This is a genomic window from Olleya sp. ITB9 (assembly GCF_001315805.1).
Lineage (GTDB): Bacteria > Bacteroidota > Bacteroidia > Flavobacteriales > Flavobacteriaceae > Olleya > Olleya sediminilitoris.
Genome location: NZ_BCBW01000033.1, coordinates 1 through 115,343, shown reverse-complemented (window position 1 = coordinate 115,343; position 115,343 = coordinate 1). Strand labels below are relative to the sequence as shown.

Annotated in this window: 104 protein-coding genes and 1 tRNA gene (1 of these 105 running past the window's edge); 42 read left to right on the top strand and 63 right to left on the bottom strand. The window is 31.4% G+C overall.

Annotated elements, in window-relative coordinates; all coding sequences use genetic code 11:
* The 7 genes from ITB9_RS09460 to ITB9_RS09430 form a co-directional block, all read right to left on the bottom strand.
* On the bottom strand, positions 1–1,003 hold the 5' portion of the coding sequence (locus tag ITB9_RS09460) for an RND family transporter (RefSeq protein ID WP_054852035.1). Its footprint begins 1,409 nt before the window's first position; 1,003 of the gene's 2,412 nt are visible here — the first part of the coding sequence; the start codon lies at positions 1,001–1,003; its stop codon lies off the left edge, out of view.
* Positions 1,004–1,066: 63 nt separating this feature from the next.
* Positions 1,067–2,353, bottom strand: coding sequence for a DUF5686 family protein (locus tag ITB9_RS09455; protein WP_054852034.1), 1,287 nt, complete (start codon positions 2,351–2,353; stop codon positions 1,067–1,069).
* Positions 2,340–3,077, bottom strand: coding sequence for a TlpA disulfide reductase family protein (locus ITB9_RS09450; protein WP_054852033.1), 738 nt, complete (start codon positions 3,075–3,077; stop codon positions 2,340–2,342). Before ITB9_RS09450 ends, ITB9_RS09455 begins: the two co-directional genes overlap by 14 nt.
* An 88-nt stretch (positions 3,078–3,165) precedes the next feature.
* The gene (gene frr / locus ITB9_RS09445; protein ID WP_054852032.1) at positions 3,166–3,723 is read right to left on the bottom strand and encodes a ribosome recycling factor; all 558 of its coding nucleotides are present in this window, start codon (positions 3,721–3,723) and stop codon (positions 3,166–3,168) included.
* Positions 3,724–3,793: 70 nt separating this feature from the next.
* On the bottom strand, positions 3,794–4,501 hold the full coding sequence (gene pyrH / locus ITB9_RS09440; RefSeq protein ID WP_028289146.1) for a UMP kinase: 708 nt from the start codon (positions 4,499–4,501) through the stop codon (positions 3,794–3,796).
* Between the two features lie 162 nt (positions 4,502–4,663).
* On the bottom strand, positions 4,664–5,206 hold the full coding sequence (locus ITB9_RS09435; RefSeq protein WP_054852031.1) for a DUF6705 family protein: 543 nt from the start codon (positions 5,204–5,206) through the stop codon (positions 4,664–4,666).
* 11 nt (positions 5,207–5,217) lie between these two features.
* Entirely contained in the window at positions 5,218–6,666 is a 1,449-nt protein-coding gene (locus ITB9_RS09430) for a hypothetical protein (RefSeq protein ID WP_054852030.1), read from the bottom strand.
* 194 nt (positions 6,667–6,860) lie between these two features.
* Between ITB9_RS09430 and ITB9_RS09425 the strand changes: the two genes are divergently transcribed.
* Positions 6,861–7,112 carry a helix-turn-helix domain-containing protein gene (locus ITB9_RS09425; RefSeq protein ID WP_054852029.1) on the top strand — a complete coding sequence of 84 codons (252 nt, stop codon included), beginning with the start codon at positions 6,861–6,863 and terminating at the stop codon, positions 7,110–7,112.
* Positions 7,113–7,209: 97 nt separating this feature from the next.
* Here the strand turns inward: ITB9_RS09425 and tsf are convergent, their stop codons facing one another.
* The 10 genes from tsf to ITB9_RS09375 form a co-directional block, all read right to left on the bottom strand.
* Positions 7,210–8,169, bottom strand: coding sequence for a translation elongation factor Ts (tsf, locus tag ITB9_RS09420; protein WP_028289145.1), 960 nt, complete (start codon positions 8,167–8,169; stop codon positions 7,210–7,212).
* An 88-nt stretch (positions 8,170–8,257) separates the two neighbouring features.
* Positions 8,258–9,028 carry a 30S ribosomal protein S2 gene (gene rpsB / locus ITB9_RS09415; protein WP_054852028.1) on the bottom strand — a complete coding sequence of 257 codons (771 nt, stop codon included), beginning with the start codon at positions 9,026–9,028 and terminating at the stop codon, positions 8,258–8,260.
* Between the two features lie 200 nt (positions 9,029–9,228).
* Positions 9,229–9,615 carry a 30S ribosomal protein S9 gene (gene rpsI / locus ITB9_RS09410; RefSeq protein WP_028289143.1) on the bottom strand — a complete coding sequence of 129 codons (387 nt, stop codon included), beginning with the start codon at positions 9,613–9,615 and terminating at the stop codon, positions 9,229–9,231.
* On the bottom strand, positions 9,615–10,070 hold the full coding sequence (gene rplM / locus ITB9_RS09405) for a 50S ribosomal protein L13 (protein ID WP_028289142.1): 456 nt from the start codon (positions 10,068–10,070) through the stop codon (positions 9,615–9,617). Before rplM ends, rpsI begins: the two co-directional genes overlap by 1 nt.
* 126 nt (positions 10,071–10,196) lie before the next feature.
* Positions 10,197–11,552 (bottom strand): polyprenol phosphomannose-dependent alpha 1,6 mannosyltransferase MptB, encoded by a 1,356-nt coding sequence (gene mptB, locus ITB9_RS09400; protein ID WP_054852027.1) that lies wholly within the window; start codon positions 11,550–11,552, stop codon positions 10,197–10,199.
* A 162-nt stretch (positions 11,553–11,714) separates the two neighbouring features.
* Positions 11,715–13,148 carry a cellulose synthase family protein gene (locus ITB9_RS09395; protein ID WP_371440199.1) on the bottom strand — a complete coding sequence of 478 codons (1,434 nt, stop codon included), beginning with the start codon at positions 13,146–13,148 and terminating at the stop codon, positions 11,715–11,717.
* A 53-nt stretch (positions 13,149–13,201) separates the two neighbouring features.
* Positions 13,202–13,894, bottom strand: coding sequence for a glycosyltransferase family 2 protein (locus ITB9_RS09390; RefSeq protein ID WP_054852025.1), 693 nt, complete (start codon positions 13,892–13,894; stop codon positions 13,202–13,204).
* Complete coding sequence (locus ITB9_RS09385) at positions 13,891–14,727, bottom strand: toxin-antitoxin system YwqK family antitoxin (protein ID WP_054852024.1); 837 nt, start codon at positions 14,725–14,727, stop codon at positions 13,891–13,893. Before ITB9_RS09385 ends, ITB9_RS09390 begins: the two co-directional genes overlap by 4 nt.
* Positions 14,728–14,730: 3 nt before the next feature.
* On the bottom strand, positions 14,731–16,311 hold the full coding sequence (locus ITB9_RS09380) for a 4Fe-4S dicluster domain-containing protein (RefSeq protein ID WP_054852023.1): 1,581 nt from the start codon (positions 16,309–16,311) through the stop codon (positions 14,731–14,733).
* A 39-nt stretch (positions 16,312–16,350) separates the two neighbouring features.
* Entirely contained in the window at positions 16,351–17,700 is a 1,350-nt protein-coding gene (locus ITB9_RS09375; RefSeq protein WP_054852022.1) for an NAD(P)/FAD-dependent oxidoreductase, read from the bottom strand.
* A gap of 196 nt (positions 17,701–17,896) precedes the next feature.
* Between ITB9_RS09375 and ITB9_RS09370 the strand changes: the two genes are divergently transcribed.
* From ITB9_RS09370 to ITB9_RS09350, 5 genes are all read left to right on the top strand, one after another.
* Positions 17,897–18,613 carry a DUF547 domain-containing protein gene (locus ITB9_RS09370; protein ID WP_054852021.1) on the top strand — a complete coding sequence of 239 codons (717 nt, stop codon included), beginning with the start codon at positions 17,897–17,899 and terminating at the stop codon, positions 18,611–18,613.
* A gap of 42 nt (positions 18,614–18,655) precedes the next feature.
* A complete protein-coding gene (locus ITB9_RS09365; RefSeq protein WP_054852020.1) occupies positions 18,656–19,519 on the top strand; it encodes a transporter in 864 nt (287 codons plus the stop codon).
* Positions 19,520–19,592: 73 nt separating this feature from the next.
* Positions 19,593–20,591, top strand: a complete 999-nt coding sequence (locus ITB9_RS09360) for a glycoside hydrolase (RefSeq protein ID WP_054852019.1) — start codon at positions 19,593–19,595, stop codon at positions 20,589–20,591.
* The gene (locus tag ITB9_RS09355; RefSeq protein WP_054852018.1) at positions 20,592–21,845 is read left to right on the top strand and encodes a POTRA domain-containing protein; all 1,254 of its coding nucleotides are present in this window, start codon (positions 20,592–20,594) and stop codon (positions 21,843–21,845) included.
* Positions 21,846–21,879: 34 nt separating this feature from the next.
* Entirely contained in the window at positions 21,880–22,638 is a 759-nt protein-coding gene (locus ITB9_RS09350; RefSeq protein WP_054852017.1) for a metallophosphoesterase family protein, read from the top strand.
* Positions 22,639–22,650: 12 nt separating this feature from the next.
* Here the strand turns inward: ITB9_RS09350 and ITB9_RS09345 are convergent, their stop codons facing one another.
* The 16 genes from ITB9_RS09345 to ITB9_RS09270 form a co-directional block, all read right to left on the bottom strand.
* Positions 22,651–23,346 carry a TIGR04283 family arsenosugar biosynthesis glycosyltransferase gene (locus ITB9_RS09345; RefSeq protein WP_054852016.1) on the bottom strand — a complete coding sequence of 232 codons (696 nt, stop codon included), beginning with the start codon at positions 23,344–23,346 and terminating at the stop codon, positions 22,651–22,653.
* 32 nt (positions 23,347–23,378) lie between these two features.
* Positions 23,379–24,284, bottom strand: coding sequence for a DUF547 domain-containing protein (locus ITB9_RS09340; protein WP_082396152.1), 906 nt, complete (start codon positions 24,282–24,284; stop codon positions 23,379–23,381).
* Positions 24,281–25,162, bottom strand: coding sequence for a sterol desaturase family protein (locus ITB9_RS09335; RefSeq protein ID WP_054852015.1), 882 nt, complete (start codon positions 25,160–25,162; stop codon positions 24,281–24,283). The genes ITB9_RS09340 and ITB9_RS09335 overlap by 4 nt, the downstream gene beginning before the upstream one ends.
* Positions 25,163–25,218: 56 nt before the next feature.
* A complete protein-coding gene (locus ITB9_RS09330; protein ID WP_054852014.1) occupies positions 25,219–26,031 on the bottom strand; it encodes a purine-nucleoside phosphorylase in 813 nt (270 codons plus the stop codon).
* Positions 26,012–26,632 carry a TIGR04282 family arsenosugar biosynthesis glycosyltransferase gene (locus tag ITB9_RS09325; protein ID WP_054852013.1) on the bottom strand — a complete coding sequence of 207 codons (621 nt, stop codon included), beginning with the start codon at positions 26,630–26,632 and terminating at the stop codon, positions 26,012–26,014. Before ITB9_RS09325 ends, ITB9_RS09330 begins: the two co-directional genes overlap by 20 nt.
* Before the next feature lie 6 nt (positions 26,633–26,638).
* Entirely contained in the window at positions 26,639–27,151 is a 513-nt protein-coding gene (locus tag ITB9_RS09320; protein WP_054852012.1) for a rhodanese-like domain-containing protein, read from the bottom strand.
* A gap of 4 nt (positions 27,152–27,155) precedes the next feature.
* Positions 27,156–27,983 (bottom strand): metallophosphoesterase, encoded by an 828-nt coding sequence (locus ITB9_RS09315; RefSeq protein WP_054852011.1) that lies wholly within the window; start codon positions 27,981–27,983, stop codon positions 27,156–27,158.
* Positions 27,968–29,302 (bottom strand): sodium:solute symporter, encoded by a 1,335-nt coding sequence (locus ITB9_RS09310; protein ID WP_054852010.1) that lies wholly within the window; start codon positions 29,300–29,302, stop codon positions 27,968–27,970. Before ITB9_RS09310 ends, ITB9_RS09315 begins: the two co-directional genes overlap by 16 nt.
* 3 nt (positions 29,303–29,305) lie before the next feature.
* A complete protein-coding gene (locus tag ITB9_RS09305; protein ID WP_054852009.1) occupies positions 29,306–30,751 on the bottom strand; it encodes a SusD/RagB family nutrient-binding outer membrane lipoprotein in 1,446 nt (481 codons plus the stop codon).
* Between the two features lie 10 nt (positions 30,752–30,761).
* Positions 30,762–33,956 (bottom strand): SusC/RagA family TonB-linked outer membrane protein, encoded by a 3,195-nt coding sequence (locus ITB9_RS09300; RefSeq protein WP_054852008.1) that lies wholly within the window; start codon positions 33,954–33,956, stop codon positions 30,762–30,764.
* A gap of 41 nt (positions 33,957–33,997) precedes the next feature.
* Entirely contained in the window at positions 33,998–34,684 is a 687-nt protein-coding gene (locus ITB9_RS09295; protein WP_054852007.1) for a DUF2064 domain-containing protein, read from the bottom strand.
* Positions 34,685–34,723: 39 nt separating this feature from the next.
* A complete protein-coding gene (arsS, locus tag ITB9_RS09290) occupies positions 34,724–35,779 on the bottom strand; it encodes an arsenosugar biosynthesis radical SAM (seleno)protein ArsS (RefSeq protein ID WP_054852006.1) in 1,056 nt (351 codons plus the stop codon).
* A 56-nt stretch (positions 35,780–35,835) separates the two neighbouring features.
* Positions 35,836–36,171 carry an arsenosugar biosynthesis-associated peroxidase-like protein gene (locus tag ITB9_RS09285; protein WP_028283334.1) on the bottom strand — a complete coding sequence of 112 codons (336 nt, stop codon included), beginning with the start codon at positions 36,169–36,171 and terminating at the stop codon, positions 35,836–35,838.
* A gap of 82 nt (positions 36,172–36,253) precedes the next feature.
* Positions 36,254–37,150: a carboxylesterase family protein gene (locus ITB9_RS09280; protein ID WP_054852005.1), complete on the bottom strand. Its 897-nt coding sequence runs from the start codon at positions 37,148–37,150 to the stop codon at positions 36,254–36,256.
* 115 nt (positions 37,151–37,265) lie between these two features.
* Positions 37,266–37,739 carry a nucleoside deaminase gene (locus tag ITB9_RS09275; protein ID WP_054852004.1) on the bottom strand — a complete coding sequence of 158 codons (474 nt, stop codon included), beginning with the start codon at positions 37,737–37,739 and terminating at the stop codon, positions 37,266–37,268.
* Between the two features lie 105 nt (positions 37,740–37,844).
* Positions 37,845–37,920, bottom strand: a tRNA-Phe gene (locus tag ITB9_RS09270).
* 185 nt (positions 37,921–38,105) lie between these two features.
* Between ITB9_RS09270 and ITB9_RS09265 the strand changes: the two genes are divergently transcribed.
* The 7 genes from ITB9_RS09265 (at position 38,106) to ITB9_RS09235 (ending at position 45,860) form a co-directional block, all read left to right on the top strand.
* Positions 38,106–38,837, top strand: a complete 732-nt coding sequence (locus ITB9_RS09265; RefSeq protein WP_054852003.1) for a type III pantothenate kinase — start codon at positions 38,106–38,108, stop codon at positions 38,835–38,837.
* Entirely contained in the window at positions 38,834–40,141 is a 1,308-nt protein-coding gene (locus tag ITB9_RS09260) for a hypothetical protein (protein WP_054852002.1), read from the top strand. Before ITB9_RS09265 ends, ITB9_RS09260 begins: the two co-directional genes overlap by 4 nt.
* Positions 40,142–40,160: 19 nt before the next feature.
* A complete protein-coding gene (locus ITB9_RS09255) occupies positions 40,161–41,492 on the top strand; it encodes a hypothetical protein (protein ID WP_054852001.1) in 1,332 nt (443 codons plus the stop codon).
* Positions 41,492–42,046 (top strand): LPS export ABC transporter periplasmic protein LptC, encoded by a 555-nt coding sequence (lptC, locus tag ITB9_RS09250; protein ID WP_028289114.1) that lies wholly within the window; start codon positions 41,492–41,494, stop codon positions 42,044–42,046. Before ITB9_RS09255 ends, lptC begins: the two co-directional genes overlap by 1 nt.
* Positions 42,047–42,110: 64 nt before the next feature.
* The gene (locus tag ITB9_RS09245; RefSeq protein ID WP_054852000.1) at positions 42,111–42,296 is read left to right on the top strand and encodes a hypothetical protein; all 186 of its coding nucleotides are present in this window, start codon (positions 42,111–42,113) and stop codon (positions 42,294–42,296) included.
* The gene (locus ITB9_RS09240) at positions 42,297–43,586 is read left to right on the top strand and encodes a hemolysin family protein (RefSeq protein ID WP_028606595.1); all 1,290 of its coding nucleotides are present in this window, start codon (positions 42,297–42,299) and stop codon (positions 43,584–43,586) included.
* Between the two features lie 132 nt (positions 43,587–43,718).
* Entirely contained in the window at positions 43,719–45,860 is a 2,142-nt protein-coding gene (locus ITB9_RS09235; RefSeq protein WP_054851999.1) for a SurA N-terminal domain-containing protein, read from the top strand.
* Positions 45,861–45,936: 76 nt separating this feature from the next.
* Here the strand turns inward: ITB9_RS09235 and ITB9_RS09230 are convergent, their stop codons facing one another.
* Positions 45,937–46,842 carry a GYDIA family GHMP kinase gene (locus tag ITB9_RS09230; RefSeq protein ID WP_054851998.1) on the bottom strand — a complete coding sequence of 302 codons (906 nt, stop codon included), beginning with the start codon at positions 46,840–46,842 and terminating at the stop codon, positions 45,937–45,939.
* Positions 46,842–48,140: a hydroxymethylglutaryl-CoA reductase, degradative gene (locus ITB9_RS09225; protein WP_054851997.1), complete on the bottom strand. Its 1,299-nt coding sequence runs from the start codon at positions 48,138–48,140 to the stop codon at positions 46,842–46,844. The genes ITB9_RS09230 and ITB9_RS09225 overlap by 1 nt, the downstream gene beginning before the upstream one ends.
* 147 nt (positions 48,141–48,287) lie before the next feature.
* Between ITB9_RS09225 and ITB9_RS09220 the strand changes: the two genes are divergently transcribed.
* The 4 genes from ITB9_RS09220 to ITB9_RS09205 all read left to right on the top strand — a co-directional run bounded on the left by ITB9_RS09220 (position 48,288) and on the right by ITB9_RS09205 (position 54,437).
* A complete protein-coding gene (locus ITB9_RS09220) occupies positions 48,288–50,474 on the top strand; it encodes a S9 family peptidase (protein WP_054851996.1) in 2,187 nt (728 codons plus the stop codon).
* A gap of 26 nt (positions 50,475–50,500) precedes the next feature.
* Positions 50,501–51,922, top strand: coding sequence for a peptide MFS transporter (locus tag ITB9_RS09215; RefSeq protein ID WP_054851995.1), 1,422 nt, complete (start codon positions 50,501–50,503; stop codon positions 51,920–51,922).
* A gap of 73 nt (positions 51,923–51,995) precedes the next feature.
* Entirely contained in the window at positions 51,996–53,780 is a 1,785-nt protein-coding gene (locus tag ITB9_RS09210) for a peptide MFS transporter (RefSeq protein ID WP_054851994.1), read from the top strand.
* Positions 53,781–53,885: 105 nt separating this feature from the next.
* Positions 53,886–54,437: a thioredoxin fold domain-containing protein gene (locus tag ITB9_RS09205; protein ID WP_054851993.1), complete on the top strand. Its 552-nt coding sequence runs from the start codon at positions 53,886–53,888 to the stop codon at positions 54,435–54,437.
* Positions 54,438–54,443: 6 nt separating this feature from the next.
* Here ITB9_RS09205 and ITB9_RS09200 read toward each other — a convergent pair whose 3' ends face one another.
* The 5 genes from ITB9_RS09200 to surE are packed head-to-tail and all read right to left on the bottom strand — an operon-like array spanning position 54,444 to position 59,243.
* On the bottom strand, positions 54,444–56,471 hold the full coding sequence (locus ITB9_RS09200) for a ComEC/Rec2 family competence protein (protein WP_054851992.1): 2,028 nt from the start codon (positions 56,469–56,471) through the stop codon (positions 54,444–54,446).
* Positions 56,472–56,492: 21 nt separating this feature from the next.
* Positions 56,493–57,071, bottom strand: a complete 579-nt coding sequence (locus ITB9_RS09195; RefSeq protein WP_054851991.1) for a C40 family peptidase — start codon at positions 57,069–57,071, stop codon at positions 56,493–56,495.
* 7 nt (positions 57,072–57,078) lie between these two features.
* On the bottom strand, positions 57,079–58,194 hold the full coding sequence (gene lpxB / locus ITB9_RS09190) for a lipid-A-disaccharide synthase (RefSeq protein ID WP_054851990.1): 1,116 nt from the start codon (positions 58,192–58,194) through the stop codon (positions 57,079–57,081).
* Between the two features lies 1 nt (position 58,195).
* Positions 58,196–58,477, bottom strand: a complete 282-nt coding sequence (locus ITB9_RS09185) for a hypothetical protein (protein ID WP_054851989.1) — start codon at positions 58,475–58,477, stop codon at positions 58,196–58,198.
* On the bottom strand, positions 58,467–59,243 hold the full coding sequence (gene surE / locus ITB9_RS09180; protein ID WP_054851988.1) for a 5'/3'-nucleotidase SurE: 777 nt from the start codon (positions 59,241–59,243) through the stop codon (positions 58,467–58,469). Before surE ends, ITB9_RS09185 begins: the two co-directional genes overlap by 11 nt.
* A 154-nt stretch (positions 59,244–59,397) precedes the next feature.
* Between surE and ITB9_RS09175 the strand changes: the two genes are divergently transcribed.
* Together ITB9_RS09175 and ITB9_RS09170 are read left to right on the top strand one after the other, a co-directional pair.
* The gene (locus ITB9_RS09175) at positions 59,398–61,557 is read left to right on the top strand and encodes a carboxy terminal-processing peptidase (RefSeq protein WP_054851987.1); all 2,160 of its coding nucleotides are present in this window, start codon (positions 59,398–59,400) and stop codon (positions 61,555–61,557) included.
* Positions 61,558–61,599: 42 nt separating this feature from the next.
* Positions 61,600–62,694, top strand: coding sequence for an ABC transporter permease (locus ITB9_RS09170; protein ID WP_054851986.1), 1,095 nt, complete (start codon positions 61,600–61,602; stop codon positions 62,692–62,694).
* Positions 62,695–62,962: 268 nt separating this feature from the next.
* Here the strand turns inward: ITB9_RS09170 and yihA are convergent, their stop codons facing one another.
* Both yihA and ITB9_RS09160 read right to left on the bottom strand, forming a co-directional pair.
* Positions 62,963–63,568, bottom strand: coding sequence for a ribosome biogenesis GTP-binding protein YihA/YsxC (yihA, locus tag ITB9_RS09165; RefSeq protein WP_028289098.1), 606 nt, complete (start codon positions 63,566–63,568; stop codon positions 62,963–62,965).
* Between the two features lie 75 nt (positions 63,569–63,643).
* Positions 63,644–64,408 (bottom strand): alpha/beta fold hydrolase, encoded by a 765-nt coding sequence (locus ITB9_RS09160; RefSeq protein WP_054851985.1) that lies wholly within the window; start codon positions 64,406–64,408, stop codon positions 63,644–63,646.
* A 282-nt stretch (positions 64,409–64,690) separates the two neighbouring features.
* Here ITB9_RS09160 and mraZ point away from each other — a divergent pair, with 282 nt between their 5' ends.
* From mraZ to ITB9_RS09085, 15 genes are all read left to right on the top strand, one after another.
* Complete coding sequence (gene mraZ / locus ITB9_RS09155; RefSeq protein WP_054852049.1) at positions 64,691–65,161, top strand: division/cell wall cluster transcriptional repressor MraZ; 471 nt, start codon at positions 64,691–64,693, stop codon at positions 65,159–65,161.
* The gene (gene rsmH, locus ITB9_RS09150) at positions 65,145–66,047 is read left to right on the top strand and encodes a 16S rRNA (cytosine(1402)-N(4))-methyltransferase RsmH (protein ID WP_054851984.1); all 903 of its coding nucleotides are present in this window, start codon (positions 65,145–65,147) and stop codon (positions 66,045–66,047) included. Before mraZ ends, rsmH begins: the two co-directional genes overlap by 17 nt.
* Positions 66,047–66,364 (top strand): FtsL-like putative cell division protein, encoded by a 318-nt coding sequence (locus ITB9_RS09145; RefSeq protein ID WP_028289094.1) that lies wholly within the window; start codon positions 66,047–66,049, stop codon positions 66,362–66,364. Before rsmH ends, ITB9_RS09145 begins: the two co-directional genes overlap by 1 nt.
* A gap of 63 nt (positions 66,365–66,427) precedes the next feature.
* Positions 66,428–68,380, top strand: coding sequence for a penicillin-binding protein (locus tag ITB9_RS09140; protein ID WP_054851983.1), 1,953 nt, complete (start codon positions 66,428–66,430; stop codon positions 68,378–68,380).
* On the top strand, positions 68,377–69,840 hold the full coding sequence (locus ITB9_RS09135) for a UDP-N-acetylmuramoyl-L-alanyl-D-glutamate--2,6-diaminopimelate ligase (RefSeq protein WP_054851982.1): 1,464 nt from the start codon (positions 68,377–68,379) through the stop codon (positions 69,838–69,840). Before ITB9_RS09140 ends, ITB9_RS09135 begins: the two co-directional genes overlap by 4 nt.
* Positions 69,841–69,891: 51 nt before the next feature.
* A complete protein-coding gene (mraY, locus tag ITB9_RS09130) occupies positions 69,892–71,124 on the top strand; it encodes a phospho-N-acetylmuramoyl-pentapeptide-transferase (protein WP_054851981.1) in 1,233 nt (410 codons plus the stop codon).
* Position 71,125: 1 nt separating this feature from the next.
* A complete protein-coding gene (murD, locus tag ITB9_RS09125) occupies positions 71,126–72,457 on the top strand; it encodes a UDP-N-acetylmuramoyl-L-alanine--D-glutamate ligase (RefSeq protein ID WP_054851980.1) in 1,332 nt (443 codons plus the stop codon).
* Between the two features lie 25 nt (positions 72,458–72,482).
* Positions 72,483–73,691, top strand: a complete 1,209-nt coding sequence (locus ITB9_RS09120; protein ID WP_054851979.1) for an FtsW/RodA/SpoVE family cell cycle protein — start codon at positions 72,483–72,485, stop codon at positions 73,689–73,691.
* A 4-nt stretch (positions 73,692–73,695) separates the two neighbouring features.
* On the top strand, positions 73,696–74,802 hold the full coding sequence (gene murG, locus ITB9_RS09115; RefSeq protein WP_028289088.1) for an undecaprenyldiphospho-muramoylpentapeptide beta-N-acetylglucosaminyltransferase: 1,107 nt from the start codon (positions 73,696–73,698) through the stop codon (positions 74,800–74,802).
* Positions 74,802–76,154 (top strand): UDP-N-acetylmuramate--L-alanine ligase, encoded by a 1,353-nt coding sequence (murC, locus tag ITB9_RS09110; protein WP_054851978.1) that lies wholly within the window; start codon positions 74,802–74,804, stop codon positions 76,152–76,154. Before murG ends, murC begins: the two co-directional genes overlap by 1 nt.
* 16 nt (positions 76,155–76,170) lie before the next feature.
* The gene (locus tag ITB9_RS09105) at positions 76,171–76,863 is read left to right on the top strand and encodes a cell division protein FtsQ/DivIB (protein ID WP_261975587.1); all 693 of its coding nucleotides are present in this window, start codon (positions 76,171–76,173) and stop codon (positions 76,861–76,863) included.
* Positions 76,864–76,866: 3 nt separating this feature from the next.
* Positions 76,867–78,192, top strand: coding sequence for a cell division protein FtsA (ftsA, locus tag ITB9_RS09100; RefSeq protein ID WP_028289085.1), 1,326 nt, complete (start codon positions 76,867–76,869; stop codon positions 78,190–78,192).
* A 72-nt stretch (positions 78,193–78,264) separates the two neighbouring features.
* Positions 78,265–80,250 (top strand): cell division protein FtsZ, encoded by a 1,986-nt coding sequence (gene ftsZ / locus ITB9_RS09095; protein WP_054851976.1) that lies wholly within the window; start codon positions 78,265–78,267, stop codon positions 80,248–80,250.
* 146 nt (positions 80,251–80,396) lie between these two features.
* A complete protein-coding gene (locus ITB9_RS09090; RefSeq protein ID WP_028289083.1) occupies positions 80,397–80,846 on the top strand; it encodes a GatB/YqeY domain-containing protein in 450 nt (149 codons plus the stop codon).
* A 151-nt stretch (positions 80,847–80,997) separates the two neighbouring features.
* Positions 80,998–81,879 carry a zinc-dependent peptidase gene (locus ITB9_RS09085; RefSeq protein WP_187294263.1) on the top strand — a complete coding sequence of 294 codons (882 nt, stop codon included), beginning with the start codon at positions 80,998–81,000 and terminating at the stop codon, positions 81,877–81,879.
* A 187-nt stretch (positions 81,880–82,066) separates the two neighbouring features.
* Here the strand turns inward: ITB9_RS09085 and rpe are convergent, their stop codons facing one another.
* The 4 genes from rpe to ITB9_RS09065 all read right to left on the bottom strand — a co-directional run bounded on the left by rpe (position 82,067) and on the right by ITB9_RS09065 (position 85,403).
* Complete coding sequence (rpe, locus tag ITB9_RS09080) at positions 82,067–82,729, bottom strand: ribulose-phosphate 3-epimerase (RefSeq protein ID WP_054851974.1); 663 nt, start codon at positions 82,727–82,729, stop codon at positions 82,067–82,069.
* A 43-nt stretch (positions 82,730–82,772) separates the two neighbouring features.
* Positions 82,773–83,180, bottom strand: a complete 408-nt coding sequence (locus ITB9_RS09075) for a BLUF domain-containing protein (RefSeq protein ID WP_028606573.1) — start codon at positions 83,178–83,180, stop codon at positions 82,773–82,775.
* Positions 83,181–83,331: 151 nt separating this feature from the next.
* Positions 83,332–84,195: an RNA polymerase sigma factor RpoD/SigA gene (locus ITB9_RS09070; RefSeq protein WP_028289079.1), complete on the bottom strand. Its 864-nt coding sequence runs from the start codon at positions 84,193–84,195 to the stop codon at positions 83,332–83,334.
* Positions 84,196–84,434: 239 nt separating this feature from the next.
* Positions 84,435–85,403: a hypothetical protein gene (locus ITB9_RS09065; RefSeq protein ID WP_054851973.1), complete on the bottom strand. Its 969-nt coding sequence runs from the start codon at positions 85,401–85,403 to the stop codon at positions 84,435–84,437.
* A 119-nt stretch (positions 85,404–85,522) separates the two neighbouring features.
* Here ITB9_RS09065 and ITB9_RS09060 point away from each other — a divergent pair, with 119 nt between their 5' ends.
* Positions 85,523–86,170, top strand: coding sequence for a hypothetical protein (locus ITB9_RS09060; protein ID WP_148638423.1), 648 nt, complete (start codon positions 85,523–85,525; stop codon positions 86,168–86,170).
* Between the two features lie 53 nt (positions 86,171–86,223).
* Here the strand turns inward: ITB9_RS09060 and ITB9_RS09055 are convergent, their stop codons facing one another.
* From ITB9_RS09055 to rpsO, 9 genes are all read right to left on the bottom strand, one after another.
* A complete protein-coding gene (locus ITB9_RS09055; protein WP_054851971.1) occupies positions 86,224–87,492 on the bottom strand; it encodes a hypothetical protein in 1,269 nt (422 codons plus the stop codon).
* Positions 87,482–88,033, bottom strand: coding sequence for an RNA polymerase sigma factor (locus ITB9_RS09050; protein WP_054851970.1), 552 nt, complete (start codon positions 88,031–88,033; stop codon positions 87,482–87,484). The genes ITB9_RS09055 and ITB9_RS09050 overlap by 11 nt, the downstream gene beginning before the upstream one ends.
* Before the next feature lie 32 nt (positions 88,034–88,065).
* Entirely contained in the window at positions 88,066–89,118 is a 1,053-nt protein-coding gene (locus ITB9_RS09045; RefSeq protein WP_054851969.1) for a hypothetical protein, read from the bottom strand.
* A gap of 133 nt (positions 89,119–89,251) precedes the next feature.
* Positions 89,252–90,451, bottom strand: coding sequence for a glutamate-5-semialdehyde dehydrogenase (locus ITB9_RS09040; RefSeq protein WP_054851968.1), 1,200 nt, complete (start codon positions 90,449–90,451; stop codon positions 89,252–89,254).
* A gap of 15 nt (positions 90,452–90,466) precedes the next feature.
* The gene (proB, locus tag ITB9_RS09035; RefSeq protein ID WP_054851967.1) at positions 90,467–91,246 is read right to left on the bottom strand and encodes a glutamate 5-kinase; all 780 of its coding nucleotides are present in this window, start codon (positions 91,244–91,246) and stop codon (positions 90,467–90,469) included.
* A gap of 1 nt (position 91,247) precedes the next feature.
* Positions 91,248–92,054: a pyrroline-5-carboxylate reductase gene (gene proC, locus ITB9_RS09030; protein WP_054851966.1), complete on the bottom strand. Its 807-nt coding sequence runs from the start codon at positions 92,052–92,054 to the stop codon at positions 91,248–91,250.
* 299 nt (positions 92,055–92,353) lie between these two features.
* The gene (locus ITB9_RS09025; RefSeq protein ID WP_054851965.1) at positions 92,354–93,757 is read right to left on the bottom strand and encodes a glycosyltransferase family 2 protein; all 1,404 of its coding nucleotides are present in this window, start codon (positions 93,755–93,757) and stop codon (positions 92,354–92,356) included.
* Positions 93,758–93,958: 201 nt separating this feature from the next.
* Positions 93,959–96,211, bottom strand: a complete 2,253-nt coding sequence (locus ITB9_RS09020) for a polyribonucleotide nucleotidyltransferase (protein ID WP_054851964.1) — start codon at positions 96,209–96,211, stop codon at positions 93,959–93,961.
* A 174-nt stretch (positions 96,212–96,385) separates the two neighbouring features.
* Positions 96,386–96,655: a 30S ribosomal protein S15 gene (gene rpsO, locus ITB9_RS09015; RefSeq protein WP_028289067.1), complete on the bottom strand. Its 270-nt coding sequence runs from the start codon at positions 96,653–96,655 to the stop codon at positions 96,386–96,388.
* Positions 96,656–96,946: 291 nt separating this feature from the next.
* Between rpsO and ITB9_RS09010 the strand changes: the two genes are divergently transcribed.
* Positions 96,947–98,056, top strand: a complete 1,110-nt coding sequence (locus ITB9_RS09010) for a PAS domain S-box protein (protein WP_054851963.1) — start codon at positions 96,947–96,949, stop codon at positions 98,054–98,056.
* Positions 98,057–98,100: 44 nt separating this feature from the next.
* Positions 98,101–98,730, top strand: coding sequence for a peptide deformylase (def, locus tag ITB9_RS09005; RefSeq protein WP_054851962.1), 630 nt, complete (start codon positions 98,101–98,103; stop codon positions 98,728–98,730).
* 38 nt (positions 98,731–98,768) lie between these two features.
* Here def and accD read toward each other — a convergent pair whose 3' ends face one another.
* The 3 genes from accD to ITB9_RS08990 form a co-directional block, all read right to left on the bottom strand.
* On the bottom strand, positions 98,769–99,626 hold the full coding sequence (accD, locus tag ITB9_RS09000; protein WP_028606562.1) for an acetyl-CoA carboxylase, carboxyltransferase subunit beta: 858 nt from the start codon (positions 99,624–99,626) through the stop codon (positions 98,769–98,771).
* A 320-nt stretch (positions 99,627–99,946) separates the two neighbouring features.
* Complete coding sequence (fbaA, locus tag ITB9_RS08995) at positions 99,947–101,014, bottom strand: class II fructose-bisphosphate aldolase (protein ID WP_054851961.1); 1,068 nt, start codon at positions 101,012–101,014, stop codon at positions 99,947–99,949.
* A 116-nt stretch (positions 101,015–101,130) separates the two neighbouring features.
* A complete protein-coding gene (locus tag ITB9_RS08990) occupies positions 101,131–103,668 on the bottom strand; it encodes a BamA/TamA family outer membrane protein (protein WP_054851960.1) in 2,538 nt (845 codons plus the stop codon).
* Positions 103,669–103,830: 162 nt separating this feature from the next.
* On the opposite strand from ITB9_RS08990, the gene ITB9_RS08985 reads away from it, so the two are divergent.
* Complete coding sequence (locus ITB9_RS08985; RefSeq protein ID WP_054851959.1) at positions 103,831–104,544, top strand: RNA methyltransferase; 714 nt, start codon at positions 103,831–103,833, stop codon at positions 104,542–104,544.
* Between the two features lie 2 nt (positions 104,545–104,546).
* Here ITB9_RS08985 and ITB9_RS08980 read toward each other — a convergent pair whose 3' ends face one another.
* Together ITB9_RS08980 and ubiE are read right to left on the bottom strand one after the other, a co-directional pair.
* A complete protein-coding gene (locus ITB9_RS08980; RefSeq protein WP_054851958.1) occupies positions 104,547–105,272 on the bottom strand; it encodes a porin family protein in 726 nt (241 codons plus the stop codon).
* The gene (ubiE, locus tag ITB9_RS08975) at positions 105,272–106,000 is read right to left on the bottom strand and encodes a bifunctional demethylmenaquinone methyltransferase/2-methoxy-6-polyprenyl-1,4-benzoquinol methylase UbiE (protein WP_028289060.1); all 729 of its coding nucleotides are present in this window, start codon (positions 105,998–106,000) and stop codon (positions 105,272–105,274) included. Before ubiE ends, ITB9_RS08980 begins: the two co-directional genes overlap by 1 nt.
* 120 nt (positions 106,001–106,120) lie before the next feature.
* Here ubiE and trkA point away from each other — a divergent pair, with 120 nt between their 5' ends.
* Together trkA and ITB9_RS08965 are read left to right on the top strand one after the other, a co-directional pair.
* Positions 106,121–107,470 carry a Trk system potassium transporter TrkA gene (trkA, locus tag ITB9_RS08970; protein WP_054851957.1) on the top strand — a complete coding sequence of 450 codons (1,350 nt, stop codon included), beginning with the start codon at positions 106,121–106,123 and terminating at the stop codon, positions 107,468–107,470.
* On the top strand, positions 107,470–108,975 hold the full coding sequence (locus ITB9_RS08965; protein ID WP_028289058.1) for a TrkH family potassium uptake protein: 1,506 nt from the start codon (positions 107,470–107,472) through the stop codon (positions 108,973–108,975). Before trkA ends, ITB9_RS08965 begins: the two co-directional genes overlap by 1 nt.
* 24 nt (positions 108,976–108,999) lie before the next feature.
* On the opposite strand, the gene ITB9_RS08960 is transcribed toward ITB9_RS08965, so the two are convergent.
* Positions 109,000–111,696 carry a T9SS type B sorting domain-containing protein gene (locus ITB9_RS08960; protein ID WP_054851956.1) on the bottom strand — a complete coding sequence of 899 codons (2,697 nt, stop codon included), beginning with the start codon at positions 111,694–111,696 and terminating at the stop codon, positions 109,000–109,002.
* 192 nt (positions 111,697–111,888) lie between these two features.
* Here ITB9_RS08960 and ITB9_RS08955 point away from each other — a divergent pair, with 192 nt between their 5' ends.
* A complete protein-coding gene (locus ITB9_RS08955; RefSeq protein WP_054851955.1) occupies positions 111,889–112,155 on the top strand; it encodes a hypothetical protein in 267 nt (88 codons plus the stop codon).
* A 52-nt stretch (positions 112,156–112,207) separates the two neighbouring features.
* On the opposite strand, the gene ITB9_RS08950 is transcribed toward ITB9_RS08955, so the two are convergent.
* Together ITB9_RS08950 and ITB9_RS08945 are read right to left on the bottom strand one after the other, a co-directional pair.
* Positions 112,208–113,398 carry a pyridoxal phosphate-dependent aminotransferase gene (locus ITB9_RS08950; RefSeq protein WP_028289056.1) on the bottom strand — a complete coding sequence of 397 codons (1,191 nt, stop codon included), beginning with the start codon at positions 113,396–113,398 and terminating at the stop codon, positions 112,208–112,210.
* Positions 113,399–113,431: 33 nt separating this feature from the next.
* A complete protein-coding gene (locus ITB9_RS08945; RefSeq protein ID WP_054851954.1) occupies positions 113,432–114,526 on the bottom strand; it encodes an acyl-CoA desaturase in 1,095 nt (364 codons plus the stop codon).
* Positions 114,527–114,662: 136 nt separating this feature from the next.
* Here ITB9_RS08945 and rsmG point away from each other — a divergent pair, with 136 nt between their 5' ends.
* A complete protein-coding gene (rsmG, locus tag ITB9_RS08940) occupies positions 114,663–115,295 on the top strand; it encodes a 16S rRNA (guanine(527)-N(7))-methyltransferase RsmG (RefSeq protein WP_054851953.1) in 633 nt (210 codons plus the stop codon).
* Positions 115,296–115,343 lie beyond the last annotated feature (48 nt).

Genomic DNA, 115,343 nt, shown 5'->3' with positions numbered 1-115,343 from the left:
CGTTGGTCATTAAAGTGGCATTACCAACTTTTGTAATTACACGTTGTAAACTTTTAACTTTATTACCATGAGATTTAACTTCGTGTTGATATTTATTGATTAGGAAAATACAATTTGGTATTCCTATAACAATAATTAATGGAGGGATTAAGGCTGTTAGTACAGTAATTTCATAACCTAATAATCCTAAAATACCTAAGGTCCACATAACACCAATACAAACGACTATTAGTGATATAAAGGTGGCTCTAAATGACCTAAAGAATAAAAAGAAAATTAATGAGGTTACTAATAATGCAGCTAATACAAATAAATTAATTTCATCTACTATATTCTGTGCATTTAAAGTTCTGATGTATGGCATACCAGATATTCTGACATTTAAACCTTCTTTAGCTTCAAATAGTTTAATTTTTTCAACAAGATTGGACATTATAAAGTCCTTCCTAGCAGGCGTATTTACAATGTCTTTTTTAAGATATATTGCTGTTCTAACTGTTTTGGTTTCTTTATTAAATAAAAAATTATCGTAAAAAGGATATTGATTAAATAATTGATCTTGTAGTTTTTCTATTTGTTGTATTGAAGTAACAGAATCTTTGATAAACGGTTCTAAAGCAAATTTTTCGTTTTTAAGATCCTTTACTAATTTTTGAAGATCCTTAATAGATACGACCGTTTCAACCTCTGGAGCTTCTCTAAAGCTGTCAGATAGTGCATTCCATGCATTTAGTTTATCAACAGTAAAAAGTGTTGTGTCTTTTACACCTAATACGACTAAATTACCTTCTTCACCAAAGACTTGTAAAAAGTCGTTATAAGTTATATTTACTTCGTGGTCATCTGGTAAAAGGTTGGCTTCTGAATACGTAAAACGCATGTACTTCCATTGTGTGCTAAAAAATATAGTCACTAAAATGACACCTAGAAGAATAGCTATTTTGTTGCGAAGAATTAGTCTTGCTACAACATCCCAAAAATTTGCTGAAAAAAGTTTTAACATAATGCTTTAAAAAACGGAGCAAAGGTAGTTAAAACCATTGTATTTAGTTATACAATTTTGGTTTTATAATGTAATATTAAAAGTGAATTTTACTGCAATATTATCTTCTTCATTTGGTAGGTGGTATGCACCATATCTGTAAGTCCCACTTAATCCAAAACCAAATAGAAGTTTATTGATTTCAAAACCACTTTCTGTATAACCATGGTTTAAAGTTCCAAAACTTACATTTTGGTGACGACCAATAGTATTCATATTACCAATAGCGTATCTGGTAATTAATACTAATTGTGGGTTAAATCGTTTAGCAATTGCAAATGGCTTGACATAATGTTTTAAGACTACTGTCGTAAAACGGTCTGAAAAAAACTCGTTAAAGTACATCGTTTCAAAACTATTTATTCCTGCAACCGAAAACCGTTGGAGTATAGTTTCTTTGGTAATATTATTAGGATACGCATGGTATAAATGCGTTAAAGGAGCATCTCCATGAGTTATTCCTGCTGATATTGTGCCAATTGTATAAGAGTCTTTATTGTGTTTAATTTTATGAATTGTCCTAAAATCTAGTTTAGAAAAATTAAAATCAGCGTTTAATACATCTTTAAAACTTTTTGAATATTGAAGGGTAAATTTAGGATAACCATCTTTATAAATTTCTTTGCCATTTTCAACCTTTTCTAGTGTTTTAAAAGGATCCCACTGTAATGCTATTTTTGCTGTTGATGTTTCAAAACCACTATAATTATTGTTATCTAGAACAAAATTATAGTCGTAAGTTGGTCTAATATTACTGATTGCTAATTCTGTTTTTGAATATAATTGAGGAGTGATTTCATGCTCAAGTGATACGGATGATGTAATATGCTTATGAAATAAATTGATGTTTAATAAGCGTGGTTCGAAAAACGAAAAAGACCTGCTATCTGTTAAAAAAGCAGAGCTACCAGTTTCTTTTAAATCATCTACATACGAAACATTGAACCAGGTGTTATGTTTTTCGTTTAATCTAAAGCCTCCTCCAATTTTATATTTAAAACTGTCGTCTTTAAAACCATAAACTAAATAAGAATCAATTCGATATTTTTCTGAGAAAGCATCATTTGTAATTCCGCCTAATCCTGTTCTAAAACCTTCATATTGGTTAAACTTGATTAGGTATCTTAAATCAAAATTCCAGACTTTGGTTGGAAAAAAACCATTTCCAATTTGCTTTAAAAGTTCAGTTGATCTAGTCGTATCTGTTACTTTTAAATTGTTTTCTGGCTTTTGAGCATGACTAAAGGTTATACTTATTAAAAATAGTATAATTAGACAATTAAAATGTTTTAATGATTTATAATGCAGCATCAATCGCTTTAGTAAGTACAGATTTAATATTGGTTCTATAACCAACTTCTTTGGTAACAATGTTTCCGTTTTTATCAACTACTATAGATGTCGGATAACTTTGGACACCATACATTGTTATGACATCATTAGCATTTGGTGTTATATCGAAATCAAAAGTCGTGTCCTGTAAAAATTGTTTAACAACTTCTTTTGAATTAAATGTAATTGCCAAAAACTTAACTTTTTTATTTTTAAAATCTTCTGCTAAATTATTTAATTCAGGCATTTCCTTGATATAAGGACCACACTTAGTAAACCAAAAATTTAACACTACAACTTGATCTTTTAAATCTGAAAGCTTAAACCTATTTCCATCTAAGTCCGTAGCTATAAAATCTATGGCTTTTTCACCTTTTATGAATTCGGCTTCAGGATTTTTTTGTATTGTATTGTTAACAGGTTTTAAACGTTTAAACACTACAGATTTTATTCTTTCATTTTTACCTACATAAAACAACGGTTTATAATTACTGTTGGTCATTAACTGTACTTGTGACATTGGAAGTATTTCTCCAGTCTCATTAAATAGTAAAATGTCAGGAGTAACTACAATCTCCATTGTTTTTACTTCTTCATCTGTTAATAATCGTTGTTCTTTTGGTATAAATTTAAAATCTTGAGCCTGTAATGTACCAAAGTATATAAATGAAATTATAAAAGATAATGATTTTAAAAATTTCATAAGTAGCTTTTTCTTAAATATTATAGAAGTAGAACACTCAGTTTTAATAAAAGTTATAAAAAAAGCGACTGATAAGTCGCTTTTTTTGTTAGACAGTCATTATTTCGGTTTCTTTATTAGCAAGAAGCTCATCAATTAGTTTGACGTATTTATCTGTTAATGTTTGTATATCTGCTTCGGCATTTTTTTGTAAATCTTCTGAAGCATCTTCTGTTTTTTTAATGTCGTTGTTAGCGTCTTTACGTGCACTTCTAATACCCACTTTGGCATCTTCAGATTCCGATTTTGCTTGTTTTGCTAAATCACGTCTACGCTCTTCTGTTAAAGGCGGAACGTTTATGATAATAGTTTCACCATTATTCATTGGATTAAAACCTAGGTTCGCAATCATTATTGCTTTTTCAATTTCTTGAAGCATGTTTTTTTCCCAAGGTTGAACCGTTATAGTTCTACCATCTGGCGTATTGACATTTGCAACCTGACTTAATGGTGTTTGCGATCCATAATAATCTACCATCACGCTACCAAGCATAGCTGGACTAGCTTTTCCAGCACGTATGTTTACAAATTGCTTTTCTAGATGCTTAATCGCTTTATCCATTGCTTCTTTAGCAGAATCTATAATAAATGTAATGTCTTCGTTCATTGTAATAAAATTTAATATTGAATGACTTTCAAAAAGCGAGCCAATTTTAAATGTGGTTAAAATATCTAAATTATAAACTTACTTGTGTTCCTATGTTTTCACCAGAAACAACTTTCATTAAATTTCCTTTCGTATTCATGTCAAAAACGATTATTGGTAAATCATTTTCTTGACTTAAAGTAAATGCAGTAGTATCCATAACTTTTAATCCTTTACGTAATACGTCATCAAATGTAATATGGTCAAATTTAATTGCAGATTTATCTTTTTCTGGATCAGCATTGTAAATTCCATCTACACGTGTTCCCTTTAAAATAACATCTGCTTCAATTTCGATTGCTCTTAGTACAGCTGCTGAATCTGTTGTAAAGTAAGGGTTACCAGTACCTCCTCCAAAAATAACAACACGTCCTTTTCGTAAATGACTCATTGCTTTTCTGCGTATAAAAGGTTCTGCTACTTCGTTAATTTTAATAGCAGTTTGTAGTCTGGTTTTAATTTCTGCATCTTCTAAAGCTTGTTGTAAAGCTAAACCATTTATAACGGTTGCAAGCATTCCCATATGGTCACCTTGTACGCGATCCATACCATTCATCGCTCCTGCAACACCTCTAAAAATGTTTCCTCCACCAATAACAATTGCTACCTCAATACCTTTTTCTGTAATTGCTTTTATTTCTTGAGCATATTCAGATAATCGTTCTGGATCAATTCCATATTGACGGTTTCCCATTAAGGCTTCACCTGAAAGTTTTAGGAGTATACGTTTGTATTTCATTAGATGTGTGTGTTGCTTTTGAAAGTTTGACAAAGCTACACATTTTTTTTATTTTTTTAAGTGAATAAAAGCTAGTTAGTTTTCTTTTAATATTAAACTATAAAAAAAACCAATACTCTAAAAATAGCGTAGTGGATTTGGTTTTAATAATGGTCTTTATTTTTATTGTTTTGTTAAAGTCACTGACATTGGTAATGAAAAATCTATACCATTATCATCAGGAGAATTAACTCTAATACCTTCACTACGCCATAAGTTTAATGTTCCTGTATTGGATGAAATTATCTCAAATTCTCCAATCATTGATTTCCCACTTACAACATCCTCAATGACTACACTATAAAGAGTTGATGTTGAATGATTCAGTCCAATTGAAAAGTTAGGTAAAGATTCAATAGTTGTTGTTTCTGATATTAAATCACCATCTACAATATACTTGTATTTACCAAAAATAGCATCATAATATCTAGTCGAAGTATCCGGATAGTTATACATTTCAAACTCTTGTAGCGTAATCTCAAAAGAGTTATTACTATCTTCCCACCTCCAAGTACCTACTATTAAATCGTGGTCGTTATTTGTGTCTTTAATGTATATATTGTTTGCTTCCATAGCTTCTGGTTCAGTATCAAATCCATAAATAGTTTGTGCTTTACAAGCGAAAAAACTAGATATTGTTAATGTAAGTATTAATATTTTTTTCATTGTTTAGAGTTTTAATTACAATCTTTATTTGTTATGTTGTTGCTTTGTGTTACTTTAAGTTTTGACCAATTAGATAAATCATCTTTATCTCCTTTAAAAATGGTTAAACCAGAATTAAAGGTATTTAATAGTTTTGTAAATCTTTCTTCATTTAATGAATTAGATATATTTGGACTTATTTTATTACCTTTTGAGTCATATATTAAGTCTATTAAATTATATTCATGCAAAAAATTTGCGCCAAATTGTGAAAAACTACTTTCGTTGTTAATTGTAATGGCATAAACCGTTTCTTCATCATTAGCACCACTACCACCAGGAGTTGCTACTAGCATAACATAATTATCTACATCTGTTATATTACCGTTAAGGTATAGTTGGTATAAGGTGAATAAATCAGAACCAGAAAATACAGATAATGAGCCTTGGCCATTATTAAAATGGTTATGCATAAATACATCTATTTGCTCAGTTGAATTTACACCAATATCTATTCCTCTAACACCTTCTTCACTTTCAACTCTTATAGGTAAAGAAGTTGTCCCGTTTTCATCTGTATTTCCAAAATAAGTTATTTCGGTATTTCCAGATGTATTATTGATTAACTCTTGCATTTTGTTTGCAAAATCAGGACTTGCAGATAAATTTTCTAGTAAGTTACAGTCTGTGATTACATCTTCCTCTTCTTCATTGTGATTAGTATTACTATCATTCGGGTCATAATAAGAACCAGCACCACCACCACCACCATTATACATTCCACCATCTATTCCATTATCTGAGCTTCCTCCAACATCATCTCCAAAATCACCTTGTTGTGTAAAACTTATAGAGACAGTGCTTACACAACGATAACATAAGTCACATACACCTGAAGAGCACTCTCCTGTATTTGTGCAATGATAGATATTAGTTTCGGACCAAGTTCCTCCACCACCTCTTGCTACTGAATTATTATGATGATGATTGCTTTGTCTTGCATGTATACCATCTAAAGTATACACTTCTTCGATATGTGAAAAGCGAGTATTATTTGAAGTATCATTATCCTCAACAAACAACATAATGGAGGATACCCATTGGTTATCTCTTTCGCGAATAAATAAGTTGTAAGTCTCACCATCTACAACACTATCTTTTAATATTATTTTAAAAGAAAAGGAAGACCTTTCACTATCTAAAAGATAATGATTAACTGTTGTTGTGTCTATTAAAAAGTCGTTAAAGGTAACATCTACACGTGCATCACTTTGTGATGTTTTGCTTTTTAAATAACTGCTTAAGTTTGTTATTTTTGTATGTTCTTTAAATTTACTAAAAGAGACATTGTAAGGGTTAACCTTAATATGTGAAGAGTTTTCGTAGTTGTCTATATCATCTTTTTGACAACTGTAAATAAAAATAACTATACCAAATAGAAATAATCCATATTTGAGGTACGTTTTAATTTTTTGTTTCATTACATGAAATTTTATTGATTAATATAAGAATAAATTATATAAACTCTATTTGTATTAAAATATATAATGAGTAAACACCATATTACAATTAGTTAAATAAGAGTTTAAATTAGTTTACAATAAAGATATAAAAAAAATTAAATGAAGTATTTTAAGGTTACATAATAATTATTTGTTTATCGTACTTTGCTTAAGTGATTCAATTATCTGATAAGCACATAGAAAAAATAAAAGAAAATTTCCTAGTTACAATTGGTAAACGTATTCGTGCAGTCAGAAAAGAAAAAGCAATAACACAAGTGGAACTAGGTAGCGCTTCTGGAAAAGATAGACAATATATTTATAAAATAGAAAAAGGGATTGTGACAATTAATGTTTCAACTTTAAAAACACTATTACTTGTTTTTGAAATCTCCTTTGAGGAGTTTTTTGAAGGTATAAAATAAAAAAACCACTAACTCTAAAAAATAGAGTAGTGGTTTTTAATTTATATTTCTAAGTATGAGATTCTTTACTATGCTAAGAATAACACACTTAAGTAGATTATCCTAAAGATACACGTTTGAAGTCTGTTACAGAAACGTTTTTAGACGCTACATAAGCTTCAACTGTTACTTTTTCGTCTTTAATAAATCTTTGATCTAATAAACATTGTTCTTGATCTAAAGTTGTATTATCAGATACAAAACGGTCCATTTTACCAGGTAAAATTTTGTCCCAGATTTGTTCTGGTTTACCTTCAGCTTTCAATTCAGCTTTAGCATCTTCTTCAGCTTTAGCCATAACTTCAGGAGTTAATTGAGACATTGAAATGTATTGAGGTACATTTTTTAAAGTTTTACCTAAACGTCCTAACTCGATGTTATCTTTTTCGATTACTGCAATTCTAGCTTCAGTTTCTGATGCTACAAAAGCAGGATCAAAATCTTTGTAAGATAATGAAGTTGCTCCCATTGAAGCGACTTGCATTGCTACATCTTTAGCTACTTCTTCATTAGCTTCAGATAAACCTACTAATGCACCAATTTTATTAATGTGAACGTAAGAACCAACGTAAGGAGCTTCTAATTTTTCAAAAGCGTTGATTTCTAATTTTTCACCTACTACACCAGTTTGTTCAACTAGTTTTTCTGCAACTGTCATACCACCAAAGTCTGCAGCTAAGAAATCTTCTTTGTTATCAAAGTTAATAGCGATGTCTGCAAATTGAGCAGCTAAAGCTAAAAATGATTCGTTTTTACCAACAAAGTCAGTTTCACAACCTAATACAATAGCAACACCAACAGTATTGTCATCATTAATTTTAATTGCTGCAGCACCTTCAGAAGAATCTCTATCTGCTCTTTTTTCGGCTACTTTTTGACCTTTTTTACGTAAAACGTCAATTGCTTTGTCAAAATCACCACCTGCTTCAACTAAAGCTTTTTTACAGTCCATCATTCCTGCTCCTGTAGCTTTTCTTAGTTCGTTTACTTGTGCTGCTGAAATTTTTACTTCACTCATAATAAGTATAATTTAAAAAAAAGTCGTTTAATTTATTTTCGACAAAGAAAAGAATTAAACGACTGATTTGTGTTTTGAAATTGTTATTTTATTCTTCTTCGTCTTTAGCTGCTACTGCTTTTTTAGGTGCTGCTTTTTTATCTGCTTTAGCTGCATCCTTTTCTGCTTTTTCAGCTTTACGTTCGTTTAATCCTACAGTTACAGCATTAGTAACATGTGTTAAGATTTTATCGATTGATTTAGAAGCGTCATCATTTGCAGGTATAACGTAATCTACTTGACGTGGATCAGAGTTAGTATCTACCATTGCAAAGATAGGAATGTTTAATTTTTGTGCTTCTTTAATCGCGATATGCTCACGTTTAATATCTACAACAAATAAAGCTCCTGGTAAACGAGTCATGTCAACAATTGAACCTAAGTTTTTTTCTAACTTAGCTCTTAAACGGTCAACTTGTAAACGTTCTTTTTTAGATAAGGTTAAAAAGGTACCGTCTTTTTTCATTCTATCAATAGTAGCCATCTTTTTGATTGCTTTACGGATAGTAACAAAGTTAGTTAACATTCCACCAGGCCATCTTTCAGTAATGAAAGGCATGTTGATGCTACCAGCTTTTTCAGCTACGATATCTTTTGCTTGCTTTTTTGTTGCAACAAATAAAATTTTACGACCTGAAGCTGCAATTTTTGCTAATGCATCTCCAGCTTCTTCCATTTTAGCTGCTGTTTTGTATAAGTTTATAATATGGATACCGTTACGCTCCATATATACGTAAGGAGCCATGTTTGGATCCCACTTACGTGTAAGGTGACCGAAGTGTACACCTGCTTCAAGTAATTCTTTTACTTCTACTGCCATTTTGTAATAGTTTACGTTCTGTTGAATTAGCAATAATTAAGTGGTCATTTTTAATAAACTTGCCTTAATTATTTAGATGCTAAACTAAATCCTGTGCTTTAATTTAAAAACACTAGGACAACAATAACTGTTTAAATTTTGTTTGTTTCAACAGGATTGAAAAGACTGTAAAGACATTCCAATGCTGTTGAAGGGTAATATTAACGTTTCGAGAATTGGAATTTTTTACGCGCTTTTTTCTGTCCGAATTTTTTACGCTCTACCATTCTTGGGTCTCTAGTTAATAAACCTTCAGGCTTTAAGATTAATCTGTTTTCAGCATCTAATTCGCACATTGCACGAGAAATTGCTAAACGAACAGCTTCAGCTTGTCCTGTGATACCACCTCCAAATACATTAACTTTAATATCAAAGTTACCTTCATTATCTGTTAAAGCTAATGGTTGGTTTACTTTGTACTGTAACGTTGCTGTATCGAAGTAGTCTTTAAGATCTTTTTTGTTGATCGTAATGTTACCTTTTCCTTCAGATAGGTAAACACGAGCAACTGCGGTCTTACGACGACCAATTTTGTGAATTACTTCCATTACTTGAATTCGTTTAAGTTAATCACTGTTGGTTTTTGAGCTTCATGAGCATGAGCTGTACCAACAACAACATTTAAATTACGGAATAATGCTGCACCTAATTTGTTTTTAGGTAACATTCCTTTTACTGATTTTTCTACTAACCTTGCTGGATCTTTTCCAAACATTTCTGTAGCAGTTAAACTTCTTTGACCACCTGGATAACCTGTGTGACGAATGTAAGTTTTGTCATTCCACTTGTTTCCTGTTAAGTTGATTTTTTCTGCATTGATAACAATTACGTTATCTCCACAATCAACATGTGGTGTGAAGCTTGGCTTGTGTTTTCCTCTTATAAGTTTTGCAACTTTAGAAGACAAACGCCCTAATGATTGACCTTCAGCGTCTACTAAAACCCACTGTTTATCTGCAGTAGCTTTGTTTGCTGAAATCGTTTTGTAGCTTAATGTGTCCACGTTATTAATTATTTTTTATTAAACATTCCTCTCTCAAAAAGAGTTTGCAAATTTACGATTATATATTTGATTACCAAATAGTGAAAGGCTTTTTATTTAATAAGTCTGTTGATATCTTTTTAGAGCTTAAAAATTAAGCTTCCTTTTTTTAGCCAAATATTCTAAAATTATTGCTGTGAATACTATAAAATACTCAAAACCAATTATCCACAAATTTTCTGTATTATTAGAGTTTGCATAAGCTAGATAGCTTATTATGATTATAAAGCTCCAAACTAGTGGGTATCTATAGTTAGTAAAAACACTTAAAATTAATACCGAAGCTATATACCATGGATGTACTGTAGTACTTAATAGTAAATAACAAGTTATTGCGATTATCATACTTGATATTAAAGTGCTGTAGTTTTGGTTTTTTCTAACTAATGCAAGTATCCAAATGGTTATAAATACTATTACGGGTAAAATTTTTCCGATTATAGCTATTTGGTTGTATCCTGTAATGTAGTAGCCTATTGCTCTTGCTAGATAATATATACTTGCGTTAAACTCGAAATTCCCAAACCATAATCCAACTGTTTTAGAGTAGTTGTTTACAAATTGCATGGAGAAGAAAGGTGCAAATAGTACTATTGTACTAAATCCAATTATCAGATAAAAAGCGATTAGTTTTTTATAATCGATACCTTGTTTTGTTTTAAACCATTTTACAAATAATGGTAAAAATAATAAAGGTACTAGTTTTGTTGAAATTGATATAGCAAAAACTACTGCTGACCATTTCCATTTGTTGATTTTAAGTAAGTATAGACTTAGTATTAAAAAGAAAATCATTACACCTTCAAAATGAAGATTACCTGTTAACTCTATAATTATAAATGGATTTAATATGTACCATAAAATGTTTTTTTTAGGAAGCTTCATTAAGTCTAATAACTTGCTTCCAAAATAAAGTGTACCTATGTCTGCAACTATAATTATCAATCTCAAACCAATTACAGACCCTAAAATGCTTGTATTAGAAGCAAGATTAGCTAATGTAAAAAGTAGTTGATTAATTGGAGGATAGTTAGAGTAATGACTTGCATTTAGTGCTTGCATACCATTTACTAGATCTTGTGCTTGATGTATTGGATATTGTCCTGCTGTTATAAAACTTTCTGGAGTGTATAAATAAGGGTTAATCCCTTTTAAAATGATACGTCCATCCCAAATAAACCTATAAAAATCCTGAGATAGGTTAGGTATTGCAACTAGAAATATTAAACGACTTATTATTGCTACTACCAGTAGTAGTTTAAAGCTGTTTTGTTTGTTGTTTACTAGTTTTATAAACAGTCCAAATAAAACAAGGTAAAGCGACATTAAAGTCGTGTAGTCTGTCCTTACCAGGTCATAAGCAAAGATTCCGTACAAAAAACAACTAGCTAATATTAGCAGTAAGCTTAATGTGTTAATCTTTAAAATAGAAGTGTTAAGCATGATGCATCCTGCGTTAGCGGTTGTAATGGCATCCTTTTTTGCTGTTTAAATACTTAAACATCGTTAAGACTTAATCTTAATTTTGGTTTAGATTAAGCGTGTTTGTGCAAATGCAAAAAAGATATAATGAAAAACGCGACCCTTGTGGTAACGCCCAAATTATTATGCTTTTGAAGTTAAGGATTTGAAAAACACAAATCCAAATCCAACAGTTAACATTAAGTGAAACGGAAATAATCCAAAGTCTCCACCTTGATCACCAACTATAAATGCACTGTACATACCAAATGCAAAATATAGCATTAGTAAACCTTCAAAAACGACATTAACCGATATGTTTTTACGTAAATATTTGTTGCCTTTCCAGCTGTCTTTTAATGTACTGATATTAAATTTTGGTGTTCTTACAAAATCACTTCGTTTACCAATATGTCCTTCTAATACTGCAATAGAATTGTGTAAAGAAAAGCCCATTGCTATAGAGAAAAATGTAAAAAACAATGCAATGTATTTTAAAAAGTCTTTAAAAGTGTTACCATGACTTTGTTTATACATAACCCAATAACAAACAAAAAAGATAACTGTACTTATTACAAAAAAGCTCATGACATAAAAGTATGGCCTTAAGTGTGCATATTCATTTTTTATGTACAACATTGGTATACTTAAGATACCAACAATTAATACATTTAAAAACATGGTGCTATTTAATAAATGAAGGATACCATGTAATTTAGTTTTAGCCGAAATGTTTTTATTGGTTAATACACGACCAAGCATCTTGCGGAAGTTTTCTGCTCCACCTTTATTCCATCTAAACTGTTGTGATCTTGCAGCACTGATAACAACTGGTAACTCAGCTGGAGTTTCAACATCTTCTAAATATTTAAACTTCCAGTTTTTAAGTTGTGCTCTATAACTTAGGTCTAAATCTTCTGTTAAAGTATCACCTTCCCAGTTTCCTGCATCTAAAATACAGTCTTTACGCCAGACACCTGCTGTACCATTAAAGTTTATAAAGTGTCCTTTGCTACTACGTCCAACTTGCTCTAAAGTAAAATGAGCGTCTAATGCAAAGGCTTGAATTTTTGTTAATGTAGAGTAATCCCTATTGATGTGTCCCCAACGTGTTTGTACTACACCTATTGCTTCGTCCTTAAAAAACGGAATTGTTTTTTTTAACCAGTTTGGTTTTGGTAAAAAATCGGCATCAAAAATTGCAATGTATTCTCCTTTTGCAACTTCTAATCCTTCTTTTAAAGCTCCTGCTTTAAAACCTTGTCTATTTGTTCTGATAATATGAGTGATATCAAGGCCTTGTTGCTTTAATTTTTCAACGTGTGCTTTTGTGGTTTGTACAGTCTCATCTGTAGAGTCATCAAGTACTTGAATCTCTAATTTGTCCTTTGGATAGTCAATTAACGCTATGTTGTCTAGTAAACGATCCATAACGTACAGCTCGTTAAAAACAGGAAGCTGTATGGTTACAAATGGGATTTCTTCAGGGTTTTTGAAGTTGAATTTTGGTGCGTTTTCTTCTTTTTTTTGAGCAGCTAAGTAGTTGAATAACAGGTTTAACTGAGCTAAGGCGTACATAAAAATAAGAACTAGCGCAATGCTGTAAATAATAATGGTAATGGTCTGGAGAATCACTTTTTAAAACTGTATTTAAATATCCACGTTAATATTTTAACGCCAGCAAATATACTACCTTTTATTGTTCCTGAAACTTTTGAGACACCAATTCTATTACGATAGTTTACAGGCACTTCAATATAAGTCAGTTTTTGCTTCAATGCTTTTAGTTGCATTTCTACTGTCCAACCATAGGTTTTATCTACCATATTTAAAGCTAGAAGCTTATCATATTTTATGGCTCTAAAGGGTCCAAGATCTGTAAATTTTGCACCAAAAAATAAAGACATTAGTGTTGTTGCCAGCCAATTTCCAAAAATTTGTTGTGGTGTCATGCTACCTTCTTCTCTTAGGTTTTTAACACGTGCACCAATAACAAAATCTGTATTATTGTCCAAAATAGGAGCTATTATTTTGGTCAATTCTTCTGGATAATCACTGTAATCTCCATCTAAAAAAACAATTATATCTGGTTTGTTAGTTTGTTTAGTAATGTAGTCCATCCCTTTTAAACAGGCATAACCATAACCTTTGTTACTTTCTTTTAAAACGGTAGCACCTGCATTTTTTGCATTAGTTTCTGTTAGGTCTGTAGAGTTGTTGCTAACTACAATTACCTCATCAACTAATTTTGGAATATCGTTTATAACGTTTGCAATTGAGTCTTGCTCGTTGTAGGCAGGAATGATGACTTTTATTTTGGTCATTTAAGGTCGCTTAATTTATTTTCTTTTTTAAAGGACTTTAAATCGGTCCATTCTTTTATTTTTTGTCCTGCTTTAAATTTTACTGCAGATATCAACGCATCGTTTTTATACATAAGACAATACCCATTTTTTTGATTGTCTTTAAGTTGACATTTATGATTTATTTTTTCGTTGTCATCATAAAACAACCACCATTTTACCTTTTTATCGGTTATATAATGACCTTCCTTTTCTTTTTTACCGCTTTCGCGGAAATACTGCCAATAGCCAGTTTTGAGGTTTTGGTTAAAGCCTCCAAATTTAGAAATTACTGAGTTGCTATGATAGAATTTCCAGAATTTATTTTTTAAATCGTTTAAATAATGCCCTTCACTTTTAGTTTTTGAATTATCAAAATAGGTTTTCCAGTAGCCCGTTTTTAGCCCATTTATATAACGACCTTGACTTTTTAAGTAGCTGTTTTTGTGGTATGTTTTCCAGTAACCATTGGCTTTACCTTTAAGATAATTACCTGCTTTTTGTAAAGTGTTATTATTATGATAGTAGGTCCAATACTTTTCTTTTAAGCCTTCATTGTAATTACCTTTAGCTTTAATTGTTTTATTGTCATGATACTCTATCCAATAGCCTGTTTTAAGGTTGTTGCTATAGTTTCCTTTTTCTTTAATGCTTCCGTTTGGGTAGTAATACACCCAAAAATCTATTTTTTGATTATTATTAGTCCAACCTTTATACAATAGGCTTCCGTTGTCGTAAAAGGCTTTCACGTAAGTTTTTTCCGCGTAAGCGTTATAACCGAAAACAATAAAAAAATATAAAACAAAGGTTTTCATTTTTTATTTTTTGTTTACAAAGTCCATCAAGTCAACATCATTCCCTAATAAGATTTCTGTTGGGTTTATACGTCCATCTTCTGGTCCGTTTTCTAATTTTAAAACACCTCTTGGACAAACAGCACTGCAAACACCACATCCTACACAACTAGAACGCACAATGTTTTCTCCTTTTTGGGCATAGGCTCTAACATCAATACCTTGCTCGCAATAGGTAGAGCAATTTCCGCAAGAGATACATTGTCCTCCATTAGTTGTAATTCTGAATCTAGATTTAAAACGTTGGACAAAACCTAAGTATGCAGCCAATGGACAACCAAAACGACACCATACGCGATTTCCAAAAATAGGATAGAATCCTGTGCCAATTACACCTGCAAAAATAGAACCAACGATTAGGCTATAAATACTTTGTATTGTGGATGTTTTTATACCTAAAATGGTACTAGAATCTGTCAAAAAACTATATAAGGTCATAGCTGTCATTGTTAATACAAACACTAAAACAATATGAATTAAATAACGCTCGACCTTCCATGCAAATAGTGATTTGTCAGAATGTTGTCTGTAAGGATCACCAAGTGTTTCTGCTAATCCACCACAACCACAAACCCAACTGCAGTACCAGCGTTTTCCAAAAAAGTAAACCATTACTGGTACAATGACTAGGGTTAATACAATACCCCAAACCAGAATAAAAATTCCTATTCCTCCAGTTGCTAAAAGTTCGTCTAAATTCCATTTAAAAAAGAAATCATAATCTAAAGGAAACGCATTTTTAAAGTCATAATAAGGCATTTGCAGTCTTACCATAATTTCGGGAACGATAAAAGCAAATACAATTTGAAAAAATAAAACCGAAGTCGTCCTAAAAATTTGATACATATTATGACGGTATTTTATGTACATACGTACAGCCATTACTGTCATTACCACACAATACATAAAACCATATACAAACCAATGCCCTGCAGGATTACCGCTTAAAGACTCGCTAATTGGGTCTACTAAAAGGGTCCAATTGGTTGCGTATTCTGACGCGAAATAGAGCACTAAATAAAAGGAAACTAAAAAGATGAATACCATCCAGCCTATCCAACCACGATTTGTGGAACTTTCATGATAGATACCATCGTTTTTTATTCCTTTTTTACCTAATAAAATAACATTTGGTAAAATAAACATTAATGATCCAATTATACCTAATCCAAAGGTTAATAACCACATAAAGCCTTTATTGTTAACAATAAATCCTTTTGCGGATTTTTTACCAATTAAAGCAGCCATATCACTAGACTTGGTGTAGATTTTTTTATCCCATTCTTTATTTTTTATGTGGGTTTTATTAGCATTGTCTAATGCTTTTGATACAAAAGGTGATAACCTTTGCATACCATTAAAGTCTTTACCTACAATTTGTGATTTTAGGTCATTTATAAAAATCTCACTTTTAATTTTTTTATTCTTAATTATAGTATTTAGTGTCGTCTCGTTTAAGTTAAATGTCCCTAATAGAGGTAGGGCAGTAAAAATGGCTAATCCTATTAAAAAAATAACCAATCCTATATGTTTAATCGCTTTCATGTGTTTAGTAATTTTGATTTAATTAAAAAAGTGTGGTGTTTAGGCTTTGCTAAAAATACGCTTCCAACTTTTTTTATGCGCAGTAAGATTGGTGTTAAATTCGCTGTTGTATTGTGTTAAAATTTCATTTTCATAAGCTTTATAAAACTCAGGATCAAAATTAGCGTCCTTTAAATAGGTCATGACGTAATCTAGATCTTGTTTTTCGGTCAACCATTTATCAAAAATTTCATGTCGCATTCTAATCCCGAAGGTGTTTATTCCAAGAAATACTTTGGAGTCTTTGTGGTAAGCAACGGTTATGCAAATGTTTTCTTTTTGGTGCTTCCAATGGAAATGTTTTTCGTACTCAGGACGTCCACGCTCTCCAAACACCCATCCGTAAGTTTGGTATTCGATATCTAAAAATTTCGCGCTATTAAACCAATGACCAGGTTTGTATCGTAGTCTATTACCACAAATGGTTTGTGCTAAAGTTTCTCCCATCATACGTCCTGTGTACCAAACAGCTTCAATTGGACGTCTGTTACCAATAGCTTCGTGTTGTTCAGCACAATCTCCGATAGCATATACATCTTTGATGTTAGTTTCTAGGTAACGGTTGACAAGTACACCTCGTTTGGTTTCTATTTTAGAGTCTTTTAAAAATGAAATGTTTGGAGATACTCCAGCAGTCAGTCCAACAAGGTTACAAGTTATTTCTTCTCCTGTTTCTTCAATAATTATGGATTTTACGTTTCCGTTTTCGTCCGATTTGATTTCTTTTAGATTAGTGTTTAATCTTAAATCAATGTGGTGATTTTTAATGTGTCTGTTAATCATTTGACTTTCGCCTTCAGGTAAAACACCATTCCAAAAACTAGTCTCTCTAACTAAAAAAGTAACTGGTATGTCTCTTGAATTTAGCATTTCTGCCATTTCAATACCAATTAATCCTCCACCAACAATTACAGCATGTTTACAAGTTTTGTTATCTGGTGCAGTTTGCTGCATGTTATCTAAATCTTGTTTACTGTATAAGCCTTGTACACCTTTTAGATCTTGTCCTGGCCAATCAAATTTATTAGGTTTACTTCCTGTGGCAATTACCAATTTATCATAAGTCATTGTATTGCTTTCAGCAAAATGGAGTGTTTTGTTATCAGTATCTATAGCATTGACATAACCTTTTTTTAAGTCTATACGGTTTTTCTCCCAAAACCAATTTTCGTAAGGTTGGGTGTGTTCAAACTTCATGTGACCCATGTACACATACATTAAAGCTGTACGAGAAAAAAAGTAATCCGTTTCGGCAGAAACAATAGTAATTTTTTTATCTGATAATTTTCTGACGTGTCTTGCTAGAGTAACTCCAGAAATTCCGTTTCCTATAATGACGATGTGTTCCATAAATTGAGATTGTTAGATAGTCTGTCGGTTTTAAAATTAAAAACTTAATTAGTTTAGTAGTTTAGAATGGGTTTAAATTACTAATGTTTGTAAGGTTTTGAAAAATATTTAGACGTCAATTTTTTTTTTTTTTGAAAGTTTTCATTAAATGTTAAGACTTAATTAATGTTACAAAGATTTAAAACTTAACATAAAGATGAAAAAGAACCTAATACTATTGCTTGTTGTCAGCGGATTATTTTCCGCGAAAGCGCAAACCCTTAACGACTTTTTTACACAAACAGACGCCTTTTTAAAATCCTACGTGGTTAAAGGTAAAGTAGATTACAAAGCGGTAAAACAAAACGTAGCTAGTTTAAACACAATTTTAACTATTGCAGATCGTATTACTGTAGACCAAACAGATGCTAATAATTACCAAGCCTTTTGGATTAATGCTTACAACTTGTCTGTTATTAAAGGTATTGTTGATAATTACCCAATAGCCTCACCATTGGATAAAGCTGGTTTTTTTGATAAAACAACGTACAGTTTAGCAGGACAAAAGGTGACATTAAACACCATTGAAAATGAATTGTTAAGAGCCAAGTTTAATGATGCAAGATTTCATTTTGTACTTGTTTGTGGTGCTATAGGTTGTCCGCCTTTAATTGCTAATGCTTATTTACCAAAAACATTGGAAGCGCAATTAGAACAACAAACAAAATTAGCGTTAAATGGTGATTATTTTGTGAAGTTAAACGACAAAAAGAAAACAGTTGAAGCTTCTGAAATCATGAAATGGTACAATGAAGATTTTGTACAAAATGGTATGACCGAAATTCAATTTATAAATAAATATAGAGCCAATACAATACCTGAAAATTATAAGTTAAAGTACTTTTCTTATAACTGGAAACTTAATAAACAATAAAAAAAATATAACGCTTTCGCGGAAAGCAAAACAAAAAAAAGCATGAAAAAACTAACTTTACTACTAATCGCTATTGCAACTTCAATAACTGGTTTTTCTCAAGATGATGACACTTCAGGAAGTAATATTCAAACCTACACACCTTCAAAATTATTAAGTCAAGACCAATGGGATATTAAGTTTTTTAATAACCTTTATACACAAACAGAAAGTACGTTTACATCTGGTAAAGAAGCTAGAGAAACTTATTTTACATCAACCGTAGATGTATTTACAGGTATTAGTGCTAACAACCGTTTTAATGTTGGTTTATTATTAGAGTTTAGGTCTAATGTAATTGGAGATCGTGATGCTTTAGATGTATTTAAATTTGATGGCGAAACAAATACTGCACGTTCTGGTTTTACCTCTTTTGCGCCTGCAGTTAAATTTAATCCTATTAAAAGGGTTAGTAATTTTACTATCCAGACCGCGTTTCATATTCCTTTAGTTGATAACGAAAGTGAAAACGGAGTGTTTTTAGACCAAAAAGGGTTTACGTTTCAAAATCGTTTTTTTTATGATTATAATTTTAACTCAAAATGGCAATTATTTACAGAGCTTAATACAGAATATCACTTTGGTAAAAAAGAAGATAGTTTTGCTAATAACAGTTTAAGTTTAACACCAGGTTTGTTTTTAAGTTATTTCCCGAGTTCTAAATTTACCGTTTTAGGATTAGTACAACACTCACAACGTATAGATACAGGTAATGATTTTGAACAAGATTTTACTGCAGTTGGTGGAGGAGCAAAATACCAAATTAGTGATGTGTTAAATATTGAAACCTTGTATTCTAAATTTGTTAGAGGAAGCAATACAGGTTTAGGACAATCTTTTAATATTGGTTTAAGAGCCTTATTTTAATAAGTAATATTAATTTAAAAGTAAATATATCCTGCTGAAAAGCGGGATTTATTTATATTTAGTCAAAAAAATAATGCGCTTCATTCAGATTTTACTTATTGTAATATTACTTCAATGTTGTACAGCACAAGACAAAAAAATAAACGGAGTAAGTTTTGTGGCGCACAGAGATAGTATTACTCAGCAAAATATCAATCCACTTTTAAATGTTAATGCCAATTATGCTGCCATTATGCCTTTTGGTGTTATTAAAGATTTAGCTCATCCTGAGGTTAGTTATGGAGCCGAAAGACAATGGTTTGGTGAGACTAAAATAGGTGGCAAACAATATGTAAATGCCTTAAAAAAAGATAACATTAAAATCATGCTTAAACCACAACTTTGGGTTTGGCATGGCGAGTTTACTGGTTTTATAACAATGAAAACCGAAGCGGATTGGAAAATCTTAGAAGAAACTTACACTAAATATATTCTAGATTTTGCTCAAGTGGCTCAAGATACAAAAGCAGAAATTTTTTGTATTGGTACAGAATTAGAGAACTTTGTGGAACAGCGACCAGACTATTGGATTAATTTAATTACTAAGGTCAGAGCTATTTATAAAGGTAAATTAACTTACGCAGCTAATTGGAATGAGTACACAAAAACACCTTTCTGGGAACAATTAGATTATATTGGTATTGATGCCTATTTTCCGGTTAGTGATAGTAAAACACCTACTGTAGAAGAGTGTTTAAAGGGCTGGATAAAGCATAAAAAAACAATAGTAGAGTTTACTGAAAAATATAATAAACCAATTTTGTTTACTGAGTTTGGTTACCGTAGTGTAGATTATGCAGGTAAAGCACCATGGACTGTAGATAGAATTGAAGAAAAAGTAAATCTAGAAGCACAGGTTAATACTACCAAAGCTTTATTTGAAGCTTTCTGGAAAGAAGACTGGTTTGCAGGAGGTTTTGTCTGGAAATGGTTTATAAATCATGACAAAGTTGGAGGTGTGGATAATAACCGTTTTACACCACAAAATAAACCTGCAGAAACCCTTATTAAAGAACATTATAAAGTAAATTAAATGAAGTATTTATTATTTGTTTTAACCTTTTTTGGAGTTACAATTGCGCAATCGCAAAACATTACTGATTTAAAAATACAAGGCAATAAAAAGCTAAAATCTAGTTTTGTCAAAAAAGTAGCTAATGCTAAGCCTGGTGCAGTTTTAGATAGTATCCAGTTGGACGAAGATATTAAGTTGTTAAAACGATTACCTTCAGTTTCTCATGCGTATTATCAAGTATTTCCTTCAGAAAATGGAGATTATAATGTGTTTTATAATATCGAAGAAAATTTTACAATAATACCTTCTTTTAATGTGTATACTTCAAATGATGGCGAGTTTGCTTACAGACTTGGAGTGTATGAGTTTAATCTTTTAGGGCAAAATATGATTTTTGGTGGATTTTATCAAAAAGACATATTCAGTTCATATGGTATAAATTTTAGAGCACCTTATTTGTTTAGTCGTCAGTTTGGTTTGGCAATTAATCATCAGGATTTACAAACCTTAGAACCTGTTTTTTTTGATAATACCACTTCAGATTATAGATACAGAAACAAATCTTTTGAAGTTTTAGGATTGTATCAACCTAACTTTAATAATCGTTTTGAGTTTGGTATTAATTCCTTTTTAGAAGAATATGAATATCAGTCAGGAGCAACAAGTCCTGACGTACCTCAAGCCTTAAGCGTTAATAAATTATTATATAAAGCTATATACGAATACAATAATCTAGATTACAATTACCAATACGTTTCGGGTTTTAAAAGTCAATTAAATGTACAATATGTGACGTCTACAAGTGATGACTTACCTGAGTTTTTAATTGGATGGAATGATTTTAATTATTACAAAAGAGTAGGGCAAAGAGGGAATTGGGCAACACGTGTTAGATTAGGGTTGTCAAGTAATGACGAAACCCCTTTTGCACCATTTTCAGTGGATAATAATTTAAATATTAGAGGTGTTGGTAATACCATTGATAGAGGTACAGGAGCAGTCGTTTTAAATACAGAGTATAGACATACATTATACGAAAAAGGTTGGTTTGCACTACAAGGTAATGCGTTTGTAGATGCAGGAAGTTGGAGAAATCCTGGTGGAGATTTAGGGGATTTTGGTGATGCCGATAACTTACGAGTGTTTCCAGGACTAGGCTTGCGTTTTATACACAAATCTATCTTTAATGCCATTTTTAGAATAGATTATGGTTACGGAGTTTCAGAAAAGGATGGTCAAGGATTGGTCTTTGGTATCGGTCAGTATTTTTAATAATAGTCTTAATTTAATTAAATATTAAGTATATATGAAATCAAACAGAAACTTTGTAGTTGGTGATATTCATGGAGGATTAAAAGGGTTAAAGCAATTGTTAGAGCGTATTGGTTTGACGGAAGAGGATAGTTTTATATTTTTAGGAGATTATGTAGATGGTTGGAGCGAATCTGCACAGGTTATTAAGTTTTTAATGGAGTTTTCTAAGCAATATAATTGTGTTTTTATAAAAGGAAATCATGATGTTTGGTGTGAACAATGGTTAGAAGATAAAACCGTAAATCAAGCTTGGTTTGTTAATGGAGGCGAAGGTACAATAGCAAGTTATAATCAGTTTTCAGACGAAGACAAAGCCATGCATTTACAGTTTTTTAAACAAATGAAGTTGTATTACCTTAATACTAATAATCAATTGTTTTTGCATGCTGGATTTACATCAATGCATGGAGTAGATAAAGAAATACATCCTGAGACTTTATATTTTGATAGAACCCTTTGGGAAATGGCAGTCACTATGGATAAAAGAGTAAAAAAAGACTCTGTATTATATCCTAAACGTTTAAAACATTATCACGAAATTTATATAGGTCATACACCAACTATTAGATTTAACTCCGATCAACCTATGCAAGCCATTAATGTATGGAATATTGATACAGGAGCTGCATTTACTGGTAAAGTTTCAGCTGTAAATATTGATGACAAAACCGTATTTCAAAGCGATAATTTGCCTAAGCTATATCCAAACGAAACAGGGAGAAATAGTACGTCTTATAATTCAACTAAATAAAATTTAAGGTTATTAACGCTTACATATTTTATTTAAATAATAATTATGCAACTCTTTTGCAGAAGCACCAAACCATTTTTTTATATAAATGACTAAATAATGGTATTGTAGTGTCCAAACGCCATGTTTTTGATATAACCTAGCTGAGGTTTTAAGCTTATGATTAATTACAACAAATTCTTTACGTTTATATAGTTCGTTAATTAAAATATTGTCTTCGTAGATAATATAGTTTTCATCATAACCACCAATATCATTAAATAACGCTTTGGTTATAAACTGACTTTGATCACCACCACGACTTGCTCGCCAAGAAAATTGAGTTAACCAACTAGTAAAACGTAACCACCAATGGTTGCTATCAAATTGTAATCTAAAACAACCTGCATTATTACCTTTTTTAATTTCATCTAAAATTAACTGGTCATATCTGTTAGGTGGAAAAGAATCTGCATGTAAAAAATAAAGGATATCTCCTTTTGAAGCTTTGGCACCAAGATTCATTTGTTTAGCACGACCTTTTTCAGAATGTAAAACTTTAATATTTAAACCTAATCCTTGGATAATTGAAACGGTATTGTCTGTACTTCCACCATCCACAACAATAATCTCTTGAATAGTATTTAAGGATGCATTATCAATTAAATGATATAATACCTCTGTTATATGCTTCGCTTCGTTTAAAACCGGAATAATAATACTTATCATGCTGTATTTACGTAAGTTTTATTAGGTTGGTTTTAGTTATTTAAGTCCCAGTTGTAATCTTTGTAGCTAATTTTAGCTTTCGCTGAAATAGTTACTTCTGTATACTTGTTTAAAAAATCAATCAAACTTCCGTTTTGCTCAAAATCCTTATCAAACCATCTAAATATTTTAGATAATTTTAATGTGTTTTCTGAGATTTCATTTCTGTTTGTATCACTTAAAAACTCTTGAGTAGCCAAGGTTAATTGTTGTTCTAAATTATCTGCTGTAAATGCAGTGTTTTGTAATTTAGGACAAGAGTAAGAGGCACAAACAATAGCAAAATGTATACGTGGTTCGTTCATTTTACGTAGTATTTTATGCTCTATATCTTCAAGATTATACCATTTGTCACCAAATTGCCATAAGCGTTGTTCCCAAGGGTTTTTGATGTCTTTTATGCTTTTTACAGGATAATTTTTTATAATTAAATCTATTGTTAATGCGTTGTATGCATTAATCCAAAAGGCTAGTTTTTCTTCTTTTGACCAATCTTCTATTGTTTCAGCGTGTGTTAAAGCATCGATGTAAATAGCAAGAGTAGTTTTGTCTTCTCTAAATTTTTTGTAATCTACATTTCCTGAGATAGAAACATGCTTTTGTAAAAGCTTATTCCATCTTTGGTGATTAAAAGTTTCTGTTTTTGTTCCCTTAGGAGGCAAAGGTGGAAGAGGTATTTTTTCTGTAAGTTTTATAGTTTCGGTATGAGAAGAAAGTGTGTCCTTTTTTACAGTATTGACTATATCTTTTTTACTTTCAGCTTCAGCTTCAGCTTCAGCTTCAGCTATAGCTTCTTTTTTAATTGTATTAGTTACTATTTGGGTATTTGAGGTAGTTTGTTTTGTGCTTTTACAAGCGCAAAACAAGACCAATAATGCTAAGGCTAAAAGTTGTTTCATTTTTTTAAGGGATATAATTCTTGACTTATAAAATCTTTAGGGAAGTTCTCATCTCCTTCAAAACCTAACTCGATATCACGACCATCATGCGGAATGTAATTGGTTTTAAAAATATAATCCCAAATACTTAACGTTATACCAAAATTAACACCAAACTTTGTGTGTTCTGGCAAGTGTTTTACATGATGCCAAATGTGCATTTTTGGATTGTTAAATACATATTTTAAAACACCATAATCCCAACCTAAATTAGCATGATTTAAGTGTCCAATAGTTATTGCAAAAAAGTGGACTATTGCAACGTGTTGCGCATCAAAACCGCCAATTATGGCAATTGGTATGTATAACATGGATTTATATAAAACCGGTTCCATCCAATGGTAGCGTAAATGAGCAGCAAATCCCATTTCTTTAACACTGTGATGTACTTTATGGAAGTTCCATAAAAACTCAAAGCGATGTAAAAGGTTGTGTGTCACCCATTGTGTAAAATCAGAAATTATAAAGAAAATAAATAGTCCTAACCACAATGGTAAATTATCTACATCAAACAATTGAAAACTTGAAATAGATAAACCAACAACTCCTAAAATATCATCAAAAAAACTTGCAGCAGTATTAGATAAAGCTATTAATACAATAAGATTTAGTAAAAAGAAATTAAAAAACATGTAAAACGTATCTAACCAAAAATCTTTACGGAAAATAGATTGTTTTTTACGCCAAGGAAAAATAATTTCTAAACCCCAAACAACTAATGATATTATGATTAACCCATAAAAATAGTTGTCCCAATTATTTGGGAATATAATCTGGTGTTTTAAATAGTTCCAATAGCCAAAGTAGGCGTTTTTTATTATTTCTAAATACTTTTCCATAGCTGGCTAAATTAGCCTTTTAGTTACTTTTTTGATGTAACTAAAGTTACATCGTGTTATAGTTTTTCTATCAACCCTTTAAATAGTGCAATCATATCTGGTTCTGCTTTATTAGCCATTGCTATAATTTCGCTAATGTCTACAGGTTTTAGATTACTTGGGTCGCATTCGTCTGTTAAAACTGACACTGCAGCTACTTTTAAATTTAAATGATTAGCAACAATTACTTCTGGGACAGTACTCATCCCAACTGCATCTGCACCAATAATTTTAAGCATGCGGTATTCGGCTCTAGTTTCTAATTGTGGTCCAACAACACTAGCGTAAACACCTTCATGTAATTTTATATTATTAGCTTTTGCTATAGCTTTAATTTTTGCATTTATGTCTAAATCATAAGGTGCACTCATGTCTGCAAAACGTTCGCCAAGCTCAGCAACACCTTTAAAAGCTAGAGGAGAACTTCCTTGTAAGTTAATATGATCGTCAATAAGCATTAATTCACCTTTCTTAAAGTTTAAATTAATAGCACCAGAAGCATTAGATACCAATAGTGTTTTGATACCCAATTTTTCCATAATTCTAACTGGGTAAGTAACATCTTGTAAGCTGTAACCTTCATAAACATGAAAACGACCTTGCATTACAATTACTTTTTTTCTAGCTAAGGTTCCGTAAATTAATTTTCCTTTATGAAACTCGACAGTAGCTGTAGGGAAATTAGGAATGTGATTATAGCTCACCTCTTGAATTACCTCAAGCTCATCAGTTAGTTTTCCTAATCCAGTACCTAAAATAATACCAACTTCTGGTTGGTCAAATCCTTTTTCTTTTAGGTATTCTACGGTTTTATTTATTTGTTTTATCATGTTCAATTAAGGCTTTTAAGGTTTGGTTGTTGGATATATCTTCGTATGTGTCAACATCATTTAATGGTTCTAACAAAAATACGTTTTCCTTAACTAAATCTTTCATGGTGTCTTCAAAAACTGTTTCTGTTCCCCAAGATTTATTTTCAAAAATTGCTGGATGCAATTGTTTCATTCCTAAAAGATAATAGCCACCATCTATTGCAGGTCCAATCACTGCATCATTATTATCTAAAGCGTCAAAAGCTTGATTAATATGTTCGGGTTTTAGATCATATAAATCGCTACCAACAATAACTATTTTAGTATAGCCAGAATCAAAACCAGTTTTAAATGCATTAGACATTCTTACACCTAAGTGGTCACCAGATTGTTGCTGTTTTTGGTAAATATCAGCATTCCAAAGGTCGTTTTCTCTAATTTTAACCGAGTAATATACTGCTTTGTCACTGTCTATTTGTTGTAAAACACTTTCAGTGTGTTCTAATAATTTTTTATATATCGCTAAAGCGGAAATATTGCCAATAGTCTTAGCTAATCTTGTTTTTACTTTTCCTAACTCAGGGTTTCTGGTAAAGGTTATTACTAGATTTTTATGCATGAATTTTTATTTTTTTGTAGAAGTTGTCTCAAATACTTTAATCCCTTTAGTTAACCATTTGCTCCAAGCTTCATTAAAAGTATGTATTTGTTCTGTTTCATTGTCTTCGGAATCTACTACAGTAAAATCATTGTTTTTCCACTCAAAAATGCCACCATACAGATTAAGTACATTGGTGTAGCCTTCATCTTTTAGTTTTTTAGCAATGGTTTCTGATCGTATTCCTAAGGAGCAATACACGACTATTTTTTGATCTTTATTAGTGTGTTTTTCGGTAACCGTTTTGATGTCAAAAAAATCGTAACCTACCAAAGTTGCATTTTTAATATGACTAATTTCAAATTCTTTAGGTTCTCTTGCGTCTAAGATAATAGCGTCAGTTTTTGGCATTGCCAATTCTTGAACGGTAATGTAGGGAACACTGTTTTTATTGTGTTTTTTTAGTAATTCATCTAGTGTGTCTTGCGCTATGCTTTGTGCAGCAAAAAGACTTATAAATAAAAATAATATTGTTTTCATAATGTTATAAATTAATTCCGAAACCTTGTAATCCACTTTCAATAGCTGGTAAAATCTCGGTATTATCCCAAATACCAGTCACTATTGTTCTTGCGTATTCTTCTGGTAACAAACCGTTTTTCATTAAACTATTAGTTAGCTTATAGTTATAGTCGAGCGTATGATGCGTAAATTTCATTTCACCATTAATGTCTTCTAAAATGGCATACCAAACTTGTGGTGATCCATCATTAGCAGGCATACCAATAACACCTGGATTTAGCCATAATTTGTTGTCTTGCTCATGACTAAAAGGTAACCCACAATGTCCAGCAATAATAACATCGCTTTTAGTTGCATCTATTGTTTTTGCCTTAATATTCCAGTCTGTAGATTTAAATACAAATTCTGATACATTAAAATAATCACCATGGACAACGGTTACTTTTTTATTAGCATAATTAAAAGTGATATGATCCGGAAACATTGCTAAATACGCTATCGAGTTTTTACTTAGTTTGCTTTGTGCATAAGGATACCAAAGTTTAGAAAACCCATTACATCGTGAGCCTTCTGTAAAATCGCAACCGCAATCTGCTTCACCTTTAGTTAATTGGATTTCTACATTACCTAAAATACTTTTGGCTTTCCATAATTTTAAAAGCTGTACCGTTTCTTCGGGTTGTGCACAATAGCCAACAACATCTCCTGTGCAAATACAGTTTTCTGGAGCAATATTTTGCTGTTCAGCAATAGCTTTAAGTGCTTCTAAGGCTTGAAGATTACTGTAAACACCTCCAAAAAGCAAGACTTTACCAGATAATGTGCCTATATTATTTATTGTTTTATCCATCTAGGAACGAAATATAAAAGGTTACAACTAAAAATGCCCCAAACATTGACCCAAAGTAAATCAGCATAACGACCCTTTGTAAAAATTAAAGCTTCTGGGAACACTTTGAATACTAATAAAAAACCAAAAATTATACCACAACCAATACTTAAATAGAAGCTAATTTTTGGCACTTTATAACTCCAGAATACAAATATTGGTGTTAAACCAATGACCATAGTTCCAGATATTGTGGTGGCAGAAAGGATTTCGGCATTAAAAAAGATTGGGATTGTACCAAGTACAGCAATTGCTACCATTGCTAGTCTACCAAATGTTAGACTTTTACCTAATCCCAAATCGACAGCTAATAATTTTGAAAACGATGAAAACGTTGAATCTAAGGTTGATGCTGCTGAGGTAATCATAATAAAATTAATAACTAATAATACCACAACTCCAAATGCTTTTCCAACCTCCACAGCTGCTTGCCCTTTTAAACCTTGAGTTTGTGCATATACACCAATTAAACTAAAAAGTATGATGCAAATAGCACCTAATAAACTAGCCCATAAAAAGCTTTTTCTAGTCACTTTTGGCGAACTGATAAAAGCTCTGTCAGTTAGTACAGGATCATGAAAAGGATAGCTAAAAGATTGTATTATTGCTGCAAAAAACAGGTTTAAACCTAGTTCAAAACTCCAAGTTCCAGAGTTTACAATGTCTTTTGTATTAAAATTTTCAACTGAAAAAATAGTATATAAAATAATGATTAATAGTACAGAAAATAAGACCATTTGTATCACATCTGTAAATATTGAGCTACTCAAACCACCTTTTATAGCATAGCTTAATGTTAGTAATGTAAATACAATTATAGCAGTGTAATAGCTAGTACTTCCTGTTTCACCAAAGTAAGAGCCAATAACCATGGTATTACTCCAAACCTCATTAAATAATCTAATAATAATTAAAAACGTGAAGACTCCAACCGCTTTTTTGCCAAATTTACTAGTTAAAAAGTCATGAATACTTGTAAAGCCACCTTTGGTACGTAATTGATAAAATAGTAATCCAGCAACTGCAAAACTGAGATAATATCCAGCATAAGCGACACCTCCAACTAGACCAAAATCTAATCCTAAATTGGCAGCATTAGTAATACTTTTGGCAAAAATCCAAGAGATTATTAAACTACCAGTTAGTACTAAAACATTTGGCGACTTTTTGTTGTGATTGGCTTTAAAAAAAGATGTAGTAGTTTTTGCATAAGGTGATAAGGCAAACAAGATTAAACTTGAAGCTATTACTAAAATCCATTGCCAAATTTCTGTACTCATTTTTTAGTTTTGGTCCCACCAAACTGGGAAGTTAATATCGTTACCATTAGTTGCACTTGCTGCTTGATTATAGTTTTCGGCATTTAAAGCTTCTTCTTCTGCAGGATAAGGCATTCTGACTGGTATTAATCCATTGTTTAAACTTGCAGATATTGCATTAAACTCAGGAAAACCTGTACGTCTGTAGTCTACCCAACCTTCATATCCATTTATAAGGTTAGCAATCCATTTTTGGGTGATAATTTGTTGTAAAGGCGTTGTTCCAGGTGCATTATAAGCAGCATTGGTTGTTAGGTACGTTGCAGGTAAATCGGTTTGCCAATACTCAAAAGCATGTGCGACTCCTGTTTCATATAATTCTTGTGCATTGGCGCTAATTAATCCTTTTAAAGCAGCTTCAGCTAAAATAAAATGAACTTCCCAAGAGGTTATAAAATTAGCATCTAAAACCGAAGTGTCTTCTCTAAATGCACTTCCAGCTAATGAATAGTCTGCCAAAGCAATTGATGTTGATGAAGCATCAATACCATTAATCAATCCATTAAATTGATTGGAAGACGAGTTTTCAAAAGGTTTGAAAAACGTGCTTATTCTATCATCATTTAGGTCAATTAAAATATTTTCCATGGTTTCTGATAGAACAAAATTATTAAAATCTCCTATTCTTAATTGAGCCAATCTAAAGCTGTTTGGATCTGTGTTTGTAAAGTTGAATATAGCATTTTCAGCTGTAGCTGAAATATAATTATCTTCATTATATATGGTTTGTAATTCAATTGAAACATCCACTTGATCGGAAATACGAAGCAAATATTTTAATTTTAAACTATTTGCAAATTTTACCCAAGCGTCTAAATCACCATTAAATAAAATATCTCCTTCCAACGGAATCGCTAGATCGTAATTGGTAATAGCTTCAATCCCTTTATCAAGGTTATCTAATATCCCATTTTCATTTAAATAAATAGATTCTTGACTGTCATAACTTGGTGTAACGGTCCCCTCAATTCCATTAAAGGCTTCAAAATAGGGCACATCACCAAACAAATCTGTTAATCCTGCTGCCATGTATGCTTTTAAAATTAAAGCAGGACCTTCATAGACTTTAAAGGTTGAGGTGGTTTTGGATTGTGTTAATATAATCTCGTTATCACGTAAATTGGTGTAAAATATTGGCCAAGGATTTCCACCTAATTGTGGCGATTTTAAGGCGTGTCTGTCAAATAAATTGAAATCTAAGGCAGTCCTGTGTTGCGATAATAAATCTCCAGCAACAAAACCTTCATAACTCATTTGTTCTCCAAAATCATAAATAACCTGACGTAGTAGCAAACTAGGTTGTACTGTGTTTGGCGCATTAGGATTGGTGTTTATGTCTTCAAAGTCTTTAGTGCAACTTGTCATTAAAAGAAGCGTAAAAAAACTTAATATGTATAATGTGTTTTTCATGATGTGTCTATTAAAAATTTAAACTTGCTTTTAATCCAAAACTGCGTGATGTGGCATAACTCATGTCTTCTACACCACTAACAAAACCGTTGCCTTGTACTGCTAATTGTTCTGGGTCAAAGTGTGGGTTTTCAGTAATAACAAATAGGTTTTTACCAATTAAAGACACTGCAATGTCTCCTCCTTCTTTTAAGCCTAAAAAGCCTTCTTTTAATTTAAAATTGTAACCAACAGAAAATTGTCTCAACTTTAAGTAAGACGCGTCATAGATGTTATTTTGCTCTTGATTTCTGTCATAAAATTGTCTGTAATAGCTTTCTGCAGATATAGCTACAGTATTTGGTAAACCTGTATTAACATTAACTCCTTCTGCTACAATACCTTCGTCAGGTCTGTATTCTGTTTCGGCTAATTGTCCTCCAACATTACCTAATGCGCTAGTTCTTGATACAATTTCGCCACCTTGTCTCCAGTCAAATAAAAAGCTTGCAGTCCAATTTTTATAGCTAAAGTCATTGTTCCAACCTAATGTGAAATCTGGATTATAATTTCCAAGTTTCTGCAAAAAATTATTGCTGATGTAATTCCCTTGGTCATCTAAAACAAATTCTCCAGTTGAGTTAGTACTATAACCTGTACCATAAATATCTCCAATCTGTCCACCTTCTTCAACTTGAAACCAAACCGTTTGATTGGCACTATCATAAATTCGGCTATAAGCCAAGGTTAAACGTCCATCTTCTTGAGGTAACTCTTCTATAGTTGCTTTGTTTTTAGCAAAATTGAAGGTTGTATTCCATTTAAAATTAGACGTCTTAATAGGAGTGAAGCCAGCAATAATTTCGACACCAGTCGATTTTACTTTTCCACCATTTACAACTTGTTGTTCATAACCGGATGAAATTGGTATTGGTAATGAAATTATTTGATCTTTAGTTATGGCATTATAATAGGTAAAGTCAAAACGAATACGATCTTTCAAGAAACGTAAATCTGCACCAAATTCGTAATTAGTGGTGCTTTCTGGTTTTAATTCTGAATTAGGAATAAAATCTTGATTACTAAAAGTAGGTTGACTGTTAAAAGGTGTTTGCGATACAAAAGCTCCGGAAGTTTGATATGGATTAGTATCGTTACCAACTTGTGCCACACTGGCTCTTAGTTTTGCAAAAGATACAGCTTCAGGAAGCTCTGTAACATTAGATAAAATAAAACTGGCTGAAGCCGAAGGATAGAAAAAAGAAGTACCATCAACCGAAAAAGGTGTTGCTAAAGCACTAGACCAATCATTACGACCAGTAATGTCTAAAAATAGAAAATCTTTATAGCCTAATTTTGCAATTCCATAAAAGGAATTGATACGTTTTTTAGATTCAAACTGAAACACTTCAATAGGTGATGCTGCATTATTTAGATTAAAAATTCCAGGTTGCGCCAAACTAACCGTTTGTGATTGCTTGGTTGATGCTGTTTGGTTTAATCGGTTTCCACCAATAGATACATCTAGTTTAAAATCGCCAAACGTATTATTGTAATTTAATAGAAAATCGGTATTAACTTCTCTGTAAAACACATCATGTTCTGCGTAAGCACCATTTTGAAAACGATTACTAGAATAGGCACGTTTTAGTAGTCTTTTTTCAGAGGAATAATCCATTCCTGTTCTAACCTGAAGATTTAAATGGTCTGTAAATTTATGTGTAATAGCAACGTTTCCGAAGACACGATCACGATTAAAACTATTTGTGTTTTCGTATAAAATAAAATAAGGATTATCAAAAAACGTATAGTTAAAACTATATTGTTGTACACCTTCTAAACCTGGTTGCCAATAGTTTTTTAAACTATTAATATCAAGACTTCGTGGTCCCCAAGCTACCAAACTGTAATTTACATTTTCGCTACCATAACCGTTAGATGGTCTGTTATCACTTGTAGAATTGGTGTAAGATAATGAGGTTGAAATAGTCGTTTTTTCTGTGGGCTCAAAATTTAGTTTTGCAGCAACAGTTTGTCGGTCTAAATTTACACCAGGAATAATAGATTCGCTTCTTAAATCTGTAAACGATAATCTATAATCACCAGTATCAAAACCATTAGAAATAGCAATATTGTTTATTGTAGTAATTCCTGTTTGGTAAAAATCTTTTAAGTTATCTGGATTAGATTGAAATAAGGTTGGTGTAATAGCGTCACCAGAATATAAAGCAGTGTCTCCACCACGTACAACAGTTCCGTTTGCTAATGTCACTGGACTATTAAACTGCGGAACGTAAATACCAGCATCCAATTGTGGTCCCCAAGAATAGGTGATATTATCATTAATTCCGCCTCCAAGACCATCAACGTATTCAAATTGTCCAGAATTACCTTGACCGTAACTATTCTGAAATTCTGGTAATCTAAACGCATTATCAACAAATAAAGACGTATTAATGCTAATCCCTAAACCTTTGGTTTTTTTACCATCTTTGGTTTTAATAACAATCACTCCGTTGGATGCACGCGTACCATACAAAGCAGCAGCACTTGGACCTTTTAATACAGAAACCTCTTCGATATCGTCTGCATTAACTTCCATAGCTCCATTTCCAAAATCTATTTCCTGAAAACCAGCAGCAGCTTCGTTTGTAAAGTTAAAAACAGTATTGTTGTTAATTGGGACACCATCCACTACAAATAAAGGATTGTTGTTAGAAAATGAGGCTTCACCACGAATCGTTATTTTTGAAGACGATCCAACACCTGTAGCACCTTGAGATACTGTAACACCTGCAAGTTTACCAGCAAGATTATCAATAAAGTTAACCGTTTTAACTTCGGTTAAACCTTCACTTTTTAAAGATTGTACCACATATCCAAGTTCTTTTGTATCTCGTTCTAGACCCAAAGCAGTTATAACTACTTCGTCTAAATTAGAGGTGTCTTCTTCTAAAATAACATTAATAACCGATTGATTATTAATTGCAATTTGTTGTGTTTTGTAACCAATAAATGAGAATGTTAAGTTTTCCGTTTTCTCAGAAATTGTAATAGAATAATAACCGCTGTTATCGGATATTGTTCCGTTATTTTGGTCTGCCAAAATATTAACGTACGCTAAAGTTTGACCATCTTGTGCACTTGTTACAGTACCTGTAATTGTAGTTTGTGCAACGCTAAATGTACAAACAAGTAGCAAAGCACATAAGTAAATGTGTTTCATTTAAGTTAAATTAGTTTCAGTATATAATTGGCTAAAAGCCACTAGTGGTTGATATAAACTAATTTAGGAGACCCTTTGTTAAAAGGTAATTGTTGTGTTAATAATAGGTATTGTAATGCTATGTGTTTAAGTATCGCTTTCGCGAAAAAACATAGCTGTAGTATTATTATTTTTAGTGTTTTTGAAACCGTTTTATAACTATTTAAAATAGCTTTTAAGTCTTTAAACGAATCGATATCGTTTAAGGTTTCAAGTGTACTAAAAGTAATTTTAGTTGAAGATAAATAGTGTAATGTTGTGCTTTTTAAAGCTGAAGTTTGCCAAGGTAAATTTTTAAATTGCTTAGCATTATATAGGTTTTTGGTTAAACCCATTAAATAAAATCCGCCATCTTTTGATGGTCCAAAAACTAACTGATTATTGTTTAGTTTCTGGTAAGCTTCATTTATGTGCTTGGTTTTTAAATGTGGTGTGTCATTTCCTATAGAAATAACATTAGTAAAACCTCTATCAAAAACCGATTGAATAGCATTTGTAAAACGATCACCAAAATTTAAACCTTGTTGCTGTGCTTCAGTAAAATGAAAAAACGGTAATCCTGTTTTTTTAACTTTTTTAATAGTCTCGTTTGTAAGTGTTTCAAACAACAGACTATCTGAAAAAGATTTGCGTTTAGCATCCTCTTTAGCAGAATTAGAAAAAATTAAAATGGCAGTTTTAGTCTTCATTTATGGATTTCCGCGACAGCGAAAAAAGTTAGTTTTATATTAAGCAACAACACCTTGACAGCTACTTCCTGCTCCTGCAGTGCAACCATAACAATGTTGTGAAATTACTATGTTTCTACCTTCAAGTAATTCGGTTTTATAGTCTGATATATGTTTAGATTTACTGTTTACAGGCAATTCTAGCATTTGGTTAAAATCGCAATCAAATAAATAACCATCCCAACTTACAGACAATGTATTAGTACACATGACGTTTGCTACTGCAGAAGGATTATAAGCTTCGACTAAAGAGTACATATAATCTTCGTAGTTTTCTGAAGCTATTAAAAAGTCCAAAAATCTAGCAATTGGTAGGTTTGTAATTGCAAATAAGTTATGAAACTGAATGCTAAAATCTTCCATCAATGCTTTTTTGAAATCTTTTTCCATAGCCATTTGGTCACCAGGTAAAAAGGCTCCTGAAGGATTGTAAACCAAGTCCAATTTTAAATCGCTACCTGGCATACCATAACCAACAGCATTTAATTCCTGTAAGGCTTTAATAGACATGTCAAACACACCTTTACCACGTTGTTTGTCTGTTTTACCACGAGTCCAGTGTGGCATTGAGCTTATAACATGGATGTTGTGCTTTTTGAAAAACTGTGGTAAATCGTAATATTTTTTATTAGCACGAATAATGGTTAAATTAGAACGAACGATAAAGTCTTTAATTCCAATTTTTGAAGCTTCTTCTACAAACCATCTAAAATTTGGGTTCATTTCTGGAGCACCTCCTGTTAAATCTAAAGTATGTGCACCTGTCGTTTTAATAACATCCAAGATTTGTTGCATGGTCTCTTGGGTCATGATTTCCTTTCGGTCTGGACCTGCATCGACGTGACAATGCTCACACACTTGATTACACATGTAACCAACGTTAATTTGTAAAATTTCTAAAGGTTTTGCTTTAAGCGGAAACTGATTAGTTTCTGAAATTTTATTTTTAAAAGTTGGTAATTCGCCATCAGCAAAAATTCCGCCAGATAATATTTCTAGTTGTTTATTGCTTTTAGCTAAATCGCTACCTAGTTTTTTAAGAGATTTTGTTGCCATTAATCGTGTTGTCTTATTTGTAATTCTTACGTAAGTAAACCTATTTTGGTTTTATATTAACCGTCTAATTTGTTTACTTTATTCATCATTTGTACACCATGTACTAGAGTCGCTCCACTTTTTATTGCAGCACCAACGTGTATGGCTTCCATCATTTCTTCTTTGGTAACACCACGTTGTAAACCGTCTTTAGTATAGGCATCAATACAGTACGGACATTGCTCTGTATGTGCTACAGCTAATGCTATTAATGATTTTTCGCGAGCAGTTAAAGCGCCTTCTTCAAATACTTTTCCGTAGTAGTCAAAAAACTTGTTACCAAGTTCTTCATTCCATTCTGTTATTTTTCCAAATTTTCTTAGGTCTGCTGGATCGTAATATGTTTTTGCCATTTTTTTTTTTTTAAAGATAGATATCTAAAATCGTTTTGTCGTTAAGGTTTAAAACTACTAACAAAATTTATATTTTTTTTAATTAATAGTTAGTTGGTTTAGGAAGTGTAAATTTTTTAGTTTGAATAATTTCGTTGTTTAAAACCGTTTTATTTAAAAAATAAAACACGTCATCTAAATCTTCTGGATGTACATTGGCAGCGTCATGATTACCTTCGTTTACTATGTTTAAATAGTAAGATGAATTTAATTGTTCTAATTTTTGGGTAATCGTTTTTGCACCATGAAGTGTTATGTATCCTGGTTTTTTTGGATTACAATTTTGATGAGGAGCAGTTCCGAATGGTACAGCATAGTCTTTTGTACCATGGGTAAGTGCTACAGGAATTGCATTTTCTGAAGTTAAATAATCAATATCTGCAATCGCTCCTGAAAATCCTATAACACCAGCATATTTAATATTTTTATAACTGTCAACATTTGGGATAAAAAAACGTTTCATAAAAGCAACATGTAAAGCTGTTTCTGCTCCAGCACTACTTCCTGCAGCAATCATTTTAGAAGTATCTACTTGAAGCATGTTGCTATTTTGGTAGACGAAATTAGTTGCGTCTAAAAAATCTATGACAGCTTGGTTGAAAGTGAATAATTTGTCTTCTTTGCTACAATTACATCCAAAACCAGTTTTAGTTCCTTTTCTTAATAATCTATAGGATATTGAAACACCAATATAACCATTTTTGTTTGCGGCTTTTACAATGTTAAATTCGTCAATACCATTGCGTCCACCACCAGAAAAGCCTCCACCATGCATCCAAATAATAACAGGTAAACTGTCTGTTGGTTTAACGTTTTCTGGTGTGTAAACATCTAGTTTAAGAGTGTCTAATCCTTTTGTTGCGTATGTGTAGGTTTTCATAGTTTGGGCTATACTTGTAAAACAAGTTAATATAATAATTACTGTATAAATCTGTTTCATTTAAGCTGTTAAGTTATTTAAAAACCAATTTTTTTGTAGGTAAAGGTCAAAAAAAAACAATTAAAAATTAATTTAATTGTTTTTAGATTTCTTAAATAAAATAGTATTCAAAAATTTAGTATTCTGTTTTGTCCTCTTTTTTTGACCATTCTTGAAATGGTTTTAAGGCAATATCTCGTGCTAATTGTTCAAAAGGTATACTTCTTTTTTCGTATGGTAATGGGATTTCTTTGTATATAAATTCATCATCAAAACCAATATTTGCTGCATCTACTTGATTGCTTCCATAGTACACTTTGTCTGGTCTGGCCCAATAAATAGCACCTAAACACATTGGACAAGGTTCGCAAGAGGTGTAAATTTCACAACCCTCTAACTGAAAAGAATCTAAGTTTTTACAGGCATCTCTAATAGCTGTAACTTCTGCATGAGCAGTTGGATCGTTAGTAGAGGTTACTTTATTGTTTCCTCTTCCAATTATTTTTCCGTCTTTTACAATGACACATCCAAAAGGTCCTCCTTCGTTATTATTCATTCCTTTTAAAGCTGCATTAACAGCTTCCATCATGAATTTGTCTTTATTATCCATAGTTTTTAATTTTAAATATTAATGTTTAAACAAGTTGTGTTGCTTGAAATACAATACATTTAGGTATTAAAACCAAAAAACCCGAACATCAGTTCGGGTTTTTAGTGGTGGTGCCTCCAGGAATCGAACCAGGGACACAAGGATTTTCAGTCCTTTGCTCTACCAACTGAGCTAAGGCACCAGTAGCAATAAATTGCGAGTGCAAATATAGTTTCTATTTTAGAAGTACCAAAAGAAAAACGAAAAAAAATGAAATTATTTTTCGTTTTTCTTTAAATCAAAAGGTATTGCTCTGTTTTTCAATATTATAAAATTATTAAGACTTTTATTACAATGGTTTTGTAATTTTACCGTTTTAAATGCAATATGAATTTAATTGTAGACGTAGGGAATACTAGAATAAAACTTGCTGTTTTTGATGAAAATAGATTGTTAGAAATTAGAATTGCTGATAGTTTTACCGTTTTGGAGACGTTAAAACAGCTAAAATTGGACTATCCAAAACTTAACTTTGCTATTGTGTCCTCTGTTGGTCATTTGCAAGATAATGTGTTACAATACTTAAGCCTGCAATTTGAGTTGACTATATTAGATAACAATACAAAAGTTCCTTTTACAAATTTATACGCTACACCTAAAACTTTAGGTATAGATAGGATTGCATTGGTTTGTGCGTCAGTACAACAATTTTCGCAAAAAAATGTTTTAATTATTGATGCAGGAACATGTATTACCTATGATTTTATAAATAATGACAATGAATATTTAGGAGGAGCCATATCTCCTGGTGTCAGAATGCGTTACAAAGCATTACATAATCAAACTGCAAATTTACCTTTGTTAGAAACTGAAATGCCAATTCAAATTATTGGTAATTCTACAATGGGATCCATAAATAGTGGGATTATTTATGGTGTTTTGAGTGAAATTGATGGAATTATTGAACGATATAGCGCATTATATTTAGATTTAACAATTATTTTAACAGGAGGAGATGCTAATTTTTTGTCAAAGCAATTAAAAAGTAGCATATTTGCCAACTCAAATTTCCTGTTAGAGGGTTTGAATTATATATTACAACATAACACAGTCGAATGATTAAAAAACTTGTATTAGTTTTTATTGCATTATTTGCAATTCAAAGTTACGCTCAGAATGGAACATCCTCACCATATTCTTTTTATGGTATAGGTAGTTTAAATTTTAAAGGTTCTGTAGAGAATCGAAGCATGGGAGGATTAGGTGTATACAAGGATAGTATTCATATTAATTTTCAAAATCCAGCCACTTACGCTGGAAACAATTTAGCTTCTTTTAATAACGAGTCTAGACCTGTTAAGTTTGCTGTAGCTGGTAGTGGAACAGCAACAAGTCTTAAAGCAAATACAACTAGCGATAAATCAAAAAGTGCAAATTTTGATTATTTAGGGCTTTCAATTCCTCTTGGTAAATTCGGTTTTGGTTTTGGAATTCAACCATATTCATCAGTTGGATATAAACTTGAGACAAACAATGATTCTGATGATTTGGAAAATAGATACGAAGGTGAAGGAGGTCTTAATAAAGTGTTTTTAAGTTTTGGTTATCAGATCGATTCATCATTAAGTATAGGTTTGCAAGCAGACTACAATTTTGGTAATATTGAGAATAATACTGTAAATATTCGTTACAATGAAGATAATTTACCTCTACAATACCAAACTAAAGAATATAATAAGTCAGAATTAAGTGGTGTTAATTTTAATTTAGGATTACATTACCAAAAAATGATTAGTGATAAATTAGAATTACAAACGTCTCTTACATACACACCAAAAACAGAACTTACTTCTAAAAACTTACGCACCTTTTCAACGATTTATGTTGGTGAGACATCAGATTCTGATATTATCTTTAATCAGCTTGATGGTAATCTTGAAGCTTCTAATTTACAAGAAACAAATTTAACTTTACCATCAAAGTTTAGTATTGGAGCTGGTCTTGGGCAACCAAGGAAGTGGTTTGCTGGTATAGAGTATACTACACAAAACACAAGTGAATTTTATAATCCATTATACGATAATGTTGGTGCAACCTTTGAGGATGCTTCAAAATTATCAATTGGAGGGTTTTTTATTCCGGAATACAATTCGTTTTCAAAATACTGGAAAAGAATGACTTACAGAGCTGGTTTGCGCTTTGAGAATACAGGTCTAAACATTAACAACCAAAGTATTAAAGAGTTTGGCATGTCTTTTGGAGTAGGTGTACCAGTCGGAAACGTTTTTTCTAATGCAAACATAGGTTTAGAGTTTGGTCAAAAAGGAACTTTAAATGCTAATTTAGTAAAAGAAAATTTTGTAAGCTTCCAGATTAGTTTATCACTTAACGATAGATGGTTTATCAAAAAGAAATATAATTAACAGCATAAAATTTAAGACTATGAGAACTAAAATTACTTTATTAATAGCTTTGATGTTTGGGCTTAATTTTGGATTTGCACAAAATACAGAGGAGTGCATGACTAAATTGTCTTTAATGTCAGAAGCATCTAAGGCTAAAAATTACGAGGCAGCTTACCAGCCATTTATGGACTTAAGAAAAGACTGTCCTAAGTATAACAAAGCCATTTATGTATATGGTGAAAAAATATTAAACCATTACATAGACAAGGCTGCAGACGCAGATAAATTAGCTTACGTTAAAGATTTATTATCAATGTATGATGAAAGACTTGTGCATTTTGAAAGCCAAACTAAGGTTGGAGATATGATATCTGATAAAGCGCAATTGATGTATAAGTATAAATCTGAATTAGGTTTATCTAACGAAGAAGTTTATAACACTTTTGATAAAGCGTATACAACAGATTTAAAAACATTCAAAAATCCTAAAGCATTATATACTTATTTTTCACTAATGGTTGATTTATTTGATGCTGGAAAGAAAACAGATCAAGAGTTATTTGACAAGTATGATGATGTAGTAGATAAAATTGAAACTGAAGTAAAAATTAGCTCTGAGGGATTGAATAAACTTATTGCTAAAGAAGAAGCAGGAACAGCTTTAACTAAAAAGGATAAACAATACAAAAAATATTACGAGAGCTCATTAAAAGTTTTTGATCAAATCGTTGGTAGTGTAGATTCTAAATTAGGTGATAGAGCAAACTGTCAAAATTTAATTCCTTTATACCAAAAGGATTATGAAGCTAATAAAAACAATACAGTTTGGTTACAACGTGCAATGAACAAGCTTTACGAAAAAGGATGTAAAACTGATCCTATGTTTGTTAAAATCTTAAATCAAAAGAATACTATCGAGCCTAACGCAGATACAGCTTATTATCTATATATTAATACAGGAGAACAAAGATATTTAGATCAAACAATGCAACTAGAGACAGATCCTATCAAAAAGGCTAAGTTGACTAAGAAAATTGGATTAGATTTTTATAAAAGCGGAAGCTATGGTAAAGCTAGACAATACTTTCAACAAGCATTATCTTTAAACCCATCAGACAAAAAGCCTCATGAGTATATCTCAAGATCTTATGCTGCAAGTGCTAATAGCTGTGGTGATACAAACTTTAACAAACGTGCTGTATTCTGGTTAGCAGCTACTGAAGCTAGAAAAGCAGGTAATACTGCATTAGCAAATAGTTACCAAGCTAAAGCTCCAACTAAATCAGAGATTTTTTCTGCAGGTAATGCAGGACAAACAATCAAGATTGGATGTTGGATAGGAAGAAGTGTAACAGTGCCAAGTTTATAATGCAAAAGCATAACTTACATATTATTAAAAACTCAGTCATAGCATTTGCTATGACTTTGTTTTTTGCATGTAAAAGCAATTTAAAGGACGTTAAAAAAATGAGCATGTCTGCTAATGAGCCTGTAGGTGTATCAGACAGTATTAATGTTAAATACACTGACTCAGGTAGACTTTCTGCAAATTTGGTTAGTCCTAAAATGTTTGATTATAGTAACAGGATGTTTTCTTATTCAGAGTTTCCTGACGGAATTGTATTGTATTTATATGATGATAAAAATGCAAAAACAACAGTTATATCAGATTATGCAATTATATACAATAACACTAATTTAATTGATTTACAAGGTAATGTTATAGCAGCAACTCCTACAATGGATACATTGTATGCAGATCAATTATATTATGATCAAAGTAAAGAATGGTTATTTACTAATAAACCGGCTACTTACAGATCTAAAGGTTACGTCACTAGTGGTAATGGGTTTGATTCTGATAAAAATTTCACAAAAGCCGAAATTTTAGGTGTAACAGGTCAATTTGCTGTGCAAGAATAACTAAGGTTTTAAACTCTAAAGCCTACCATTTTTAGTATATTTACTTAAACTTATTAATTTATAAATGAAAGTTTTCAAATTTTTTCAATACGCTTATTTAGTTTTTGCTGTCTTATTTTTATACGATGCGTTTGCAAGTTGGGGAGAGACTAGAGCTTACATGTCCTTGCTATTAGGTCTTACAGCTGTATTTATGTTCTTTTTTAAACAAAAATTTAATAAAAAGTTCGATAATAAAAATCGTAAATAAATGGTATCATCAGTGATTATCATTGTCGTTTGTTTGTTTCTTTCCGCTTTTTTTTCAGGAATGGAAATAGCTTACGTGTCTTCCAATAAAATTCATATTGAAATAGAAAAAAAACAGGAAGGATTTTTAGCTAAAATTTTATCAAAAATTACAGCTAAGCCTTCTAAATTTATTGCTACAATGCTAATTGGAAATAATATAGCATTAGTAATTTATGGTTTTTTTATGGGTGATTTATTAATGGATTGGTTTCAAAGTTTTTTACCAACCACAAATCCTTTTTTGACCTATGTTTTTACCGATTTTAGTTTGTTAACTCAAACAATACTATCAACATTACTTATTTTATTTACTGCTGAGTTTTTACCCAAAGTATTCTTTCAAATATATTCAAACACCTTATTAAAGGTTTTGGCCTTTCCTGCTTATCTTTTTTATTTGTTATTCAGTTGGGTTTCAGATTTTGTAATCTGGATTAGTGATGTTGTGTTAAAAAAATTCTTTAAAACAGAAGGTGATCAAGTACAGCTAGCTTTTACTAAAGTAGAATTAGGTCATTACATAAGCGAACAAATGGAAAGTATTGAAGAAGATGAAGATATCGATTCTGAAATACAAATTTTTCAAAATGCATTAGAGTTTTCAGAAGTTAAAGCAAGAGAAGTTATGGTACCTCGAACCGAAATTATTGCTTTAGAACTTCAAGATTCAGTGCAAGAATTAAGTGCATTATTTACCGAAACAGGATGTTCTAAAATTGTAATATATAAAGAAACTATAGACGATATTTTAGGTTATGCACATTCTTTTGATTTGTTTAAAAAACCAAAAAATATAGGCTCTATGATTATGCCTGTAGAGCTTGTACCAGAAACGATGCTAATTAAAGATATACTTAACGTGTTAATAAAAAAGCGTAAAAGTATAGCAGTTGTTGTTGATGAATATGGTGGTACGTCTGGTATAATGACGGTTGAGGACATAGTAGAAGAATTATTTGGCGAAATTGAAGATGAACACGATACCATTGATTTAATCGAAGAACAAAAAAGTGATACTAAATTTGTGTTTTCAGCAAGATTAGAAGTAGATTATATCAACGAAACTTATAAGCTTAATTTACCTGAAGGTGAAAACTATGAAACTTTAGGAGGTCTAATAGTTGATCACACAGAGCAAATTCCTTTGCAAAGTGAAATTGTAGAGACTGATAAATTTGAATTTAAAATTTTAGAAGCCTCAAACACTAAAATCGAGCTGGTTGAACTTAATATCAAACCTGAAGACTAAGCTTACTCTTCAAATTTCTTTCATTTTTACTCAAGTCTATCTATTTAAAGTATTTATTGTAAAAAGTACTTTTATTATTGAATTGGAAATGGTATTTTCGCAGACATTATTTCATAAAATTCATAACAAAAAATGGCAATTTTAAATAAAATTAGACAAAAAACAGTTGTATTAATATTAGTTATTGCATTAGCTTTATTCGCTTTTATTTTATCAAGCTTATTTGATAATAAAGATGCATTGTTTTCTAAGTCACCAGATGTTGTAGCAACAATTAACGGTCAAGACATTTCAAGAGAAGAGTTTTCTAATCTTGTTGAGTTTCAACAAAGACAAATGGGACCAAACGCAACTACTAGTCAAGTTATGAATAGCGTTTTTGAAACTAAAGTAAGAGAGATTGTTATGAATGATCAAATCGATAAGTTAGGAATGACTGTCGAGTCTGAGCAAATGAGAGATCTTATTAAAACTAACTACGCTACAGATCCTACTTTTGTGAATGAAGCAGGTATTTTTGATGAGTCTAAAGTAAAGTTATTTATAGATAACTTAAAAAACTCTTCAAATGAGGCTTACCAAAACTGGATTAACACAGAGCAAGCTTTAGCAACAAACGCTTTACAAGCTAACTATTTTAACATGGTTAAAGCTGGTACAACTGCAACTTTAGCAGAAGGTCAATTAGAACATAAATTAGAAGGTGATAAAGTAGATATCAAATATGTACAAGTGCCTTACACATCTATTGCAGATAGTACAATTAAAGTAAGTACTTCAGAGATTAAGTCTTACATTAGTGAAAATCCAAAATTATACCAAGCAGAAGCTAGTAGAAGTTTTCAATATGTGTTTTTTAAAGAAGTTGCATCTTTAGAAGATGAGCAAACAATTCAAACAGAATTAAAAACTTTACTTAATGATTCTGAAGTTTATAACGAAGCGACAAAAGCAACAGATAAAAAAGTTGGATTTTTAAAGGCTACAGATATTGAAGCTTTTGTAAATAGTAATTCAGACGATTTTAAATATGTTGATAAATATCAATATAAAACTAGCTTACCAACTGCAATTGCAGATACTATTTTTAAATTAGAAGCAGGTCAAGTGTATGGTCCTTACAAAGAAGGTAACTATTACAAAATGACTAAAGTTTTAGATTATAAAAAATTAGCAGATTCAATCGAGTCTAGCCATATTATAGTTCCTTTTGTTGGAACAACAAGAGCAGGAGCTGATGTAACAAGAACTAAAGAAGAAGCTAAAGCAATTGTAGATAGTATCTTCCCATTAGTAAAAAATAGTACTTCTAAATTTGCTGAAGTTGCTAACGAAATTAACACAGACGGAACTAAAGGTAAAGACGGAAGCATAGGATGGACTAGATTGTCAACTTATAATCCAGCAGCTTTTGATCCTGATTTTGCTAACTTCTTATTCTTTAATGAAAAAGGAAGTATTGATGTTGTGTTAACTAACTTTGGTTACCATATTATTAGAGTAGATGATAAGAAAAATGTAGATACAGCTGTTAAAATAGCAACTGTTGCTAGAAAAGTAGAGCCATCATCAAAAACTGAAGACAAAATATTTACAGATGCTTCAAACTTTGAATTAGCAATTGCTAACGGTAATTTTGCTGAAGCTGCTAAAGCTGCAAACTATGATGTACGTCCAATGACAGCTAATGAGTTAGACGAAAGTATTCCTGGTTTAGGTAATCAACGTCAAATTGTTCGTTGGTCTTTTGAAGATGCTACAAACATAGGTGACTATAAGCGTTTTGATAATGTGCCAGGTGGAATAGTTATTGCACAATTAACAGCAAAACAAGACAAAGGTGTAATGAGTGTAGAAGATGCTTCTGTTACAGCTTTACCAGCAGTTAGAAAAGAGAAAAAAGCTAAATTAATAATGGACAGAGTTAATGCAACGTCATTAGATGCGTTTGCTGCTGCAGAAAACCAAACGGTTAAATCTGCCTCTGCTATTAATATGAAAAACCCAACAATTGCTGGAGCAGGAAAAGAGCCATTAGTAGTTGGAACAGCTTTTGGTTTAAAAGAAGGTGCTACGTCTAAAATAGTTAAAGGAAACACTGGAATATTTATGGTTCAGGTAACTAAAAAGACGCCTGCTACTAAAATTGATAACTACTTACCATTTGCTAAGCAAGTAAGTACTCAAAAGTTAAGTTCGGTACAAAGTAGATTGTACAATGCGCTAAAAGAATCTTCAGAAATTGAAGACTTTAGAGCAAAAACAGTACAGTAAACGATATAAGTTTATAACTAAAAAAGCCTTTTCAACTATTGAAAAGGCTTTTTTTATGTTGAAATATTAATTGTATCTATAATACCATATCATCATATTTTAAAATTGTAGTGTAGCCTTTAGCCTTAAAATAATCTGTTGGATTAGTTTTACTAGTTGCTAAAATAAAATCTCCACCCCAAGCACCAAGACTTTTTATGCTTCCGTTAAAATCTTTAAAAAGACTATTTTTAACAGTGTTTTGATTTGTTACTTTAGCTATTACAGCTTCGTGTCTATCAATTAAAGTTATAAATTCTTTTAATGACATACAGTTTAAAATTGAAGCAGTGATTTGATTAACTTCTTCAATGGTTTCTGTCAAATTAGTTCTATTAGCTTTATAATGTGCAATTCCCTCTCTACTGTTTTGCTTTGTATTTAAGTGAATAAAATAGAGTTGATCAGAGAATGAAGGTCTGAAATTTATTAATTGAGCAGTTGGTTTAGAGTTTTTAATTTGATATGTAATTGCCGAATCGTATTTGGCGCAAGCTATGTCATAGCCACTTCCGCCAAAAGATCGTTCTAATAAATTGTAAGCGTCCACTTTAGCCCATTGTGCAATATTGTTTATTAAAGTAGATGATGTGCCTAATCCCCAGTTTTTTGGAAATTCTAATCTAGTCGTGATTTTATAGCCAGTTTTACTATTTAAAAAGTCAGGATTTAACTGTTTAGCAGCATTAAGTATTTGATGTAATCTAATTAAAATTTCATCTTTTGATTGAAGTGGACTGTTAAGTTTTTCTATTAAAAAAGAAGTGTCAAACCAAACCTTGTTATTGTTATCAATGCTAGTCCAAATTATTTCAGGTTCAGTAATCGTTTCAACTGTTAAATATTGTCCAAATATTGTTGGTACAGCTAAAGCTTTTGCTCCATCTAAGACCACATATTCTGCGGTTAATAATAATTTTCCGTGACTATAAAATGTTTGCATTATTGTCTAATGTTTTCTATAGCTTCAACAACAGCACTATGAGTTACAATATTGGTTTTAAAATGCTCAATAATTTGAGTTTTTTCATTTTCTGTAGCATTAAACTGGTTTAAGATATTCATTAAATGCATTTTCATGTGTCCTTCTTGTATGCCTGTTGTTGTTAAACTACGCAAAGCTGCAAAGTTTTGTGCTAAACCAGCAACAGCTACAATTTGCATTAACTGTTTTGCGTTAGGCTGATCCAATATTTGTAATGCTAATTTAACTAATGGATGTAAACTAGTTAATCCACCAACAGTCCCTAAGGCTAAAGGTATTTCCATCCAAAAGGTGAAAATGCCATTTTCTATTTTAGCATGTGTTAAACTACTGTATTGACCATCTTTTGCAGCATAGGCATGTATGCCAGCCTCTACAGCTCTAAAATCGTTTCCTGTAGCTAATACAACAGCATCAATTCCGTTCATGATACCTTTATTGTGTGTAACTGCTCTGTAAGGCTCGATTTCGGCTATTTTAACAGCTTGGACAAAGGTTTCAGCAAAGGTGTTTGGGTCTATGTCTTTTTCGGCCAAATCTTCCACGTTACAACTTACTTCTGCTCTAACCAGACATTCCGGAACGTAATTAGATAAGATACTCATAATTACTGTTACAGGCATTGGCAGCGTGGCTTCAGCTTCAGCTTTAAAAGTTTTAGCAAATTGCTCTAAACAGGAGTTAATAAAATTGGCTCCCATTGCATCCAGAGTTTCAAATGTGGCATGCAGTTGGTAGTAATTGTCTAAAGCTTTGGTTTTATTTTTTAATTGAATATCTAAAATCCCACCACCACGTTTTTCCATGTTTTTTGTAATGGGTTTGGCATCTAGAATTAATTTGGATTTTACGTTTTTAAAGAAGTCTTCTAAGTCTGAAAAAGCTCCAGGATAAGTAAAATGAACTTGTCCAATTTTATTTGTTGCAATGACCTTTGTTTTAAATCCACCACGTGTTTGCCAAAATTTTGCAGCTTTACTAGCTGCTGCTACTACTGAGCTTTCTTCAATGGTCATCGGAATAGTATAAATTTTGTCGTTTATAACAAAATTTGGTGCTACACCAAGCGGTAGATAGTAATTAGAGACTGTGTTTTCTATAAACTCGTCATGTAATTGTTGCAGTTTTTGGTCGCTATTCCAGTATTGTGTTAGTATGTCTTTAGCATTTTTTTGATCTGATAAGTGGTTTTTTATTAACCAATCAATTTTTGCGGTTTTAGATAATTTAGAAAATCCAGAAACTAGTACACTCATACATTTTAATTTAAACGACAAAGATACTATATACAGTTTCAATTTTTGCTAAACGTTATAATATTGCGTATTTATGTGTTAATATTTACTGTTTTTTGGCTATTTTTTAGTAAACTTGACATCCTGTTATTAATAAAATAATATTACATGAAGATTTTAAGAATTCTTTCTCTATTATGCTTTTTAGCAACCTCCTTTTTAACTGCTCAAAATAAGCAAATTACACTTGAAGATATATGGTCTGGTACCTTTAGAACTGAAGGTTTAGATGCTTTACACTCAATGAATAATGGTCAGCAATATTCAGTTTTAAATTTTGATAGATCAAAAGGAGCCACTACTATTGATATTTATGATTATAAAACATTACAAAAAGTTAAGACTTTAGTTAGCTCTTCAGATATTGAGGCATTAAGGTATTTTACAGACTATACTTTTAGTGATGACGAAAGTCAAGTGCTTTTGGCAACCGAAGAAGAGTCTATTTTTAGACACTCTTCTTTAGGTAAATATTTTATTTACAATACCAAAACCATGAAAACCACTTTGGTTAGTGAAGACAAGATACAAGAACCAACATTTTCACCTGACGGAACAAAAATAGCGTATGGTTTAAATAATAACCTTTATGTAAAAGATTTACAAACCGGAAAAGTTACCCAGTTTACATTTGATGGTGTAAAAAACAAAATCATTAACGGTATTACGGATTGGGTTTATGAAGAAGAATTTGCTTTTGTACGTGCTTTTGATTGGAATGCTGATAGTAACAAAATAGCATTTATAAGATTTGACGAAACAGATGTACCTGAATTTTCTATGGATGTTTACGGTAAAGATTTATACCAAACACAAACTGTTTTTAAATATCCTAAAGCAGGTGAAAAAAATGCAAAAGTATCATTGCATTTATACAACTTAGAGGCAAATAAGTTAACAGAAGTAAAAGTAGATAAATCTTACGAGGATTTTTACATACCACGAATCAAATGGACAAATGATGGTGATGTGTTAAGTGCACAATATATGAATCGTCATCAAAATCAATTGGATTTATGGATGATAAATGCTAAAAAAAATAAAGCTAATTTGGCTATAGCTGAAACCGATAAAGCTTATGTTGATGTTACTGATAATTTAACATTTTTAGAAGACGATAGTTTTATATGGACAAGTGAGAAAGATGGATATAACCATATTTATCATTATGACAGTAAAGGAAAATTAATTAATCAAATTACTAAAGGAAATTGGGAAGTAACTAGTTATTATGGTTATGATGCTAAGTCTGGTAAGATCTTTTATCAATCTGTTGAAAACGGAAGCATAAACAGAGATGTGTATTCTATTAAGTTAAATGGAACCCAAAAAACAAGATTGACACAACAGACAGGTACTAATTATGCAGATTTTAGTGCAGATTTCACATATTTTATAAATACCTATTCTAGTGCAACAACGCCTTATTTATATACTTTAAATGATGCTAAAACTGGACAAGTATTAAAATCAATTAAAGACAATGCTAATTTAAAAACGTTAGTTTCAGATTATACACTATCTAAAAAAGAGTTTTCTACAATTAACGTGAACGGAAACGATTTAAATATGTGGATGATTAAACCTGCTAATTTTGATGCTACAAAAAAATATCCATTATTTATGTACCAATATTCTGGTCCAGGATCTCAACAAGTCGCTAATAAGTGGAATAGTGCTAATGACTATTGGTACCAAATGTTAGCGCAAAAAGGTTATATTGTAGCTTGTGTTGATGGAAGAGGAACAGGATTTAAAGGTGCTGATTTTAAAAAAGTAACTCAAAACGAATTAGGTAAATTTGAGGTAGAAGACCAAATTGCAGCTGCGAAATTATTAGGAGCAAAATCTTACATCGATTCTAGCCGAATGGGAATTTGGGGATGGTCCTATGGAGGCTTTATGAGTAGTAATGCATTGTTTAAAGGTAATGATGTATTTAAAATGGCTATAGCTGTTGCTCCTGTTACTAGTTGGAGGTTTTACGATTCTATTTATACTGAACGTTACATGACAACTCCACAAGAAAACGCTAGTGGTTATGATGATAATTCACCAATAAATCATGTAGATAAATTAAAAGGAGACTTTTTATTAATTCATGGTACAGGAGATGATAATGTACACGTACAAAATACAATGCGCATGGTTGAAGCTTTAGTACAAGCTAATAAGCAATTTGAATGGATGATTTATCCTGATAAAAACCATGGTATTTATGGAGGTAATACAAGGTTGCATTTGTATACTAAAATGACAAACTTTATCAATCGCACATTAGGCGATAAACTTTAAACTAAACTAACTAATAGATAAAGAATATGGAACTTTCGAATGAAGTTAAAGAAAAAGAATTATTAGGACATCCTTTAGGACTATATGTTCTGTTTTTTGTAGAAATGTGGGAGCGTTTTTCTTATTATGGAATGCGTGCAATTTTAACACTTTTTCTAGCAGCTCCTGTTTTAGTAGGAGACCCACAATCAGGTTATGGTTGGTCTAATGCCGAAACACTTTCGTTTTATGGTACATATACTATGTTTGTTTATTTGACCTCTATTCCTGGTGGTTGGATAGCAGATAAATTTATGGGGCAAAAAAAGGCTGTAATGTTAGGAGGAATACTACTTTGTATTGGACATGGTATTTTAGCTGTAGATGCTCAGTGGGCTTTTTTTACTGGATTAATATTTATTGTTATTGGAGTAGGGTTTTTAAAGCCTAATATTTCCACAATGGTTGGAGGACTATATAAAAAGGGAGACGATAGAAGAGATAAAGGGTTTTATATTTTTTATATAGGAATAAATTTAGGAGCTTTTCTAGGAGCTTTATTAGTTGGAGCTGTTGCTGCTAAATATGGTTGGCATTATGGTTTTGGATTGGCAGGTATTGGTATGGCACTTGGGCAAGTTGTATATATGTTTGGAACAAAATATTTAAACGGTGTTGGAGAGTTTTTAGGTAAAGCAGATTCTCCTAATAAAGAATTAATGAAAAAGCCTTTAACAAAAGTTGAAAAAGATAGAATGTTAGTAATGTTTTTATCCTTTTTAATAATAATTGTTTTTTGGGGTGCTTTTGAACAAGCAGGTGGTTTGATGAGCTTGTATACTGAACAAAAAACAGACAGAATTCTATCTTTTTCTTTACCATTTGTTGGAAATGAAATTCCAGCAGCAGTATTCCAATCAATTAACGCTTTTTTTATTATAGTTTTAGGTACAGCGGTAGGTGGATTTTGGTATAAATGGGGTAGGAAAGGAAAAGAGTCATCTTCTTTATTTAAAATGGCAATAGGTGTTATAATCATGGCTTTTGGATTCTTTTTTATGAGTAAGGCATCAACAGAAGTTGTTATGAATGGTGATACTATAGTCGAAAAATCTGCAATGATTTGGTTAGTGTTGGCGTATTTGTTTCATACTATAGGAGAACTTTGTGCTTCTCCGGTTGCACTGTCATTTATTACAAAATTAGCACCTTTAAAATATGCTTCTTTTATGATGGGTGCTTATTTTGCAGCTACAGGTTTAGGAAATAAATTAGCAGGTTTAATTGGTGGATTATCAGAAGGTGCTGGAGAGTTTCAAGTGTTTACAGGGATAGGTTTATTTTGCACTATTTTTGGGGTATTAATTATATTAATTTTGAAACCACTTAAAAGACTTACACATGGTGCGGAAGATATAAAAGACACAAAACACGAAGAAGCTGAAGGTTTTGAATTAGCTGAAAACTAAATAAATATACATGCATAAACCTCACAAATTAATATTTGTGAGGTTTTCTTTTTTTAACTAACTATAATAAAATATGAATACAGATATTGAAAATCTATTTAAAGACAAGGTTATAGGTCATCCAGCTGGATTATTTATAATATTTTTTACTGAAATGTGGGAGCGTTTTTCGTTCTACGGAATGCGTATTTTATTAGTCTTATTTTTAACAGCTCCAATAATAAGTGATAATCCAGGCTGGGAATGGCCAAGAGAACATGCTTTATCTCTAATTGGGACCTATGGAGCATTATTATATTTAACACCTATTTTAGGAGGATGGATAGCAGATAAATTTACAGGTTACAAATGGGCAGTTATTATTGGTTGTTTTATAATGATGTTAGGACATTTGTCAATGGTTTTTGAAACTCCAGCATCATTGTACATAGGTTTAGCATTGCTAATTATTGGTACAGGTTTTTTTAAACCTAATATGACATCAATGATTTCTGAAATGTATAAAGGTAAAGAGTCTAAAAAAGATGGAGCATATACTATATATTATATGGGAGTTAATGCAGGAGCTTTTTTTGGAATGATGTTATGTGGTTACCTTGCAGAAAATGAAGGATGGAGTTATGGATTTGGTTTGGCAGGTATATTTATGTTACTAGGCTTAATTCAATTTTGGTTAGCAAAGGACTTTTTTGGTAGTATTGGAGAGAAACCTTCAAAAGTTCATCAAGTTGAATTGCCTCAAAATATTAACGAAGAAAGTGTCGTTTTAGAAATAGAACATGAAGAGGTGGAGAAGCTAAACCCTTTTACTACGTTAGATAAAATATTAATTGTTTTATCTTCTGTAGGAGGGTTATTGTATTTGATTAATGATCCATTAGCAAAAATTTCAGGGATCAATTTTGTGCCTTTTAATGTAGGTTCATTAAGTGGTTCCAATGTTATTATTTTAGCCTCATTAGCAATGTTCTTGTTTTTAATTATAACAAGAATATCTAGATATACCAGAATTGTTAGGGATCGTATTATTGCTGTTTCTATTTTTGGTGTTTTTACAGTGTTTTTCTTTGCTGCATTTGAACAGTCTTTAGGGTCTATGACAATTTTTGCGAGAGATTATACATCTAGAGCACTTTCTGGCAGTTCTGCTATGGTTTTTAAAATCGTAGATTTAATATTAACTGTTGGACCTTTGGCAATTATAACTTGGGTTTTATATTTATTATTCCAGAAAACTTATAAAAAAATTGCACTTTCTAATATCGTGTTAGCATTATCATTTGTGCTTTTATGGGCAATAGTTATTTATAAAATTAATAATGAATTTAGTAAAGAAGGTACAGAGGTTCCTGCGACTTGGTTTGGAATTCTAAATTCATTTTTTATAATTACATTGGCTCCATTTTTCTCTAAATGGTGGGAAAGTAAATACAACCCTAGTGCTGCAATGAAATTTGGAATTGGATTGGTTCTATTAGGATTAGGTTTTGGTGTTCTTGTTTTTGGTACTTTAGGTATTGATCAAGGCGCTAAAACAGCATCTGTAAGCATGATATTTTTAATTTTAGCTTATTTATTACATACAATGGGTGAATTATGTATTTCTCCAATAGGTTTGTCTTATTTAAGTAAATTAGTTCCAGGACGTATGATTGGATTTATGTTTGGTATTTGGTATTTAGCAATAGCTATAGGTCAAAAGGCAGCAGGAACAATGGGAGGAATGATAGATAAAATAACTGAAGAGTATTCTTTAAGTACATTTTTCTTAATTTTTACTTTAGTCCCAATTGCTGTTGGTTTAGTGTCTGCAGTTTTAAATCCTTTATTAAAAAAATTAATGCATGGTGTTAGATAATTTAACATCATAACTTATAAATTAAAAACGCCTCTATCATGAGGCGTTTCTTTTTTTTGTAAATTTGGAATACTATTTGCGACTACAGAACAAAACAGTCTTACAATGAAAAACTTACTTTTAGCACTTGCTTTATTATTTACAGTCAATACGATTGCTCAAGATAAAATTAACTGGTTAACTTTAGAAGAAGCTGTAGAGCTTCAAAAAAAAGAACCAAAAAAAATAATGATGGATGCTTACACTTCATGGTGTGGACCTTGTAAGTTGTTGGACGCACGTACTTTTTCTAATAAAGATGTTATTGCTTATGTAAATAAAAACTTTTATGCTGTAAAGTTTAATGCAGAAGGTGATGAGATTATAGAATTTAAAGGTAAGACTTACACTAATCCAAATTATGATCCTGCTAAGGCTACAAGACGTAATTCTGCACATCAATTATCAAGAGGTTTGGGTGTTAGAGCTTATCCTACATTATTGTTTTTTGATGAAGACGCACAATTGATTGCGCCAATTACAGGATATAAAACACCACAGCAACTTGAAATGTATTTAAAAATGTTTGAATCTAACAAACATTTGGAGATGAAAACTCAAACAGATTTTGATAAGTATTATAAAGAGTTTAAAGCCGAGTTTAAGGACAACGCTTAATACTTTTTACTTTATAATATAAGCTCCCGTTTTGCCAGTATGGTAAAATGGGAGTTTTTGTTTCTTACAAGTATTACTCCATTGTTTGACATACGATTTGTAATTATTTCCATCAGCAATAATAACTTTTGGTTTTAAACTGTCAATCAAACGGTCTAAGTTTACTTTAGGTGATTGTGTCAATAATACAAAATCAACTTTTAACCCTTTTAAATTATATACACCCAAACTATCAACTATTAATAGGTTCTTGTTTTTCAATTTATATATAGCTTGTAAAGGTTGTGATGGTATGGTTTTAATATTATTTTTAACAGCATAGCTCTTAATTATACTATTGTTTTCGGCAGACTTTAAATTAGAAAACACAGCTAATGTATTATTGTGTTTTTGTCCCAATAGTGTATTTCTTCCTTTATGAAACACGATAAGTGTATCACCTTTTGTACTATAAAAATTATAAGAATAAGTCACTTGCAACATTATAACAGATAATAATGTTAACGCTACCCATCTATGATTTTTTAACTGAAACATTTTATAAGCACAGAGTATTATAAGGTAGCTTACTATAACTTGAGTAATAGTAAATGGTATATCAGTTATTAAAAAGTTTTCTTGGTTAGATATCCACCAAAAAAAATGATTCATCCAATCAATAACCAATCCAAAACTATCAGAAACAATAGTTTTAGGCATACCAAAAAGTGACAGTACAATAATTAAAATTCCAAAACCTAAAATAAGACCTAAAAACGGAATAACTACCAAGTTTGATAACCAGAACAAACTAGGAAATTGATGAAAGTAATATAAGCTTATAGGTATTATTCCAAATTGTGCAGCTACTGTGACTGTAAGTGTTTGCCATAATTTTTTACTTAACAAATATTTTGGTGACCAAAGGCGTTCTAAAATTGGTTGAAAACTAACAATAGCTATAACAGCAGCATAACTTAACTGAAATCCAACATCAAATAAAAAGTTTGGCTTGATTAATAATAGAATAAATACTGAAATTGATAAGGTGTTATAAATGTTTGTTGGACGCTTTAAATTCATGCCTATAGCAACGATACTAAACATAGTTGTTGCTCTAATTATAGAGGCAGACCCTCCAGCAATTAATGCGTAAATCCAAAGTAAAATTAATATAATACTTGTTTTTATAAGTAGTCCTTTTTTTAGACGTTCTAAGGGTTTGAAAATAAAATTCAGAATTAGTAGTATGATTCCAACATGCAATCCTGATACAGCTAATATATGTATGGCTCCTGCATTTGTATAATTGTCATAAACCAATTTAGTTATATGTTGTCTTTGACCTAATAATAAAGCATTAATAATGGAGAGTTGATCTTCAGTATAATTATATGGCTTTAATTTAGAATTTATAAGATTTCTAAATTTAGCTGCAAATCCAAATACAGTTCTAGTCTGATGATCTAATTGTAATAAGGTTTGATGAGTTTCATACAACTGAAAATATACCTGCTGTTTTGATAAATAGTTTTTATAACTAAATTGATCAGGATTTAAAGGTGTTTGTAAAGCATTAAGTTTAGCTTTTGAAAAGTATACAGCGTCAATAGGTAAAATTGTATTTAGACTGTCTTTTTTAATGTTTAATAAGGCTTTACCTGTGACAACGGTATTTTCAATTTGTAAAATATCTACATAATAACGTTGGCTAAAAGCATTAGGTTTTAAAAGTTCTCTAATTCTAAAAGTAATGTTTTGTTCAGAAGTAGTTTCACTTAAAACAGAAGAAAAATGAGAATGTTTACGTAAGTCTTCATTTACATTAGTAACAAAAATACCAATAGCAATAAAGCTTAATAAAGTTGAAATTCCGAAAACAGTTACAAGGCTAGTATTCTTTTTACAAAGAAAATAAAGTAGAACAGTAATGCTGGTTAATACAACCGAAGCAATAAGGCTAATGAATATACCTAAGTCTAAATATTTGGAAATAATAATACCAATAATTAAACAAAGAGCAAGCTTAATAATTGAAAAACGAAATATTTTCATCCTTCAATATAAGGATTATTCTTACAATATACGACGCGCTTGTACAAAAGCAAAGTACCAGTAACGCTCTGATAGTAAGCTGGTCATTACTCCTTTACTTGTACTTGCATGTATAAACTCTACACGACCTGCTCTAGATGAGGTAACCATTCCAACATGATTTATGGTTCTGCTATTACGTCTAGTAGCAAAAAAAAGTAAATCACCTTCCTGTACTTGCTTGACATCAACCCAATCTCCATAAGTTGATAATGCACTAGAAGTTCTAGGTATAGCTATGTTTTCAGATCCAAAAGAAGTATATAATAGCCCAGAACAATCCATTCCTTTTTTTGTAGTACCACCATATTTGTATTTTACACCTTCAAAACTTTCGGCTTTACTTATAATATTGGCTATGGTTCTGTTGCTCATAGGAATAGTCTCAATAGTAGAATTGTTTTTGGTAGCCGTTTTGGTTTGACTATTTCTATTAGAGGGTCTTTTTCTGTTTTTACTAACAGTTTTACTTTCAGATTTGGTGGTCACTACGCGTTTGCTTTTAGAGCTTCCGCAAGACAAAACAGTGCTAATAAGTAGGAGAATAGCGATTTTTTTCATTTAAATATCAATCGTTTAATGCATCATAAATTAATTTAGCAGTATTTTGACTTGCGCCTTTACCACCCAATTTTTTTTCAAGTTCATAATAATCCATAAAAAATTTAGTGCGCTCGTATTCATCAAGAATCCTGTCTAATTCAGATTTTAGTTTTTTAGTATTAAAATCATTCTGAATTAATTCTGTTACAGCTTCTTTATCTAATATAAGATTAACAAGGCTAATATATTCTAGGTTTACAACACGTTTTCCTATTTGGTAAGACACCCAACTCCCTTTATAACAAACTACTTGTGGGACTTTAAAAAGTCCGGTTTCTAAAGTTGCAGTTCCAGAAGTAACAAGTGCAGCAGTTGATAAACTTAGTAAATCGTAAGTTTTATTACTTATAAAGCTGACGTTACTTTGTTTTATAAATGTTTTGTAAAAGCTATAATCTTGACTTGGTGCACCAGCAATTACAAATTGGTAATCTGGATAATCATCCACAACGCTAAGCATTACAGATAACATTTTTGTAATTTCTTGTTTTCTGCTTCCAGGAAGTAATGCAATAATAGGTTTGTCGCTTAAATCATTATCTTTTCTAAATTTATAATCATCAACTTGTGTTCTGTCAGAAATAGCATCTATTAAAGGATGTCCAACAAAATGAACTGGATAATTATGCTTTTTTTCGTAAAAATCTTTTTCAAAAGGAAGTATAACATACATTTGGTCTACATCATTTTTGATAGCTTTAATACGTCCTTCTTTCCAAGCCCAAATTTGAGGCGATATGTAATAGTGTGTTTTAAATTGTTTTTGTTTTGCCCATTTTGCAATCCGTAAATTAAAACCTGGATAGTCAATAAAAATAATGACATCAGGATTATATTTTTCAATATCTGTTTTACAAAACGATAGGTTTTTAGTAATGGTACGCAAATTCATTATAACTTCAGAAAACCCCATAAAAGCTAATGCTTTATAGTGTTTTACCAATGTTCCGCCAACGTCTTGCATTAGGTCTCCTCCCCAAAATCTAAAGTCTGCATTAACGTCCTGTTTTTGCAAAGCTTTCATTAGGTTAGAGCCATGTAAATCTCCTGATGCTTCTCCAGAAATGATATAATATTTCAAATTATAATCTATTTATTATAAGGATTAAACCAATAATTAATGTTGCTATTAATACACCTTTGGCTTTATTGTCTTGTTTTTTGTTTAAAAATAAAAAGAATGGCACTAAGTTAAGCAATGCACCTAAACTTACCAATTTGTCAAGAAATTTAAATTGCAAGGCTTGTCTAATAGTGTCTTCAATACCATATTTAGAAAAAATTAAAATGTATAAAATGAAACCAATACAAGTAGAAATTATACCAAGTATAAAACCAATAATAATATCTTTTTTAGTCTTCAAATTGCCAGCTATTTAATTTTTGAATGTAATGATGAGCTGTTAAATCAAACTGAACAGGTACAACAGAAACATAACCTTCTGATAAGGCGTGTTCATCAGTATCATTGCCTTTATCGTAATTAACAAATTCACCAGTTAGCCAATAATAATCTTTACCTTGTGGTGTTTGTCGTTTATCAAATTTTTCTTTCCAATTAGCTCTAGCTTGTCGGCAAACCTTTATGCCTTTAATTTCAGTATTTTCAAACGATGGTATATTTACGTTTAAAACAACCCCTTCTGCAATACCGTTATTAAGTGCATTTTTAGCAATTTGTTTAATGTATTTTTTTGCGGTTTCAAAATCGGCATCCCAACTGTAGTCCAATAATGAAAATCCTATAGCGGGAATACCTTCAACACCAGCTTCAACAGCAGCACTCATCGTTCCTGAATATATCACGTTAATCGAGCTGTTAGAACCATGGTTTACACCAGATACACAAAGGTCAGGACGTCTGTCCAAAACCTCATTAATAGCGATTTTTACACAATCTGCAGGTGTGCCAGAACAGCTATATTGTAAAGTTTTATCACCTTTTTTAGAGACTTTATCAAGATGTAATACATTATTAATTGTAATGGCATGACCCATTCCACTTTGTGGGCTATCAGGTGCAACAACAACAACATCTCCAAGAGATTCCATAACTTCAATTAAAGCCAAAATTCCTGGAGCAGTAATTCCATCGTCATTAGTGACTAAAATCAACGGTTTTTTGCTCATAATTACATAGTTTTTTTACTTAGCTAAAATACATAAAATCTAGCGTTACAGCCCAAAATATTCAGTTTAACAAAAAATTAGGCGGATAAGGTTTTATTGGCATGGTTTTTTCATTACTTTAGTAGAAATTTCTTATAAATTTAATATAATCAGAATGAAAAGGAAATATAACATAATGTTGCTTGTTTTGCTATTGGCTTTTGGGTCATGTAGTTTTACGGCTAAGGTAGATGATAATCCAGATAAAGATAAATTACTAATCCAAATCATTACGCTAGCTTTAGATCAGCTACACTTTGAGCCTAAAGAACTTGATGATGATTTTTCTGCTGAAATTTTTTCAGATTATATAGAATTAGTAGATCCACTTAAAAGATACTTTTTACAATCTGACATAGAGGAGTTTAAAAAGTATAAAAATTTAATTGATGATCAATTAAAAACTTACGACATAACATTTTTTAGTGTTGTGCATGAGCGTTTAATTAGTCGTCAAAAAGAAGCTAAAACATATTATAAGTCTATTTTGTCTAAACCGTTTAATTTTAATTTAGACGAAGATTATAATGCAGATTATGAAGCTTTAGAATTTGTAAAAACTAAAAAAGGGTTAAAAGAGCGTTGGAGACAACAGTTGAAATTTAATACATTATCTAGTTATGACTTATTAATAGAAGGTCAAAATGAAGAATTAAACACAGATGAAGACGAAGAATCAGTAGTTGAAGAAACTCCTAAAGTGAAAAAGAGTTTGACACAACTTGAAGCAGATGCAAGAGCAGAAACTTTAAAAACTTTAGATAACTATTTTACAGATTATGTAGAGGATATGGATCGTGAAGATTGGTTCTCAATGTATGTTAACACTATAGTTGAAGAATTTGATCCGCACACATCTTACATGGCTCCAACAGATAAAGATAGATTTGACCAACAAATGTCTGGGAAATTGGAAGGTATAGGAGCGCGTTTGCAGAAAAAAATGGATTACATTAAAATAGTCGAATTAATTTCTGGTGGACCAGCTTGGAGAGATGGTAAGATAGAAGTTGGCGATGCTATTGTTAAAGTGCGTCAAGAAAAAGAAAAAGAAGCAATAAGTGTTGTTGGTATGCGTATAGATGATGCCATAAAACTTATAAAAGGACCCAAAGGGACTAAAGTTATTTTGACAATGAAAAAAGTAGATGGTACAATGGAGGACATTGCTATTACTAGAGATATTGTTGAGCTTGAAGAAACTTATGCAAAATCTTCAATTGTTAAAAAAGACAATAGAAATTACGGAGTTATTAATTTACCTAAATTTTATATAGATTTTGATGACTATAAAAACAGAAACGCTGCAACAGATATTAAACAAGAAATAGAACGTTTAAAAGAAGAAGGTGTTGAAGGTTTAGTCTTAGATTTGCGAAGCAATGGTGGAGGATCTTTAAGAACCGTTGTTGATATGGCTGGTTTATTTATTAAAGATGGACCAATTGTACAAGTTAGATCTACGGATGCTCTTAAAGAAGTTTTAAGTGACGAGGATAAATCAATTGTTTGGGATGGTCCTTTAGTAATAATGGTAAATGAATTATCTGCATCTGCTTCAGAAATTTTAGCAGCAGCTATGCAAGATTATAAAAGAGCAATTATTATAGGAAGCAAACAAACTTACGGAAAAGGTACTGTACAAAATGTTTTAGATTTAAATAGAATGGTACGTAATAGTTCTCACGGAGATTTAGGTGCTCTAAAACTGACGCGTCAAAAATTTTACCGTATTAATGGAGGTTCTACTCAATTAGAAGGTGTTAAAAGTGATGTTGTAGTTCCGGATAGATATAGTTTTATTGATATTGGTGAGCGCGATCAAGAAAATCCGTTAGCTTGGGACAAAATTACACCAGTAGATTTTGAAATTTGGAACAGTTATTTTGACTATGATGCAACAATTGCTAAAAGTAAGCAACGTATGGAAAATAACGAGCAACTTAGGTTAATTGAAAATAGTGCAAGATGGGCAAAATCAAAAATGGATAACAACCATTATTCTCTTAATTACGAAAAATATAAAGCAGAATTGGAGTTAAATGAAAAAGAGTCAAAACAGTTTGATGCAATTTCAGATTATAAAACTAATCTTACTTTTGAGTCATTGCCTTATGAGCAAAAGTTATTTGAACAAGACACAATACTTCGTGATAAACGTAATAGATGGCATGAAAATTTAAGTAAAGATGTTTACGTTGAAGAAGCAATTAATGTGTTAAACGACTTAAAAATGACTTACGAAATCAAAAAAGTAGCAACAATAAAAAACTAAATTATATTAATTCTTATATAAAAAGAATTAGAAATAGTAATGATGACTACTAAAGCTAAATCATTAACTCAAATAGCGCTTCAAAAGTTTAAAAAAAACTTTTGGGGCGTTTTTAGTTTGTCATTTATTGTTGTAATCGGATTAATATCAATTTTTGCTTATTTGATTGCTCCAGACGCTTCTCAAAATGCAAACCAAATGCATGTTTCTATTCATTCTAAATCACCTGGGTTTACAGTAGATATGTTAACTATTCCTTCTAAAATTGAAAACAATCAATCTTTTTTAGATAAAGTTTTTTTTGGAACAAAAAATACGAGTACAGAAATTCCTATTACAAATTATAGTTTTGATCAAAATCAATTAACGTATACCGAGTATGCTTCAGATGGTTTAAAAGGGATAACCAAAACTATAGCAGCAGATTTTATAATGCAAAACTCAGCGCATCAATATATAAAGCCTGTGACCTTTTATTTAGGGACAGATAAATATGGTCGTGATTTGTTAAGTAGATTGTTGGTGGGAGCAAGAATTTCTTTTTTTATAGGTTTTGTAGCTGTGTTCATCTCATTAGTTATTGGTGTTTTTATGGGAAGTGTAGCGGGTTATTATGGTGGAAAAGTAGATGCTTTTATAATGTGGATTATAAACGTTACTTGGTCAATTCCAACATTACTTTTGGTTATTGCTATTACTTTGGCTTTAGGTAAAGGGTTTTGGCAAGTTTTTATAGCTGTTGGTTTAACAATGTGGGTTGAAGTTGCTAGAGTTGTTAGAGGTCAAATTATAAGTGCAAAGCAAATGCAGTATGTAACAGCAGCTAGAGCTTTAGGATTTAATGATTTTAGAATTATAACAAAGCATATTTTACCAAACATAATGGCTCCAGTAATTGTTATTTGTGCTGCTAATTTTGCAGCAGCAATTTTAATAGAGTCTGGTTTAAGTTTTTTGGGGATTGGTGCACAACCACCTATGGCAAGTTGGGGAGCAATGATTAAGGATCATTATAATTATATTATCTTAGGTAAACCTTATTTAGCAATACTACCAGGTTTGTGTATTATGTTATTGGTAATGGCTTTTATGTTGATAGGTAATGCTCTGCGTGATGCATTAGATGTTAAGCAATAGTATTTACTTGTTGTAGTATTTCCGTTTTATATTAATTAGCTCTTTTGCTATTTTGTTTAGATTATCGTTAACGCTTTGATTCTTTTATAAGTAGTAGGTGTTTCTTTTGATTAATGAATATATCACCAAAGCTAGCAAGTCAATAAAGCACAGTATGTAATTCTATTATTGTCTTTTGCTTATGTTGTGTTTAAGCAGAAACAAACATTATGTTTACAATTAGGTTAGTATGCTTAAGTGTAGTTTAATAATTAAGATCGATGAAAATTTACTCAATAACAATAGAGTTGTTTAGGCTATCAATGTAGTTTAAAACTTCATCTTTACCAATATCTTTACTTGAAGAAGTGATAAAATAATTGGGCATTTCTTCCCAGGTTTCTAATAATATTTTTTTGTATTCTTCAACATGGTTTTCAATTGCTTTTGGTCTAAGTTTGTCTGCTTTTGTAAATATAATTGAAAACGGAATACCACTTTCGCCTAAATATTGCATAAATTCTTGGTCAATAGGCTGTGGTTTATGTCTGATGTCAACTAAAACAAAAGCTGTAACTAATTGTTCGCGTTGCTCAAAATATTGAGTGATAAATTTTTGGAATACCTTTTTAGTGCTTTTAGATACACGTGCATAACCATAACCTGGTAAGTCTACCAAAAACCAATTTTGATTAATTATAAAGTGATTAATTAATTGAGTTTTTCCTGGTCTACCTGATGTCTTGGCTAAGCTTTTTCGGCTAGTAAGCATGTTAATCAGTGAGGACTTTCCGACGTTACTTCTGCCTATAAAGGCGTATTCTGGTAGTCTTTCTTTTGGGCATTTTGATGCGTCAGAATTACTAGTAACAAATTCGGCAGATTTAATGTGCATTACAATTCTATGTTTAATTTCTGTGCTAAACAGAAATGTCTTTTATAAAGTTTATTACTTAATAGTTTTACACTATTAGATTTGTCGTGACTTTAACCAGTCAAATAAAATTTGATTGAATGTATCAGGATGCTCCATCATTGCAGCATGACCACACTTGTCAATCCAAAATAAATCAGAATTTGGTAAAAGTGTATTAAACTCGGTTGCAACTTCAGGAGGTGTAACACCATCGTTTTTACCCCAAATGATACAAGTTGGTACATTCATGTTGGGTAAGTCTTTAGCCATATTGTGTCTAATAGCGCTTTTTGCGATAGCTAGGGTTTTAATTAGTTTATTACGGTCGTTTACGGTCTCATAAACTTCATCCACAATTTCTTTAGTAGCAACTTCTGGGTCATAAAACACTTCTTGTGCTTTTTTCTTAATCACCTCGTAATCACTTCGTTTTGTGTAGCCTCCACCCATTGCACTTTCGTATAACCCAGAGCTTCCTGTTATAGCTAATGCTTTAACTTTTTCTGGATGAAGTTTCGTGTGGTAAAGTCCAATGTGTCCACCTAATGAGTTTCCTAGTAAAACAACATTGTCTAGTTTTTTGAATTCAATAAAATCAAAAAGATATTTTGCAAAGGCTTTTACATTAGTTTTTATTAAGGGCATAGTGTATACTGGAAGTTCCGGAATAATAACTTTATAACCTTTGTTGCTAAAAAAAGTTGTTACTGCGTCAAAATTACTTAAGCCTCCCATTAAACCATGAAGAACTATAATTGGCTGTCCTTCACCAACTTCTATGTAGTTAAATTTTCCTTCTTTTTTTAGTGTACGACTCATTAATGATTACTAGTTTGCATCAAAAGCAAATATAAGTATTTCATTTAAAAAATAGACATTTTAACAATTATCTTCAACATAGTTTTATTTATTTGCACTCCTCAAAAATCCCACCAATTCTCATCTTTATTTTAAGCTATTTTTGCTTGTTTTTTGGAGTTTTATAAGCTCGTTTTTCTGTTAAAATTACAATACTTATTAACAATGTGGTAAATTGTGGTAAAAAGTGGTGTTTTTTTCAATATATTTGACTTTTACAAATTTTGACACAAAAAATTGTTTGTGAACTCATTAATAGGAACATACGAATGTAAAGTAGACGCAAAAGGCAGGCTTATGCTTCCTGTTGCGCTGAAAAAACAGTTGGCTCCTGAGTTGCAAAATGGTTTTGTTATTAAAAGAGCAGTTTTTCAAGAGTGTTTGGAGTTGTATCCAATGCAAGAATGGAATGTGTTGATGCAAAAAATTAATAAGCTAAATCGCTTTAAAAAAAAGAATAATGATTTTATCAGAAGGTTTACTGCTGGAGTTAAAATTGTCGAGGTCGATACAAGCGGACGTTTGTTAATACCTAAAGATTTGGTTGGTTTTGCATCAATTAAAAAGGATATCGTGATGTCTTCTGCTGTTAATATTGTTGAGATTTGGGATAAAACGAAGTATGAAAAAGCTATTGATGATGCAGCAGATGATTTTGCAGATTTAGCTGAAGAGGTAATGGGTAACGACGAAGACGATGACAGTATATCATAATCCAGTATTATTGCACGAAACGGTTGATGGTTTAAATATTAAGCCTGATGGTGTGTATGTGGATGTGACCTTTGGAGGAGGAGGACATAGTAAAGAAATTTTAAAACGATTAGGTGAGAATGGGAAGTTGTATGCTTTTGATCAAGATAAAGATGCGTTAGAAAATGCTATAGACGATCCTAGGTTTACTTTAATACATGAAAATTTTAGGTACATAAAACGTTTTTTACGTTTTCATGGTGTAAAACAAGTGGATGGTGTTTTAGCAGACTTTGGTGTGTCATCTCATCAATTTGATGTTGCTGAGCGTGGTTTTTCAACACGTTTTGAAGCAGATTTAGATATGCGAATGAATCAGAATGATGCATTGTCGGCATATCATGTGGTTAATGAGTATGATGAAGAGCAATTAAAACAGGTTTTGTCACAATATGGAGAGCTTCGTGCTGCTCCTGCTATGGCTAGGTTGATTGTAGAGCATCGTAAAGATGAAGTTATAAAAACAAGTGATCAGCTTAAAAAGGTGTTGCAAAAGTTTTTGTCGCCAAAGCATGAAAATAAAATATTAGCTCAAATATATCAGGCTATTCGTATTGAGGTTAATCAGGAAATTGAGGCTTTAAAAGAGTTTTTACAGCAAACGCCTGAGATTTTAAAACCAGAGGGACGATTAAGTTTGATTTCTTATCACTCTTTGGAAGACAGATTGGTAAAACGTTTTATACGTAATGGTTTGTTTGAAGGTGAGCCAGAACGAGATGTGTTTGGTCGTTTTGAAGTGCCATTAAAAAAAGTTGGAGGATTAATAATACCAACAAAAGAAGAAATAAAAATAAATAACAGAGCGCGTAGCGCAAAGTTACGAATTGCAACAACGTTTGATTAATGAAAAAAAGCATCTATAGCCTGTTAAGAGGTACTTTTTTAGTTAGTGAAGATTCGTTTAAAAACTGGAAGCTTATCATATTTATTTCGGCTTTAGCCTTAGTTATGATAGCAAGCTCACATAGTTTGGATAAAAAAGTGCATGAGATAGCAAAGCTTAATAATCAAGTCAAAGAATTGCGATCCGAGTTGTATGATGGAAGAACCAAGTTAATGCAACTTAAAATGGAGTCTTCGGTTGTGAAAAAAATGAAAGAAAAAGGGTTGGCGCCTTCCGTAATTCCGCCAAAAAAAATAATTGTTAAACCAGAAAGCTAAGTTCAAATCGTGGCAGTAAACGAAAAGAACATATTAAACAGATTGTATTTTGTCGCAGGATGTATGTTCATCTTTGGACTGCTTGTGGTTGGAAAATTGTTAACCATTCAAGTGGTGGATGGAGATAAGTACAGAGCTCTGGCAGATAAACGTGCTATTAAGGATGTTGTGATACCTGCTAATAGAGGTAATGTGTACTCTTCTGATGGTAGTTTGTTAGCAACTTCAATTCCTAAATATGATATTTTGTTTGATGCTGTCACGCCATCGGATAAAAACTTTAAGGCTAATTTAATTCCGTTAAGTCAGGCATTGTCAAAATATTCTGGAAAACCTGCAACTTATTATAAAAAAGAATTAGGCAAAGCTAGAGCAAACAAAAATAGATACTATTTGTTGGCGCGTAATATTGGGTATTCTGATTACTTAAAATTTAGAGGTTTTCCATTGTTGGAATTAGGTGCTTTTAAAGGCGGTTTAATTGTAGAGCAAAAAGTAAAAAGAGAACATCCTTTGGGTGAAGTTGCACAGCGTACTATTGGGTATGAGCGTACAGATGATGATGGAAATATAACAAGAGCTGGTATTGATGGTGCTTTTGGTGTAGATTATTTAAGAGGAAAAAACGGAAAGCGTTTAAAACAAAAAATAGGGAAAGGACAATGGAAGCCTATTTTAGATTACGATCAAGTCGAACCTAAAGATGGTTTTGATGTGTACACCACAATTGATGTTAATATACAAGATATTGCTCATCATGCATTGTTGGAGCAGTTAGAGTTATATGAAGCTGAGCATGGTACAGTTGTAGTAATGGAAGTTGAAACAGGTGAGGTAAAAGCAATTTCTAATTTAGGAAAAACAAGTTCTGGTCATTATTACGAAAAACGAAACTATGCGGTTTATGAATCTCATGAACCAGGTTCTACCTTTAAGCTTATGGCTTTAATGGCTGCTTTAGAAGATAAAAAGGTGGATACCTCTGATGTTATTGATACAGGTAATGGGTATAAGGTGTTTTATGGAAGAGGTATAAAAGACTCTCATGGTAATGGTAAAATATCTGTTGCTAAAACATTGGAAGTGTCATCTAATATAGGTTTAGCAACAATTATTAATACTGCTTATGCTAAAAATCCTAACCGATTTTTAGATATTTTAAGTGGTTGGAATTTAGATAAAAAACTAGGTATTTCAATTAAAGGAGAAGGAGAACCTATGATACCAAGACCTGGAGATGATAAATGGAGTCGTAATGCGTTGCCATCTATAGCTTATGGTTATAATTTAAGAATTACACCTTTGCAAACCTTGACATTTTATAACGCTGTTGCAAACAATGGTGTTATGGTTAAGCCTAGGTTTATAAGAGAAGTCAAAGACTTAGATAAGCCTATAGAGGTTTTTGAAAAAACAATAATTAACCCAAAAATATGTTCTGATGCAACATTAAATGCAGCAAAGCAAATGTTGGAAAATGTAGTGACTAAAGGTACTGGTAAATCCTTATACTCAGATTATTTTTCAATGAGTGGTAAAACAGGAACAGCGCGTGTAGAGTATTGGATGGATGATTGGGCTAGAAAACCAAGGTATATTTCATCGTTTGCAGGATATTTCCCTTCTGACAAGCCTAAGTATTCTTGTATTGTTGTTATACATAAACCAAGTATAAAAAAAGGGTTTTATGGAGCAGACGTTTCTGGTCCAGTGTTTAAAAAGGTAGCACAAAAAATATTTACTGATACACCTTTGATTGATCAAGTTGCGACATTAGACGTAGCAGATCCAAAGGTTGAAAAAGAATATGAAGGGTATTATAAAACTGCAAATACTTACAAAACTATAATGCCTGATGTTACAGGTTTACCAGTTATGGATGCGTTGGCTTTGTTAGAAAATATGAATGTAAATGTAACCGTAAAATGTAAAGGTGTTGGCCTAGTTAAAAGTCAGTCGGTTAGTAAAAATACCAAATTAAAAAATAATCAAACTATAGTTTTAGAAGCTTCGTGAGTATATTAAAAGACATACTATATAAGGTAACGTTAGATGCTGTAAAAGGTAGTACTGATGTTTTGGTGAGTAATATTCATTTTAACTCTCGTCAAGTTGAGGTTAATGATGTGTTTGTGGCTATTAAAGGTAGTGCAACCGATGGTCATCAATATATTGAAGGTGCTATTAAGCAAGGTGCAATAGCTGTTGTATGTCAGGTGTTTCCTGATACGATTCAAGATGATGTGACTTATATTAAAGTTGACGATTCTAGTAAGGCTCTAGCTGTAATGGCTGCCAATTATTATGGCAATCCTTCAGAAAATTTAAAACTTGTAGGTGTTACTGGTACTAATGGTAAAACTACAATAGCCTCATTATTATATCAATTATTTAAAAAAGCAGGTTACAAAGTAGGATTATTATCAACTGTTAAAATAATGGTGGATAATACTACGTATCCAGCAACACATACTACTCCAGACTCTTTAACTATAAACAAGTATTTAAAGACAATGAGTGAGGAAGGTGTTGAGTTTTGTTTCATGGAAGTTAGTTCTCATGGAATACATCAAAACAGAACACTTGGGTTAAAATTTGAAGGTGGAATTTTCACCAATTTATCTCATGATCATTTAGATTATCACGATACTTTTGCTGAATATCGTGATGTCAAAAAACGTTTTTTTGATCAATTACCTAAAACTGCATTTGCATTAACTAATGGTGATGATAAAAACGGAAGCGTTATGCTTCAGAACACAAAAGCAAAGACATATACTTATGCGTTAAAGAGTTACGCAGATTATAAGGCGCAAATTTTAGAAAATCAGTTTAATGGCTTATTGTTAAAGCTTAATGATAATGAGGTTTGGGTACGTCTAATCGGTACGTTTAATGCGTATAACATACTAGCGATTTTTGCTACAGCAGAATTGTTGGGTCTTGAAAAGCAAGAAACATTACGTTTGATTAGCGAGTTGGAAAGTGTTAGTGGTCGTTTCCAATTTATGATATCTGATCAAAAAATTACTGCTATAGTCGATTATGCGCATACGCCTGATGCTTTGCAAAATGTTTTAGAAACTATTAATGATATCAGAACCAAAAACGAAGAGGTTATTACAGTTGTTGGTTGTGGTGGAGATAGAGATAAAACAAAACGTCCAAAAATGGGGCATATTGCTTCAGCTTTAAGTACAAAAGTTGTGTTTACAAGTGATAATCCTAGAAGCGAAGTGCCAGAGACTATTATTGAAGATATAGAAAAAGGTGTCGAGCCTCAAAATTTTAAAAAAACATTATCCATAGTAGATCGTAAACAGGCAATTAAAACTGCATGTCAATTAGCTAACCCTAATGATATTATTTTAATTGCAGGTAAAGGTCATGAGACGTACCAAGAGGTAAAAGGTGAGCGTTCGGATTTTGATGATTTTAAAATTGTAAAAGAGTTTTTAAAACAATTACAAAAATAAAAAAGGGTTTCTACGAAAGTATAAAATCTATAAAAAACAAAGATTAATAGAATGCTATATTATTTATTCGAATTTTTAGAAAATAACTACCAATTCCCTGGTGCTAGTGTGTTTCAGTTTATCACATTTAGAGCAGCTTTGGCAATTATAGTATCGTTGTTGTTTTCTACAATATTTGGTAAAAAAATAATCCTGGCTTTACAAAAAAAGCAAGTTGGAGAGTCTGTTAGAGATTTAGGTTTGGATGGTCAGTTAGAAAAAGCTGGTACACCAACCATGGGTGGAATTATTATAATTATAGCCACTTTGTTACCAGTATTGTTATTTGCTAAATTAGATAATATTTATGTTGTGTTATTAATTGTTACCATGTTGTGGATGGGAGCAGTTGGTTTTACAGATGATTATATTAAAGTATTTAAAAAGAATAAAGAAGGCTTAAGCGGAAAGTTTAAAGTTTTAGGTCAAGTTGGGCTTGGTTTATTTGTTGGAGCTGTAATGTATTTTCATCCAGGAATTACGATTAAAACAGAAAAAGTAAACCCTATTTATGAAACTGAATTAATTACACAAAACTCACCAAGAGAATTTAATACAGCAGAACAGTCACTAAAAACAACAATTCCTTTTGTTAAGGATAATGAGTTTGATTACTCAGATTTAGTAACATGGTTAGGTGATGACTACGCAAAATATGCATGGTTAATATTTATTCCAATCGTGATTTTTATTGTAACAGCGGTCTCTAATGGAGCCAACCTAACAGATGGTATTGATGGTTTAGCAGCAGGTAGTTCTGCTATTATAGTGTTTGTGCTAGCCATTTTTGCTTTTGTCTCTGGTAATATTGTGTTCTCGGACTATTTAAACGTCATGTTTATACCAAATTTGGGTGAAATGGTTGTTTTTATTGCAGCTTTTGTAGGTGCATTAATTGGATTTTTATGGTACAATACTTATCCAGCCCAAGTATTTATGGGTGATACAGGTAGTTTAACTATTGGAGGTGTGATTGCAGTAATTGCTATTGCTGTTAGAAAAGAATTATTGATCCCAGTTTTATGTGGAATTTTCTTTGCTGAATCATTATCTGTGATACTTCAGGTTAGCTATTTTAAATTCACTAAAAAGAAATATGGTGAAGGTAGACGTATTTTTTTGATGTCACCTTTACATCATCATTATCAGAAAAAAGGACATCACGAAAGTAAAATTGTAACCCGATTTTGGATTGTTGGAATTTTTCTAGCAATACTAACAATTGTAACTCTAAAATTAAGATAAGATGAAACAATTGGTGATTCTTGGAGCAGGAGAAAGTGGAGTAGGAACTGCGCTTTTAGGACAAGCAAAAGGGTTTCAGGTTTTTGTTTCGGACAAAGGAAAAATAAAAGAAAAATATAAAGAAGTTCTTATACATAATAAAATTGAATGGGAAGAAGAGCAACATACTGAAGCTAAACTATTAGCTGCAGATGTTGTTATGAAAAGTCCAGGAATTCCGGATAAAGTAGCTATAGTAAAGATGCTTTTAAATAAAGGTGTGCCTGTGATTTCTGAAATTGAATTTGCAAATCAATTTACCAACGCAACCATTGTTGCTATTACAGGTAGTAATGGTAAAACAACAACTGCAATGTTAACACATCACTTATTAAAACAAGAGTTGGATGTAGGTTTGGCTGGTAACATTGGTGATAGTTTTGCTAAACAAGTTTTAGAGCATAATTATAATAATTATGTTCTAGAGGTTAGTAGTTTTCAATTAGATGGTTGTTTTAAGTTTAAACCTAAAATTGCAATAATTACCAATATTGTACCAGATCATTTAGATCGATACGATTATGAGTTTAAAAATTACATAGCTTCAAAATTTAGAATAACTCAAAACCAAACCAAAGAGGATGTTTTGATTTATGATGCAGATGATGAAGTGATTGCAAATTACATAAAAAATAATACCATTCAAGCCACAGTATTACCGTTTTCAATTACAAAAAAAATAGAAAATGGTGCGTACTTGGATAAGGACAAAATAATAATAACAATAGATAATAATCAAATAATTATGCCGACAAAAAATATAGCTCTAGAAGGTAAACATAATATAAAAAATGCTATGGCTGCATCGACAGTTTCACATTTACTTAAAATAAGAAAACAAACCATACGTGAAAGTTTAGAAAACTTTCAGGGTGTGGAGCATCGTTTAGAAAACGTGTTAAAAATTAATAAAGTACAGTATATAAACGACTCTAAAGCAACTAATGTAAATGCTACATATTTTGCTTTAGATAGCGTGTCTGCTCCAACAGTCTGGATTGTTGGTGGTGTTGATAAAGGTAATGACTATAAAGAGTTGTATCCTTTTATTAACGAAAAAGTAAAAGCCATCATTTGTTTAGGTGTAGATAATCAAAAACTAATGGAGAATTTTGGTAATATGGTTGACGTTATTGTTGAAACACAGTTTATGAGCGAAGCTGTAAAAATAGCATACAAAATTGCCGAAGCTGGTGATAACGTATTATTATCTCCTGCTTGTGCAAGTTTTGATTTATTTGAAAATTACGAAGACAGAGGTCGTCAATTTAAGGAGGCAGTTAGAAGTTTATAATATTTATAGAGCGTATTAATATTACATGCAAAACACTATAATAAATAACATTAAAGGAGATAAACTAATATGGGCAATTTCAGCTTTATTAGCAATATTTTCGTTTTTACCAGTATATAGTGCAGCCAGTAATTTGGCTTACATTGGTGGTGACGGAAGTACCTTTGCCTATTTTGTAAAGCATTTTATGCATTTGTTTTTAGGTTTTTCTATAATGTATGGAGTCCATAAAATACCTTACAGGTATTTTCGTGGTTTATCAATGGTTATGATGCCTGTTGTATTTGTTTTGCTAATTCTAACTATTTTACAAGGCACAACTATTGGAGGTGCAAATGCCAGTCGTTGGATAAGAATTCCGTTTGTAAATATGTCTTTTCAAACGTCTACTTTAGCAGCAGTAGTTTTAATGGTATACATCGCAAGATATTTATCAAAAATAAAAGATAAAAGTACCACGTTTAAAGAGTCTATTTTACCGTTATGGATTCCGGTATTTATCATATTAGCACTAATCCTTCCGTCTAACTTTTCAACAACAGCAATTATTTTTGTTATGGCTTGTGCGTTGTTGTTTTTGGGTGGTTATCCATTACGTTATTTGTTAGCTATGGGATTTGCTGGTTTAGTTGGCTTGACATTATTTATTTTAGTAGCTAAAGCCTTTCCAGAAGCTATGCCAAATCGTGTAGATACTTGGATGAGTAGAATTGATAACTTTTTTAATGATGAAGATTCTAAAGGAGATTATCAAATCGAAAGAGCTAAAATAGCCATAGCATCAGGTGGTGTTGTTGGTGTTGGGTCAGGAAAAAGTATTCAAAAAAACTTTTTACCTCAATCGTCCTCAGATTTTATTTTTGCAATTATTGTTGAAGAATATGGGTTGATTGGTGGATTAGCTTTAATCATTTTGTACATGTGGTTGTTGTTTAGAATAATAATAGTTGCACAAAAAGCAGATACCGTTTTTGGTAAACTATTAGTACTTGGTGTAGGATTGCCAATCATTTTTCAAGCCATGATTAATATGGCAGTTGCTGTAGAGTTGTTTCCTGTTACAGGTCAAACTCTACCATTAATTAGTAGTGGAGGAACCAGTATTTGGATGACTTGTTTGGCAATTGGAGTTATACTTAGTGTAAGTGCTAAAAGAGAAGAAATTAAATTAAAAGAAAAAAAAACTGATGCAGAAAATCCGTTAGAGGTTTTATCTGAAGCATTAGAAGATTAATAAAGTGAAAAATAATAATAAAACATATAAAATTATTTTATCTGGTGGTGGTACTGGTGGTCACATCTATCCTGCTATTGCTATTGCTAACGAGCTTAAGTCGCGTTTTCCAGAATCTGAGTTTTTGTTTGTAGGAGCAAAAGATAGAATGGAAATGGAAAAAGTACCACAAGCAGGTTTTGACATAAAAGGTCTGTGGATTACTGGTATTGAACGTAAGTTGACATTAAAAAACATGATGTTTCCGTTTAAGTTAATCAGTAGTTTATGGAATGCCAGAAAAATAATAAAACAGTTCAAGCCTGATGTCGCTATTGGTACTGGTGGATTTGCTAGTGGACCATTATTACAAGTAGCAGCTTTAAAGGGTATTCCTTGTTTAATACAAGAGCAAAACTCTTATCCTGGAATCACCAATAAATTGTTAGCTAAAAAAGTAGAAAAAGTTTGTGTTGCATATAATGGTTTAGAGCGTTTTTTTCCTAAACAAAAAATAATTAAAACAGGTAATCCTGTACGTCAAGATTTGTTGGATATAACCTCAAAAAGAGCAGAGGCTATCAAACATTTTAATTTAGTAGAAGGTAAACAAACACTTTTAGTGTTAGGCGGAAGTTTAGGAGCAAAAGCAATCAATGAATTGTTAGAGCGTGAACTAGATTATCTGCAAACTTTAAATCTGCAAATTATTTGGCAATGTGGTAAACTGTATTACCAAACATATAAGTTGTATGGTAATACTAAGCATGTACAAGTGCACCAATTTATTAATAAAATGGATTATGCTTATGCAGCAGCTGATTTTATTATTTCTAGAGCAGGAGCAAGTTCGGTTAGCGAGCTTTGTATTGTAGGTAAACCAGTTGTTTTTGTGCCTTCTCCTTATGTTGCAGAAGACCATCAAACTAAAAATGCTACAGCTATTGTTAAACAAAATGCAGCAGTTTTAATAGCTCAAGAAGATTTAAAAGTTGATTTTAAAAATAAATTTGGACAACTAGTTGCTTCCAAAGAAAAGCAAGAAGAATTAAGTAATAACATAAAAAAATTAGCCTTAGTAAATGCAACCAATCATATTGTTGATGAGGTTGAAAAATTGCTAAATAAATAATGAATTTATCTAAAATACATAACATCTATTTTATTGGTATTGGAGGTATTGGTATGTCTGCAATTGCTCGCTATTTTAAAGCAAGTAATAAGCAGGTTTCTGGTTATGATAAAACTCAAACAGAAATTACTAATAGCCTACAAGATATAGGTGTAGAGGTGGTTTTTGAAGATGAAATTGCTAATGTCCAGGCTAATTATTTAGATCCCGAAACGACCTTAGTCGTTTACACACCAGCTGTGCCTAAAACACACAGTCAATTAGTGTATTTTAAGGACAATGGATTTAAAGTTTTAAAACGATCAGAAATTTTAGGTGTTATAACACAAAACACCTATTGTTTAGCTGTGGCTGGTACACATGGTAAAACGACTACTACAAGTATTTTAGGACATTTATTAAATGCTTGTGATGTGTCTTTAACTGCTTTTTTAGGTGGTATTAGCGAGAATTATAATTCTAATCTTATCCTTAACGGAAACGAGGTTAGTGTTGTTGAAGCAGATGAATTTGATCGTTCGTTTTTAACGCTAAGTCCAGATTTAGCTTGTATAACATCCATGGATGCAGATCATTTAGATATTTATGGTGATGCTTCAGAATTAATAAAAACTTTTAAAGATTTTTCAAAAAAATTAAAGCCTAACGGAAAGCTATTCGTTAAAAATGGATTGCCTTTAGATGGTATCACCTATGGTATTGAGGATGATGCAGATTATTCAGCTCAAAATATAACCATCAAAAACGGAACTTATGTTTTTGACGTAAAGACACCAAAAGGTTTGTTTAAACAATTTCAGTTTAACTTACCAGGTAGACATAACCTATCAAATGCTTTAGTGGCTTTAGCAATGTCCATAGAGTATGGAATACCTCATGATAAATTAATCCAAGCATTAGCAAGTTATAAAGGTGTAAAACGTAGGTTTACTTATCAAATTAAAACAGATGATTTGGTATTTATAGATGACTATGCACATCATCCAGAAGAGATTAACGCAGTCCATCAAGCTGTTAGAGAAATGTATCCAAACGATAAAGTTGTAGCTGTTTTTCAGCCACATTTGTTTTCTAGAACTCAAGATTTTGCTCAAGATTTTGCTAAAAGCTTAGCGCAATTCGATCAAGTTATTTTATTGGATATTTATCCAGCAAGAGAGTTGCCTATTAAAGGCGTAACATCGGAATGGTTATTGAGTCTAATAGATAATAACAACAAACAATTAGTGTCTAAGGACACATTAATTAAAAATATAAAACAAAGTGACGCTAAAATTGTTTTAACAATTGGAGCAGGAGATATTGGAGCAGAAGTTTCAAAAATAAAACAAGCATTAATAAATGAAGATTAACTGGAACTATATAAAAATGAGTGTCCTACTAATTTTAGTAGTGTTTTTGTATGCGTTTTCTTCAGTTAGAAATGCAAAAAGAGTGGTATCCAAACCTCAAGTTGAATTTATAGGTAATAAAAACCTGTTTATCACGCATGAAGATGTTAGTAAGTTGTTAATACAAAATCAACAAGAGGTCAGTAACACATCTAAAGAAATTTTAGATTTGAACATCCTAGAAACAACACTTAACCAAAACCCAATGGTCCAGTATGCAGATGTTTATGTAACTGTAACTGGTAATTTAATAGCAAAGGTTAAACAAAAAACGCCAATTGCTAGAGTAGTGACAGATGCGACTTACTATGTAGACAACAATGGTGGTTATATGCCATTATCAAAAAACTACACAGAGCGTGTCCCAATTGTCACTGGATTTATTAATAAAAAAGAGTTAAATAAGATTTTTATAGTAGCATCAAAAATTCAAGAAGACGAATTTTTAAAAAAACATGTTGTACAAATTCAACAAAACAAGAATAATACTATAGATCTTAAGTTAAGACAGTGTAATTTTGTAGTCCAATTAGGCAGTTTAGATCAGTTAGATAAAAAAGTTAACAATCTAAAAGCGTTTTATATTAAGGCTACAAAAGATAAAACCTTAAAAAATTACAGTAAAGTAAACTTACAATTTGGTAATCAAGTTGTTTGTACAAAAGCATAAGTTATGGAACAAAACTTGTCAGTAGGATTAGATATCGGAACCACAAAAATTGTGGCTATGATAGGTCGTAAAAATGAATATGGTAAAGTCGAAATTTTAGGTATTGGTAAATCTAAAAGTTTGGGTGTACATCGTGGTGTTGTAAATAATATCACGCAAACCATTCAGTCTATACAACTAGCAATCCAAGAAGCAGAAGCTGCAGCAGCACTAAAAATAGAAGGTGTGACTGTTGGTATTGCAGGACAACATATTAGAAGTTTACAACATAGCGACTATATTACTAGACCAAATAGTGATACTGTAATTGACGATAATGATATAGACAGACTAATCAATCAAGTACATAAATTAGTCATGCTTCCTGGTGAAGAAATTATACACGTATTACCTCAAGAATATAAAATTGACGGTCAAGCCGAAATTAAAGAACCAATCGGTATGTATGGTGGACGTTTAGAAGCCAATTTTCATGTTGTTGTAGGTCAAGTCTCGTCTATCCGAAACATTGGACGTTGTGTACAAAGTTCAGGCTTGACATTAGAAGGAATCACTCTAGAGCCTCTTGCAAGTGCAAATGCAGTATTAAGTCAAGAAGAAAAAGAAGCTGGTGTTGCATTAATAGACATAGGTGGAGGTACAACAGATTTAGCAATTTTTAGAGACGGAATAATAAGACACACAGCTGTAATACCATTTGGAGGTAATGTTATAACTGAAGACATAAAAGAAGGGTGTTCTATTATAGAGAAACAAGCCGAACTATTAAAAATAAAATTTGGTAGTGCTTGGCCAGGAGAAAATAAAGACAATGAGATTGTCTCAATACCAGGATTAAGAGGACGTGATCCAAAAGAAATTACACTTAAAAACTTGTCTAGAATAATACATGCAAGAGTTGTAGAAATTATTGAGCAAGTCTTTGTAGAAATAAAAAATTATGGACACGAAGAACAAAAAAAGAAATTAATTGCAGGTATAGTTTTAACAGGTGGAGGAAGCCAATTAAAGCATTTAAAGCAGTTAGTAGAATATATTACAGGTATGGACACCAGAATTGGGTATCCAAACGAGCATCTTGCTGGAGATAGTGATGATGCTATCACAAGTCCATTATTCGCAACAGCAGTAGGATTAGTTATGGATGGACTAAAACGCCAAGACCGTATCAAAATTGAAGAAAAAATTGAAGAACAAATACAAGAAGTAAAAGAGGCAAATCAAGAAATGCCAGAAGAAGAAAAAATAGAACCACCAAAAAAACGCAGAAAATCGTTTTTAGAGACGTTTACTGATAAAGTCAAAGACTTTTTAGATAACGCAGAGTAATATAAATAATAATACAATAAGCGATGTATGTATCGCTAGAATAATAATAATTGATCCAGTAAAATAGAATTTATGAGCAGCAACAACGAATTCGAAAACATAGCATTTGACCTACCTAAAAACCAATCTAACGTCATTAAGGTTATTGGTGTTGGAGGAGGTGGAAGTAACGCGATCAACCACATGTTCTTACAAGGCATTAAAGGGGTTGATTTTGTTATTTGTAATACAGATGCACAAGCATTACAAAATAGTGGTGTACCAAACAAAATCCAATTAGGTTTAAATTTAACAGAAGGACTTGGTGCAGGAGCCAATCCAAACGTAGGAGAACAATCTGCTGTAGAGAGTTTTGATGACATCCAACGTATGTTAGATACCAATACAAAAATGATCTTCATAACAGCCGGAATGGGTGGAGGAACAGGTACAGGAGCAGCACCAATAATCGCTAAAATGGCTAAAGATTTAGACATTTTGACTGTTGGTATTGTTACTATGCCTTTTCAATTTGAGGGTAAAATGCGTAATGAGCAAGCTCAAGAAGGTATCGAAAAACTTCGTAAAGAAGTAGATTCGTTAGTAGTTATAAATAACAATAAACTTCGTGAAGTTTATGGTAACCTTGGTTTTAAAGCTGGTTTCTCTAAAGCTGACGAGGTGTTATCCACTGCAGCACGTGGTATTGCAGAAGTAATAACACATCACTATACACAAAACATAGATTTACGTGATGCTAAAACAGTATTAAGTAATAGTGGTACAGCTATTATGGGTTCTGCATCTGCATCAGGTCAAAATCGTGCTCATGAAGCAATATCAAAAGCATTAGATTCGCCTTTATTAAACGATAATAAAATTACAGGAGCCAAAAACGTATTGTTGCTAATCGTTTCTGGTGCTCAAGAAATTACTATCGATGAAATAGGAGAAATTAATGACCACATTCAAAATGAAGCTGGTCATGGTGCAAACATTATCATGGGTGTTGGTGAGGATGAAAATCTTGAAGAATCAATTTCTGTAACGATTATTGCTACAGGTTTTGATGTAGAACAACAAAATGAAATTTCTAATACCGAAACTAAAAAAGTAATTCATGCTTTGGAAGACGACCAAAACATGGAACAAGATTTAACTAAAAAGCCTAACGTACCAGCTTCAAAAATAGTTGCAAGTCAACCAGTAATTAAGCCAGAGCCACCTAAAGCAATTGTAAAACATACTTTAGATGTTGATGAAGAAACTGAAGATCAATTATCAAATATAGAAATAGCTCAGGTTAACAGTCAAAACCGAACAGCACCAAATAATGATGTTATTCCAACAACTGAAGCCTTAAAAAATATTGATGTTAATTTTACGCAGGTTGATCCTTTAGTAGATGAGAATGCACAATTTAATATTACAAGTACTAATGCTGTAAAACAAAAAATAGACGACATTCCACAAGAGCAAAAACAGCAAATAACTTTAAGTTTTGATATGCCTATATCAGAGCCAGAAGCTACACCTGTTGTTGAAGAGGAAAAACCAGTGATTTTAGATTTATCAGAAGAGGTTAGTAACATTGATGTTAATGATTTTGTAGAAGTGACTCCAACTGTACAGAGCAATCAAACGGAAGAAGTTAGATATACTTTAGACGATTTTGAAGAAGAAGAAATTGTTGTAAACAAAACTAATCAGTCAAAACCTAAGGTAGAAGAAGATATAGTATTTGAGAAAAAAGTGGTTGTAAATGAGGAGGTTAAAATAGAAGAAATTTTACCAGAGGTCGAAACAGAAGTAGACCCAATGAATACACCGATTTCAGAATTGTTAAAAAGCAGAGCTGATGAGCGTAGAAAGAAAATGAAAAACTTCAATCATAAATTTAATAGTTCTAAAATTGAAGATATCGAGAAAATTCCAGCTTACAAACGTCAAGGTTTAGAGTTAGAAAATAGACAACATTCTTCAGATAATAATATTTCTAGAACATCTTTAGGTGTAGATGATAATGATGATATTCAATTAAGAAGTAATAATTCATTTTTACATGATAATGTAGATTAATTCTTAAGTATTAATTTATTAAAAAGCCAAAAGCCTACTAAAGCTTTTTGGCTTTTTATTTGTGTTAATTTATCTCTTGACTATGTTAAGTATAGTCAGTAAAATAATAACAATTTAGTATCTTCGTATTTCAAAACAAAATTACAATGAGTTTATCTAAAGATATAATGACTGCCTTAAAAGAGGCAATGAAAAGTAAAGATGCAGTAGCGTTAACAGCTTTAAGAGCAGTAAAATCTGCTATATTATTAGCGCAAACAGAAAGTGGAGCTAAACAAGAATTGACTGAAGAGCAAGAGCTTAAAATTTTACAAAAGCAAGTAAAGCAACGTAAGGATAGTGCTGCAATATTTTTAGATCAAGGACGCGAAGATTTAGCTGCGCCAGAATTAGCAGAAGCTGAGGTTATAAGTCAGTTTTTACCTGAAGCAATGGGTGTTGAAGAAATCACAGCAGTTGTAGAGCAAATTATTGCTAGCATTGGTGCAGAAGGCATGAAAGATATGGGTAAAGTAATGGGAATGGTTAGTGGACAGCTAGCTGGTAAGGCAGATGGAAAAACCATTTCAACAATAGTAAAAGCTAAGTTGGCTTAATTAAGAAGATAAATATATTGTAAGCTTCTTCTGGAGTTTTATAATTTAAACCTCATTGAATAATTTAATTTCAATGAGGTTTTTTTGTTTTTAAAAACATTTGTGTTAGTAATTAAAATGGTATTTTGTTCTATAAAAAAATATAATGTTAATGCTTCAATCAGTAAATACCGAGCTTCAAGAAAATCCATTGGTCTATAAATATGTTTTAGGTGTATTAACTATATTAATTGTTTGTTTTGTTATTGTCGCTGGTACAATCTGGTTGTTTAAATTTATTGAAAGTATTTATATAGATTATTTTAGAGGAAAACCATTAATAAGACATTTGTACTTAAAAGTTAATGATGTTACTTCAGTTCAAAGAGGCATATTAGAATCTGAGTTTAAATTCTATAATAGTTTAAATGAAAATGAACAACGTTATTTTAGGCACAGATTGCACAAGTTTATAAAATATACAGAGTTTATTGGTAAAGACGGAGTCATTATCCAAGAAGATCATCGCGTATTAGTCTCTGCAACAGCTATAATGTTAACATTTGGTTATCGGGATTATTCTATAAAATTTGTAGATAAAATTTTAATTTATCCTTCTGTATTTTATTCTAATCTAGATGAAAATTACCACAAAGGGCATTTTAATCCTGCTTTTAGAGCAGTAATCCTTTCGTGGGAAGATTTTGTAATAGGTTACAAAATTGAGGATGATAATTTAAATTTAGGTATACATGAGTTTATACATGCTTTACATATTAGTTACTTAAAGCCTAAATATAGTAACGATGTAACAGCCTACTTGTTTACAAGAGGAATTGAAGAATTAGAATCTTTTTTAAAGATTAACCAGTCTTATAAAAATAAAATGGTAAACTCAGATTATTTCAGAGATTATGCATTTGAAAATAACTTTGAATTTATTGCAGTAGTGGTAGAGAACTTTATTGAGACTCCAACGCAATTTAAAGCTCAATTTCCTCAAATATATAATAAGGTCAAGCAAATGCTTAACTTTAATTTTAAAGGGTATTAATAGCTCTTAAACTGATATATGTCATATTTAATTACAAAGCATTATCTTAATTTTATATCATAGATAATAAAAGATATGTCTATAATAATGACATTTGTAAATTACTTAAAAAATCAGTTTTAGGGGAAATAATCAATTTATTAAGTAATTTAAAAAGGCTCCAAAATATTGGAGCCTTTTTTTGATATTATGAGTTAGCTAAAGCTTTAAGGTTTTTAATTGTTTCTGGTTGATTATCACTTTTAAAAACATGACTACCAGCAACAAAAACATCAGCACCAGCATCAACCAATTGCTTTATATTTTTATCAGTAACACCACCATCAATTTCAATTTTTGTGTCAAGACCTTGGGCATCAATCATAGCTCTAAGTTTTTTAACACGTTGGTAGGTTACATTTTCAAATTTTTGTCCACCAAAACCAGGATTAATAGACATTAATAATACCATATAACATTCTGGTAAGATGTCTTCCAAAACACTTACAGGAGTAGTAATATTAAGTACGACACCAGCTTTACAACCAGCATCTTTTATTTGTCTAAGGGTACGATGTAAATGTACAGTAGACTCGTGGTGTACAGTAATAATATCTGCACCAACTTTAGCAAACTCCTCAATGTAACGTTCAGGTTTTTCTATCATTAGATGCACGTCTAAAGGTTTAGTGGCATGTTTTTTAATAGCAGCAATAACAGGCATTCCATAAGATATGTTTGGTACAAAGTGACCATCCATTACATCTATATGAAACCAATCTGCATCACTATTGTTTACCATTTCGGTATCACGTTGTAGGTTGCCAAAATCGGCAGCTAACATGGAAGGAGCAATTAATTTTGAAGACATTTATTTTAGTTTTGTGTTGTTTTTGCAAAACTACTACTTTTTATTAGTTGTCCTCTAAAAGGGATTCAATAATTTTAAAAAAGAAATCACTGTTCTCAACATTATTATCCTGTAAAGTTTTAATAAAACTTTGTAGACTATATAAGGTTTCAGTATCCTTAATAACAGAATAGCCAATATCAAAAGACTTAAAATTAAGTTGTTTAATAGGCTTGTTTAATAATTCGGTGAGTTTTGAGTGTCTGTGGTCCTTTTTTATATCCTCATACACTGTGTCCAAAATAATTGGATTGCCTTCCAATATCTGAAAAAACAAATCCCCTTTTTTAACCAAAACACCAGTAATGTTATGACTATCATTTTTTAATTGTGTTTGGTTAAAAAGCGCTTCAAAATCCATAAGCTCAAGCCTTGAGTTAGCTTCACTTTTATAACAGATAGTTTTTAACATAATGGTAATATTTAACAGTAAATATAAAAAAGTTTATAAAATATAATAGTAAAAGTCTAAAATGAGTGAACCCGAAGTAATCAGCTTCGGGTTCTTCATCAATCAAAAAACGAACAGTTATGAATAACTGTTTGTTATCGTAACTTAGGTGTTAACCTAAGTAAGTTTTTAATATTTTACTTCTAGACGTATGTTTTAATCTACGTATAGCTTTTTCTTTAATTTGTCTAACACGCTCTCTGGTTAGGTCAAAAGTTTCACCAATTTCTTCTAAAGTCATTGGATGTTGGTTACCTAAACCAAAGTATAGTCTAATAACATCAGCTTCACGTGGTGTTAAGGTTTCTAAAGCACGCTCAATTTCAGTACGTAAAGAGTCGTGTAATAATTCACGATCAGGATTTGGTGACTCACCAGAGTTTAAAACATCATATAAGTTAGAGTCTTCACCTTCAACTAAAGGCGCATCCATACTTACGTGACGACCAGAATTTTTCATTGACTCCTTAACATCGTTAATAGTCATATCTAATTCCTTAGCAATTTCTTCTGGACTTGGTGGACGTTCATGAGCTTGCTCTAAGTGAGCAAAAGTTTTATTAATTTTATTAATAGAACCAATTTTGTTTAACGGTAAACGTACAATTCTAGATTGTTCAGCTAAAGCTTGTAAAATAGACTGTCTAATCCACCAAACAGCATAAGATATAAATTTAAAACCACGTGTTTCGTCAAAACGTTGTGCAGCTTTAATTAATCCTAAGTTTCCTTCATTAATCAAATCCGGAAGTGTTAACCCTTGGTTTTGGTATTGTTTAGCCACAGATACAACAAAACGTAAGTTAGCCTTAGTCAACTTTTCTAGTGCTATCTGGTCTCCAGCTTTGATACGTTGCGCTAATTCTACCTCTTCATCAGCAGTAATTAGGTCAACTTTTCCAATTTCTTGTAGATATTTATCTAACGATGCAGTCTCACGATTAGTAACCTGCTTGGTAATTTTAAGTTGTCTCATCTAAAAAAGTGTGATATTTAATCTTAATGAATATATTGCTATCATTAGTTATACGTAGCAAAGATATAATTTGTTACAAAAACTGACGATTATTTTTCAATCTCTTCTCTTTTTTTATTTGGCGTTCCCTTTTTAAGCCCCAAAAAGGCTTAAAAACGTCAGGCTGTCCGTTATATCTTTTTTGTAAAAAAAACAAAAAAGGATGCCACTCCTATCCTTAACGCGCTTACTGATGCGACTTACTCAAAATCTAAAAGTTGTGTAGCAGTTATAAGTTGTTTTAAAGCTTCAATTTTTGCAAATAGCTTATTAAAAAAACTGTTACGTTCCTTTTCTCCAGCAGTATTTAATAATTTACTGTTTTGTAATTGCTTTTTTAAAAAGCGTTCAGCCTCTTGACAAGTGTGTTTATCTTCGGTTTTGTAATAAGATAATAAGGTGAAAGGGACGTAAAGTAGTTGGCTATTAGTAGCACTAACCAAAACATGATTATTCATTAAGTGTAATTCATTGTAAAATAACATAAAAGGATTAGTGTTGGACAACAACTTATTAAAAATAGATTGAATTAATTGTTTTAATAAATCACATAATTCTAAAGCAGTATTAGAGTTAACTTGTCCCGCTTGATAGTAGTAATGAATTTGTTTTAGTGTACTATTTATAGTTGTAACATCCCAAATTTCTTGAGTATTTAAATTATTATACAAGCTAGCTAATTGTTTACCAGCTATGATTAGTGAAGTGCTTGGTGCAAAATTATCAAAGCTTTTAGTTGCTAATTTTGGATTTAATAATTTAAGCCAAACATAATATTTAAACTGACTTAGTGCATCACCATTTAAGTTATAAAATAAAGGAATGTCTTTAGCTGAATATAGTATGCTACTATCCTTTAGCGTTAATAAGGGTAATAAAGATTGGTAAGAGTCCTCAAAATACTGTTGTAATTGCGACTCGTTTTCAATGTGTTTTGTTTTTTCAATACTAACAAACTCAGTAGATGTTGTTTCAAATAACCTGTCTAAAGATATGTTGTAGTATTTAGCCAAGGTAATACTTTCGTCTAAAGACAATTTACTTTTCAAGCTTACACGTCTATGTGCAGCATCATAACTAATATCTAAAGCAGTAGCGACAGCCTCAATAGTAGAGGTGTTAGTTGGTAATTCGGTTTTTAAAAATTCTAAAAAGGCAGTTTGAAACATGATTAAAAATAATAAAATTTGTGATTATCGCAAAATTTAGTTTTTCAATTTGTGAATTGGACCATTTAAAACGTGATTATAACAATAGTTTTGGTTTCAATTAAATAAACCTTTTTATCATGAAACATATATTATTTATACTTTTTGTTATAATTATAATGCCTTTTAGTAACGCTCAAAACGATACCATTTATAAACCCTACAGTAATCAATATCAGGATTATTTTAAACGTGTAACTTTTAAAATAGGAGGAGGTGTTTTGTTGCCACAAGGCGATTTATCAAAATATTTTGGTGTTTCTCCTTTGGTAGAACTTAGTTTAGATTTTCCGGTGACTGAAAAAAAATCGCTTCAGTTTGGATTGCAATTTATAGTTCCGGATCAAAAACAACCTTTTAAATATGTAAGAACTTTAGATACCATTCAAGCAAAAGCTTCTTTTATGATAAATCCAATGTTGAGGTTTAATAAAAACCTTAGTCAAAAGGTGAATAATCAATTTCATATTAGTTTGGGTATTGGAGCTTCCATAATTAAAACAGATGCTAGAAATCCTTTTTATTCAGGTAATGAAGATGAGGAAAAATACGAAGTTGTGACAGCATTGTTGCTATCTCCAAATTTAGATTATGTCAAAAAGTTTAGAAACAACGAAGAGTTAACCTTTAGTATTGGCTTAAATTATACGCCTTATAAAATAGAAGGCGCTTTAAGGCAAGATATTGGAAGTTTAAGTTTAACGCCTAGAATATTATATAGTTTCTGATGGTTTCTAAAAAAAGCCTATCACTAATGATAGGCTTTGTAGACTAATTTTATTTAAAATTTGTACTCTAAACCACCAAGAATAGAAAGTGTATAAGTTTTGGATTTTAACCTATTTTCCAGGGGTTTAAAATGGTATTTAAACATAGGCTCTATGACAAAATGAAGTTTATTAATAATCAAAGTGTCAAAACTTAAACCTAAGTTTACAGACATGTTAGTATTTTCTATACTATCTATGCCTAAATTGTTGGGTATTCCATCAGTGTATATTGAAGCGTCTTCTAATAGTAAATAACTGAGACCTGCAACAATAGATGTGTTAATTTTTCCTCTTATTAATTTTTGTTTTATTTCTAAAGGGATTTCTATATAGCTTATTTTTTCGGTAAAATTAAAGGTGTCTTCATTGGTTGTAAAGTTTAAATTTAATTTAGAAACTCCTATTCTTAACGATAAATCTTCTGTAGCCAAATAATTAAATTTAATACCATAATTACTTGATTTATTATTAGTTGTAGTATGATTAAAACTGCTAAATTGATCTATTGATGCAAAAGGTAATACGCTCCAACGTCTAAGTTCAGGTGTGTTAATACTGTCTTTTTTTGAGGTTTTTTCTTCTTTTAACTTATTCTCATTTGATACACTGTCTTTAGTCTTTATGTTGACTAAACTATCTGTTTTCTTTGTATTCTTTAAATTACCATTACCATTACCATTACCATTACCATTACCATTACCATTACCATTACCGTTACCATTACCATTACCATTACTGTTTTTAAGCTCTTGACTACTATTTAAACTTAGTTGTTTTGGTATAGTTTTATATGCTATATTAGTATTGTTTTTATTAGTCCCAAATTTAGGGTTGTTGTAAGGTGTATTATTTTTGTTACTTGCGGTTTTGTTATTAATGTAATAACTATTGCTTACTGTAATGCTATTGTTAGCAGTTGTAATTTGAGTATTTTTAGTAGTATTACTATTGCTGATTTTTGTTGAATTAACGTTTAGATTAGAATTGTTACTTATGACATTTAAGTCTTTTGTTTTTAATTCAGGTTTTGGGCTTAGTGTTTGTTTATTACCTTTTGTAACGTTTGTTTTACTATTGATTGAACCGTTAGTGTTAAATAAAATAAAAATCAAGGCTAATATTGAAACACCTGCTAAAGGGAACCAGAAATAAGCAAAGCGTTTTTTCTTTTTCTTTTTTAAGTCTATTTCTATTTTATCCCAAACCATAGTGTCAGGAGTCATATTAAGATCCTCAAGTCGGTCCTTAATTCCGTTACCAATGTCTTTATTAACTTCCATAGTATAATCTAGGTTTGGTTTGATTTAATTTAATGATTTTTTCCTTTAATAACACTTTTGCTCTGTGTAAGTTAGATTTTGATGTATTAACTGATATGCCTAAAAGTTTTGCAACTTCTTTATGAGAATAACCATCTAATTGATATAAATTAAACACCAGTCTGTATTGGTTAGGTAGCTCTTGTATACAGTTTAAAATATTAGTCAATTCAAGATTTAATTCCTCGTCAGTAACAGTAGTGTCCTCTAATATATCATTATTAATTATAATATTTAAGGGTCCTTCTTTTTTATATTTATTAATAGCTAGGTTGATGGTAATACGTTTCATCCATCCTTCAAAGGACCCTTTATTTTTGTACTTTTTTATACTTTTAAATATTTCAATAAACGAATCGTGTAAATTGTCTTGAGCTTCTTCTTTGTTTTTAGAATATTTTAAACACTGAAGGTACAATGTGTCCTTATATCTTTGATATAAATCACCTTGTGCTTTTAGGTTGTTCCTTTTGCAGGATTTTATAAGTTGCTCTAGTTCCAATATTATTGTTTAAATCATTTTTTAATTTAGTATTAACATGGTGTTGCTACCAAGTAAATGTTAACTATATAATAGTTGTCATCTGTTAAGTTTTGTACACGTACATAAATATATTGAAACTGTGATGTGTTTAAATACACTTGATCAGATGGTATAGCATTTGTATTATTTATTGCGTCATCTTCAGTTTCAAAAAATATAAGATCTGTAATTGAATCATCTGTTTGAAGAATGTTATTAATACAGAAGTTATAATCGTCAAAGGTAAATTCGGCAACGTCTAAATTGTCTTCTAGTTCACATTCTTCAAAAAGAAAATTGGTACATAATGCATAATCATCATCACAGTACTGATGTATTACAAAAGATTTGTCACCATTTGTCAATTGTATTGAATTAGAGTCTAGGTACTCAACTTTCCAGTCAAAGTTAAAATATTCGCCAACTTCTGCGCTATTATTTAAACTAATGTTAATGTGTAATTCATTTTCAATAAATAATGTAGTCCATGATCCAAAAAGTAATTGTTCATTATATGTAAATGCAGTAGACCCATTATCTTCATTAAATATAGCACCTAAGTAAGGATTATCTGTGTTTCTAGTGTATCCAACTTTCCAAACACAATTGTTTATTAATTGTAATACAGCTTCAGACTCAATAAGTTCAATGTCTTCAATACATGCTTCAATGTTTTCTTTTAATTCTTCATTGTTGTTGATACTAAAAGTGGTGCCATCTTCTAGTTGGGTCGTAATTGGGTAGCTTAAACTAATAGAATAATCTTCTTCAAGGTTATTTAAGTAGGTTAGAAATAAAGCATCAGTTTCAATTAAAGTAGTAGCCAATAATTGTAACTCAGGATTAAAAGTATACATTGTTATTGGATAATTGAAATTTACACATGTTGTTGGTAAGTCGCTTTCAGGATTATCTGTTATTCTTGTTAAATTGTTATAGAGTTCAGAGTTAACAGCTATTGTTTCTTCAGCACTGATATCAATTCCGCCAATTGGTTCGTTTTGGCAAGCAAAAAAAGAGATTAATAATGTGAAAGCAATTAATAGATTAATAGATTTTTTCATGATTTTAGCTTTTTGTCTTTACCTATAGTCTGTAAAAGTCAAAAAGGTTGCGTCAAATCATAAAAAAAACCTCAATTTAAGTTGAGGTTTTTTTATTTATTCAATGTTAAAGATAATTTAAGTTTACTTTTTATTAAACTCTAACTTGGCCATCACCAAAAACATAATACTTATTGGTTACCAGTTGTTTTAGTCCCAATGGTCCTCTATGATGTAATTTGTCTGTACTTATGGCTAACTCTGCACCAACACCCATTTGTCCTCCATCAGTAAATCTTGTTGAGGCATTATGATATACTGCAGCACTATCAACTTGATTCATGAATTGTAAAGCTTCATTGTTGTTTTCGGTTATGATTGCTGCCGAATGTTTTCCGGAATGTATATTAATCATTTTAATAGCTTCGTCTAAATCTGAAACTTCTCCTATCAGTAATTTTCTAGACAAAAATTCCTCATTCCAAACATTAGCTTCTGTTATTTTTTTTGTTGAATTTAAAATTTTGTTAACCTTATTATCAGACATTACAGTAACTTTATGTTGCTCTAATTTTTGTTGAAGCATTTCTAGTTTTAATTCATATTCAGGGATGTTTTTATTAATTAAAACTTTATCTAAAGCATTGCATCCCGAAATTTTATCTGTCTTTGCGTTAATAATAATACCAACAGCTTTACTCCAGTCTGCCTGTTCTGAAACGTATAAAAAGTTATTACCTCTACCGCTAACTAAAACAGCACATGTAGCATGTGTTTTTACAAAATTAATTAAGCGTTCACCACCTCTTGGCACAATTAGATCTAATTGTTCAGTAGGATTTTTTAAAAAGGCTTGTGTTTCGTTTCTTTTTAAGTGTAATAATTTAATCCAGTCTTTAGACAGTCCATTATCCTCTAAAGCTTTATGCCAACATTTTTCTAATATTAAGTTACTATTTAATGCTTCTTTACCACCTTTTAATAAAATCTTATTATTGGCTTTAAACGCTAAGACAGAAGCTTCAATGGTAACATCAGGTCTAGATTCGTAAATAATTAAAATAGTGCCAAAAGGCGCAGTTGAATTAACAACGTTAAGTTGGTTTTTAAGAGTTAAGTTAGATAGCTCTTTTCCAACAGGATCTTCTTGGTTTAAAACAGCCTTGACGGCTTCAATCATTTCATTTACTTTTTTGTTGTTTACAATTAAACGATCAAATAAAGCTTGATCTTCTTTATTAAAAGCGTCCAAATCTTTTTTGTTTGCAGCAATAATATTTTCTCGTTCATTGTCTAAAATCTGTAACATAGATTTTAAAACATTGTTTTTAGTATCTGTATTTAAAAGTTTCATTGTTGTGTATTTTAATTAGGCACAAATAAATTTTGTGCCAATTTGTTTATTATTTATAATGTCTACCATAACATTTTTGCGTTTACCATTAGCAATATATGTTGGTATGTTTTTACGTGCTGTCACCTTAGCAATTCTTAATTTTGAAGCCATTCCTCCACGACCTTCACCTTCTTTTTTATTTGAAGCACAAACATATTTTTCGACATTTTCATTGGTTTTAACTTCGTGTAACTTAACAGAGTCTTCGTCATCTGGATGTCCTGTATATAATCCATCTGTGTCTGATAAAATAATTAGCCTATCAGCATCAATCAATTCTGCAACAAGACTAGCTAACTCATCATTATCTGTAAACATGGACATGGTTAGTGATACAGCATCATCTTCGTTAGCAATTGGTGTTATACCTTCGGATAGTAAACCTTCATAACAATTAATCATGTTTTCTCTGTATTTACCTAAGTCAAAATCTCGTTTTGTGGCTAATACTTGTGCACAACGCATTCCGTAATCATGAAAAATACTATAATAATGTCTCATCATTCTTGGTTGACCTACAGAGGAGTAGACTTGACGTCGTATTGACGAGTCTTCAATTTTTGTGTTTCCTAAAATTTCTTTTCCAGCTATTGCTGAACCTGAGGATACTAAAACGACTTTAATATCACGTTCATACAGTACAGCAATTTGTCTTACTAATTCCCTTAATACTGGTCCTAATATTCTGTTATCTTTATTTGTTAGCACATTGGTACCTACTTTTACAACCACGCGCTTAATGTCATTTTCCATTTTATTTTTCTTTTCCTAATTCTACAGCTCTATCAAAAGCAGCATATGCAGCATCTTGAATAAGTTGTTTTACATTATTATCTTCCATACTATCTATTGCAGCTTGAGTTGTTCCGCCTTTAGAGGCGACTTTGTCTATCCATTTTTCTGGAGAGATATCATTTTGACTAAATAATTCAATTGCACCTTCAAAAGTGTTACTTACAAGTACTTTAGAGTCGTATTCTGAAAAGCCCATTTTTAAAGCAGCTTCAAGCATAGATTGCATAAAATAAAAAACATAAGCAGGACCACTACCAGAAATTCCTGTTGAAGCATCAATAAAGTTTTCGCTACTTACCTCAATAGATGTACCTGTTGTATCTAATAAATGTCTAATCATTAGTAACTCTACTTTAGATACTGAAGTATCTCCAGTATATGAAGTCACTCCTTTACCAACTTTTGCTGGTAAATTGGGCATGGTTCTAATCACTTTTTTTATGCCTAATCCTTTTTGAATGGACTTTATTGTGACACCTGCCATTAGAGACACAAAAATTTGTTCTTTATTTACCAGGTTGATCATTTCTGTAAATAGGTCTTCACAGTGATATGGTTTTACTGCTAAAAAAATAATGTCTGCTTGTGGCAAACAGTCTTTTAATGATGTATATACATTAAATTTTGGTTCTTGTCTTAATGTTTCAATTTTTTTAGGATCGGTATCAAATATTCTTAATTTGTGTTTATTTAATAATGAAGAATTTATCATTCCTTCAGAATAAGTTAAACCCATGTTTCCGGCTCCTATTACTAATACTTTCATAATTTGTTTTAATTAATAAATTAACTGTCAGTACTATAATAGCATCAATTACTATGCGATAGTGCCAAAGTGAAAGATTGATTTAAATAAATTTGATATTTTTAAGAATTTATGATCATAATTATCAAATTATAGATTTAGTCTTCATATGTAACTAAATCTATAATTTGGTAAAAACTAGTTACTAGGTAATTGTGACAGTCTGTCGGTGACAATTTTGTAATTACGTGTTGTTTTCAATAAAAACACCTCTGTTTTAGCAGAGGTGTTTGATATTATTTTTGAATGTTTTTTTTCAATTAACGAGTTAACCAACCTCTTTTATTTGCTGTTGCAATAGCATAAGGTGTTATCCAAAACAATCCAAATGTGTAAAGAATACTATATGAATATGCCCAAAACCCTTGAGTAGATTTATGACGATTAGTGTAAAATATTAATGAAAATGTAGATAAAACTAGTATGCTAACTAAAGTAGATCCAAAAAATAGTAAAGGATGTACTAATACAAAAAATAGCATAAAAAGCATAAAAGGGAAACTCATTATAAGTTCTGCAAATTGACTTATAAATAAAAGTCTAGTTCCTGTTTTATTACCTTCTCTAAAATCTGTAAATACGTATTTTGCCATCTCCAAACTTTCTCTAACATTACTTCTTCCCCAACGAATAAACATTTTATATAGTCCTAAATATTCTTCAGGAACATTTGTATAGGCAACAGCATTACTTTGGAAAAGTACATGTTCGCCTTGTTTTAAAATCATGTTTGTCATCGCTCTATCCTCTCCAATATCTGAAGGTTGTCCCATAAATTTTTGCTCAATCCATTCTGGTAAACATTTAAATACAGCACTACGTCTGTAGGCAGCTAATGCTCCAGGAGTACATAATACCGAGTTTAAATTACTTTCGGCAGATCTAACAAATTCAAAACTCATTACAAAACTAACGTCCAGCATTTTAGGAAGCATTTCTTTTTTATTATTTAATACTCTAATGTTTCCTGCGACAGCACCACATTTTTCGTCAACAATAAATGGGCTAACTAAGTTTCTTAGGGTGTCTTCAGTAACTATAGAGTCACTATCGACTGTAACAAAAATATCTCCTGTTCCTAAATTGAAACCTCTGTATAGTGCGTGTCTTTTACCTTTGTTTTTGGGTTGTTTATAAATTTCTAATGTATCACCAAGTTGTTTTTTTGCATCTTTAATCCAATCCCAAGTATCATCAAGACTTCCATCATCAATTGCTAATAACTGTATTTTTTCTTTTGGGTAGTTACTTTTTGATAAGCTTATTAATGTTTCCCAGACTTGTTTACCTTCATTATAAGCAGGAACAATTACTGTACATGTTGGTAATTCATTATCAGATACTGAAGCAATAGATTTGTATTTATAGAAATTATAAGCAGTGTATGCAAAAAATAATACTTTATAAAAAAATAAAAAGGAAGCAATTGTAATAAAAGTTAATCCAATGGCTGATTGTGCTTGCATTGCATTAAATACTTCAAAGTCATTATGAAATACAGAAAAGAAGTATAAACCCAACATGATTAATAGAAAAGTACTTAAAAGAACCATTTTGTTTTGAGACGTTGATACGTTTTCAGAACCATTAAATTTTTGAAAATATTGTGTTAGTTTTTCTTTAAATGTTTTTTTTGAATTTGTATTAGCGTAATTTGTATTCATATAAATATTTAATATTTAGTTGATGTTTACAAGTGTTACGTCACATTAGTAACGTTTGGATGTTTGTTGAGGTCTATTTAAGAAAACTTTATAATTAGCTGTTTAATTTTATTGTATTAGCGATTATTGATACAAATTTTTAGCATAAAAAAAGCTCAACAGTATGTTGAGCTTTTAAATTTATTTTGAGTTTAAAAAGAATTAGTCTTCTTTTTTTGTGTCTCTAGGTTTGCGATCATCACGTCTGTTATCACGTCCACGATTATCTCTCCCTCTATTATCACGTCCACCAGAACGTTTATCATCTCTTGGTGGTCTTTCTACAAAACCTTCTGGTTTTGGTAAAATAGCTTTTCTAGATACTTTTTCTTTACGTGTACGTTTGTCTACGCCAAAGTATTTTACATCAAAAACGTCTCCCATGTTTACAACATCAGATACATTTTCTGTACGTTCCCAAGCTAATTCAGATACGTGTAATAAAACCTCATTTCCAGGAGCTTCAACATACTCAACCACAGCTCCAAAATCTAACATTTTGATAACCTTAACTTCGTATACGCTTCCTACTTCAGGTTTAAATAATAATGAGTCTATTTTTGCTAAAACAGCATCAATACCTTTATTACCAACTCCTAATATTTCAACAATACCTTCTTCTGTAACTGGATCCTCGTTAATAACGATTGTAGTTTCAGTTTCTTTTTGCATTTCTTGAATCACTTTTCCTCCAGGTCCAATTAAAGCACCAATAAACTCGTTAGGTATACGTCTTGTAACCATTTTTGGAGCATGCCCTTTAACATCACTTGCAGGTGTGTCAATAGTATCTGTTATTTTTCCTAAAATATGTAAACGACCATCACGAGCTTGTTTTAGTGCATTCACTAAAATTTCGTATGATAATCCTTTAACTTTTATATCCATTTGACAAGCAGTAATTCCGTCTGCTGTACCTGTAACTTTAAAGTCCATATCACCTAAGTGATCTTCATCACCTAAAATATCAGATAATACTGCGTATTTACCAGATTCTACATCTGTAATTAAACCCATTGCAATACCAGAAACTGGTTTTTTAAGTTTAACACCAGCGTCCATAAGTGCCATAGTTCCTGCACAAACAGTTGCCATAGATGATGATCCGTTAGATTCTAAAATTTCTGATACAACACGTACTGTATAAGGACAGTCTGCTGGTACCATATTTTTTAATGCACGTTGTGCTAAATTACCATGGCCAACTTCACGTCTAGAAGTCCCTCTTAAAGGTCTTGCTTCTCCTGTTGAAAAAGGAGGGAAGTTGTAGTGTAAGTAAAAACGCTCTTCACCTTCATAAGAAGCCATGTCTATTTGGTTAGCTTCTCTAGAGGTTCCTAAAGTTACTGTTGCTAATGCTTGAGTTTCTCCACGAGTAAATACCGAAGACCCATGTGTTGATGGTAAGTAGTCTACTTCACACCAGATTGGTCTAATTTCGTCAGTTTTACGTCCATCTAAACGTAAACCTTCGTCTAATGTTAAGTTACGTATTGCAGTTTTTTCTGCTTTAGCGTAATATTTTGATACTAAATCTCCATAATCTGCTAATTCTTCTTCACTAAAAGTTGCTTTTATTTCTTCTTTAATTTCAGAAAAGGCATTGCTTCTTTCTTTTTTAGAAGATCCAGCTTTAGCTACAGCATATACTTTATCATATGCTAAGTCATAAATCTTTTTAGCTAATTCATCATCAGAACGTTCAGCATCATATTCACGTGTTTCTTTTTTACCAAAAGCTTCAGCTAATCTTACTTGAGCAGCACATTGTACTTTAATAGCTTCATGAGCAAATTTAATTGCTTCAGCCATTTCTTCTTCAGATATTTCTAGCATTTCACCTTCAACCATCATTACTGAGTCTGCAGAAGCACCAATCATCATATCAAGATCAGATTCTTCTAATTGCGCACGTGTTGGGTTGATGATAAACTCACCATTAATACGACCAACTCTAGCTTCAGAGATTGGAGTTTCAAATGGTACGTCAGATAATTGAATTGCAGCAGATGCAGCTAATCCAGCCATAGCGTCAGGCATCACATTTTCGTCATGAGACATTAACTGAATCATTACTTGTGTTTCTGCATGGTAATCTTTTGGGAATAATGGACGTAAAACACGGTCTACAAGACGCATTGTTAATACTTCTCCATCACTTGGTCTTGCTTCTCTTTTGAAGAAACCTCCAGGATAACGTCCTGCTGCAGCAAATTTTTCGCGATAATCTACCGTTAGTGGTAAAAAGTCTACGTCGCTTTGCTTGTAGTTAGAAACTAATGTACATAATAACATACAGTTTCCTGATTGTACAACAACAGATCCATGTGCCTGTTTTGCTAATTTTCCGGTTTCGATAGAGATTTCTCTTCCGTCACCAAGGTCTATGACCTCTTTAAAAACTTTTGGAATCATAAATTTTTTTAATTCTAATTAAACAATGGTCGTTGTGTTGTGTGTGGTAGTAGTAGTTGTGATGACCAATGAAAAACTGTAATTAGCTTCTTCTATATTGGAGTTTAGACTCTTCCAAATCGAGTTATGATATAACAAAAAACCACGCTGAAAAGCGTGGTCTTTTTATTTAGATTATTTTCTTAATCCTAATTCTTTAACAATTGCACGATATCTTAAGATATCCTTTTTAGTTAAGTAGTCTAATAATGAACGACGTTTACCTACTAATTTTACAAGTGAACGCTCAGTGTTATAATCCTTACGGTTTTTCTTTAAGTGTTCTGTTAAGTGGTTAATTCTGTAAGTGAATAAAGCAATTTGCCCTTCAGCAGTACCTGTGTCTTGAGCGTTTTTACCATGTTTAGCAAAAATCTCTTCCTTTTCTTTTTGATCTAAATACATTCTAATATTATTGTAAATGATTGTTATGTACACGAAAGCCTTTCTTTCGAGCTGCAAATATAGTTATTTTTATTAAATGGCAAACATTTGATTTAATTTATAAATAGGGTGTAATTATAATTTAAATGTATTGTTAAACATAATTTAACAAAGCAAGAATTTGTTAATGTATATAGTATTTTCTTACAGTTAGTTGTGATTTTTTTTAACTATTTTTATACTTCTTATGACGTTTTGGTTGCTTTTTAAAGTAAGAGGTCATATATTTATTGCGCTATAAATCAATTTTGTATGTTACAAAACCTGTCTCTAGAACTAGAAAAAGACAAGCTATTTGAAAATATATTTTCTTTTGCTAAAGAAGGTATTGCTATTGTTAGTCTATCAGGTGAGTGGATTAAAGTAAATAAAAGTGTTGCTGATATTTTAGGCTATACTGAAAGTGAATTGTACGAAATGACCTTTAGAGAACTCACGCACAAAGATGATTTAGAGTTAGATTTAAGTCAAATGCAAGCGTTATTGGCTGGTTCTATAGATGACTATAGTATGGAAAAGCGTTATTTTCATAACAAAGGGCATATTGTTTGGTGTAAATTAAGTGTGTCTTTAGTTAGAAGTGATGACCAAAAACCTCTTTATTTTATTTCTCAAATATCAGATATTACAGAACGAAAAAGTAATGACGAAAAGTTGGAGTTAATGCTAGCTGTTGCTGAAAAGCAAAAAAATAGACTATCTAATTTTGCAGATATTATTACACATAATTTAAAAACCCATGCTACTAATTTGACGACTTTAGTCTCTTTTTTAGAAGAAGAAGCAAATGATTTAGATGATATTGAAGACTTTGTGTTTTTAAAGGAGTCTGTGTCTAATTTAGGAGATACTGTTTCACATTTATCTAAAATAGCTAAGATTAAATCTTTAGAGTTAAACGAAATTGAAGCTTTAAACGTGAATAGTTATGCTAATCAAGCTATGTATAATGTAAAGGCATTAGCTAAACGTATTGAGGCTACTATTGTTAATAATATCAATCCAAATCATAACATAAAAGCAATACCAGCTTATTTAGATAGTATTATTTTAAATTTTTTAACTAATGCTATTAAATATGCGTCTAAAAAAAGAAAACTAAAAGTTAGTATGTCTTCAAGGTTAAAAGGAGATTGTGTTATTTTAGATATATCTGATAATGGACTTGGTATTGATTTAGATAAATATGGCGAAAAACTATTTGAAATGTACAAAACCTTTCATAGACATAAAGATGCTGTTGGTTTAGGATTATTTATTACACGTAATCATGTTGAAGCTTTAGGAGGTTGTATTGAAGTAGATAGTAAAGTAGATCAGGGAACAACGTTTTCTGTTCATTTTAAAAATGCTGAATGTTAAGATTGCTAACGTCATTTTAATATTTATGTTATAAACTTAATTAAATGAAATTCCATATATATACTTCTATTGTGTTACTAATATTTTTTTGTAGTTGTGCAACACATAATAACAATAAGTTGACTCAGAACTTTACAGCAAAACAAACTAGTTTAATACTTAATGCAGACGCTAGTAAACCAATGCGTGTTTTTAAAATTAATGCTAAACAAGATTCCGTATTATTGAGAAAAAAAAGCACTTATGTTAAACCTGATGTAAATGATACCGTTTTAAAACAGTTTACACAACGTTTATATGCTACTGTTAGAGACAGTATGTCAATGGGTGTTGGTATAGCTGCACCACAAGTAGGTATTTTGAAAAATATTATTTGGGTACAACGTTTTGATAAAGACGATACACCTTTTGAGGTGTATTTAAATCCAAAAATAATTAATTATTCCGAAGAAAAGCAAACTAGGAGAGAGGGTTGCTTATCTATACCTAATCGTGCTGAAACCTTAAACTCAAGATCTAAAGTTATTACAATTGAATATGATACTATGGATAATCAGCATGTAACGGAAGATATTTCAGATTTTACTTCTGTTATTTTTCAGCATGAAATAGATCACTTAAACGGTATTTTATTTTTAGACCATTTAGATAAAGAGATTAGAGATGCTAAATAATAAAAAAGCCTTACTTTTTAAAGTAAGGCTTTTTTGATTTATGCTCTTAATGGCTGATTGGTAATCAAATCTATATATTGATTTACCTTGTTTTTTAGTTCTTTACGATGAGTAATAAAATCTAGAAAACCATGTTCTAATAAAAACTCAGACGTTTGAAAGCCTTCTGGTAATTCTTGTCCAGTAGTATCACGTACAACACGTGGTCCTGCAAAACCAATTAATGCGCCTGGTTCTGAAATGTTAATATCACCTAGCATTGCAAATGATGCTGTCGTACCACCTGTAGTTGGGTCTGTTGCTAATGATATGTAAGGTATACCTGCGTCTGCTAGTTGTCCTAATCTTGCTGATGTTTTTGCTAATTGCATTAATGATAATGCTGCTTCCATCATACGAGCTCCTCCAGATTTAGAGATGACCATTAATGGTAATTTATGTTCTAATGAATATTCTGCAGCACGTGCTATTTTTTCTCCAACAACACTTCCCATAGATCCTCCAATAAAAGCAAAATCCATACAAGCAATAACTAAATCTTTTCCTTTAGATTTACCTACTGCACAGCGTACAGCGTCTTTTAGGTTTGTTTTATTTTCTGCAGCTTTTAAACGGTCTGGATATTTTTTTGTATCCTCAAACTTTAATGGATCTTTTGAGGTTAGGTTTGCGTCTAGCTCTTTAAATTTATTATCGTCAAATAATATTTCAAAATATTCTTTACTTCCTATTCTTACGTGGTAACCGTCTTCTGGACTTACGTAAAAGTTTTTTTCTAGTTCTTTTGAGTCTACTATTTTTCCGGTTGGAGATTTATACCACAGTCCTTTTGGGATGTCTTTTTTCTCTTCGGTAGCGGTTTGTATTCCTTTTTCTTTTCTTTTAAACCAAGCCATATTGATTTACTATTTTGGGATTAAGATTTTTAGATGTTTTCTAATAATCTATATTTTTTGTTAGTTTAGTTTGCTTTTGCAAGTGTACAAAATTACATTTTTTATTACTGAAACTCAAAAATTGTAGTGGCTATCTGTTATTTGTTGCTTTTGAGGTATAAAAAAATTCCGTTTAAGTCCTATACATACTAGGTTTAAACGAAATTTTATTTTATATAATGTTCTTGGCTTGCGTTAGGGATTGTAGTGGCATCCTTTTTTGTTTTTTTTCAAAAAAGATATAACGAAAAGCCCGACCCTTGGGTAACGCCAAAATTGTTTTATAGTGTGTCTACGTTGTTTAGGTCTTCAAATGCTTTTTTAAGACGCTCTACAAATGTTTGTTCTCCTTTACGTAACCAAACACGTGGATCGTAGTATTTTTTGTTTGGAGATTCTGGTCCATCTGGACTACCAATTTGTGATTGTAGGTAGTCTGTTTTTTCTGCCATGTAATCTCTAACTCCTGACATGAATGCGTATTGCATGTCTGTATCTATGTTCATTTTTATAACTCCGTAACCTATTGCTTCTCTAATTTCTTCTAAGGTTGATCCTGATCCACCGTGAAATACAAAGTCAATATGGTTGTGTGGTAAGTTGTGTTTTTGTGATAAAAACTCTTGAGAGTTTTTTAATATTTTTGGTGTTAATTTTACGTTTCCTGGTTTGTAAACACCGTGTACGTTACCAAATGCAGCTGCTATTGTAAATTGGTCGCTTACTTTGCTAAGCTCTTCATAGGCATAGGCTACTTCTTCTGGTTGTGTGTATAATTTAGACTCGTCTACATCACTATTGTCTACTCCGTCTTCTTCTCCTCCTGTAATACCAAGTTCGATCTCTAAGGTCATACCCATTTTGCTCATTCTGGCTAGGTATTGTTTACAGATTTCTATGTTTTCTTCAAGTGGCTCTTCACTTAAATCAATCATGTGTGAGCTATATAATGATTTTCCTGTTTCTTTAAAGTGTTGTTCACTTGCGTCTAGTAAACCGTCAATCCAAGGTAATAATTTTTTAGCACAGTGGTCTGTGTGTAAAATTACTGGTACACCATAGGCTTCTGCCATTAAGTGTACGTGTTTTGCTCCTGCTATAGATCCTGCTATTGCTGCTTTTTGATCTTCGTTACTTAGTCCTTTTCCTGCGTTAAATTGTGCTCCACCATTTGAAAACTGAATGATTACTGGTGCATTTAATGCTGCTGCTGTCTCTAAAACACCATTTATAGTGTCTGATCCAATAACATTAACTGCTGGTAATGCAAATCCTTTTTCTTTTGCAAGTTTAAAAATTTCTTGTACTTCTTTTCCGGTTGCAACTCCTGGTTTTATATTATGAGCCATTTTGTATGTATTTAGTTGTATTTGTATATACCTCAAAAGTAGTAAAAAAATGCTATGTTTTATTGCCTTTTTAACAATAAAAGCACGCAAACGTTATAGCAAATTAGGTGTTTTATTTAGAAAGGATAGTTGATACCTATGTTGTATACTGCATTAGCAAAGTTGTAGTCTTTAAACCATCTGTTGCCTAAAGTATAGGACGGATCATAGGTTTTAAAACCTATATCACCACGTAATACAAAAAAGTTAAAATCATAACGTAATCCAAAACCAGAACCTACTGCTATGTCCTTTAGGCTATCGATGCCAGAAAAAGTAGCTTCGTCTTGTTCTATGTCATCAAAAACATTCCAGATATTTCCTGCATCAATAAAAAAGGCTCCGTTTAAAGCGCCAAATAAATTAAAACGTTGTTCTGCACTTAAGGCTATTTTTAAGTTAGCTTCATTAAACTCGTTACTAGTTTGTAAGCTTCCAGGTCCAAGGTTATAGGCAGACCATGCTCTGTTATCATTGGCTCCACCTGCAAAGAAACTTTTAGAAAATGGTATGTTTGTTGAGTTGCCATAAGGTACTGCAATACCAAAAAATGTTCTGATAGCTAATACGTTTTTGTAACCTAGCTTCCAGTGTTTAATATAGTCAAGCTCTGTTTTTGCGTATTGAGAAAAAGCAACATTAAACATTTCATATTTTCCATCTTCATTTTTTTCTAATCCTAACGCTCTAGATGTTAGAGCAAATAAGTTTCCTGCTAACTCGAATCTTGCTCTGAAAATTGAAAAATCCTCGTCAGCTAAGTTGTCGCGTCTGTCTTTTACGTAGCTAAAATTAGTTGCGAAAATAAGGTTGTCTTCGGTTAGTCTTTGTTTACGTTCGTTAATTGCGTTTGCTGTGTCTAAATCGTCTGTAGATAATATAGAATTGTAACTTCCGTTTGCGACTTGACTTAAAAAAGTATTTGCTCCTGTTGGGATACTCAAATCTTCGGTATCATCTATAAATCCGCTTGTTTGGGCAATTGAGTTTAAGGATTCATAAGAGGTATTGTATACATTAAAGTAGTTTGCTGTATTTAGGTTTTTTACAAACTGAATATTAAACAAATCTAACTTATTTGTGACTGTATTGTTTGGATACCATTTGTAATTGAAAGATCCAGTAAAACTCTGTTTATCCAACCCAATATTAGTCTGACTAGTAGCAGCTACTGTTAAGCTGGTAGACGGAAACATGAATTTAGGTATTATTTTTTCGGTATTAAAAGGAGAGAATAGTCTTGGGATTGTTAGTTTTAGATTAGCACCAAGCTCGTTAATATCAAAAAATTGATCGTTATCATTATTACTATCTTTTGACGCTCCAATAGAAGTGAATCCAGAAATTTCTAGAGTTTCAGCTGCATTAAATACATTTCTTATTAATAAACTAGGGTTTATTGAAAATCCGATAGTTTGGATGTTACTTTGCATGGCTTCGGTACTAAACTCTAATTCAAATTTCTGTAAAGGTGTTAGATAGATATTTGCAGTAAGTGTTGTATCTGGATTTTCAATATAATCAATATTAGGGTATTTAAAGGTGCGTAAATCACTAATTTTTCTTGATGTCAGTGGTCTGTTTTTGTCTTTAAAAATAGTATTTGGTGTAATAAACACAGCATTAGTTAAAGCTCTAGGTTTGTATTTAAGTTTACCAATACTGTAAATGTTATAACCATCGTAGCTAGTCGTGTCACTTGTTGGTACGTTTCGGTCTTTGTATGAGCTATTAGTAAAAATGTTTACATCTTTAACTTTAAAAATTTTAAACTTTTCTCTTCTAGAAATTTCATCTTCTCTGACAAGTTTGTCTTCAATTACTGTGGTTATATTTAGTTTATGGTTACCCAAAATACTATCACCAACAAAACTTACATAATCTTGGCTAAAGTGGTAAACACCATTGTTTCTCATTAAATCAACAATTCTGTCTTCCTCTCCATAAACATTTGAAATACGGTATTGCTTACCTTGTTTAAGTAAACTTTTTTCTTTGTGTTGGTTGTATATTTTTTCTACTTCAGGAGATCCAATAGTAACGTCAAGTGTGTCTAGCATGTATGGTTTACCTGTTGATATTAAGTAGTCTATGGTTGCTTTTTTGTCATCACCTCTTGTTATCTTATAATCGGCTTTAGCATTAAACCATCCATTTACTTTGTAGTAGTTTTCTATTTTAGTTATAGATTTATTAGTTAAAGCTGTATCAACAATTACAGGAGCTTCACCTGTGCGTTTGATCCATTTATTAAAGTTGGCTTTAGATTCTAACCTTTTTTCTAATTGTTTTCTAGATAAAAATTTGGATTTACGCTCCATCTTATCTGGTTGACTATAATATTCGGCATTTAAAATAGAATCTATATTTGGACGTGCAGTGTTGTAAAAATATAGTCTTAAAGGTATGTTGGTGTATGGTATTGGTAATCTTGTATTTGGCTTTTGATACAATAAATTTGAAATGGTATCATTAGTTACTTTTTGATTGTTAATAGTTAATGTGTTTTTTGTAAGAAGGTGCTGGTCTTTGGCTACACGTTTAACCGTATCACATGCATTTAACAAGCAAGTTAATACTACTAAAAGGACAACTTTAAACTGATAATTTTTCAAGAGATATGTAACTGTTTCGGGTGTTTAATGCAAATTTTATGCCTGAAATTGACTTTGTATTCAAAAATACACTATTTAATTAATAAAGTAATTTTAAATAAATAGAAACACACAAATGCTAACTGCAAATTTTTCATTTTCTTTATAAAAATTTTAAATATTGTGATTTCTAAAAATCAAATCAAAAGTATAACGCGCTTAAAGCAGAAAAAATATAGACAACAGGAAGGTTTATTTATTGCTGAAGGCGTTAAAGTCATACGTGAGTTTTTAGACTCGTCGTTTAGTTTGGTGGATTTATTTACTACCGAAACTTTTAATGTTGATAACGAAACTTTAATCACTGCAGTAGAACTTAAAAAAATAAGTTGTTTAACGACTCCAAATACTGCTTTGGCTATTTTTAAAATCCCTATTTCAAAAGCAGAAATTGGTAACGAATTGATTGTTGCTTTGGATGCTGTGAGAGATCCAGGAAATTTAGGGACAATTATAAGGCTGTGTGATTGGTTTGGTGTTAAAAACCTTGTTTGTAGTTCAGAGACTGTAGATTGTTACAACCCTAAAGTTGTTCAAGCCACCATGGGATCTTTAAAACGCGTCAATATTACATATACAGATTTAGACTTGTTTTTAAAAGAGACCACTTTACCTGTGTTTGGTGCTTTTATGGATGGTCAAAATGTTTATCAATCAAACTTGCCTAAAGCAGGAGTTTTAATATTAGGAAACGAAGCAAACGGAATATCAAAAACTATTGAAGCTTCTGTAACAGATAAAATTAGTATTCCACGATTTGGGGACTTACAAGCTACAGAAAGTTTAAACGTTGCTACTGCAGGTGCTATTTTATTAAGTGAATTTAGAAGAGGGTAAATTTACTGTACAGTAAAATTTATAAAAAAACCTCTTGTTTGCATTTGTGTGATGTTACCTGTCCATGGGCTGTTTGGGTCTTGATCTCTTATTAATTCGTCTTTCATTGCAAAAACACCTCTAAGCGAAGGTGTAAATTTAAAACGGTCCAAATAAAAATCAATACCAATACCAAGTTCAAAAAACTGCATGTTTTTAACCATTCTAAAAGCACCAGAATAATTGTCGTCAGGATTTTTCTCGTTACTAGATAAGTTAATAGCTGTAGAGACTCCTGTTAAAATAAAAGGCTTGATGTTGTTAACACGTTTAGTAGAAATCTTTAATAGCAAAGGAAAATAGACATAGGTAGATTTAACTTCACGTAATAAATCAGAATCTGAAACGTCGTCTTCAAAACCATCAAAATAATTTTCTTGGTAATTTAAATTACGTTGAGAGATTACTAAACCTGGTTCAAATCTAAGGTCAAAATAATCGTTAAGACGTATATTACCAAGTAATCCAACATTAAACCCAACGGTACGTTCTGTTTGAATATCTCCAAGGTTTTGGTTATAATCAAATTTAAAATCTAAATTATTAAATCCAAGGTAATAACCCCAACTTAGTTTTGCTTTATCAACAGTTTCAAGGTTTTTAATTTTTTCTTTAGAAAATAATTGGGCTTGAGACACATTTGCAATTAAAAGTGCAATTGCAAAAAGGTAAATATGTTTTGTAGTCATTATTGTTTTGATGCTTTGTAAATTGTAGCTACACCAAATGTTTGAGGCATATCTGTAACATTAATAAACCCAATTTTTCTTAAAATATTGTTTAAAGCTTCTCCATAAGGAAATGCATTAGCACTTTCGCTTAAATATTTATAAGCAGTTTTGTCTTTAGAAAACAGTTTTCCAACGGTTGGTAAAATGACTTTAGAATGAAATTGATAGCCTTGTTTAAAAGGAAACTTAGTTGGTACAGAAGTTTCTAAAATAACAAATATCCCACCAGGTTTTAAAACTCGTAAAATATCTTTTAAACCATTTTCCAAAGTTTCAAAATTTCTAACACCAAATGCTACAGTAATAGCATCAAAAGTATTGTCATCAAACGGAAGGTTTTCAGAATCACCAATAACCATTTCAATTTTTTGATCTAGTTTTTTGGTTTTTATTTTCTGCTTTCCAACTTCCAGCATTCCACTACTAATATCAAGACCAATAATTTTTTCAGCACTAGTTTCGGCTAAATTAATTGCTAAATCACCAGTTCCAGTTGCAATGTCTAATACATTTTTAGGATTAGTAGCCTTAACTAAAGCAACTACCTTTTTTCTCCATTTAATATCAATACCAAAAGAGATTACTCGGTTTAAGCCATCATATTCACCAGAAATGGTGTCAAACATTTTAGTAACCTGTTCTTTTTTGCCTAAGTCGCTATTTTTGTAGGGATTTACTTTTGTCAAAATCAATTTTTTTACAAAGATAATGCATTCAGAATAGTCTATAAAACTTCAAAAGAATAAATAATTGACACTTAAATATTTAAATTAAGTACCTTTGTATTCCCTATATTTATAAATAATATGAAAATAATTATTGCTGGAGCTGGTGAAGTTGGATTTCATTTAGCAAAATTATTGTCTTACGAGTCTCAAGAAATTACACTTATTGATACACATAGAGACAGTCTATCCTACGCAGATAACCATTTAGATATCAAAGTAATAAAAGGTGATGCAACATCTATAGCTATTCTAAAGGAAGCAAAAATAGATCGTGCAGACTTGTTAATTGGTGTTACAGCATCAGAGACTACAAATATTACGGTTTGCGTTTTAGCCAAACAACTAGGAGCTAAACGTACAATAGCTAGAATATCAAATACTGAGTTTATTAAGCACAAAGATGAAGTTGGTTTTACCAGATTTGGTATTGATGAACTAATTTCACCTGAAAGTTTAGCAGCTTCAGAGATTGAATTACTTTTAAATCAATCTGCTTTTAAAGATAGTTACGAGTTTGAAGGAGGTGCATTAACTATGGTTAGTTTAAACCTAACTAGAACTGCTGGTTTTGTTGGTAAAACCGTAAAAGAGGCAGCTCAATTATTTTCAGAAATTCATTTTGTGCCAATTGCTATTCAGCGTTTTGGGACACAGTATACAATTATACCAAGAGGAGATACACAATTTAGAGAAGGTGATAATGTTGTATTTATTACCTGTGCAAGTGGAGGAGATGAGTTGTGTAAAATGACCGGAAAAACTAATACTCCTGTTAAGGATGTGATGATTTTAGGAGGTAGTAAAATTGGTTATAAAACTGCACGAGACTTATCTGCAAACGGTTTTAATGTTAAGTTAATAGAAAATAATAAAGATGCCGCTTTTGATTTAGCAGACGATTTGCCAAAGGTGCTTGTCATTAATGGTGATGGACGTAATGTCGAGTTGTTAGACGAAGAGAATATAGGCGAAATGGATGCGTTTATTTCGGTTACTGGTAATTCTGAAACCAATATAATGTCGTGTTTGGTAGCTAAATCGAAAGGCGTTAAAAAAACAATCGCTTTAGTTGAAAACATGGATTATTTTGAGTTATCACAATCCATAGGTATTGATACTTTGATTAATAAAAAGCTATTAGCAGCAAACAATATATTTAGATACATTCGTAAAGGTGAAGTCGTAGCAATGACTAAACTTAATAACATGAATGCAGAGCTTCTAGAGTTTAGGGTTAAAGCGACTTCTAAGATTTGCAATAAGTTAATAAAGGATGTTAAATTTCCGCGTTCCGCAATTGTTGGAGGTGTAATTAGAGGAGAAAAAGGTATTATTGCTTTAGGTGATTTTAGGATTGAAGAAGGAGACTACATTGTAGTTTGTTGCTTGCCAAGATCTATTAAAGAAGTTGAAAAACTATTTTTATAATGGGAAAAGGACTACGCCTTAACTACAAAATAATTTTTTATTTTTTTGGACTATTATTGGTTTTTAATGGAGGTTTTATTCTGTTATCAGCCTTAGTAAGTTTTTTTTATAAAGATGGTGTTACTTTGCAATTACTGTCTTCAGGTACTGGGATTTTAATTTTGGGACTTATAGGTATGTATCACCATCGCAATCATAACAAAGAGATGAATAAGCGAGAAGGATACATTGTCGTGTCTTTTGGTTGGATTGTAATGTCTATTTCTGGTGCAATACCTTATTTAGCATCAGGAGCAATACCTAATTTTACTAACGCTTTTTTTGAAACCATGTCAGGTTTTACTACCACAGGAGCTTCAATTTTAAATGATATTGAAATTGTGCCAAAAGGTGTTTTATTCTGGCGAAGCTTAACACATTGGATTGGAGGTATGGGTATTATTGTATTAGCAGTTGCTATCCTACCTTTATTAGGGATTGGTGGTATGCAATTATTTGCTGCTGAAGCACCAGGACCAAGTGCAGATAAATTGCATCCTCGTATTACAGATACAGCAAAACGATTATGGTTAATTTACTTTGGTTATACAGCTGCTGAAACTATTTTGCTTAAAGTAGCAGGAATGAGCTTTTTTGACGCAGTAAACCACTCGATGTGTACGTTGTCCACTGGAGGTTTTTCTACTAAAAATGCTAGTGTTGCCTACTGGAATAACAAGCCAATTATACAGTATATCATTATCTTTTTTATGTTTTTAGCAGGCTCTAACTTTGTATTAAGTTACTTTGCTTTTAAAGGTAAAGTACAAAAAGTAATTCAAGATGAAGAGTTTAAATTATACTTTAAGTTTGTCGCTATTTTTACTGTAATAGCTGCATTGATAATTTATTTTAGAGCAGATTTAACCTTGTCTACAATTGACCATCCAATGGTTTGGGGAGCAGGTGAAAGTGCTTTTAGACATTCCTTGTTTCAAGTGTTATCTGTAATTACAACTACAGGATTTGTTACAGCAGACTATACTTTATGGACTCCATTTTTAGTAGTATTCTTCTTCGGGTTGATGTTTTTAGGAGGTTCAGCTGGTAGTACAGCAGGAGGTGTAAAAGTGGTCCGTCATTTAGTTTTGATTAAAAACGGTTTCTTAGAATTTAAGCGTACCCTTCACCCAAATGCAATTGTACCTGTTAGATATAATAAAAAAGCTATTTCTAAAGAGATTGTATTTAATATTTTAGGGTTTTTCATATTGTATATGATTGCTTTTATTATTGGTGCATTAGGCTTTTCTATGATGGGAATTAATTATGAGTCTTCTGTTGGTATCGCTGCCTCAAGTTTAGGAAATGTTGGTCCTGCTTTAGGTCAGTTTGGTCCAGTAAATAACTATGCGTCACTTCCTGCTATTGGTAAATGGTGGTCTGCATTTTTGATGTTAATTGGTCGTTTAGAGTTGTTTACAGTCTTGATTTTATTAACACCTTTTTTCTGGAGAAATAGATGATTAAATCTATATTAAATTTTGAAATTACCTTTTTAAGGTGAAATGACCAGATTTTTGAATCATTCTGTCGTTTTGATCTATTAATTGTGCTTTAAACCAATAGTCAGAATTTGGTAGTAGGACATTATTATATTCTCCTCTCCAGCCTTGATGAATTGTTTTTAAAGTAAAAACATAAAGTATTTTTCCAAACCTATCATAAATTGTCACTTCGGCTTTTTTATATAAATTATCGTTAATACCATAAACTATCCACATGTCATTGTTGCCATCATTATTTGGTGTAAAGAACTTTGGATAATGAATAAAAGATATTTCTGTTTGTATGGATTGTTCACAATTATTTATATCTCTTACAAAAATTTCAATGACACCTGGAGTTACATCATAAAATGTAAAAGCAGTAGATTGGCCAAAGAAATCTTGATTGTTTAAAGAAAATTCATATTGGCTATTTCCATTAATTGAAATCTCGAGGTTTGTACCTTCAATATCTATAGATTCAAACACAGGTATTATAGGTGCTAAAACTTCAAACGTTTTACTTCTAGTACATAGCAAGTCATTTTCTAATTTTGTAACTACTATTTCATAAACTCCAGGATTTATCAATTCAAAAAGGCGTTGATTTGATAATAATACCCCGTTTGTGCTATCGTACCAACTCCAAGTATCGTTATCACCTCCTCCGTCTAATATAGGGTTAGGTTCTAATTCACATAGCTGGTAATTATCATCAATATCTAGGTCTAAAGCTTGATTTACAATTAAATCCATTGTAGCAATTGTTCCGCAATCGCCATTTTCTTTTCTAACAACAATCCATAATGTAGTAGTGTCCGTGTCATATTGAAAATATAAAGGATTTGTATTAGATAATGCATCTTCCTCAGTTCTATAAAATCTTATGTACTCATCATCTTCAATATTAAAAAATAGATTTAATTCTTCTAATTTATTTGCTAAATTAAACCTACCAATTTGATCTTCAAAAATTTCATTGGAATTATCACACACAATGTATGGGTCAAGGATAACTACATTTTGGCTCAGTACTTCGATAAAGAAAGAGTCTGTATTGATACACCCAAGTTCTGTAGTAATGTTAACAAAAATCTGTTGAGGATTTGATGAATTTGTAAAATAATCTGGATTATCAATGATGTTGGTTTGATTTATTGCGTCTTGTTGTGTGTAATAAAATTGAAATTGATAATCATCCCTAATGTCATTTTGTAGGCCATTATATACCTCAAATAAATTAAATGATGAAATTCCGTCATTGTTAATGTCGCATTGTGATAAGTAGTAATCATCTGTAAGTTCAGCTATTGGATAAGCTTTAATTTTTTTGAAAAGCTCTATTTGATTATTTCCAATTGTAATAAGTGCTCGTACAATATACGTCCCAGATTCTACGTATTGATGAGAAATGTTTAAGCCGTTAGCAGTGTTACCATCTCCGAACTCCCAGTAAGCGTCAGTGATTGTGTCGTAAGCATCTAAAGAAAAATTTATTGAATCATAGAAACAATCGTTTTTAGCAATTATTCTATTTTTAAAGTAAGAAGTAACAAAATTAGGTAGTCCTTTTGCACTTGCTGAATTTGTTAATTCAATACTAGAGGGATTAAAGTTAACGATTTCATCTTCTGGATTATTTATTACACCAATACTGTTTACATTATAAGGTATGTCAGAAAGGTAATTAGCCATGTAAATTTTAGAGTCACTAGCCAATTGTAATGCACCAAATTCAATATCTTCCGAAGTTGCTATTAAAATTTTTTCATTGATGTAAGGTGTAGGGGAATTAATGATGTATTTATGAAGATAAGCAACGTATGTGTTTCCTGTAATGTAAAGAAATTCTGAATCTGCAGAAAATTCAAGACCTTCAATAGGAATTGGATTAAAAAGATATCCAGCATTAAAGCTTTGTTGAAATGTTACGGAGTTAGAAGAATGATGAAAATCGTATATATATACATTGGAGTTGGAACTACTATCACCGATTGCAATTAATTGTCCATTAGGAGAAAATTTTATAGTACCTAAAGTGCTGTAAAAAGTTTCTTCTAGTAAAATGGTGTTTTCTAAAGTGATATTATTATTGGGAGCATTTACTATAGTCCCGACATTAATTACAAATAAAGCATTAAATGTTGTTTCTGAAGGGCTTCCTATTTTGCCTAAGCCCACAGCCTTATAAGTATTGTCTTGAGGAGAGTAAACAGCTGTGATGCGTTGTGTAGAACTAGTTGTTAATCTTCTGTTTTTAGTAAATATATGGCCAAGAGGGTGTTGTGCATTAAATACAACTTTAGAATAAAAAATACCAGAATAGGCCTCATCTAATCTGGTAGTTAAAATGTAATAGTTATTAATGTCACTTGGGTCAGGAATGATAATAGTTGATTGATTATTCTCAACCTCAGCGTTTAAATCGTTACCATTAGTCATTACTTCATGATTTTTATTCCAAACAGTCTGTCCGTTTGTGTAAAACAGTAATTGACCATCACTATTAGATATGCTGGAACATCCAGCAACTGTAGACATGTTGCCGTCGTTCAATTGCGATAGCTCTCCATTGTTAAAATTAATTCCAGCGTAATCTCCAAAATACCAATTATTAGTTTCATTTTGAGCTATGCAGGCAAAATTTATAATTATGGTAAATGTTAATATAAGTGAGTTTTTTCTTGTTAATAGCGACATCTTGTTCATTTTCAGGTCAATATAGTAATTATAATTTAATTTTTTATATGTAACTTTTACAATAAAGCTGCTACTTATAGGTAAAGCAGCTTTTTTTATGAGGTAATTTTTCGATTTTAGAATTGAATACTAAAATCTGAAGGTTATAAAGTTTAATGTCTGAAGTTTTTCAGAATAAAAAATATTTTAATCATGGGAGGAGAAGGATCAATGATGGCTGCAAACCAGTCACTTAAAAGCAATAGGAATATGCTAGCAAAACGTAAAGAGAAATCTTTTAGTTTTGTTACTAATTCTACTGAGAAAACAGAGTACAATTTACCTGAAATTTCTGAAGCTTCAATATTATTATTACGACATAAGCTTCAAAAGGAACATAAGCAAAGACGTATAAAACAAATTATATTATTAGCAATAGTCGTTTTTGTTATGTTTGGTACATTAATATATTTTGCATAAAAAAAAGCCTTACATAAATTATGTAAGGCTTTTTTGTGTTCTAAAGTTACAGTTAGCTAACTGCTTCTTTAATTCGTTTTATAGCTTCTTTAATTTCTTTTTGTGAAGCTGCATAGCTTATTCTTATACAGTTTGGATTACCAAAAGCGTCACCAGTTACAGTAGCAACTAAAGCTTCTTCTAATAGAAATAAAGAGAAATCTGTAGCGTTGTTAATGGTTTTTCCTTTTAAAGTCTTTCCAAAAAAATGAGATACATCAGGAAAAACATAAAATGCACCTTCTGGTGTGTTTGTATTAAAACCTTCAATGTCGCTTAATAAATCTAAGACTAAATCACGACGTACTTTAAATTCGTCAATCATGAACTTTACAACAGTAGGTTCAGCATTTAAAGCAGTAATAACAGCACGTTGTGCAATACAGTTTGCACCACTTGTCACCTGACCTTGCATTTTGTTACACGCACGTGCTATCCAATCTGGTGCACCAATGTAACCAATTCGCCAACCAGTCATAGCAAAAGCTTTTGATACTCCGTTTACAGTTATGGTGTTGTCAAACATACCTTCTACATTAGCCATACTTGCGTGTGGCTTTCCTGTGTAATTTATGTGTTCATAAATTTCGTCAGAAACTACATAAATGTTTGGGTGTTTTTTTAAAACTTCGGCTAAAGCCTCTAATTCTTTTTCGCTATATAAAGATCCACTTGGGTTACAAGGACTACTAAACCATAACATTTTTGTCTTTGGTGTAATAGCAGCTTCTAACTGAGCAGGTGTCATTTTAAAGTCTGTGTCAATACTCGTTTTAACTTCAACAGGGACTCCATCGTTTAGCTTTACAATATCAGAATAACTAACCCAATAAGGACATGGTAAAATAACCTCGTCTCCTTCATTAAGCATTACTGCTGCAACGTTTGCTAAACTTTGCTTAGCTCCTGTAGAAACAACAATTTGTGGTAAAGTGTATGTTAATTTATTATCACGTTTAAATTTAGTAATAATAGCTTCTTTTAATTCTTGATACCCATCAACTGGAGTGTATGAGTTGTAATCATCATTTATAGCTTGGATTGCTGCGTTTTTAATAAAATCTGGTGTATTAAAATCAGGCTCTCCTAAACTTAAACCAATAATATCTTTGCCTTCGCCTCTAAGTTCTCTGGCTTTTGCTGCCATAGCTAAAGTGGCAGAAGTGGACATGTTTAAAATACGGTTAGAAAGTGATTGGCTCATAAATGTATAGTATTTTTTTAATAAAGAAATTAATTAAGCTAAGTTAGGGTTTTGTCCTAAAACTTTAAGTTGGTTGTAGTGTTCAGAGATTGCTTTCCACATAGTTTTGTATTCGTTATATGGTAAGCTAAATTCATGAGCTGTTTCTTTTACAATTTTAGCGATGTGTTTGTAATGTACATGGCTAATATGTGCAAATAAGTGATGCTCAACTTGTCTGTTTAATCCTCCTGTGTAAAACTCTACTAACCAGTTTTTAGGCGAAAAGTTAGAAGTTGTAAATAATTGGTGAATAGCCCAAGTATTTTTCATGTTTCCGTTTTCATCAGGAATTGGCATGTCAGTATTTGGCATAACATGTGCTAATTGAAAGACAACACTTAAAATTATTCCTGCAGTGTAATGCATGATTAAAAATCCAATTAAAACTTGCCACCAAGTATATCCTAAAGATAAAGGTAAAACAACCCAAATAGCATAATACAATATTTTACCAATAATTAATTTGGTCCATTGTGTAGCTGGCTTAGGAAAATCTCCATAAGATAATTTTCTTTTTAAGTAGTTGTAGGTTTGTTTGAAATCTGTTGTAATTGCCCAATTTACCGTTAGTAAACCATAAAGTAAAAAAGCATAATATTTTTGGTATTGATGGATTTTTAACCATTTTGAATGCTTAGAAAATCTAATGATTCGTCCTGCATCAATGTCTTCATCATGACCTTCAATATTAGTATAGGTATGGTGTAAAACATTGTGTTGTACTTTCCAGTTGTAATCGTTTCCTGCTAAAATATGGATACTACTACCCATTAATCTGTTAACCCATTTTTTACTAGAAAAAGACCCATGATTTGCATCATGCATTACATTCATACCAACACCAGCCATACCTACGCCTATAATCATAACGCATATAATTAATAGCCAAGCAGGTAAATTAACTGACAATAATAGCGCTAATGGGCCTAATAATAGGGTGAACATTACTATTGCTTTGATGTATAATTTCCAGTTTCCTGTTTTTTTTATGTTGTTCTCTTTAAAGTAATTGTTAACACGTTTGTTTAGTGTTTTAAAAAATTTTGCAGAGTCTATTCGTGAGAATGTTACTGTTTGCTTTGTCATTGTAATTGTATTCTTTTTTATTGTAACGAAAAAAATCGTCAAATAATATTTGTTAACAAAGATAATTAATTAAGCAAAACAGAAGCTCCTTTTTTTATGTTAAAATGCATATTTTTGCCGAAAATTATATAAGATTATGGAGCTGATTTTAAAGTATTTTCCTGATTTAACACCATTACAGATTGAACAATTTACAAAGCTTGAAGCTTTATATCAAGATTGGAATTTGAAAATTAATGTGGTGTCAAGAAAAGATATTGACGAGTTGTATTTAAGACACGTTTTACACTCTTTGGCAATTGCTAAAGTCATGGATTTTAAAAGCGGAAGCTCTATGATGGATGTTGGTACAGGAGGAGGGTTTCCTGGTATCCCTTTGGCTATTTTATATCCTGAATGTGAGTTTCATTTGGTAGATAGTATCAATAAAAAATTGAATGTAGTACGTGAGGTAGTTACAGGTTTAGAATTGCAAAATGTAAAAGTGACTCATAGTCGTGTTGAAGAAATTAAAGAAACTTACGACTTTATTATAAGTCGTGCAGTTGCTGCAATGCCAACTTTTGTGCATTGGATAAAAGGTAAAGTGGCCAAGACACAACAAAATGACTTGAAAAATGGAATTCTTTATCTTAAAGGTGGAGATTTAACAGAAGAGTTAAAAGATTATCAAACAACTACTATTTATAATATTTCTGATTTTTATGAAGAAGACTTTTTTGAAACCAAGAAAGTTGTCCATTTACCAATAAAATGGAAAGCTAAATAATAAAAAAGANNCTTNACTATTTCATATGATTGATTTGATATTTTATAT

Coding starts and splice junctions, on each gene's coding strand:
- ITB9_RS09455 (WP_054852034.1), bottom strand. CDS start 2,353: ATGCTGCATTATAAATCATTAAAACATTTTAATTGTCTAATTATACTA.
- ITB9_RS09450 (WP_054852033.1), bottom strand. CDS start 3,077: ATGAAATTTTTAAAATCATTATCTTTTATAATTTCATTTATATACTTT.
- frr (WP_054852032.1), bottom strand. CDS start 3,723: ATGAACGAAGACATTACATTTATTATAGATTCTGCTAAAGAAGCAATG.
- pyrH (WP_028289146.1), bottom strand. CDS start 4,501: ATGAAATACAAACGTATACTCCTAAAACTTTCAGGTGAAGCCTTAATG.
- ITB9_RS09435 (WP_054852031.1), bottom strand. CDS start 5,206: ATGAAAAAAATATTAATACTTACATTAACAATATCTAGTTTTTTCGCT.
- ITB9_RS09430 (WP_054852030.1), bottom strand. CDS start 6,666: ATGAAACAAAAAATTAAAACGTACCTCAAATATGGATTATTTCTATTT.
- tsf (WP_028289145.1), bottom strand. CDS start 8,169: ATGAGTGAAGTAAAAATTTCAGCAGCACAAGTAAACGAACTAAGAAAA.
- rpsB (WP_054852028.1), bottom strand. CDS start 9,028: ATGGCAGTAGAAGTAAAAGAATTACTTGAAGCAGGTGTACACTTCGGT.
- rpsI (WP_028289143.1), bottom strand. CDS start 9,615: ATGGAAGTAATTCACAAAATTGGTCGTCGTAAGACCGCAGTTGCTCGT.
- mptB (WP_054852027.1), bottom strand. CDS start 11,552: ATGCTTAACACTTCTATTTTAAAGATTAACACATTAAGCTTACTGCTA.
- ITB9_RS09395 (WP_371440199.1), bottom strand. CDS start 13,148: ATGTACGCCTTAGCTCAGTTAAACCTGTTATTCAACTACTTAGCTGCT.
- ITB9_RS09390 (WP_054852025.1), bottom strand. CDS start 13,894: ATGACCAAAATAAAAGTCATCATTCCTGCCTACAACGAGCAAGACTCA.
- ITB9_RS09385 (WP_054852024.1), bottom strand. CDS start 14,727: ATGAAAACCTTTGTTTTATATTTTTTTATTGTTTTCGGTTATAACGCT.
- ITB9_RS09380 (WP_054852023.1), bottom strand. CDS start 16,311: ATGAAAGCGATTAAACATATAGGATTGGTTATTTTTTTAATAGGATTA.
- ITB9_RS09375 (WP_054852022.1), bottom strand. CDS start 17,700: ATGGAACACATCGTCATTATAGGAAACGGAATTTCTGGAGTTACTCTA.
- ITB9_RS09370 (WP_054852021.1), top strand. CDS start 17,897: ATGAAAAAGAACCTAATACTATTGCTTGTTGTCAGCGGATTATTTTCC.
- ITB9_RS09365 (WP_054852020.1), top strand. CDS start 18,656: ATGAAAAAACTAACTTTACTACTAATCGCTATTGCAACTTCAATAACT.
- ITB9_RS09360 (WP_054852019.1), top strand. CDS start 19,593: ATGCGCTTCATTCAGATTTTACTTATTGTAATATTACTTCAATGTTGT.
- ITB9_RS09355 (WP_054852018.1), top strand. CDS start 20,592: ATGAAGTATTTATTATTTGTTTTAACCTTTTTTGGAGTTACAATTGCG.
- ITB9_RS09350 (WP_054852017.1), top strand. CDS start 21,880: ATGAAATCAAACAGAAACTTTGTAGTTGGTGATATTCATGGAGGATTA.
- ITB9_RS09345 (WP_054852016.1), bottom strand. CDS start 23,346: ATGATAAGTATTATTATTCCGGTTTTAAACGAAGCGAAGCATATAACA.
- ITB9_RS09340 (WP_082396152.1), bottom strand. CDS start 24,284: ATGAAACAACTTTTAGCCTTAGCATTATTGGTCTTGTTTTGCGCTTGT.
- ITB9_RS09335 (WP_054852015.1), bottom strand. CDS start 25,162: ATGGAAAAGTATTTAGAAATAATAAAAAACGCCTACTTTGGCTATTGG.
- ITB9_RS09330 (WP_054852014.1), bottom strand. CDS start 26,031: ATGATAAAACAAATAAATAAAACCGTAGAATACCTAAAAGAAAAAGGA.
- ITB9_RS09325 (WP_054852013.1), bottom strand. CDS start 26,632: ATGCATAAAAATCTAGTAATAACCTTTACCAGAAACCCTGAGTTAGGA.
- ITB9_RS09320 (WP_054852012.1), bottom strand. CDS start 27,151: ATGAAAACAATATTATTTTTATTTATAAGTCTTTTTGCTGCACAAAGC.
- ITB9_RS09315 (WP_054852011.1), bottom strand. CDS start 27,983: ATGGATAAAACAATAAATAATATAGGCACATTATCTGGTAAAGTCTTG.
- ITB9_RS09310 (WP_054852010.1), bottom strand. CDS start 29,302: ATGAGTACAGAAATTTGGCAATGGATTTTAGTAATAGCTTCAAGTTTA.
- ITB9_RS09305 (WP_054852009.1), bottom strand. CDS start 30,751: ATGAAAAACACATTATACATATTAAGTTTTTTTACGCTTCTTTTAATG.
- ITB9_RS09300 (WP_054852008.1), bottom strand. CDS start 33,956: ATGAAACACATTTACTTATGTGCTTTGCTACTTGTTTGTACATTTAGC.
- ITB9_RS09295 (WP_054852007.1), bottom strand. CDS start 34,684: ATGAAGACTAAAACTGCCATTTTAATTTTTTCTAATTCTGCTAAAGAG.
- arsS (WP_054852006.1), bottom strand. CDS start 35,779: ATGGCAACAAAATCTCTTAAAAAACTAGGTAGCGATTTAGCTAAAAGC.
- ITB9_RS09285 (WP_028283334.1), bottom strand. CDS start 36,171: ATGGCAAAAACATATTACGATCCAGCAGACCTAAGAAAATTTGGAAAA.
- ITB9_RS09280 (WP_054852005.1), bottom strand. CDS start 37,150: ATGAAACAGATTTATACAGTAATTATTATATTAACTTGTTTTACAAGT.
- ITB9_RS09275 (WP_054852004.1), bottom strand. CDS start 37,739: ATGGATAATAAAGACAAATTCATGATGGAAGCTGTTAATGCAGCTTTA.
- ITB9_RS09265 (WP_054852003.1), top strand. CDS start 38,106: ATGAATTTAATTGTAGACGTAGGGAATACTAGAATAAAACTTGCTGTT.
- ITB9_RS09260 (WP_054852002.1), top strand. CDS start 38,834: ATGATTAAAAAACTTGTATTAGTTTTTATTGCATTATTTGCAATTCAA.
- ITB9_RS09255 (WP_054852001.1), top strand. CDS start 40,161: ATGAGAACTAAAATTACTTTATTAATAGCTTTGATGTTTGGGCTTAAT.
- lptC (WP_028289114.1), top strand. CDS start 41,492: ATGCAAAAGCATAACTTACATATTATTAAAAACTCAGTCATAGCATTT.
- ITB9_RS09245 (WP_054852000.1), top strand. CDS start 42,111: ATGAAAGTTTTCAAATTTTTTCAATACGCTTATTTAGTTTTTGCTGTC.
- ITB9_RS09240 (WP_028606595.1), top strand. CDS start 42,297: ATGGTATCATCAGTGATTATCATTGTCGTTTGTTTGTTTCTTTCCGCT.
- ITB9_RS09235 (WP_054851999.1), top strand. CDS start 43,719: ATGGCAATTTTAAATAAAATTAGACAAAAAACAGTTGTATTAATATTA.
- ITB9_RS09230 (WP_054851998.1), bottom strand. CDS start 46,842: ATGCAAACATTTTATAGTCACGGAAAATTATTATTAACCGCAGAATAT.
- ITB9_RS09225 (WP_054851997.1), bottom strand. CDS start 48,140: ATGAGTGTACTAGTTTCTGGATTTTCTAAATTATCTAAAACCGCAAAA.
- ITB9_RS09220 (WP_054851996.1), top strand. CDS start 48,288: ATGAAGATTTTAAGAATTCTTTCTCTATTATGCTTTTTAGCAACCTCC.
- ITB9_RS09215 (WP_054851995.1), top strand. CDS start 50,501: ATGGAACTTTCGAATGAAGTTAAAGAAAAAGAATTATTAGGACATCCT.
- ITB9_RS09210 (WP_054851994.1), top strand. CDS start 51,996: ATGAATACAGATATTGAAAATCTATTTAAAGACAAGGTTATAGGTCAT.
- ITB9_RS09205 (WP_054851993.1), top strand. CDS start 53,886: ATGAAAAACTTACTTTTAGCACTTGCTTTATTATTTACAGTCAATACG.
- ITB9_RS09200 (WP_054851992.1), bottom strand. CDS start 56,471: ATGAAAATATTTCGTTTTTCAATTATTAAGCTTGCTCTTTGTTTAATT.
- ITB9_RS09195 (WP_054851991.1), bottom strand. CDS start 57,071: ATGAAAAAAATCGCTATTCTCCTACTTATTAGCACTGTTTTGTCTTGC.
- surE (WP_054851988.1), bottom strand. CDS start 59,243: ATGAGCAAAAAACCGTTGATTTTAGTCACTAATGACGATGGAATTACT.
- ITB9_RS09175 (WP_054851987.1), top strand. CDS start 59,398: ATGAAAAGGAAATATAACATAATGTTGCTTGTTTTGCTATTGGCTTTT.
- ITB9_RS09170 (WP_054851986.1), top strand. CDS start 61,600: ATGACTACTAAAGCTAAATCATTAACTCAAATAGCGCTTCAAAAGTTT.
- yihA (WP_028289098.1), bottom strand. CDS start 63,568: ATGCACATTAAATCTGCCGAATTTGTTACTAGTAATTCTGACGCATCA.
- ITB9_RS09160 (WP_054851985.1), bottom strand. CDS start 64,408: ATGAGTCGTACACTAAAAAAAGAAGGAAAATTTAACTACATAGAAGTT.
- rsmH (WP_054851984.1), top strand. CDS start 65,145: ATGACAGTATATCATAATCCAGTATTATTGCACGAAACGGTTGATGGT.
- ITB9_RS09145 (WP_028289094.1), top strand. CDS start 66,047: ATGAAAAAAAGCATCTATAGCCTGTTAAGAGGTACTTTTTTAGTTAGT.
- ITB9_RS09140 (WP_054851983.1), top strand. CDS start 66,428: ATGTTCATCTTTGGACTGCTTGTGGTTGGAAAATTGTTAACCATTCAA.
- mraY (WP_054851981.1), top strand. CDS start 69,892: ATGCTATATTATTTATTCGAATTTTTAGAAAATAACTACCAATTCCCT.
- murD (WP_054851980.1), top strand. CDS start 71,126: ATGAAACAATTGGTGATTCTTGGAGCAGGAGAAAGTGGAGTAGGAACT.
- ITB9_RS09120 (WP_054851979.1), top strand. CDS start 72,483: ATGCAAAACACTATAATAAATAACATTAAAGGAGATAAACTAATATGG.
- murC (WP_054851978.1), top strand. CDS start 74,802: ATGAATTTATCTAAAATACATAACATCTATTTTATTGGTATTGGAGGT.
- ITB9_RS09105 (WP_261975587.1), top strand. CDS start 76,171: ATGAGTGTCCTACTAATTTTAGTAGTGTTTTTGTATGCGTTTTCTTCA.
- ftsA (WP_028289085.1), top strand. CDS start 76,867: ATGGAACAAAACTTGTCAGTAGGATTAGATATCGGAACCACAAAAATT.
- ftsZ (WP_054851976.1), top strand. CDS start 78,265: ATGAGCAGCAACAACGAATTCGAAAACATAGCATTTGACCTACCTAAA.
- ITB9_RS09090 (WP_028289083.1), top strand. CDS start 80,397: ATGAGTTTATCTAAAGATATAATGACTGCCTTAAAAGAGGCAATGAAA.
- ITB9_RS09085 (WP_187294263.1), top strand. CDS start 80,998: ATGCTTCAATCAGTAAATACCGAGCTTCAAGAAAATCCATTGGTCTAT.
- rpe (WP_054851974.1), bottom strand. CDS start 82,729: ATGTCTTCAAAATTAATTGCTCCTTCCATGTTAGCTGCCGATTTTGGC.
- ITB9_RS09075 (WP_028606573.1), bottom strand. CDS start 83,180: ATGTTAAAAACTATCTGTTATAAAAGTGAAGCTAACTCAAGGCTTGAG.
- ITB9_RS09070 (WP_028289079.1), bottom strand. CDS start 84,195: ATGAGACAACTTAAAATTACCAAGCAGGTTACTAATCGTGAGACTGCA.
- ITB9_RS09065 (WP_054851973.1), bottom strand. CDS start 85,403: ATGTTTCAAACTGCCTTTTTAGAATTTTTAAAAACCGAATTACCAACT.
- ITB9_RS09060 (WP_148638423.1), top strand. CDS start 85,523: ATGAAACATATATTATTTATACTTTTTGTTATAATTATAATGCCTTTT.
- ITB9_RS09055 (WP_054851971.1), bottom strand. CDS start 87,492: ATGGAAGTTAATAAAGACATTGGTAACGGAATTAAGGACCGACTTGAG.
- ITB9_RS09045 (WP_054851969.1), bottom strand. CDS start 89,118: ATGAAAAAATCTATTAATCTATTAATTGCTTTCACATTATTAATCTCT.
- ITB9_RS09040 (WP_054851968.1), bottom strand. CDS start 90,451: ATGAAACTTTTAAATACAGATACTAAAAACAATGTTTTAAAATCTATG.
- proB (WP_054851967.1), bottom strand. CDS start 91,246: ATGGAAAATGACATTAAGCGCGTGGTTGTAAAAGTAGGTACCAATGTG.
- proC (WP_054851966.1), bottom strand. CDS start 92,054: ATGAAAGTATTAGTAATAGGAGCCGGAAACATGGGTTTAACTTATTCT.
- ITB9_RS09025 (WP_054851965.1), bottom strand. CDS start 93,757: ATGAATACAAATTACGCTAATACAAATTCAAAAAAAACATTTAAAGAA.
- ITB9_RS09020 (WP_054851964.1), bottom strand. CDS start 96,211: ATGATTCCAAAAGTTTTTAAAGAGGTCATAGACCTTGGTGACGGAAGA.
- rpsO (WP_028289067.1), bottom strand. CDS start 96,655: ATGTATTTAGATCAAAAAGAAAAGGAAGAGATTTTTGCTAAACATGGT.
- ITB9_RS09010 (WP_054851963.1), top strand. CDS start 96,947: ATGTTACAAAACCTGTCTCTAGAACTAGAAAAAGACAAGCTATTTGAA.
- def (WP_054851962.1), top strand. CDS start 98,101: ATGAAATTCCATATATATACTTCTATTGTGTTACTAATATTTTTTTGT.
- accD (WP_028606562.1), bottom strand. CDS start 99,626: ATGGCTTGGTTTAAAAGAAAAGAAAAAGGAATACAAACCGCTACCGAA.
- fbaA (WP_054851961.1), bottom strand. CDS start 101,014: ATGGCTCATAATATAAAACCAGGAGTTGCAACCGGAAAAGAAGTACAA.
- ITB9_RS08980 (WP_054851958.1), bottom strand. CDS start 105,272: ATGACTACAAAACATATTTACCTTTTTGCAATTGCACTTTTAATTGCA.
- trkA (WP_054851957.1), top strand. CDS start 106,121: ATGAAAATAATTATTGCTGGAGCTGGTGAAGTTGGATTTCATTTAGCA.
- ITB9_RS08965 (WP_028289058.1), top strand. CDS start 107,470: ATGGGAAAAGGACTACGCCTTAACTACAAAATAATTTTTTATTTTTTT.
- ITB9_RS08960 (WP_054851956.1), bottom strand. CDS start 111,696: ATGTCGCTATTAACAAGAAAAAACTCACTTATATTAACATTTACCATA.
- ITB9_RS08955 (WP_054851955.1), top strand. CDS start 111,889: ATGGGAGGAGAAGGATCAATGATGGCTGCAAACCAGTCACTTAAAAGC.
- ITB9_RS08950 (WP_028289056.1), bottom strand. CDS start 113,398: ATGAGCCAATCACTTTCTAACCGTATTTTAAACATGTCCACTTCTGCC.
- ITB9_RS08945 (WP_054851954.1), bottom strand. CDS start 114,526: ATGACAAAGCAAACAGTAACATTCTCACGAATAGACTCTGCAAAATTT.
- rsmG (WP_054851953.1), top strand. CDS start 114,663: ATGGAGCTGATTTTAAAGTATTTTCCTGATTTAACACCATTACAGATT.